The 82,690-nt window shown below is 61.3% G+C and carries 92 protein-coding genes, 1 tRNA gene and 2 pseudogenes (1 of these 95 cut by a window edge); 57 read left to right on the top strand and 38 right to left on the bottom strand.

What is annotated here, in order from left to right:
- The first annotated feature begins 678 nt into the window (after positions 1-678).
- The 5 genes and pseudogenes from B5527_RS44805 to B5527_RS33920 all read left to right on the top strand — a co-directional run bounded on the left by B5527_RS44805 (position 679) and on the right by B5527_RS33920 (position 3,225).
- Positions 679-969, top strand: coding sequence for a hypothetical protein (locus tag B5527_RS44805; RefSeq protein WP_154072671.1), 291 nt, complete (start codon positions 679-681; stop codon positions 967-969).
- Entirely contained in the window at positions 966-1,229 is a 264-nt protein-coding gene (locus B5527_RS33905) for a hypothetical protein (protein WP_079605382.1), read from the top strand. The genes B5527_RS44805 and B5527_RS33905 overlap by 4 nt, the downstream gene beginning before the upstream one ends.
- 57 nt (positions 1,230-1,286) lie before the next feature.
- Positions 1,287-2,102, top strand: coding sequence for a DUF3800 domain-containing protein (locus B5527_RS33910; protein ID WP_172842747.1), 816 nt, complete (start codon positions 1,287-1,289; stop codon positions 2,100-2,102).
- Positions 2,103-2,338: 236 nt separating this feature from the next.
- Positions 2,339-2,494: pseudogene (locus tag B5527_RS33915) on the top strand (SOS response-associated peptidase); the annotation flags it as partial.
- Positions 2,491-3,225 (top strand): hypothetical protein, encoded by a 735-nt coding sequence (locus tag B5527_RS33920; protein ID WP_079605385.1) that lies wholly within the window; start codon positions 2,491-2,493, stop codon positions 3,223-3,225. The pseudogene B5527_RS33915 and the gene B5527_RS33920, both read left to right, overlap by 4 nt.
- Before the next feature lie 21 nt (positions 3,226-3,246).
- Here the strand turns inward: B5527_RS33920 and B5527_RS33925 are convergent, their stop codons facing one another.
- Positions 3,247-3,999, bottom strand: a complete 753-nt coding sequence (locus B5527_RS33925; RefSeq protein WP_079605386.1) for a DUF5131 family protein — start codon at positions 3,997-3,999, stop codon at positions 3,247-3,249.
- Positions 4,000-4,198: 199 nt separating this feature from the next.
- Positions 4,199-4,465, bottom strand: coding sequence for a hypothetical protein (locus B5527_RS33930; RefSeq protein ID WP_079605387.1), 267 nt, complete (start codon positions 4,463-4,465; stop codon positions 4,199-4,201).
- Positions 4,466-4,791: 326 nt separating this feature from the next.
- Here B5527_RS33930 and clpB point away from each other — a divergent pair, with 326 nt between their 5' ends.
- Both clpB and B5527_RS33940 read left to right on the top strand, forming a co-directional pair.
- Entirely contained in the window at positions 4,792-7,431 is a 2,640-nt protein-coding gene (clpB, locus tag B5527_RS33935) for an ATP-dependent chaperone ClpB (protein WP_079605388.1), read from the top strand.
- Positions 7,432-7,565: 134 nt separating this feature from the next.
- Positions 7,566-7,817 carry a LuxR C-terminal-related transcriptional regulator gene (locus B5527_RS33940; RefSeq protein ID WP_079605389.1) on the top strand — a complete coding sequence of 84 codons (252 nt, stop codon included), beginning with the start codon at positions 7,566-7,568 and terminating at the stop codon, positions 7,815-7,817.
- A gap of 93 nt (positions 7,818-7,910) precedes the next feature.
- Here the strand turns inward: B5527_RS33940 and B5527_RS33945 are convergent, their stop codons facing one another.
- Positions 7,911-8,633: a helix-turn-helix domain-containing protein gene (locus B5527_RS33945; protein WP_172842748.1), complete on the bottom strand. Its 723-nt coding sequence runs from the start codon at positions 8,631-8,633 to the stop codon at positions 7,911-7,913.
- A 540-nt stretch (positions 8,634-9,173) separates the two neighbouring features.
- Here B5527_RS33945 and B5527_RS33950 point away from each other — a divergent pair.
- Both B5527_RS33950 and B5527_RS33955 read left to right on the top strand, forming a co-directional pair.
- The gene (locus tag B5527_RS33950; RefSeq protein ID WP_079605391.1) at positions 9,174-9,587 is read left to right on the top strand and encodes a lipase chaperone; all 414 of its coding nucleotides are present in this window, start codon (positions 9,174-9,176) and stop codon (positions 9,585-9,587) included.
- A gap of 82 nt (positions 9,588-9,669) precedes the next feature.
- Positions 9,670-10,035: a PRC-barrel domain-containing protein gene (locus tag B5527_RS33955; protein ID WP_172842749.1), complete on the top strand. Its 366-nt coding sequence runs from the start codon at positions 9,670-9,672 to the stop codon at positions 10,033-10,035.
- An 18-nt stretch (positions 10,036-10,053) separates the two neighbouring features.
- Here B5527_RS33955 and B5527_RS33960 read toward each other — a convergent pair whose 3' ends face one another.
- Genes B5527_RS33960 through B5527_RS33970 form a run of 3 tightly spaced genes read right to left on the bottom strand, consistent with a single transcriptional unit; the run spans position 10,054 to position 13,307 of the window.
- Positions 10,054-10,527 (bottom strand): phosphate-starvation-inducible PsiE family protein, encoded by a 474-nt coding sequence (locus tag B5527_RS33960; protein ID WP_079605393.1) that lies wholly within the window; start codon positions 10,525-10,527, stop codon positions 10,054-10,056.
- Between the two features lie 52 nt (positions 10,528-10,579).
- A complete protein-coding gene (locus B5527_RS33965; RefSeq protein WP_079605394.1) occupies positions 10,580-12,112 on the bottom strand; it encodes a DHA2 family efflux MFS transporter permease subunit in 1,533 nt (510 codons plus the stop codon).
- A gap of 1 nt (position 12,113) precedes the next feature.
- Entirely contained in the window at positions 12,114-13,307 is a 1,194-nt protein-coding gene (locus B5527_RS33970) for an HlyD family secretion protein (RefSeq protein ID WP_079605395.1), read from the bottom strand.
- A gap of 793 nt (positions 13,308-14,100) precedes the next feature.
- Between B5527_RS33970 and B5527_RS33975 the strand changes: the two genes are divergently transcribed.
- A complete protein-coding gene (locus tag B5527_RS33975; RefSeq protein WP_154072672.1) occupies positions 14,101-14,310 on the top strand; it encodes a hypothetical protein in 210 nt (69 codons plus the stop codon).
- Positions 14,311-14,329: 19 nt separating this feature from the next.
- On the opposite strand, the gene B5527_RS33980 is transcribed toward B5527_RS33975, so the two are convergent.
- The gene (locus B5527_RS33980; RefSeq protein ID WP_172842750.1) at positions 14,330-15,382 is read right to left on the bottom strand and encodes an AI-2E family transporter; all 1,053 of its coding nucleotides are present in this window, start codon (positions 15,380-15,382) and stop codon (positions 14,330-14,332) included.
- Between the two features lie 266 nt (positions 15,383-15,648).
- Here B5527_RS33980 and B5527_RS33985 point away from each other — a divergent pair, with 266 nt between their 5' ends.
- The 8 genes from B5527_RS33985 (at position 15,649) to B5527_RS34020 (ending at position 25,130) form a co-directional block, all read left to right on the top strand.
- Positions 15,649-16,125, top strand: a complete 477-nt coding sequence (locus tag B5527_RS33985) for a hypothetical protein (protein WP_197689239.1) — start codon at positions 15,649-15,651, stop codon at positions 16,123-16,125.
- A 46-nt stretch (positions 16,126-16,171) separates the two neighbouring features.
- Complete coding sequence (locus B5527_RS33990; protein WP_079605398.1) at positions 16,172-17,005, top strand: universal stress protein; 834 nt, start codon at positions 16,172-16,174, stop codon at positions 17,003-17,005.
- A 159-nt stretch (positions 17,006-17,164) separates the two neighbouring features.
- Positions 17,165-17,566, top strand: coding sequence for an Hsp20/alpha crystallin family protein (locus tag B5527_RS33995; protein WP_079605399.1), 402 nt, complete (start codon positions 17,165-17,167; stop codon positions 17,564-17,566).
- 22 nt (positions 17,567-17,588) lie between these two features.
- The gene (gene lon, locus B5527_RS34000; RefSeq protein WP_079605400.1) at positions 17,589-20,027 is read left to right on the top strand and encodes an endopeptidase La; all 2,439 of its coding nucleotides are present in this window, start codon (positions 17,589-17,591) and stop codon (positions 20,025-20,027) included.
- Between the two features lie 109 nt (positions 20,028-20,136).
- On the top strand, positions 20,137-21,156 hold the full coding sequence (locus tag B5527_RS34005) for a quinone oxidoreductase family protein (RefSeq protein ID WP_197689240.1): 1,020 nt from the start codon (positions 20,137-20,139) through the stop codon (positions 21,154-21,156).
- 628 nt (positions 21,157-21,784) lie between these two features.
- Positions 21,785-22,405: an HdeD family acid-resistance protein gene (locus tag B5527_RS34010; RefSeq protein WP_079605401.1), complete on the top strand. Its 621-nt coding sequence runs from the start codon at positions 21,785-21,787 to the stop codon at positions 22,403-22,405.
- Positions 22,406-23,053: 648 nt separating this feature from the next.
- On the top strand, positions 23,054-24,508 hold the full coding sequence (locus tag B5527_RS34015) for a PAS domain-containing sensor histidine kinase (protein ID WP_245332782.1): 1,455 nt from the start codon (positions 23,054-23,056) through the stop codon (positions 24,506-24,508).
- Positions 24,498-25,130 carry a response regulator transcription factor gene (locus tag B5527_RS34020; protein WP_079605403.1) on the top strand — a complete coding sequence of 211 codons (633 nt, stop codon included), beginning with the start codon at positions 24,498-24,500 and terminating at the stop codon, positions 25,128-25,130. Before B5527_RS34015 ends, B5527_RS34020 begins: the two co-directional genes overlap by 11 nt.
- 35 nt (positions 25,131-25,165) lie before the next feature.
- On the opposite strand, the gene B5527_RS34025 is transcribed toward B5527_RS34020, so the two are convergent.
- Positions 25,166-25,849 carry a helix-turn-helix domain-containing protein gene (locus B5527_RS34025; protein ID WP_079605404.1) on the bottom strand — a complete coding sequence of 228 codons (684 nt, stop codon included), beginning with the start codon at positions 25,847-25,849 and terminating at the stop codon, positions 25,166-25,168.
- A 532-nt stretch (positions 25,850-26,381) separates the two neighbouring features.
- Between B5527_RS34025 and B5527_RS34030 the strand changes: the two genes are divergently transcribed.
- From B5527_RS34030 to B5527_RS34065, 8 genes are all read left to right on the top strand, one after another.
- Positions 26,382-26,753, top strand: coding sequence for a PRC-barrel domain-containing protein (locus B5527_RS34030; RefSeq protein WP_245332366.1), 372 nt, complete (start codon positions 26,382-26,384; stop codon positions 26,751-26,753).
- Between the two features lie 23 nt (positions 26,754-26,776).
- The gene (locus B5527_RS34035) at positions 26,777-27,430 is read left to right on the top strand and encodes a hypothetical protein (protein ID WP_154072673.1); all 654 of its coding nucleotides are present in this window, start codon (positions 26,777-26,779) and stop codon (positions 27,428-27,430) included.
- Positions 27,431-27,658: 228 nt separating this feature from the next.
- Positions 27,659-28,312 carry a BON domain-containing protein gene (locus B5527_RS34040; protein WP_079605407.1) on the top strand — a complete coding sequence of 218 codons (654 nt, stop codon included), beginning with the start codon at positions 27,659-27,661 and terminating at the stop codon, positions 28,310-28,312.
- A 65-nt stretch (positions 28,313-28,377) separates the two neighbouring features.
- A complete protein-coding gene (locus tag B5527_RS34045; protein ID WP_079605408.1) occupies positions 28,378-28,866 on the top strand; it encodes an Hsp20/alpha crystallin family protein in 489 nt (162 codons plus the stop codon).
- 131 nt (positions 28,867-28,997) lie between these two features.
- Positions 28,998-30,926 carry a molecular chaperone DnaK gene (gene dnaK / locus B5527_RS34050; RefSeq protein ID WP_079607716.1) on the top strand — a complete coding sequence of 643 codons (1,929 nt, stop codon included), beginning with the start codon at positions 28,998-29,000 and terminating at the stop codon, positions 30,924-30,926.
- Between the two features lie 50 nt (positions 30,927-30,976).
- On the top strand, positions 30,977-31,510 hold the full coding sequence (locus tag B5527_RS34055; RefSeq protein ID WP_079605409.1) for a nucleotide exchange factor GrpE: 534 nt from the start codon (positions 30,977-30,979) through the stop codon (positions 31,508-31,510).
- 45 nt (positions 31,511-31,555) lie between these two features.
- The gene (locus B5527_RS34060; RefSeq protein WP_079605410.1) at positions 31,556-32,470 is read left to right on the top strand and encodes a DnaJ C-terminal domain-containing protein; all 915 of its coding nucleotides are present in this window, start codon (positions 31,556-31,558) and stop codon (positions 32,468-32,470) included.
- 2 nt (positions 32,471-32,472) lie between these two features.
- Positions 32,473-32,760: a chaperone modulator CbpM gene (locus B5527_RS34065; protein WP_079605411.1), complete on the top strand. Its 288-nt coding sequence runs from the start codon at positions 32,473-32,475 to the stop codon at positions 32,758-32,760.
- Here B5527_RS34065 and B5527_RS34070 read toward each other — a convergent pair.
- The 4 genes from B5527_RS34070 to B5527_RS34085 all read right to left on the bottom strand — a co-directional run bounded on the left by B5527_RS34070 (position 32,718) and on the right by B5527_RS34085 (position 36,475).
- Positions 32,718-33,755: an LLM class flavin-dependent oxidoreductase gene (locus tag B5527_RS34070; RefSeq protein WP_079607717.1), complete on the bottom strand. Its 1,038-nt coding sequence runs from the start codon at positions 33,753-33,755 to the stop codon at positions 32,718-32,720. The two genes, B5527_RS34065 and B5527_RS34070, sit on opposite strands and share 43 nt — an antisense overlap.
- 135 nt (positions 33,756-33,890) lie before the next feature.
- Complete coding sequence (locus tag B5527_RS34075) at positions 33,891-35,087, bottom strand: hypothetical protein (protein WP_154072674.1); 1,197 nt, start codon at positions 35,085-35,087, stop codon at positions 33,891-33,893.
- A 78-nt stretch (positions 35,088-35,165) separates the two neighbouring features.
- Positions 35,166-35,603: a DUF1772 domain-containing protein gene (locus tag B5527_RS34080; RefSeq protein WP_079605413.1), complete on the bottom strand. Its 438-nt coding sequence runs from the start codon at positions 35,601-35,603 to the stop codon at positions 35,166-35,168.
- A 38-nt stretch (positions 35,604-35,641) separates the two neighbouring features.
- A complete protein-coding gene (locus B5527_RS34085) occupies positions 35,642-36,475 on the bottom strand; it encodes a universal stress protein (protein ID WP_079607718.1) in 834 nt (277 codons plus the stop codon).
- A 317-nt stretch (positions 36,476-36,792) separates the two neighbouring features.
- Between B5527_RS34085 and B5527_RS34090 the strand changes: the two genes are divergently transcribed.
- Complete coding sequence (locus B5527_RS34090) at positions 36,793-37,005, top strand: DUF6894 family protein (protein ID WP_079605414.1); 213 nt, start codon at positions 36,793-36,795, stop codon at positions 37,003-37,005.
- Between the two features lie 76 nt (positions 37,006-37,081).
- Here B5527_RS34090 and B5527_RS34095 read toward each other — a convergent pair whose 3' ends face one another.
- Positions 37,082-37,369 carry a hypothetical protein gene (locus B5527_RS34095; RefSeq protein ID WP_079605415.1) on the bottom strand — a complete coding sequence of 96 codons (288 nt, stop codon included), beginning with the start codon at positions 37,367-37,369 and terminating at the stop codon, positions 37,082-37,084.
- Between the two features lie 275 nt (positions 37,370-37,644).
- On the opposite strand from B5527_RS34095, the gene B5527_RS34100 reads away from it, so the two are divergent.
- Complete coding sequence (locus B5527_RS34100; RefSeq protein ID WP_197689241.1) at positions 37,645-38,070, top strand: hypothetical protein; 426 nt, start codon at positions 37,645-37,647, stop codon at positions 38,068-38,070.
- 13 nt (positions 38,071-38,083) lie between these two features.
- Here B5527_RS34100 and B5527_RS34105 read toward each other — a convergent pair whose 3' ends face one another.
- The 4 genes from B5527_RS34105 to B5527_RS34120 form a co-directional block, all read right to left on the bottom strand.
- A complete protein-coding gene (locus B5527_RS34105; RefSeq protein ID WP_079605416.1) occupies positions 38,084-38,284 on the bottom strand; it encodes a DUF2905 domain-containing protein in 201 nt (66 codons plus the stop codon).
- A 27-nt stretch (positions 38,285-38,311) separates the two neighbouring features.
- The gene (locus tag B5527_RS34110; protein WP_079605417.1) at positions 38,312-39,046 is read right to left on the bottom strand and encodes a Bax inhibitor-1/YccA family protein; all 735 of its coding nucleotides are present in this window, start codon (positions 39,044-39,046) and stop codon (positions 38,312-38,314) included.
- A gap of 106 nt (positions 39,047-39,152) precedes the next feature.
- Positions 39,153-39,401, bottom strand: coding sequence for a hypothetical protein (locus tag B5527_RS34115; RefSeq protein ID WP_079605418.1), 249 nt, complete (start codon positions 39,399-39,401; stop codon positions 39,153-39,155).
- Between the two features lie 86 nt (positions 39,402-39,487).
- Positions 39,488-40,111, bottom strand: coding sequence for a hypothetical protein (locus B5527_RS34120; RefSeq protein WP_079605419.1), 624 nt, complete (start codon positions 40,109-40,111; stop codon positions 39,488-39,490).
- Between the two features lie 214 nt (positions 40,112-40,325).
- Between B5527_RS34120 and B5527_RS34125 the strand changes: the two genes are divergently transcribed.
- Positions 40,326-41,105, top strand: coding sequence for a DUF6894 family protein (locus B5527_RS34125; RefSeq protein WP_154072675.1), 780 nt, complete (start codon positions 40,326-40,328; stop codon positions 41,103-41,105).
- A gap of 37 nt (positions 41,106-41,142) precedes the next feature.
- Here B5527_RS34125 and B5527_RS34130 read toward each other — a convergent pair whose 3' ends face one another.
- From B5527_RS34130 to B5527_RS45555, 3 genes are all read right to left on the bottom strand, one after another.
- Complete coding sequence (locus B5527_RS34130) at positions 41,143-41,832, bottom strand: response regulator transcription factor (protein WP_079605421.1); 690 nt, start codon at positions 41,830-41,832, stop codon at positions 41,143-41,145.
- A gap of 105 nt (positions 41,833-41,937) precedes the next feature.
- Positions 41,938-42,342 carry a response regulator transcription factor gene (locus tag B5527_RS34135; protein WP_079605422.1) on the bottom strand — a complete coding sequence of 135 codons (405 nt, stop codon included), beginning with the start codon at positions 42,340-42,342 and terminating at the stop codon, positions 41,938-41,940.
- Positions 42,339-43,421: a PAS domain-containing sensor histidine kinase gene (locus B5527_RS45555; protein WP_172842751.1), complete on the bottom strand. Its 1,083-nt coding sequence runs from the start codon at positions 43,419-43,421 to the stop codon at positions 42,339-42,341. The genes B5527_RS34135 and B5527_RS45555 overlap by 4 nt, the downstream gene beginning before the upstream one ends.
- Here B5527_RS45555 and B5527_RS45560 point away from each other — a divergent pair.
- Positions 43,371-43,976 carry a hypothetical protein gene (locus tag B5527_RS45560; RefSeq protein ID WP_172842752.1) on the top strand — a complete coding sequence of 202 codons (606 nt, stop codon included), beginning with the start codon at positions 43,371-43,373 and terminating at the stop codon, positions 43,974-43,976. The genes B5527_RS45555 and B5527_RS45560 overlap by 51 nt on opposite strands.
- A gap of 383 nt (positions 43,977-44,359) precedes the next feature.
- Positions 44,360-45,115, top strand: a complete 756-nt coding sequence (locus B5527_RS34145; RefSeq protein WP_079605424.1) for a TMEM175 family protein — start codon at positions 44,360-44,362, stop codon at positions 45,113-45,115.
- A 19-nt stretch (positions 45,116-45,134) separates the two neighbouring features.
- Here the strand turns inward: B5527_RS34145 and B5527_RS34150 are convergent, their stop codons facing one another.
- Complete coding sequence (locus B5527_RS34150; RefSeq protein WP_154072676.1) at positions 45,135-45,368, bottom strand: hypothetical protein; 234 nt, start codon at positions 45,366-45,368, stop codon at positions 45,135-45,137.
- A 159-nt stretch (positions 45,369-45,527) separates the two neighbouring features.
- On the opposite strand from B5527_RS34150, the gene B5527_RS34155 reads away from it, so the two are divergent.
- From B5527_RS34155 to uvrA, 3 genes are all read left to right on the top strand, one after another.
- Positions 45,528-46,739, top strand: coding sequence for an alkene reductase (locus B5527_RS34155; RefSeq protein WP_079605426.1), 1,212 nt, complete (start codon positions 45,528-45,530; stop codon positions 46,737-46,739).
- A 91-nt stretch (positions 46,740-46,830) separates the two neighbouring features.
- The gene (locus B5527_RS34160; RefSeq protein WP_079605427.1) at positions 46,831-47,340 is read left to right on the top strand and encodes a type 1 glutamine amidotransferase domain-containing protein; all 510 of its coding nucleotides are present in this window, start codon (positions 46,831-46,833) and stop codon (positions 47,338-47,340) included.
- A 65-nt stretch (positions 47,341-47,405) separates the two neighbouring features.
- Positions 47,406-50,003 carry an excinuclease ABC subunit UvrA gene (gene uvrA / locus B5527_RS34165; RefSeq protein WP_079605428.1) on the top strand — a complete coding sequence of 866 codons (2,598 nt, stop codon included), beginning with the start codon at positions 47,406-47,408 and terminating at the stop codon, positions 50,001-50,003.
- Here uvrA and B5527_RS34170 read toward each other — a convergent pair.
- From B5527_RS34170 to trxC, 6 genes are all read right to left on the bottom strand, one after another.
- A complete protein-coding gene (locus tag B5527_RS34170; RefSeq protein ID WP_171947796.1) occupies positions 49,997-50,305 on the bottom strand; it encodes a UBP-type zinc finger domain-containing protein in 309 nt (102 codons plus the stop codon). The genes uvrA and B5527_RS34170 overlap by 7 nt on opposite strands.
- 125 nt (positions 50,306-50,430) lie before the next feature.
- Positions 50,431-50,859, bottom strand: coding sequence for a hypothetical protein (locus tag B5527_RS34175; RefSeq protein ID WP_079605429.1), 429 nt, complete (start codon positions 50,857-50,859; stop codon positions 50,431-50,433).
- Between the two features lie 130 nt (positions 50,860-50,989).
- Positions 50,990-51,343 (bottom strand): hypothetical protein, encoded by a 354-nt coding sequence (locus tag B5527_RS34180; RefSeq protein ID WP_425305118.1) that lies wholly within the window; start codon positions 51,341-51,343, stop codon positions 50,990-50,992.
- Positions 51,344-51,380: 37 nt separating this feature from the next.
- Positions 51,381-53,186, bottom strand: coding sequence for an FAD-dependent oxidoreductase (locus tag B5527_RS34185; protein WP_079605431.1), 1,806 nt, complete (start codon positions 53,184-53,186; stop codon positions 51,381-51,383).
- Positions 53,187-53,210: 24 nt separating this feature from the next.
- Positions 53,211-54,014, bottom strand: coding sequence for a universal stress protein (locus tag B5527_RS34190; RefSeq protein ID WP_197689242.1), 804 nt, complete (start codon positions 54,012-54,014; stop codon positions 53,211-53,213).
- A gap of 525 nt (positions 54,015-54,539) precedes the next feature.
- The gene (trxC, locus tag B5527_RS34195) at positions 54,540-54,992 is read right to left on the bottom strand and encodes a thioredoxin TrxC (RefSeq protein WP_079605433.1); all 453 of its coding nucleotides are present in this window, start codon (positions 54,990-54,992) and stop codon (positions 54,540-54,542) included.
- A gap of 220 nt (positions 54,993-55,212) precedes the next feature.
- Between trxC and B5527_RS34200 the strand changes: the two genes are divergently transcribed.
- The 3 genes from B5527_RS34200 (at position 55,213) to B5527_RS34215 (ending at position 58,072) form a co-directional block, all read left to right on the top strand.
- Complete coding sequence (locus B5527_RS34200) at positions 55,213-55,953, top strand: rhomboid family intramembrane serine protease (RefSeq protein ID WP_079605434.1); 741 nt, start codon at positions 55,213-55,215, stop codon at positions 55,951-55,953.
- Positions 55,954-55,977: 24 nt separating this feature from the next.
- Complete coding sequence (locus B5527_RS34205) at positions 55,978-56,814, top strand: SDH family Clp fold serine proteinase (RefSeq protein ID WP_079605435.1); 837 nt, start codon at positions 55,978-55,980, stop codon at positions 56,812-56,814.
- A gap of 823 nt (positions 56,815-57,637) precedes the next feature.
- Positions 57,638-58,072: a hypothetical protein gene (locus tag B5527_RS34215; RefSeq protein ID WP_079605437.1), complete on the top strand. Its 435-nt coding sequence runs from the start codon at positions 57,638-57,640 to the stop codon at positions 58,070-58,072.
- 353 nt (positions 58,073-58,425) lie between these two features.
- On the opposite strand, the gene B5527_RS34220 is transcribed toward B5527_RS34215, so the two are convergent.
- The 4 genes from B5527_RS34220 to B5527_RS34235 form a co-directional block, all read right to left on the bottom strand.
- Complete coding sequence (locus B5527_RS34220; protein WP_079605438.1) at positions 58,426-59,508, bottom strand: hypothetical protein; 1,083 nt, start codon at positions 59,506-59,508, stop codon at positions 58,426-58,428.
- Between the two features lie 728 nt (positions 59,509-60,236).
- Positions 60,237-60,830, bottom strand: coding sequence for a recombinase family protein (locus B5527_RS34225; RefSeq protein WP_079605439.1), 594 nt, complete (start codon positions 60,828-60,830; stop codon positions 60,237-60,239).
- A gap of 140 nt (positions 60,831-60,970) precedes the next feature.
- Positions 60,971-61,315 (bottom strand): hypothetical protein, encoded by a 345-nt coding sequence (locus B5527_RS34230; protein WP_079605440.1) that lies wholly within the window; start codon positions 61,313-61,315, stop codon positions 60,971-60,973.
- Positions 61,296-61,673 carry a hypothetical protein gene (locus B5527_RS34235; RefSeq protein ID WP_079605441.1) on the bottom strand — a complete coding sequence of 126 codons (378 nt, stop codon included), beginning with the start codon at positions 61,671-61,673 and terminating at the stop codon, positions 61,296-61,298. The genes B5527_RS34230 and B5527_RS34235 overlap by 20 nt, the downstream gene beginning before the upstream one ends.
- 458 nt (positions 61,674-62,131) lie before the next feature.
- On the opposite strand from B5527_RS34235, the gene B5527_RS34240 reads away from it, so the two are divergent.
- From B5527_RS34240 to B5527_RS46810, 10 genes and pseudogenes are all read left to right on the top strand, one after another.
- On the top strand, positions 62,132-62,620 hold the full coding sequence (locus B5527_RS34240; protein WP_154072677.1) for a hypothetical protein: 489 nt from the start codon (positions 62,132-62,134) through the stop codon (positions 62,618-62,620).
- Between the two features lie 87 nt (positions 62,621-62,707).
- Positions 62,708-62,890 (top strand): hypothetical protein, encoded by a 183-nt coding sequence (locus B5527_RS34245; RefSeq protein WP_079605443.1) that lies wholly within the window; start codon positions 62,708-62,710, stop codon positions 62,888-62,890.
- A 79-nt stretch (positions 62,891-62,969) separates the two neighbouring features.
- Positions 62,970-63,161, top strand: a complete 192-nt coding sequence (locus B5527_RS34250) for a hypothetical protein (RefSeq protein ID WP_079605444.1) — start codon at positions 62,970-62,972, stop codon at positions 63,159-63,161.
- 3 nt (positions 63,162-63,164) lie between these two features.
- Positions 63,165-64,319, top strand: a complete 1,155-nt coding sequence (locus tag B5527_RS34255; RefSeq protein ID WP_079605445.1) for a DNA polymerase III subunit beta — start codon at positions 63,165-63,167, stop codon at positions 64,317-64,319.
- A 27-nt stretch (positions 64,320-64,346) separates the two neighbouring features.
- The gene (locus B5527_RS34260) at positions 64,347-65,075 is read left to right on the top strand and encodes a hypothetical protein (protein WP_079605446.1); all 729 of its coding nucleotides are present in this window, start codon (positions 64,347-64,349) and stop codon (positions 65,073-65,075) included.
- 8 nt (positions 65,076-65,083) lie between these two features.
- Positions 65,084-67,054, top strand: coding sequence for an AAA family ATPase (locus tag B5527_RS34265; protein WP_079605447.1), 1,971 nt, complete (start codon positions 65,084-65,086; stop codon positions 67,052-67,054).
- The gene (locus B5527_RS34270) at positions 67,051-67,263 is read left to right on the top strand and encodes a hypothetical protein (RefSeq protein WP_154072678.1); all 213 of its coding nucleotides are present in this window, start codon (positions 67,051-67,053) and stop codon (positions 67,261-67,263) included. The genes B5527_RS34265 and B5527_RS34270 overlap by 4 nt, the downstream gene beginning before the upstream one ends.
- Positions 67,260-67,466: a hypothetical protein gene (locus B5527_RS34275; protein ID WP_079605449.1), complete on the top strand. Its 207-nt coding sequence runs from the start codon at positions 67,260-67,262 to the stop codon at positions 67,464-67,466. Before B5527_RS34270 ends, B5527_RS34275 begins: the two co-directional genes overlap by 4 nt.
- 20 nt (positions 67,467-67,486) lie before the next feature.
- The gene (locus B5527_RS34280) at positions 67,487-67,642 is read left to right on the top strand and encodes a hypothetical protein (RefSeq protein WP_154072679.1); all 156 of its coding nucleotides are present in this window, start codon (positions 67,487-67,489) and stop codon (positions 67,640-67,642) included.
- Positions 67,596-68,594: pseudogene (locus B5527_RS46810) on the top strand (recombinase family protein); the annotation flags it as partial. The gene B5527_RS34280 and the pseudogene B5527_RS46810, both read left to right, overlap by 47 nt.
- Positions 68,595-68,765: 171 nt before the next feature.
- Here the strand turns inward: B5527_RS46810 and B5527_RS46815 are convergent.
- The 3 genes from B5527_RS46815 to B5527_RS34290 all read right to left on the bottom strand — a co-directional run bounded on the left by B5527_RS46815 (position 68,766) and on the right by B5527_RS34290 (position 69,242).
- Complete coding sequence (locus tag B5527_RS46815) at positions 68,766-68,930, bottom strand: hypothetical protein (protein WP_245332367.1); 165 nt, start codon at positions 68,928-68,930, stop codon at positions 68,766-68,768.
- A 39-nt stretch (positions 68,931-68,969) separates the two neighbouring features.
- Positions 68,970-69,098, bottom strand: coding sequence for a hypothetical protein (locus B5527_RS47220; protein ID WP_276329290.1), 129 nt, complete (start codon positions 69,096-69,098; stop codon positions 68,970-68,972).
- Between the two features lie 67 nt (positions 69,099-69,165).
- Positions 69,166-69,242, bottom strand: a tRNA-Met gene (locus B5527_RS34290).
- 300 nt (positions 69,243-69,542) lie between these two features.
- On the opposite strand from B5527_RS34290, the gene B5527_RS34295 reads away from it, so the two are divergent.
- Both B5527_RS34295 and B5527_RS34300 read left to right on the top strand, forming a co-directional pair.
- Positions 69,543-70,976 (top strand): coniferyl aldehyde dehydrogenase, encoded by a 1,434-nt coding sequence (locus B5527_RS34295; RefSeq protein WP_079605451.1) that lies wholly within the window; start codon positions 69,543-69,545, stop codon positions 70,974-70,976.
- 208 nt (positions 70,977-71,184) lie between these two features.
- The gene (locus tag B5527_RS34300) at positions 71,185-72,789 is read left to right on the top strand and encodes a GMC family oxidoreductase (RefSeq protein ID WP_079605452.1); all 1,605 of its coding nucleotides are present in this window, start codon (positions 71,185-71,187) and stop codon (positions 72,787-72,789) included.
- Between the two features lie 109 nt (positions 72,790-72,898).
- On the opposite strand, the gene B5527_RS34305 is transcribed toward B5527_RS34300, so the two are convergent.
- Positions 72,899-73,660, bottom strand: coding sequence for a glucose 1-dehydrogenase (locus tag B5527_RS34305; protein ID WP_079605453.1), 762 nt, complete (start codon positions 73,658-73,660; stop codon positions 72,899-72,901).
- A gap of 110 nt (positions 73,661-73,770) precedes the next feature.
- Between B5527_RS34305 and B5527_RS34310 the strand changes: the two genes are divergently transcribed.
- From B5527_RS34310 to B5527_RS34320, 3 genes are all read left to right on the top strand, one after another.
- The gene (locus tag B5527_RS34310; RefSeq protein ID WP_079605454.1) at positions 73,771-74,286 is read left to right on the top strand and encodes a CvpA family protein; all 516 of its coding nucleotides are present in this window, start codon (positions 73,771-73,773) and stop codon (positions 74,284-74,286) included.
- Positions 74,287-74,430: 144 nt separating this feature from the next.
- On the top strand, positions 74,431-75,213 hold the full coding sequence (locus B5527_RS34315) for an SDR family oxidoreductase (protein WP_079605455.1): 783 nt from the start codon (positions 74,431-74,433) through the stop codon (positions 75,211-75,213).
- The gene (locus B5527_RS34320; RefSeq protein WP_079605456.1) at positions 75,214-76,203 is read left to right on the top strand and encodes an NADPH:quinone reductase; all 990 of its coding nucleotides are present in this window, start codon (positions 75,214-75,216) and stop codon (positions 76,201-76,203) included.
- A gap of 222 nt (positions 76,204-76,425) precedes the next feature.
- On the opposite strand, the gene B5527_RS34325 is transcribed toward B5527_RS34320, so the two are convergent.
- Positions 76,426-76,842, bottom strand: a complete 417-nt coding sequence (locus tag B5527_RS34325; protein WP_079607721.1) for a DUF3775 domain-containing protein — start codon at positions 76,840-76,842, stop codon at positions 76,426-76,428.
- A 120-nt stretch (positions 76,843-76,962) separates the two neighbouring features.
- Between B5527_RS34325 and B5527_RS34330 the strand changes: the two genes are divergently transcribed.
- The 4 genes from B5527_RS34330 to B5527_RS34345 all read left to right on the top strand — a co-directional run bounded on the left by B5527_RS34330 (position 76,963) and on the right by B5527_RS34345 (position 80,428).
- Complete coding sequence (locus B5527_RS34330) at positions 76,963-77,805, top strand: MBL fold metallo-hydrolase (protein ID WP_079605457.1); 843 nt, start codon at positions 76,963-76,965, stop codon at positions 77,803-77,805.
- A gap of 136 nt (positions 77,806-77,941) precedes the next feature.
- Complete coding sequence (locus B5527_RS34335; protein ID WP_079605458.1) at positions 77,942-78,784, top strand: fumarylacetoacetate hydrolase family protein; 843 nt, start codon at positions 77,942-77,944, stop codon at positions 78,782-78,784.
- Between the two features lie 140 nt (positions 78,785-78,924).
- Positions 78,925-79,539 (top strand): glutathione S-transferase family protein, encoded by a 615-nt coding sequence (locus tag B5527_RS34340; protein WP_079605459.1) that lies wholly within the window; start codon positions 78,925-78,927, stop codon positions 79,537-79,539.
- Between the two features lie 13 nt (positions 79,540-79,552).
- Positions 79,553-80,428 carry an MBL fold metallo-hydrolase gene (locus tag B5527_RS34345; RefSeq protein WP_079605460.1) on the top strand — a complete coding sequence of 292 codons (876 nt, stop codon included), beginning with the start codon at positions 79,553-79,555 and terminating at the stop codon, positions 80,426-80,428.
- A gap of 213 nt (positions 80,429-80,641) precedes the next feature.
- Here the strand turns inward: B5527_RS34345 and B5527_RS34350 are convergent, their stop codons facing one another.
- The gene (locus B5527_RS34350; RefSeq protein ID WP_079605461.1) at positions 80,642-81,184 is read right to left on the bottom strand and encodes a methylated-DNA--[protein]-cysteine S-methyltransferase; all 543 of its coding nucleotides are present in this window, start codon (positions 81,182-81,184) and stop codon (positions 80,642-80,644) included.
- A gap of 328 nt (positions 81,185-81,512) precedes the next feature.
- On the opposite strand from B5527_RS34350, the gene B5527_RS34355 reads away from it, so the two are divergent.
- Positions 81,513-82,322 (top strand): alpha/beta fold hydrolase, encoded by an 810-nt coding sequence (locus B5527_RS34355; RefSeq protein ID WP_079605462.1) that lies wholly within the window; start codon positions 81,513-81,515, stop codon positions 82,320-82,322.
- 31 nt (positions 82,323-82,353) lie between these two features.
- Here the strand turns inward: B5527_RS34355 and B5527_RS34360 are convergent, their stop codons facing one another.
- Positions 82,354-82,690: the 3' portion of a hypothetical protein gene (locus B5527_RS34360; RefSeq protein WP_079605463.1), read on the bottom strand. The gene runs 251 nt beyond the window's last position; only the last 337 of its 588 coding nucleotides appear in the window; its start codon lies off the right edge, out of view; it ends in the stop codon at positions 82,354-82,356.

An 82,690-nucleotide genomic window follows, 5' to 3' on the forward strand; every position in this document is an offset into this window, starting at 1 on the left:
GAAGTCACCGCACTCCACTAACCCAATTGAATTTTCGCCACTGGCTTCGGTGTCGCGTCTCCTTGCCTTTGCCGAGACGCGAGTACCCATGAAGAACATACAGTTGGCAAGGTCGGGCAGCGAACCAGTTTGCTGAAGCGATGGTGGTGGCGACACGGCCCAAAAACAAGAAAGCCGCCCCGAAGGGCGGCTTTCATAAAACCTCATAAAATCAGAGGCTTGTCTTGGTTGCGGGGACCCGCAACAATCACCCTCCCAAATTGCCACCGTTGATAATCACGGTTCGTTCCCGCTAACGTCCGGGAAATACTGTACTTGCGTACCGACGCGCTACGGTCGGCGGACTGTGAGTCGTGCCCCCCGGTCTCAGCACGCCCACGACAAGGTTAGCCGGTGCTACCGTGAGTAGCGCCGGGAGGGCTGGCTCCCGGCAGGTTTTGGAGCCTGTTGGATACAGCCGCCGCCAGCGCGCGCACATCCTCGGGCTGACCTATGACCGGCCCGATCCGGAGCAGCCGAGGATGCCCGGTCGCAACACAGGCCGAAACCCGTGACCAAACTAACTCGCCGCCGCATGAAGGACAGCAAGGTGGATGTCTGGCCCGTCTATTTCGGCGATGTGCAGGTCGGCAGCATCGGCATCCGCAGCGGCGTGCCGAACGACGTCGACAAGTGGGAGTGGACCTGCGGCTTCAATTCGCAGCGCCTCAGAAATACCGAAGGCACCTGGCGCGCGCCAAATTTGAGGAAGCCTGGCAAGCCTACCTGCCCGGCTGCATCGATGCCGACTTCGCCGAACATCGCGAGCAACGCGCCTGGACGACCTGGAAATACGCAATGCACGACGCCGGTCTGCGACTGCCGACTCAGTTATCCTGTGGGCGGGCACGCTGCTTCTGCGGCGCAGAAATTGACATCGCCTCGATGTCGCCGCACGTCAACGAACATCACAACCTTGGCCCGCCATGAAGTTCATCAACCAACGCCCTTACGCCGATCCCGCAGTCGCCGCCCGCAAGCTGCTGGAGATCGCCAACGCGACGGACGCAGTGCAGGATGGCCGCATTCACATCGAGAAGATCAACGGCCACTTCTTGTTCAAGGAAGGCGGCACGCCGGAGGAGTACAGCGCCGGACTCGCCTGCGCAGTTGCCAACGGCTGGCTGTCGCTGCACGAATCCGGGACCTATGTGAAGTTCACGCCTGCCGGTGCCGAGATGTTCGCGTGATCGTGGCCAAGGTGGTCGTGTCTGACAGGCTCTTTTGCCATGCCTAGAAAACCTTGGGTGCCGCTCCCCGAAGAAGAAGGCCTCTTTCATAACATCTACATCGACGAGTCGAGTCAGAACGACCACGACTACATGGTGATCGGCGGGATCGTGGTGCCACTGGCCTTCTCCGCACAGATGGAGGAGGACATTTACAACGCAAAACCCGAGACCTTTCGCGGCATCGGCAAAAACGGACTCCCCCGTGAGGTCGGCTGGAAATTAGTCTCTAACGGGAGCCTCGGACGTTACAAAAAAATTGTAGATGCCTACGCGGACTTCTCGTTCCGCCACCTGCAAGGTTTAAGAAACGCGGGGATGGTGCAGATGTTCTACTCCGTTGTCGATCTTCGAATACCAGGCCGGAGATATACCGGTGGTGAACGCGGCAGCATCGCATTCGAAAGAGAACTCTACTTTCACTGTCTCAGTATCGGTCGGCGCGGCAGGCGTTACCTTTGGCACGTCTATCCAGATGACCGCTCAACCAAAAGCAAGGGCTATAAACTGGCCGCGATCATGTCGCGCGGAATGGTCAAGTCAGGTTCAACAAAGGCGTGGCCAGCACGACGGCTGAATTACAAAGACTCGAGAAACATTCAGGCGCTTCAGGTTTCCGACATCGTGTGCGGGGCAATCGCATTCTACCTGAATGGCCACTATCACAAGCCGAACGCAAACAAGGATAAAAAGCAGCTCTGCGACTACATCTTCGACAGGTTCAAGATCAGCAGCTACGTCGAGAGGAAAGCAGACAAGGGCTTTGGACCCCTTATCCTGTGGTTCCGGGAACACCGTGAAAAGCCTGTGTCCCGCCACCCTAGGCCAACATAGCTGGTCACGGAACCAGGTCCGCGCTCCCCACCCTAAGGGGTGGGTATTCGGATGGCGGGAGCCGACTGGTAGCGCGGCCAGCGACGCAAAACTATACGCCATTATGCTTTTCGCCGCCGTGTCGGGCGGTTTAATACATCGCGCCCCCTCCGGAACGAACCATGACCGGCCAGGTCCGTGACGGCACCACCGGCTTCTCGGCATGGTCGCCTTCAACCCCGGAGCCGCCCCCCCGAAGGGCGATGCCGGTGATCTTGACGACCGACGAGGAGCGCGACGTCTGGATGCGCGCGCCGTGGGATGAGGCGAAGGCGCTGCAGCGGCCGTTGGCTGACGATGCGTTGGAGATCGTAATGCGCGGGCCGGACAAGGAAGACAAGGCAGCGGCATGAGCGACATCATCCCCCAAAATCTTGCCAGCCTTCATAGCGCCGAGGAACAGATGCGCGAGAAAGCGCGCAGCATGATCGCCGCCGATCCTCGGCTGCAACTGCACCTCGCAGTGACCGAAGCTGCGATGGACTTGGCCGACACGCTGCGCAAATTCGATACGAACGACGAAAACCTGAAGGTTGCTCAAATTCTGGGGATGCGGACGTTCAATGCGTTCGCGGCGAGCATCAAGCTGACGCTGTCCGGCTACCATCAAAACAGCGCGCTCATCCTGCGCGACGTGATGGAAACGGTGTTCCTGCTCGACTTGTTCGCTGGTGACCCGACGCTCATCGAGCGCTGGCGGTTCGCCGACAAGAAGGCGCGCATGAAGGATTTTTCTCCGGTGAAGGTACGGGAGGCGCTTGACGCCCGCGATGGCTTCACATCGAAAAAGCGCTTTGGGATGTACGAGCTATTTTCTGAACTCGCCGGTCACCCCAACATGAAGTCATCTTGGATGATGCGCCCGCAAAAAGATGGCGATGCCGTGATCGGTCCCTTCATGGAAGCAACGGCGCTCGAAGCCGTCATCTCTGAAATGGGGCGGCTCGCAATTCAGGTCGGCGAGAAGATCGACCGTTTTTTCCCTTCAAACTGGGACCAGGGTATGCCGTCACGTGTCGCGTTCGCGCAGCAAAAGAAAAACTGGATAAACACCTTCTATCCGACCGCAGCGCGCGGACCCTAACAGCCGAAATCTCTGGCGTCTTCAAGACATCGCGACGGCGCGCGGCATCTCATCGAACGTGCGCCCGCGATAGTGCCTGCCGGTGCTCTTCTTGCGAACGCCGCCCCACTGCTTGAAGAAAAACGCCGTCCTTGCCTTGCGGCATGCGGTTTCAATTTCCGCGACCCACTGCTCGGCCATCGGACGCGAACGCGGGCCGCTTTCGCCGCCGACGATTGCCCACTGTATGTCGCTCAGATCGGCTTCAGCCACCGAGCCGAGTAACGGCTCGAACGAAACAAACTTGACGGCGGCATCGACCTCGCGCAGATCGTCAATGCGCCCGAGATAGTCGGCGCTCTCAACGCTGGTTCCGAGCCACACATTCGGCAGCACTGGCAGCGATGTGGTTATATCCGCCATCCGGTCCGGTCGTTTCGTCAAAATCTGATAGGTGTGCTGCGGCGTTGCCTGCATTGCGCGCCAGACAGCAGCGACAAACTCGGCTGGCACCGCTTCGTGAAACAGGTCCGACATCGAGTTCACGAAAATCCGGCGGGGCTTTTTCCAACTGGCCGGGATGCCGAGCGCATTGTGATCAAGCCTGACCCTGCCAGTCCAGACCGCGCGCTTCCCGCTCTTGCGCGTCAGACCGCGATATTTCTTCATGCCCATCGCATCGAGCCGCGCCGCCATCCGCATCGCATAGCAGTTTGTGCAGCCGGGAGAGATCACCGTGCAGCCTGCGACCGGGTTCCACGTCGCGTCGGTCCATTCGATTGAAGTATCGGCCATCACTGTCCTCTCAGAAGAGCGATCCTTGTCCACGCAAGTTCTGCACGTCGTTCCACAGCTTCTCTCCGAGCGAACTCGAACTCAGGAACACCAGCCAGTAGAGACGCTGGTTCTTCTCGCCAACGATCAGCGGTATACCCGTGGCCGGACGCGTTCCCAGGGAACGGATCGTCGCAAGCCAATACTCAATAAACGCCGCTCACAGAGCAGCCGTTGATTGGTTCACGTCTACTGCCTCACGCCATCCCGGCGCAAAAATGTCGAGCGTTCCACCGACTCGCGAATGTTTGTCGAGGTTGCGCTGCAAATCCTGCAAGCTGACATGGATGATCATGTCCATCCGCTTCACCCGCAACATTTTCTCGATGATCGAAAACGGCAGTTGGGCCAAATTAAGTTGCGAGGAGAGGCCTTTGACGGGATAGCGATAGATGCTGGTGATCTGCGCTGGCTGGATGGAGGACATCCGGCTTCTTAGGAGTTTCCCTGGCAGGGCGCCACCGCGCACGAAGCTGCCTCTTCCGTTTCCAGAACCCTGTTCCCACATTTGCCCCAAGCCGGCGCCAGCGTCGGCGACGAAAGCCGCCTGGCCGGTTGAGGAATGTCAATGCGGCCTCGCGGAAACCCAATGAAGATGCTGTATCAGTGCCTCGCGCATGATCCGCTAAAGTGTAGGCGGTTTAGCAACCAGATCATGCGCTCCTTTAAATTTGGAGCGCGATCGGAAGCAAAACCGGGTTCCACTTTTGCTGATCGCGCTCCGGGCGGAGCGGCAGGCTGAGGGAATGATCCATGAATATTGAAAAATACACCGAGCGTGCGCGCGGTTTTATCCAGTCGGCGCAATCGCTCGCGATGCGCGACGGCCACCAGCAGTTTTCGTCGCTGCATCTGCTGAAAGTCCTGCTGGATGACAGCGAGGGTCTCGCCGGCGGTCTGATCGACCGCGCCGGCGGCAATTCGCGCGCGATCCTCAAAGCCACCGAGGACGCGCTCAACAAGCTGCCGAAAGTGTCGGGAGGCGGGGCCGGCCAAGTCTATCTCGGGCCGGAACTGGCGCGCGCGTTCGACACCGCGGAAAAAGCCGCCGAAAAGGCCGGCGACAGTTTTGTCACCGTCGAACGGCTGTTGCTTGGGCTGGCGCTGGAAAAGGGCAGCGACGCCGGCGCCATCCTGAAAAAGGGCGGCGTCACGCCGCAAAACCTCAACGCGGCGATCGAAGCCCTGCGCAAGGGCCGCACCGCCGATAGTGCGACGGCCGAAAACGCCTATGATGCGCTGAAGAAATATGCGCGCGACCTGACGCAAGCCGCCCGCGACGGCAAGCTCGACCCCGTCATCGGACGTGACGAGGAAATCCGCCGCACCATCCAGGTGCTGTCCCGCCGTACCAAGAACAATCCGGTGCTGATCGGCGAGCCCGGCGTCGGCAAGACCGCGATCGTCGAAGGTCTGGCGCTGCGGATAGTCAACGGCGACGTGCCCGAGAGCCTGAAGGACAAGAAACTGCTGTCGCTCGATCTCGGCTCGCTAATTGCGGGTGCAAAGTATCGCGGCGAGTTCGAGGAACGGCTGAAGGCCGTGCTGCAGGAAGTTACCGCGGCCGAGGGGTCCATCATCCTGTTCATCGACGAGATGCACACGCTGATCGGCGCCGGCAAGGCTGACGGCGCGATGGATGCGTCCAATCTGCTCAAGCCGGCGCTGGCGCGGGGCGAATTGCACTGCATCGGCGCGACCACGCTCGACGAGTATCGCAAGCATGTCGAAAAGGACGCGGCGCTGGCGCGGCGGTTCCAGCCGATCTTCGTCTCCGAGCCGACCGTCGAGGACACCATTTCGATCCTGCGTGGCCTGAAGGACAAATACGAGCAGCACCACGGCGTGCGCATCACCGATTCCGCGCTGGTGGCGGCGGCCACGCTGTCGAACCGCTATATCACCGACCGTTTTCTCCCCGACAAGGCGATCGACCTGATGGATGAAGCCGCGGCGCGGCTGAAGATGCAGGTCGATTCCAAGCCGGAAGAGCTCGATTCGCTGGATCGGGAAATCATCCGGCTCAGGATCGAGCAGGAAGCCCTGAAGAAGGAGAGCGACCCCGGCTCGAAGAGCCGTCTGCAGACGCTGGATAAGGAACTCGCCGAACTCGAAGAAAAGTCGGCGGCCCTGACCTCGCGCTGGAGCGCGGAGAAAAACAAGCTGTCGAACGCGCAGAAGCTGAAAGCCGACCTCGACGCCCTGCGCATCGAACTCGCGAACGCGCAGCGTCGCGGCGAATATCAGCGCGCGGGCGAACTGGCCTATGGCCGGATTCCCGAACTTGAGAAAAGGCTCGCCGAGATCGAGGCCAAGGAAAACTCCGGCGAGATGATGGAGGAAGCCGTCACCGCCAACCACATCGCGCAGGTGGTCTCGCGCTGGACCGGCGTGCCCGTCGACAAGATGCTCGAGGGCGAAAAGGACAAGCTGCTGCGGATGGAAGAAAGCCTCGGCAAGCGCGTGGTCGGCCAGGCCGAAGCCGTGCATGCGGTGGCGACCGCGGTGCGGCGTTCGCGCGCGGGACTGCAGGACCCCAACCGGCCGATGGGCTCGTTCATGTTCCTGGGCCCGACCGGCGTCGGCAAGACCGAACTGACCAAGGCGCTTGCGGAATATCTGTTCGACGACGAGACCGCGATGGTACGCCTCGATATGTCCGAATACATGGAGAAGCACTCGGTATCGCGGCTGATCGGCGCGCCCCCTGGCTATGTCGGCTATGACGAGGGCGGCGCGCTCACCGAAGCGGTGCGGCGGCGGCCTTATCAGGTGGTGCTGTTCGACGAGATCGAGAAGGCGCATCCCGATGTCTTCAACGTGCTCTTGCAAGTGCTCGACGACGGCCGCCTGACCGATGGTCAGGGCCGCACAGTCGATTTCCGCAACACGCTGATCATCATGACCTCGAATCTCGGTTCGGAATTCCTCGTCAACCAGCCGGAAGGCGAGGACTCCTCGGCGGTGCGCGAGGAGGTGATGAGCACGGTGCGCGCGCATTTCCGCCCGGAATTCCTCAACCGCGTCGACGAGATCATCCTGTTCCACCGCCTGCAGAAGAGCGAGATGGGAAGGATCGTCGAGATCCAGTTCGGCCGGCTGCAGAAACTCCTGGAGGAGCGCAAGATCGTGCTCACGCTCGATGCCGCGGCCCGCGACTGGCTGGCCGCCAAGGGCTGGGATCCCGCCTATGGCGCCCGGCCGCTCAAGCGGGTGATCCAGCGCAGTCTGCAGGATCCGCTGGCGGAAATGATCCTTGCCGGCGACGTGCGGGATGGCGATCACGTCGCGATCTCGGTGGAAGGCAACGTGCTGACGTTCAACGGCAAGGCGCCGCAGACCGCCGAAATCGCGCAGTTCGAGACGCCGGCGCCGAAACGGAGATTACACTGAATTGCCTGCCCCGGACGCCGCGCAGCGCGCTGCGCCGGGGAATATCAGACCTAACTGGCGACGGGACCGGCTTCCTTGTCATCGTCCTCACTCGGATCAAGCTCCGCGAGGATATTCAAACGGCCGTTCGCGCGATGAAAGCCGGTGCAACCGACTTCCTTGAGAAGCCCTACAGCGATCATGCCTTGCTCGGGTCGATCGAGGTGGCGTTTGCGAGAGGGAACCAGCACAATCGCGACCACGATATCGCCGACGCCATCCGGCGACTCGCAACTCTCAGTCCGCGCGAGCGGGAGGTTCTTGATGGGCTGCTGGCAGGCCGGCCGAACAAGCTGATCGCTTACGATCTCGGGATCAGCGTGCGCAGGTCCACCGGGCGCGCATGATGGAGCGGCTGGGCATGCGTCAGCTCGCGGAGGTCATCCGTCTGGGGTGATGGCGCGGCTGAACGCGCCGTTATCCACCGACAGACAAAAAGGCTAGGCCGCGGTTCGACTGAGCGCCATCGGCTCCGGCCGGCGATCAGGCAGCCTTGCACCGGCACGGTCTTCCAGGGCGCCCCGGTTCAGAATTTTTACCGTTCGCTTGCCTGCCAAAGTAATGACGCCGCGGTGCCGCAGATCCGTAATGGCACGACACACGGTCTCGACCGAGACGGCGAGATATTCGGCTATGTCATAGCGCGTGACGGGCAGTTCCACCTGCCCCCTTGTTTCCGACGCTCGCCCGTCAAGCGAAAGCAAGAAGGACCCGACCTTCTCAAGCGCGGTGACGCCACCAAGGACCAGGAGTTGTTCCTGGGATCGCGTGAGGGACTGAAACGCTACCTCGCGCAGCTCACGCGCGAACTGAGAGTCGCGCTCCGCGAACTGTTCAACCCGTCCGCCGGGATAGCTCGCAAGCACAGTCTCCTCGGCAATCGCTTCGACCGTCTCCTCCCTCCTGCTGTCCGAGACAAAGAAGAAATCCCGCGGTAGCATCAGATCGACGATTTGTCGCCGCCCGTCCGAGCGGATTGAGCAGCGCCGGACCGCGCCAACGATAACGTAATACCAGTGGCCCGCAGGTCCTGAATCATTCGAAATCTCCTGGCCGCGATGGCATTTCACAATCGCGGCAAATGGATCAAGGCGTTTCAGCGAATGAGGCTGCACCGAAAGTATCCGTCGATAGTAGTCCGCTGCGTGGGTCTTCTCTTTCATGACCGCATCCTTTTTTTCGCAAGCCCCTTCGCATTGTGGGAAACAAGCCATTCCACAGGGTAAAACCGTCGCCCATTTCCGGCTGTCCGGCCATTTGGCGAATCTACGTATCGCAAGAATACGTAATGCGGGCACGGGTAGCGCGGAAAACAAGGACTCTTGAGGGAACATTTATTAATGCTTTCACGCAGAGGCAGACCGTTTTAGTTGAGCGCAGTCGAAAACTTCCTCGCCGATGACCAATGAGTTTTTACCCTGTAATCTGAGTCGAATAAGATGAAGCACGCCCCCTGCCGGGAATCGAACGCGTGACGTGGTCGCGCCGGGCGTCACCAAGGTGGAAGCCCGCATCATCGTCGCCCACATATGGGCCCCCGCGAGATCACAGAATCCGCCCGAGCCAATTTCGTGTGATATTGACGGGGGTCAACGCTCGCCAAGCTTCTTGCCTTTATCAAATCCGCACAACCCCGCGGTTGGCACGACGTGTCGCCCCAACAACGCGATCGGTCTGAATCCCTCCTTCGTCAGGAGACAGTCATGAGCAAACTTATTCACGCAGGCGCAACCACCGTTGCGATCTTCAGCAGCGTCGGCTTCGCCGCCGCCCAGGATGCGTCCAACCACCCCGATCTGACCCCGACCCAACAGCGGACGCTTAGCCAAGGGCTTGCGAATTCGCCGTCACAGTCCGCGCCGGCCGCACAACCCCAGGTCGGCGACAAGATGCCCGATTCCATGACGGCGCAATCGCTTCCCAGCAATGTCACCGATCAGGTTCCCGAGGCAAAGAACCTGTTGTTCGTGAAGCTGCCGGACCGCGTCTTATTGATCGATCCGGATAACAAGGTCGTGACCGAACTCGTCATGGACAGCGGCGCAAGCAGTGACACCACCACCGGCTCGAATTCCGGCAGTTCAAATACCGGCAGTTCCGACCGGCCTTCCCGATAGCAAGCGGCGAGTGCGGAAGTGGGCTCCCGGATAGTTACCGGATAGTGGGAGAGGTCTCATGAACAGGTCTCGAGTTTCATTGTTGCCTGCCGTACTGGTCACGGCCGCACTGTTGCTGTCGGCGGATCGCGCGGCCGCACAGGAAATCGCCCTTACACCTCTGCAGTCCAAGGAAGTCGCAACGGGCTACCGCGCCGACGCGCTCAAACTAAAAACGGTGGTCAACGACAAGGGCGAGACGATCGGCAGAATCAGCGATTTCGTTTTTGGCAAGGATAACAACATCTACGTTGTGCTCGGCGTCGGCGACCTTACCGGACTTACTGGCCAACTCATCGCTATTCCCTTCCATGCCCTCAAACTGGACGATCCCTCGGACAACATCGTATTGCCAGGAGCAAGCCGCGCCGCGCTGGAAAAACTACCGGTTTTCGTCAGCAATCGGTGAACTTGTCGATCGGCGTGCTTAGGCCGCTTCACTGGAATTCTGACCTCGATCGCCTATCAGCCAGTAGACGACGCCCAGCGCGAGGATCGAGGCCGCAAGGGCCAGGATGTGCAGCGCGTCGGTGTCCGAGAAATCGAGAATGATGACTTTCCGGCAGATGGCGAGAAGCGCGATCATTACAACCGAGCGGACCTGGACCACGTTGTCGCGGCGTTCGGCCATCACCAGAAGCGATTTCTTGAATTCGAGCGCAATGATCACCGTAAAGATCGTACCAAAAACAGCCTGGAAAGCCGAGTAGTCGGACGGGTCGAGACTTCCGGATAGAACGAGACCGAACAGAATTTTCAAACTCAGATTCCAGACGGCTGCAATGACGATGACCGCGATTAGTGCTGTCAGGAACATGATGACGACGTGTTCGAAGCGCTGATACAGCGAAAGCAGCTTGAATTTCTTCCTGGCATCTCTGAACTCTTCCTTGATCGACATCGAAGCCTCCCGCGCACGCAGTAATCCTGTTTGACGTTGATGCGGTGCTCGATCATTCGGGAACGGGTGCTTTGTCGCCAAGAGCTTGACGCGGACGCTGCACCAGGACCACTAACGGAATCGCCAGGAACGACACGAACATCATCAGCTTGAAATTGTCGATGAAGGCGACGGCTTCCGCCTGCGCGGTCACGATTTGGGCGAGCGCCGCGCGTCCGGTTAAGGTCGCGAGATTGAGTTCGTGCGCATAATCGCGCACGACTTGGCGGTAGGGCGTAATATGCTCGACCAGCGCAGACTGCTCGATGGCAGAATTGCGCACCAGGAGATAGCTCATCATCGAGATGCCGATACTCGCCCCGATATTGCGCATCAGATTGAACAGCCCGGTCGCCTGCGTGCGCAGCGCCGGCACCATAGTGCCGAACGCCACCGTACTCAACGGCACGAACACGCAGCCGATGCCAAAACCCTGTATCAGGCCGGTGCGGACCAGAGTGCCTTGCGATACATCGGGCGTAAAGCCTGTCATCAGATACAGCGCGAGCCCCGTAATGCCAAGACCGGCGACGATCAGCGGCCGCGGATCGATGTAGCGCAAGAGTTGACCGGCGATCACCATCGCCGCCATGGTCCCGACGCCGCGCGGCGCGAGAACAAGGCCCGCGGTCAGCACCGGATAGTTCATCAGCGTCTCGAGATAGGGCGTCAACATCGCCAGTGTCGCCAGCAGCACGACGCCGACGACAAAGATCAGCATAATTCCGATCACGAAGTTTCGGTCGCGGAACAGCGCGGGATCGATGAACGTATTGCGCGCCGACATCGTGTGGACCGTGAACAGATAGAAACCGAGTACGCAGAGCGCGGCCTCGAGCCGGATTTCGGGCGAGGCGAACCAGTCAAGCCGCTCGCCGCGGTCGAGGAACAGCTGCAGCGCCCCAATGCCGAGACTGAGCGTCGCAAATCCGAGCCAGTCGAGCCGTCCGGCCATTGGCCGGTCGGCGCGCCGGCCGAGGAACAGCAGGATGCCGAGGACACATAGAATGCCGAACGGCACATTCACGTAGAACACCCAGCGCCAGCTGTAGGAATCCGTAAGCCAGCCGCCGAGCGTCGGGCCGAGGATCGGTCCGAGCATTACCCCGAGGCCGAACACTGCCATCGCCTGGCCCTGCTGCTCGCGAGGATAGGCGTCGAGCAGCACCGATTGCGACAACGGCACCAGCGGCGCGCCGAACACGCCCTGCAGCAGGCGGAACGCCACGATCTGCGCCAGCGATACCGCAGCGCCACACAGCATCGATGTCGCAATAAAACCGATCACCGAGGTCAGAAACAGCGGCTTGCGGCCGAATCGGGCTTCCAGCCAGCCGGTTGCGGGCGTGATGATCGCTGCCGCCACGATGTAGGAGGTCAGCACCCAATTTATCTCGTCACTGGTCGCCGACAGGCTGCCTTGCATATAAGGCAGCGCGACATTGGCGATCGTGGTGTCGAGCGCCTGCATCAAGGTCGCGAGCATCACGGTTGCGGTAATCATTCCCCGGTTGATGACCGCGCTCCCGGCTGCTGGGCTGGCCATGTCAGGCTCCGAAAATCGAAGTGAGGTCGCGCCACAGCTCGCGCAGCGAGCGTTGATGGCCGGTGTCGATCGAGATCTTGACGCTCATGCCGGCGCGCAACGCAAGGCCGTCCCGAACCTCGCCGAAGGAAAGCCGCACCGGGATGCGCTGCACCACCTTGACCCAGTTGCCGGTGGCATTTTGCGGCGGCAGCAGCGCGAATACCGAGCCACTGGCGGGCGCCAGCGTCGTGACCGTGGCGGCGATGGAGTTGTCCGGATAGGCGTCGACGGTGACCTGCGCCGGATCGCCTTCCCTGACATAGGTGAGCTCGGTCTCCTTGATGTTGGCCTCGATGTAGAGATCGCGCGTCGACACGAGCGGAAAGGCGGATTGGCCAGCATTGAGAAAGGCTCCGACCGCGATGCTCTCGACATTATTGGGAATGCCGTCGAACGGCGCGACGATCGAGGTAAGGCGCAGGTTACGCGCCGCGGCATCGACAGCCGCCTGCGCCTGCTTCACCGTGGCCTGCTGGTCGACCGGCAGATCCGGATTGCCGCCGAGTTGGGCCAACGCTGCCGCAGCCTCTCGTTGCAGGCTTGCCAGATTGGCCTTCGCGGTCTGCAGGTCGCGTATCGCGGCGTCGAGGGTGGCCCGCGGCGCCGCACCGGTGTCAAAAAGGTGTTGCTGGCGATCGTAATTGGTTTGCGCGTAGTCCAGCGTCGCCCTGGCTTCATCGATTTGTTTGAGCCGCGAGCGATAGGTCTCGATCAGGGTATTGGCCTGGTCGCGGGCGATGCCGAGCTGGGCTTCGGCATTGGCCAGCGCGATCCGATAGGGCTCGGGGTCGAGGTTGAAGAGAGGATCGTCCTTCGTGACCACGGTGTTCGATTTTGCCGCGATGGCAAGGACCTGACCCGCGACTTGCGGGCTGATCGAAACATTCACCGCCTGAATATAGGCGTCCTCCTCGGTGACATAGCGGCCGGTCGCCAGATACACCACCAGCGCTCCGACGACCAATGCCACCGGACCGAGGATCAGCAGCGGCCGGCGCCAGCTTTTCTGCGGCGCAGGCTTGGCACTCCGATCGCCCGGCACATCTGTCGAGGCAGGATTCGTCCGGTCGATTTGGGGCGATTGGCTTGGGCTCTTGCGGGCAATGCCGGGGTCGGCGGCGTCTGAGATCGTGTCGAAGCCGCGGTTCCTCATTGCATGATATCTCCGCTATTGCGTCCGGCTTTTCCAAACAATCGGCGCATCAAGCCCCGCGCGGTTTGCCGCCGTCCCAGTCCCTCAACATGTTGCATCGAGCGGATCGTCGACGCCTTGACGGGCGTCATATTTGCGGCGCGGGCTCGGCCGATCGGCCTGTCACGGGTTGAGATACCGGCCGGCCATCTCACTGCCGCAAACTGTGCTATCTTTGGCCGAAAACAGGGGAACCGGAACGTGACACCATTTCTCGCGCGGACATTGAGCTGGGCCGAAGTCGCCAACGGCACGTCAATCGTTTTCGATCTCAGGATAACCGCCCTCGATGGAGAAGCGGAGGCGGAGACGCGAGGTCGTTTTGTTGCGGAAACGATTAGGGTTGTCCGAGCATTCCTTCTGGAACAGGGTGTCCGTGTCCCGCCGACGTGATCGGCGGCAATACGAACGGTCGCCACGAAAAAGCGCGAAACGTGAGCGGAAAATTGAGCCTCGTCAATGCGCGCGGTCTTTGGATTTGCAAAATAAGATATGCGATAGCTACCCCACCCCCTGCTGTCGCTGCCCTTCCCCGGGGCGTTTCCTCCCTGACTTGGACCGTCGGCGAAAGCCGCGCGGTCCTTTTTCTTGGAAAACAGATTGCTAGAAAAAAGCGAAAGCAGGTTTCGGAGATTGAGCAATTTTGAACAGCGAGCCGATAGCCGGAACGGCATACTGTCGCGTTACCGCTCGGCCCTCAGGGCATGCGCGGTGATCAAGAGTGTTCCACTGACGCCTGTTCGAAGGAGGCATGATGCCCCAACCTCAACTGCTGTCGTCCATCGTTCCGCTCGCGGCGATCGAATGTCCTGCCTGTCCGAAGTGCCAGGCTCAGATGATGCTCGCCCGCATCGTGCCGGCATTTTCGGGCACCGACCTGCATACCTTTGAGTGCACCCTGTGCAATCACGTCCTGAAGAAGCTCGGCGCGTGTGAGGACTGGCGCGGCCCGCGGCGGTGCTGACCATCAGGCGCGGGATCGGTCAATCCTCGCCGCCGATCCATTCGCGCCAGATGGTCAGCAACGCCGCCATGATTACGGGACCGAGGAACAGGCCAAGCAATCCGAACGATTGCATCCCGCCGATAATTCCGATCAGCACCAGCAGGAACGGTAGTCGCGCGGCACCTCCGATCAGTGCCGGCTGAACGAGATTTTCGCCGATCAGCAATGTCGCCGCGCCGAAGCCGGCAAGACCGGCAGCCACCCACCAGGTGCCGCCATGAATGAGCAGGATCAACACCGCCGCAGCCAGCGCCGCCCACGCACCGAGCGGTACCATCGCCAGCACCATCGTCAACACCGTGAACAGCAGCGGATGTGGCACGCCTGTCAGGACATAGGCAACGCCTATCACGGCGCCCTTCACGATCGCGGCGGCCACCGTCCCGCTCACCGTGGCGCGGATGGCGTCGGCGATCTTTCTGACCAGGCGCTGGCCGGGACGCCCGAGCAGGTGGCCGGCAGTGGCCAGTGCGCGATCCGCCAGCCAGGCGCCATCGCGAAGCACCAGGAATAGCGCGACCAACGTAAACGCGAAAAGAACCAGCCGGTGCAGCAACGCGCCCCCGAGGGTGCTGGTCCATGCCGTGATATTTTCGGTGTTCACGCCGCGAAGCCAGTCGATCAGAACCTCCGGGTCGCCGAGGTTGGTCCGCCACCACAGATCAAGATACTCGCCGGCAATCGGCAATCGTGCGAGCCAGGCCGGAACCGGGATTCCGCTCTGCTGCAGTTTATTGAGCGAGTGAGCAAAAGCATCGCTGCCCTGCGCGATCTGATGCACCGCCAATGCGATCGGCACCAACAAAACCAGGCCGGTCAGAAATGTAAACAACAGTGGCGCCACGGCCCGCGAACGGCCGCCAAGGACGGAAATCGCGCACCGTATGTAGATCGGCCAGACCGCGATGGCGATCACCACCGCCCAGGTCAGTGCCACCAAGAAATCGCGTGCGACCCAGGCCGCCAGCAACACGACCAGGATTGCAATCGCAACGCGCGCCACGGTGCGCGCGCGTGAATCGAACGGCAACGCTGCCTTCTCAGGGGGCCGAAGCCCCCTGCCACCATCGTTCGACCCTAGTCCCGCATGCCGCAACATTGTCAGTCAGGCCCCCGATCGCGCCGACACATTCATTTCCGTCGCATCGTCGGTCAGCAGCAGAGGCTACGCTGCATCGGAGCGCGTTGATGGCAATCAACAAGCCAGGCCCCGCGATAAAGACGTATCGTCTTGACAATCATCATGGTGCGCCCGGCCAATCCGACGTTGATTGATCGAAGGAGATATTCGAGATCATGGACATGTCGGCTGAACTGGTTGACCTCAATCGCATCGTGTTGAACCTTGCCCGCTCCAGGGAATTTCCCGGCGGCTCGTCGCGCCATGGCTACGACTTTATTGCGCCGCTCGACTCCCAGGGACGCATCGACCCGTTGCTCTGGAAGAAGTATCGCAACTACTGCCGCGTTCGGCGATTTTGGGCAGGCGAGGAGGACGAGATCGGTCGTCTGGTCCACAAGCCCGGTGGCGCCGAGCACGCCCGCTGGGTGTTCGACTACAATCCAGATGCAGACGACGACGATGAGGCCGGCTACAAATTCGGCGTACATGCGTTTTTGCCGGGCGAGTATGTTTCCATCAGCGGACATGACGGCAAGCGGCAGACGTTTCGCGTCGTGACGGTCGATCCTGTCGTGCTGTCGATGGCCCTGATCAAGTCCTTCGAACTGGAAATCAAGGCGCGATCCTTGACCGCCGTCAACGACAGATAGCGTTGCGGCAGCAGCGTGTCGCACATTGGCTGGAGGTGAGGTCGCCATGATCAAGGACGTGATGGTTCGGCTGGACGGCACGCCGGCAGACGATGTTCGGCTTGCAGCCGTCGGCCAGATCGCCGAAATCTTCGACAGTCATATTACCGGGCTGCTCTTCAACGGGCTGCCGCCGCTTGTCCCTGACGGGTTCAATGGCGCCGATGCCAATGAGGTTACCAGACTGCTGGATGCCGCGAGGCAGGCGGGCGACGCCATCGAAGCCACGGTGTTGCAGCGCTTGGCGGAACTGCCACATCCTGCCAATTTGCGCCGGTTCGATGTGGTCGACGACGGCGATGCTTCCGATACCGCATTGCAGATGGCGCGCGCCGCCGACACCTTCGTGGCGCTTCGGCCGAACGGCCGAGTGAGCGAACCCGAAGGCCTGGTTGAGAACCTGCTGTTCGGCGCCGGGCGTCATCTGTTTCTCGTGCCAGACGAGCTTAAGCCGATCACACCGTTCGAAACCGTCATTGTGGCGTGGAATGGAAGCCGGGAGTCGGCACGCGCGCTTGCAGAAGCCGTCCCCTATCTGCATGAGGCAAGGAAGGTCGTCGTTCTCGTCGTCGAAGGCCTGCATCCAACGGAAGCGGAGGCGCTGATGGGCAATGACGTTGTGCATCACCTCCGGCATCACGGAATCAACGCCATCAAATATCGCGCCGTCGGCCAGGAGGACGAGATTGCCGACGCGCTGATCGAAGAATGTCGCAAGCTCGATGCCAACCTGCTGGTGATGGGCAGCTACGGACATTCGCGTCTGCATGAATTGTTGCCGGGCAGCACGACCGATCGAATGCTGCGTCAGTCGCCGTTCCCGCTGCTGGTCGCGCACTAGGATGCATTGCGGCCGCCATCCCGGCGAAGGATTGACGGTCGTCAAGGTGACGAGATCAACCGCATCATAGGGTTAGGTCGAACAACCTGGTTGAGTGTCAGCCGGACGCTAAAAGGCTTGCCGTGCCGGGGGCTTGGCGCCGACTCAGGAACAGGTATCATGGCCGCAGCCGATCCAAGAACCCTGATGTGGAGCACGGCCTGCGAGATGATTGATCGCGCCGAGCGACTGCATCGTCAATTCTTCCAGCCGATCGCCGCGCCGATACCGGAGCTGAGCTGGGAACCGCCGATCGATATCGCAGAGACCGATTCCGAAATTCTGATCACCGTCGCCCTTCTTGGGGTCGACCGGGACGCCATGAAAGTCACGGTCGATGCCGACGGGGTTTCGGTCGTTGGTTTCCGTCGCCCGAGTGCAATCCCGCGCGGCAGCCGCGTTCACCGTCTCGAAATCCCCTACGGCAAATTCGAACGCCGGGTACGCGTTCCGGCGGCGCGGCTCCAGCTCGACCGATCCGAACTAGCCAATGGCTGCCTGACGTTAAAATTCTCCAAATAGCCTTTGATGGAAGGGCGGACCGATGTCCGACGCAAATGTGAGCGAAGATCCCGGCAGCGCGAAGAATCAGCGCTATCCGGTAATTCCCGAGGATGCAACGATCATCCTGCCGGTTCGAAACATGCTGCTGTTCCCGGGCATGGTGCTGCCGCTGACGATCGGTCGGCCGGCGTCGATCGCCGCGGCCCAGGAAGCGGCACAAAGCGGCCGCAAGGTCGGCTTGCTGCTGCAGGATGACCCCAACATCGAACAACCCGGTCCCGAACATTTGCGGCGGGTCGGCACCGTTGCCGAAATCCTGCGCTATGTCACGTCGGAGGACACGCATTATGTCATCTGCCGCGGGTTGCGCCGGTTCCGGGTCGAAGAATTCCTTTCCGGGTTTCCTTATCTCGTGGCGCGCATCGAGGAGATCGGCATTTCTGAAGTGATGACGCCCGAGGTCGAGGCGCGGATGCGTCTGCTCAAGACGCGGGCCCGCGAGGCGATCCAGCTGCTGCCGAACCTGCCGGCGGAAATCCCGGCGGCGATCGATAGTCTGGAATCGCCGTCGGCGCTGGCCGACTTTCTGGCAGGGATCATCGATATACCGGTCAGTGAGAAGCAGGGTCTGCTCGAGACCTTCGACGTCACGCAGCTGCTCGACAGGCTGCTGGGCTTGCTGGCGAAGCGAATCCAGGTGCTGCAACTCTCGAAGGAAATCGGCGATCAGACGCAGCAAACCCTGTCATCGCAGCAGCGCGAACACATCCTTCGCGAACAGCTTCGCCAGATCCAGAAAGAGCTGGGCGACGACGACGTCAAATCCGCGGAATTGAAGGAGCTCGCCGACAAGATCGAGAAAGCAGGCATGCCGAAGGACGCCGAGGAGCAGGCCAGGCGCGAGCTGAAGCGGCTTCAACGCATGCCGGAAGGTGCCGCCGAACATGGCATGATCCGGACCTATCTCGAATGGCTGGTCGAACTGCCGTGGTCAAAACTCGATCCCGAGCGCATCGATATCGCCGAGGCGCGGCGGATCCTCGATGAGGATCATTATGGCCTTGAGAAAGTAAAGCGGCGCATTCTCGAATATCTGGCGGTGCGCAAGCTCAATCCGGACGGCAAGAGCCCGATCCTTTGCTTTGTCGGCCCTCCCGGCGTCGGCAAGACCTCGCTGGGCCAGAGCATTGCGCGCGCGATCGGCCGCAAATTTACTCGGCTCAGCCTTGGCGGCATCCATGACGAAAGCGAGATCCGCGGCCACCGGCGCACCTATATCGGCGCGCTGCCCGGAAACGTGATCCAGGCCATCCACAAGGCCGGCACCCGCAATCCGGTGATGATGCTGGACGAATTGGACAAGCTGGGCGCGGGATTCCACGGTGATCCCTCGGCGGCGCTGCTGGAAGTGCTCGACCCCGAGCAAAATACGACGTTCCGCGACAACTACCTCGCGGTTCCCTTCGACCTCTCGAGAGTGCTGTTCATCGGCACCGCCAATGTCATCGACAACATTCCCGCCGCCGTGCGCGACCGGATGGAGATCATCGAGATGCCGGGCTACATCGAGGATGAGAAGCTGGCGATCGCCAGGCGCTACCTCGTCAAGCGTCAATTGGCATCGGCGGGCCTGACCGGGGAACAATGCAAGATCACCGACGACGTCCTGCTCTCGATTATCCGCGACTATACGCGTGAAGCCGGCGTGCGAAACCTCGAGCGCCAGATCGGGGCCATTTGCCGGCACGCCGCGATGCGCATCGCCGAGGGCAACGCAACGGCCGTGGTTATCACAGTGGCGGACCTCCATGCTATTCTGGGACCGAAACGTTTCGAGCCGGAAATGGCCATGCGCACCAGCGTCCCGGGCGTGGCCACCGGTCTCGCCTGGACCCCCGCGGGGGGCGATATCCTGTTCGTCGAGGCGACCCGCATTCCCGGCCGCGGCAAGCTGATCCTCACCGGCCAGTTGGGCGACGTGATGAAGGAAAGCGCGCAGGCCGCCCTCACTCTGGTCAAGTCACGCGCCGCCGAATTCGGAGTCGACTCCCTCGAACTGCAGAAGTCCGACGTCCACATTCATGTTCCGGCCGGAGCGATTCCGAAGGATGGGCCGAGCGCCGGCGTCGCGATGTTCATGGCGTTGACGTCACTGATGACAGGGCGCACGATCCGCAGCGATACGGCGATGACCGGCGAAATCTCGCTACGCGGTCTGGTGCTGCCGATTGGTGGCGTGAAGGAGAAGGTTCTGGCCGCGATCCAGGCCGGCATCGCCACCGTCATGCTTCCCGCCCGCAACCGCAAGGACCTCGAGGACGTGCCGGAAAAAGCGCGCAACTTGATACGCTTCGTCTGGCTGGAGCGCGTTGATGATGCGATCGAGGCGGCGCTCAGTCCTCCGGATACCGAGCAGCAGGACACAGTCCGCAACTCGCACACCGCCCCGACCGAGCGGCAAGCGGCGCGTTCCCGATAGTCGCTTCAAGCCGCCGTCGAGCATTTTATCCAATGAAATTGACCAACGTCAGCGCCGCGGCCGGCAACCACGTCCATGAAGCCGAACGTCTCACCGTGAGATCCATGTCATGCTCGATCGCACCCGCAATCTTCTTAACCGCAGCCATCACGCGATGCACGTGCCCCGCACTATGTTCGCTGCCGCCATCGACCGCTTCGGTGGGCCCGAGGTGATCACCGCTCATGCTTTGCCGGTCCCGGAAGTCGATGCCGGCGAAGTCTTGATCGCCGTCGACACCGCCGGCGTCGGCCGATGGGACGCGGATGTCCGGGAAGGATTTTTTGCGTCCCGCAAGCCGCATTTTCCACTGGTTCTCGGCTATGACGGCGCCGGCATCATCGCAAAAGTCGGCTCGCGGGTGCGGCGGCTGAAGGTCGGCGACGAAGTCTATTCCTACAATTGGGAGAATCCGAAAGGCGGCTTCTACGCCGAATATGTCGCGGTGCCCGCCGACAAGGTCGCGCCGATCCCCAAACGGCTGGATCTGCGCCATGCCGGCGCGATCCCGATCACGGGCTTGACCGCGCTGCAGGGCATTGACGATGCGCTGGGTTTGAAAAAGGGCGAGACCATCATCATTCACGGCGCCTCGGGAGGCGTGGGGACGCTTGCGGTCCAATTCGCTAGGCTCCGCGGCGCCAAGGTGTTTGCGACCGCATCGGGCAAGGAAGGGCTAGAACTGGTGCGGGAAATGGGCGCACACAACGTTGTCGACGGCAAACGCGTCGATATCGACGACCAGGCGCGCCGTTTTGCCCCTGACGGCGTCGACGCCGTGCTGGCGCTCGCCGGTGGCGATGCGCTGGAGAAATGCCTGAACGCGCTTCGGCCCGGCGGCCGGGTGGCGCACCCGAACGGCGTCGAGCCCGCGCCAAAAAAGCGGCGCGGCATGAAACTGATCCGCTACGATGGCATCTCAGGCGTTCGCGAATTCGAGCGCCTGAATGCGGCGGTCCAGGCCGCCAGGCTCAGGGTTCCAATCGCCGAATGTTATCCCCTCCCCCGGGCCTCCAAGGCGCATGAGCGCATCGCCGAGGGTCATGTGGTCGGAAAAATCATCCTTGCTGTACATGATCGTAGTGCCTGATCGCGAGTGATCCGCAATTGGCATATCCGATCGCGAGTGACCGAAGCGGGAAGACCGGGTCAAGCCGCTTGTCGAGATCGAAGCCGGCCAGAAGGTATCCGCTGGCGATCAGGCCCACGAATGTTTTGTGACAATGTAGGCTGGCTGTCGTAGGGCCTCCGGCCGCAATTGTCCCGGAACATTTCCGCGAGGGCCAGGATAGCTCTTTTCCCGTCGTGAGACTGAGTTTCGGCAATTTTCAGAATGGATTCATAGCATTCGTCCAGCAAACTCTCGGACATCCGGGCCATCCCTACGCGCTACGTCGCCGCCACTTGGGTATGAAGCTTGGCGATGCCATTGGTTCCCAATATTTTTGCCGGTGGCGCTGCAAAAATCATACTGGCCATCTGTGGACCCGGTCCGACTGAAAAATTGTGTTCGGACGGAACCGCATTAGATCACTATTTGACTTTCGGGACGCGGCAGAAATCCTCGGATCGCTTGGCCCATCAGGGGCCTGGACCGAAGCGTTGTTGACGGGCGTCAACGCACCAAATTGTAGCGCTGCATTAAGTACAACTCACCGCAAACGAGCGGATTAGAGATTTCATCAAGCCGGCAACCCGGTTGCGGTTGGGAGCATGCCATGGCCAGCACCACATTCAATCCCGCCTCTGACGTTCGATCAAATCCGGCGGCACAGACGCTCGTTCAAAACTGGTGGCTATTCGCGCTGCGAGGCGTTCTCGGCATCATCTTCGGATGCATCGCGCTGATCTTTCCCGGCCCGACAATACTGTCGTTGGTGATCTTCTTCTCGGCCTATATGCTGGTCGATGGCGTCTTCGCAATTATCTCGGCTGTGCGGGCGATCCGCCGCAAGCAGGACCGCTGGGGATTGCTGATATTCGAAGGTCTGCTCAATATCGTCGTGGGCATCGCCGCTTTTCTCTGGCCGGGCCTTACCGTTGTTGTGTTCGTCTGGCTGATTGCTGCATGGGCGATTGTCTCGGGTGGACTGATGACGGCCGCTGGCTTCCAGTTGAACATCGATCATGGCCGGTGGTGGCTGGTTCTGAGTGGGCTGCTGTCTCTTGCGTATGGCGTTCTCCTTATCATCATGCCGTTGATCGGCGCGATTGTGCTCACCTGGTGGCTGGGAGCCTACGCCCTCGTTTTCGGCGTCGCGCTGGTGGTGTTCTCGTTCAAGCTTCGGTCGCGACGGCATGAACTGAGCAGCCCGACCGCGGTCGGAATGGCCGCTTGAAGTCGATGACGTCCAGGGCATCGCATCATCGAAGTCAAAAAGGCCGGGCCAATGCCCGGCCTTTGCAAGACAGTGAAACGATCGCAAGCACCGACGACGAAATCCTCGAAAGCCTGATCGATACCTTTCCAGCGAGCGACCCGCCAGCCTGGGTTGCGCTGGCCCGTGTCGGCATTCCCAAACGAAAACCGACATCGCGGCGGGCTCGAAAACCACGACATCTATGATCGAACAAGCATTACATGGTCACCTTCAAATTGTGCCTTCGGCAGTAGCCGATTCTTGGCGCGAACACCCCGTCGCCATGCGACGAAAGCCAGTTTGGCGTTGCCAACACCGCAAGATAGGTATCCAATTCGTCCGGGCAGCGCCAGCTAGTTCGGGGCGCAAGCAATGCCGTGGACAGAGCCGCCTGCAAACTCCAACGAGTTGCGACGTTGCATTCGCGATCTGGTCGCGCTCTCAGCGCTCCCGGCCGGATGGCAGAATTATGACATGCGCCAGATCGGCGGCAGCTTCGTCGCTGCACTGATGTCGATACTGGACGCCGATTTCGTTTTCATAGCACTTCCCGGCGAGGGCAATCAGCTGATCAGCGAACTGGCCCGCAACAAGCTGACGCCCGAAAGCCTTAAACATGTGCGCATGATGCTGCAGCGGAAAAGCGCGCTGCTCGGCAGCGGACAGGAATTTGTCTTTGGCCACGCATCCGGCGGCGGCCTGCACGTGGCGACCGCCCCAATCGGGTTCGGTGGCGATGCCACACTTGCCGCAGGCTGTTTTCGCGACACCTTTCCAACCAGAACGGAAAAGCTGCTGCTGAATACCGGGGCCAATCAGGTGGCGATCGCCTTTCGGCAGTGGCTGGGAGACGCCGAGAAACGAAGGTTCACGGCGATCGTGCAGCGGACAACCGATTTCATTGGCATCGCGTCCCTCAACGGTCAGATTCAATATATTAATCCGGCAGGTCTTGAGCTGGTGGGACTTGACGCCCTCGACCACGCCTTGCGGCTTCACGTGCTCGATTTCGTTTCGCCGCAGGACCGTACCACGGTTAAGCGCGAGATCTGGCCGCTGGTGCTTCGCACCGGGCGGTGGAAGGGAGAGTTCGAACTCAGGCATTTTGGATCTGGAATGCCAATCCCCTTCCTGGTCGATTGCTTCAGGATCGACGATCCGCGCACCGGACAGCCGATGAACGTTTCAACCGTGAGCCGCGATCTCAGCGAACAGAAGAACTCGGAAGCCGCGTTGCGTAACTTGAACGAGAGCCTGGAACGCCGTGTTACAGATCGAACATTTGAATTGGCACACGCCAACGAAGGACTCGTCGCGGAGAGGCTTGAACGCTCGCAAGCCAATTTGCGCTTTCATAAATTGCAGAATGAACTGTCGCGGGCAGCCCGTCTCACGGCCGCCAGTCAGATGGCCGCCGCCCTTGCGCACGAAATAAGCCAACCGCTTACGGCGGTCGTCAATTCAGTCAATGCGGCCAAGCGGCTGCTTGCACGCGGGGGGCCGGCCAATTCCCTGACCGCGCAGGAAGTCACCGACGAGGCCGCCGGGCAGGCGTTGCGGGCCAGCGAAATCGTCCGCAGCCTCCGCCAATTGGTCAGCACGGGCGAGACGGAAAAGCGACCGGAGGCGCTTGCTTCGTTGATCGAGGAAGCCGGTGCCCTCGTATTGAGTGGCATCGCTCCGCAGGAGGTCCATCTGGGGTTTGAACTCGATGACGGCGCCCGGATTGTACTGGTGAACCGCGTTCAGATCCAGCAAGTGATCATCAACCTGATCCGCAATGCGTTTGAGGCGATGGCCGATCAAGAACCGCGGCGAGTCACCCTGTCGACCAAGGCTCTCGATGACGACATGATCGAGATCGCCATCGCCGATATTGGACCTGGAATTCCCGGCGCTATTGCCGGCCGGTTGTTTGAGCCATTCGTCTCGAGCAAACACGATGGCATGGGGTTGGGACTGTCGATGTCGCGTTCGATTATCGAGGCGCACCGCGGCCAATTGACGGCGGAGCCGAATCCCGGGGGTGGAACCATTTTTCGCTTTACCCTTCCGTCCGGCGGAGCGGCAAATGGCGACTGAACGAACCGTCTACGTTCTGGATGACGACGACGCCGTGCTTCGGTCGCTGAAACGTTTGCTGAGTTCGGCGAACTTCGAGCCGGTCACGTTCGACCGTCCGGACGCGTTTCTGGCGGCAGCCAGGACGTTCAAGACCGGATGCGTCCTGCTGGATGTCTGCTTACCTGGCGTGAGCGGGCTGGATGTCCAGACCCAACTGCTCCAGATGAGAAGCGACATCGCAGTCATTGTGGTGACCGGCCAGGGAGATGTTCAAACCGCTGTTCGCGCGATGAAGGCGGGCGCAAGCGATTTCCTGGAAAAACCATACAGCGATCATGCGCTGCTCGGATCGATCGAGGCGGCGTTCAGCAGAGAAACCCACTTCGATCGCGACCGCGAAATCGGCGACGCCGTCCGGCGGATCGCAACCCTCAGTCCACGCGAGCGAGAAGTTCTTGACCAACTGGTGTCCGGCCGCCCCAACAAGTTGATCGCGTACCATCTCGGGATCAGCGTGCGCACGGTCGAGGTCCACCGGGCGCGCATGATGGAGCGGCTTGGCGTGCGGCAGCTCGCCGAGGCTATCCGCGTCGGTGTGCTGGCGAGGCTGAACGTCTCCGCAGCCGGCGACAAACGATAGAGCCGCAACAGAGGCTCGATCCCGCCACGATCGGCTCATGCCACCATTGCGGGTTCGGCGAAACGGTCTTCCAAGGCGCCCCGGTTCAAAATCTTGACCGTTCGCTTGCCTGCCAAGGCAATAACGCCGCGATGCTGCAAATCGGTAATGGACCGGCACACGGTCTCGACCGAGACGGCCAGATAATCGGCGATGTCATAGCGGGACACCGGCAGTTCCACTTGCCCCCTCTTTTCGGACCCGCGTCCATCGAGCGAAAGCAGAAAAGAGCCAACCTTCTCGAGCGCGGTGATGCCGCCGAGGATCTGGAGCTGATCCTGGGAACGCGTGAGAGACTGAAACGCCACCTCGCGGAGCTCGCGCGCGAACAGCGGGTCGCGTTCTGCCAACTGTTCGACCCGTGTGCCGGGATAGCTTGCAAGCACGGTCTCCTCGACTACCGCTTCGATCGTCCCGTCCCTCTTGCTGTCGGAGACGAAGAAGTCCTGCGGCAGCATCAGATCGACGATCTGTCGCCGGCCGTCGGAACGGATTGTGCAGCGCCGGACCGCGCCAACAATAACACAATACCAGTGGCCCGCAGGCCCCGGGCTATTGGGAATTTCCTGACCGCGATGGCAGTGCATAATCGCAGCAACTGGATCGAGGCGCTTCAGCCCATGGGGCTGCGCCGAAAGTATCCGCCGATAGTAATCTGCTGCATGGCTTCTCGCTTTCATGACCGCATCCTTTTGTCTCGAGAATTACCTCAGGTGCAGAGGAAGGCACCGTTGCTCGGGACGGACCGTCGCCCATCGCTGACGATCAGGCAATTTGGCGAATCTGCGTACCGTAAAACTACGTAACCCGGCCGCGGGAACAGGGCCGCGGACAACAAACACTCGCGGGCGAACGTTGCAATGCTCGAAATTGATTGCAATCGACGGCGTCACCGCATGGGGCGCCTATTGGCATGTCGACCGCCAATCTCGCGCGCGGTAAAAACATGCCTTGCTGGGCGGGCGCCGGCGCATAACAGAGTTGCAAAAGGACCGCGGTCGGCGCGACGATTCAAAAAGCTTCCTCGAATTGACAATGGTCAGTGCTGGCTCGGGGTCTGGGGATTACCCCCTGACCATGCTTAAACCTCAGGAGAGAACCATGGCTGCCTTCACTGGATTCCGAACGTCTCTGAAATCCGGCATTGATGCTTCGGCTTTACCGGGTCCATCCCGCGTCGCTCCTGCGGCACGACCGCGTTCTTCGGGCTGGATGATCTGGACCGCGCTCGCGGTCACCCTTGCCGCAGGCCCCGCGCTGCCGCAAGCCGGGGTGCAGCTCGTCAAGGTGGATCTTTCGGTCGTCGCGAAAGGCTATCGGATGAGCAAGCTGATCGGCAGCAGCGTCATCAACGACAAGAACGAGAAGATCGGGACTGTCGATGATGTGATCGCGGACAAGGACAAGAAGCAGCTGAGTTTCGCAGTGTTGCAGGTCGGCGGCTTCCTCGGCGTGGGCGGGCATCTTGTGGCAGTGCCGTATGAAAGCTTAGTCATTGACGATACCGGCCAGAAGATCACCCTTCCCGGCGCGTCGAAGGACGAACTGAAGAAGTTGTCTCAATTCAACTATCCGGCGTCGTGAAGCCGCTACCTGGGGAAACCCAGATGCTCGGGTCGTCAGAAGATATCCTTGATCGGATGCGCACGCGCGAGGTGACGGGCGTCTTCCATTCGCGGAAGGCGCTCATCGACGCCGCAGAGGAGCTGCTTGTTGCGGGAATCGACCGCGCGGATATCGACGTCAGTGCCTCGGTCGACGAGCTGGACCGGCGCTTGAATTACCAGTCAATTCCTGCGGCGGATCTCGCCGATATGCCCATCACCCCTCGGCAATCCTTCATGGGCATCGACGACGTGCTAAGCGCCGAGGCCGTCGCTGGCAGCATCGCCGGATGCATCGCTGCTATAGCCGTTGCAGCCATCCTTGTCGCGCGCGGCACAGAGCCTCTCTACGTCGGCATCTTTTCGATACTGAGCGGGCTTACCGTAGGCGGCATAGCGGTGACCCGAGTACGTCGGCGGCTATATCGAGAGCGCACGCTCGGATTGGAAAAGCAGTCTGAATGGCAGGGCTTGCTTATCTGGGTGCGAGTCCGATCGCCGGAGAAAGAAGCCGAAGCCCAGGAAATTCTGGCGCGGCATGGCGCCGAAGCCGTCCACGTTCACGAAATCGAACTGGCGAAAACGCCGAAGGATCTTCCGCTCCATTCGCTGCGAGTCGATCCCTGGCTGGGTGACGAACCACTTGGAAGGCCATAGCCCCGCTCACGCTGATCCGAGGTTGCCGGCCGGCGGCCTTGATCGGAGGACTCGTCGACGTTCCCAGCAACCGTTGTCATGGCGAAGCCCTCCCCCCGCGAACGATAAACCTGGAGCAGAAGTTGATGGTCGTCATGGCTGCGCCGGTCACCTCAAATAAATTGCCTGCGATCGGCGGCGTGATCAGCCGAGCCGAGTAATCCCCTTAGTACAGACGAGGAGCCAGTCATGAAATCCGACAGTGAAATCGAACGCGATGTCCGGGATGAGCTGAAATGGGATCCCGATCTTGACGCCGACGACATTGCGGTCTCGGTCAAAAACGGCGTTGTTACGCTGGCGGGCTTCACCCGTAGTTACACCGACAGACTTGAAGCCGAGGCCGCGGCGAAGCGGGTCGCGGGAGTCCACGCGGTCGCGAATGATATCGAGGTCCGGCTGCCGGCGATCGATCAGCGTCCCGATCCGGATATTGCGCGAGACGCGGTTGCGGCCCTGAAGGCGGAATTGCCGATTTCGTATGACCGGATCAAGCTCGTCGTCAAGGACGGCTGGATCACTCTGGAAGGCGCGATGGAGTGGCAATATCAGAAAACCACCGCTGAAACCGCGGTGCGAAAAGTGAAGGGCGTCAAGGGTGTCACCAACGTCATTACGGTGAAGCCGAAGGTGGAACCCTCGGAGCTCAAGCGCAAGATCCAGGACGCATTCAAGCGAAATGCCGAGGTGGATGCCGATCGGATCACCGTCGAAGCGAACGGCAGCGTGGTGACGCTGAAAGGCACCGTTCGCTCCTGGATCGAGCGCCAGGAAGCCGAGCGCATCGCCTGGTCGGCGCCCGGCATCACCAACGTCGAAGACCGAATCGTGGTCAGTCCGTAACAGCGCCGTTTCAGCCGATACGACGCAACATTCAGCAAATCAACCAGGGCAACAAGGAGGTTCCCATGAGGCTAACGTCACTGGTTCCATTTCGTGATGGCGGCGCGTTGACACGACCTGATTTCGGATTGTTCGGTCTGCATCGCGAGATCGATCGGCTGTTTAGCGAATTCGCGCAGGCGGTAGGCCCGAGCGCGAAGATTATCCCCAACATCGAAATCTCGGAAACCGACAAGGCAATCGAGATCAGCGCGGAGATGCCGGGCCTCGAGCGCAAGGACGTCGAGATTTCGATTGACGATGACACCCTCACCATTCGCGGCGAGAAGAAGATCGAGGAAAACCAGAAAGACAAGAACGTTCAGCTCAGCGAGCGCAGCTACGGCGTATTCCTGCGTGTGCTGCAACTGCCTCCCGGCATCGATCCGTCGAGCGTTCAAGCCACCATGTCGAACGGCGTCCTGAAGATCGCGATTCCGAAGCCGGCCAGATCCGAGCCGAAGAAAATCGAGGTTAAGGAAGAGGCCAAGCAAGAGAATAAGGCCGCCGCTTGAGTCCCCAAGCGGCCGCGGGACGCGCTGGCCGTCTTTCCTCCCGACGCACCTGGCGCGTCCCGCGTATTAATCGAACAAAGTCTGAAACGGCGAAAGCGTTTACACGCATCTTTTGAACAAGGAGCATGATCATGGCGAAGGCAATTGGCATCGATCTCGGAACCACCAACTCTTGCGTTGCCGTGATGGAAGGAAACAAGGCCAGGGTGATCGAAAATGCCGAGGGCGGCCGCACCACGCCGTCGATGGTCGCCTTCACCGACGACGGCCAGGTCCTGGTCGGCCAGCCGGCCAAGCGCCAGAGCATTACCAATCCGGAAAACACGGTCTACGCCATCAAGCGGCTGATCGGCCGACGCTATGACGACCCGATCACCGCGAAAGACAAGGCGATGGTGCCCTACCATATCGCGCCCGGCGACAATGGCGACGCCTGGGTCGAGGTCAGGGGCAAGAAATACTCACCGAGCCAGATCAGCGCCTTCATTCTCACCAAGATGAAGGAAACCGCGGAAGCCAATCTCGGCAGCGCCGTCACGCAGGCGGTGATCACCGTGCCGGCCTATTTCAACGATGCCCAGCGCCAGGCCACCAAGGACGCCGGCCGGATTGCCGGTCTTGACGTGATGCGGATCATCAACGAACCGACCGCGGCAGCACTGGCTTACGGGTTGGACAAGAAGGGAAGCGGCAAGATCGCCGTCTATGACCTCGGCGGAGGCACCTTCGACATTTCGATTCTCGAGGTCGGCGACGGCGTGTTCGAGGTCAAATCAACCAATGGCGATACCTTCCTCGGCGGTGAGGATTTCGACAACCGGATCATGGACTATCTGGCTGAGGAATTCCGCAAGGAGAATGGCATCGACCTGCGCAAGGATCGCCTCGCGCTGCAGCGGCTCAAGGATGCCGCCGAAAAGGCCAAGATCGAACTCTCGAGCGCCACCCAGACCGAGGTCAATCTGCCATTCATCACGGCGGATCAGAACGGGCCGAAGCATCTTGCCATCAAGCTGTCACGGGCAAAGCTGGAGGCCCTGGTCGACGATCTGATTCAGCGCACCATCGAGCCGTGCAAGGCGGCGTTGAAGGACGCCGGTCTGCAAGCTTCCGACATCAACGAGGTCGTGCTGGTCGGCGGCCAAACCCGGATGCCGAAAGTCCAGGAAACCGTGCAGAAACTGTTTGGGCGGGAGCCGCACAAGGGTGTCAATCCGGACGAAGTGGTCGCAATCGGTGCGGCGATCCAGGCCGGCGTGCTGCAGGGCGATGTCAAGGACGTTCTCTTGCTCGACGTGACGCCGCTGTCGCTCGGAATCGAAACGCTTGGCGGCGTCATGACCAAGCTGATCGATCGCAACACCACCATACCGACCAAGCGCAGCCAGGTTTTCTCGACGGCCGAGGACAATCAGACGGCAGTCACCATCCGCGTCTTCCAGGGTGAGCGCGAGATGGCGGCCGACAACAAGCTGCTCGCCCAGTTCGATCTGGTCGGGATTCCGCCGGCGCCGCGAGGCGTCCCGCAAATCGAGGTCACCTTCGATATCGACGCCAACGGCATCGTCAACGTCTCAGCCAAGGACAAGACGAGCGGCAAGGAGCAGAGCATCCGGATCCAGGCGTCCGGCGGCCTGAGCGAGGCCGATATCCAGAAGATGGTCAGGGAAGCCGAAGCGCATGCCGAAGAAGACAAGCGCCGCAAGGAACTGGTCGAGGCGCGCAACCAGGCCGACGCGGCGATCTATAGCACCGAGAGGGCCCTGAAAGAGGCGGAGAACAAGATCCCCGCCGACCTGAAGAGGCAGGTCGAACAGGCGGTCGCCGACGCCAAGCAAAATCTGACGTCGGAAAATGTGCAATCGATCCGCCAGGCGACGGAACGTCTGCAGCAGGCCGCTTCTAAAATCGCCGAAGCGCTCAATCGCGCGGCCTCGCAAGCCGCCAATGACGCCGGCGGGCAAGCCAAACCGTCCGGTGACGGAAGCGGCGCTTCCGACGACAACGTCGTCGATGCCGAATTCGAGGAAGTCGATCCTCCCGGCCGCAAGGCGTCCTGAAACATTGAGGCTTCACGCTGACGCGTCGAGTATGAGATCGGGAGCATGACATGGCGGAAAACACCATGGACAACGATGTCGACCCGTCAGCTACGGGCAACGGCAATAATAACGATCCGGCATCCGAAATCGCTGCTTTGCGTGAGCGGTTGATGCGGGCGCTGGCCGAGACCGAGAATACCAGGCGTCAGGGTGAACGGCGCGCGCAGGACGCCCAGCAATACGCGATCACGAACTTTGCCCGCGAATTGCTTCAGGTTGTCGACAATCTGCGCCGTGCCCTCGGCGCCGCCGAGGGGGACGCTGGAAAGGGAGACGGATTGATCGAGGGCGTGGCCGCCACCGATCGCGTTCTGACACAGATTCTTAATCGATTCGGCGTCAAGGAAGTCAGCGCCCTCAACCAGCCTTTCGATCCCGGCAAGCACGAAGCGGTGATGGAGACGGATCAGACCGAACAACCACCCGGCAGCGTGGTCCAGGTTTTGGAAAATGGCTACACGCTTCACGATCGTCTGTTGCGGCCGGCGCGTGTCGTAGTGGCCAGGTCGTCGCAGCCATCATCGCAGCCGGCAGAACAATGACGCCACATTCGCTCGGCTTTGCCGGCGTGCAGACAGGAGTGGGCATTGGCCGAGGACCCCTACACAACGCTGGGCGCGAAAAAGGACGCGACCCAGGACGATATTCAAAAAGCCTATCGCCGGCTGGCGAAAAAGCTGCACCCGGATCTCAATCCCGGCAACAAGATTGCCGAAGACAAGTTCAAGGAGGTTTCGGCTGCCTACGATCTCTTGGGCGATCCGGACAAGCGCGCGCGGTTTGACCGCGGCGAAATCGACGCCTCAGGCACGGAGCGGCCGCGCCAGCAATACTACAGGGATTTCGCCGATCAGAACGGTTGGTCCGCCTACACCAACAACTCGGGCTTTTCCGATTTCGGCGATTTCGCCGGCAGCGAAGATATTCTCTCGGAGATTTTCGGCCGTGCCGGCAGCGCAGGCCGGCGCGGGCGGGGCCAGGACGTCCGCTATCATCTCGAGCTTTCTTTCCTTGATGCCGTCAATGGCGGCAAGCAGTCTATTGTCCTTCCTGACGGCACCACGCTGGATGTCAACATCCCGCCGGGAACGCGGGACGGCCAGATCTTGCGACTGAGAGGCAAAGGTCGCCCGGCGCCGGGCGAGGGTCCGGCAGGCGACACGCTGATCGAGATCAGCGTGCTGCCGCATCCCTACTTCACCCGCAAAGGCGACGACATCTATCTGGACCTGCCGATATCGCTGAAGGAGGCGGTGCTGGGCGCCAAGGTTCGGGTCCCCACCCCCGGCGGAGCGGTCGCGGTGGCGGTGCCAAAATGGTCAAATACCGGTCGCGTTCTGAGGCTGAAAGGACGTGGCGTGCCGCGGGCCGACGGCAGCAAGGGCGATGAATATGTCAAGCTGATGCTGATGCTTCCGGAAAAGCCGGATCCCAAACTCGAAGCATTCGTCGCGGGGTGGCAGCCGGTGGAATACAGTCCGCGGCAATCGATGGGAGTGTGATGATGGAAACCCAGGAATTCATCGGTCGATCGCACCTCGATACCCGGACATTGAATGCCTGGGTCGAAGCGGAGTGGCTGGTACCGGTAGCCAGCAAAAGAACATTTCAATTTTCAGAAGCCGATCTGGCGCGGGCGCGGCTGATCGGAGATCTTAAGGCCGATTTCGGCGTCAACGACGAGGGCATTGCGATCATTTTGCATCTGCTCGATCAATTATACGGGCTGCGCTGCCTGGTCAGGGATATTCAGGCGATGGAAGCATCCGATCGCAGCAAGGATGTCGGCTGACGGGCGTCGATGTGGCGGCGTATTTCGGCCGCGATTTCGAAAGAGCGGAGTCTCGCCGTGTGGTCGTAGATTTGCGCCGTCAACATCAATTCGTTTGCACCGGTCTCGGCGATGAATGCTTCAAGCCCGCTCTCGACGGCGTCCGGAGCACCGACCACGGAATAGGCCAGCGCCTCCTCGACTCCTATCCGCTCCGGCGGCGACCAGTGTTCATCCATGTTGTCGAGCGGCGGCGGCAAGGGTCCGGGCGTGCCGCGTCGCAGGCTGACGAATTGCTGTTGCAGCGATGTGACGAGACGCCGCGCCTCGGCATCGGTATCGGCGGCGAAGACATTGACGCCAACCATCGCGTAAGGCTCGGAAAGCTGTTCCGACGGCTGAAAGCGGGCGCGATATACATCGAGCGCCCGCATCAGCTCCGAAGGGGCAAAATGCGACGCGAACGCAAACGGCAAACCGAGCATCGCAGCGAGTTGTGCACTGAACGTGCTCGATCCGAGCAGCCAGATCGGGACCCGCAATCCCGCACCTGGCACAGCCCGCACCATCTGGTCGGGTTGCAGCGGTCCCAGCAGGGCCTGCAATTCGATGACATCATGGGGAAAATTCTCAGCGGTGGTGGCCAGATCCCGGCGCAACGCGCGCGCGGTACGCTGATCGGTGCCGGGTGCGCGGCCGAGCCCGAGATCGATGCGGCCCCGGTAAAGCGATTCCAGCGTACCGAATTGCTCTGCGATGACCAGCGGCGCATGGTTTGGCAACATCACGCCGCCCGATCCAACACGAATGGTCCTGGTGCCGCCGGCGATATAGCCGATCACCACCGCGGTCGCAGCGCTGGCGATGCCGGGCATATTGTGATGCTCGGCAAGCCAGAACCGCTTGTAATTCCAGCGTTCGGCGTGTTGCGCCAGATCGAGCGAATTGCGGAAGGCCTGGGCCGCATCGCTGCCCTGATTAATCGGCGACAGGTCCAGAACCGAGAAGGGAATCACCAGCATCTCCAGTTTTCAGATAATCTCGCGGCCAAGAGATCGCGGGCACACGCCAGATGCGATCAAGCTTCGTCCTTCCCGTTATTTAGGTATCTTCCGCAGCCGGCGTAGTCCCGCGCCGAAGAATTGCTGTTGTCACGACTGGATCAAGCCAAAGTCGTAGCGGAGGATAGCGGTCAGCGGCGCCCGGTCCGGCAATTCCTCCCTCCGCGCACCCAGCACCCTCGCCCCGGTAGACAGTGCGCGCCGCGCAACTTCGTCGACAACACTGTAGGTCTCGGCATCGTCGGAAGCTGAATATATCACACTGCCATCGACGTCGCTGACGATACCGGGAACAACCGCGTCGAGATCGACGAGAAGTTGCTCGACGGCGCCTGCGGTTGCGGCATGCGCGGCATAGGAGACATCCGTCGTCGCACGTCGCGGCTTCAGCTGGTCGTAGAGCGCGATCGCCGCCTTTACCTCGCGCGAATAGAGACGGTCGAGAATCGGGATCGCGGCGTCTTCCAGCTCCGCATCCGTTTTCTGATCCGGATTTCCTTCGATTATCTCGTCGGCCAGCCCGGGATAGCTATTGAGCGAACGGTACATCGAGGCGAGCGGCTCCTCCGCCGCAACAACCAGCGGGGTGTTCAGCCCGGCGAATACGTTGTGTATGGCCTGCTCGACCTTCCTCACATATTTATGCAGCAGCACCTTCTCGCCTTCCAGGTTTTGCAGCCGGCCACGCGGAGCCCGTACGTGAAAGGACGGACGCCGTGTCGCTTGCTCGGCGTTCCCAGGCAGGTCTGGAATCTGCAGCCGCACCGGCGGAAAATTGGCGAAGGCGTGGATCAGCCGGACGCTTTCTTCCGCCAATGCCAGCACGAAGATATCGTGCGGCGACGTCATGGCGCGTATCAGTGGCGTCAGATGCAGCCGATCCGCCACCTCGGCCAGCGGTTTTGGCGAGTTGGGAAGGCGAAACATTCGCATCAGCCCGGGGGTCGAGAGCACCGCCAGCCCATGCGCCTGATAGTGCCAGAACGTTTCGAACGGGTCCGGCTTGGCGCGCTGGAGCTTTCTGATTTTGTCTTCATCCTGAACGTCGCGCTCAAGGCCGGCAAGATGATCGAAGCGCTCCTCGAAATCGACGATCTTGCGCTTGTCGACGCCAGTCTCCCTCAACTGCGCCAGTGCCTCCCTGGCGAGATCTCTGAACGCGATGCGATTGGCCCGGATGTTTTCGACCAGGGGAGAGACGGGTAAGTACACCGAAATGCAGACCTCGCCCTTGATCTGTGCAAGCGCCTTAAACTCCTCCAGGGTCGGAATATCGATGTGAAGCATCGGCCCCTCGTTCAGCACCGCCGGCCTAATCGAAAAACATTGACTGAGGCGCCGCCCGGCGGCCTTGATGACTATCAATCACATCGGTAACTCCAGCGCCCAGGCAAAGACGCAAGCGGCGGCAAATCCGATCAGGACATGACCCCATTCCAGCAGCCCCCAATCCCGCATCAATTTGCGCAGGGGTGAGACGGCTGTTCCCGGCGGAATCACGAACAGCCAGACGTTCACCGGCATCATCACAAAATAGGCGTATGGCCAGCTCGCCAGGATGATGGTGCCGCCGATGAGCCAGCGTACGTCGCCATTGGTCTTGAACTGAATGTAGGCGAGAATGGCCGATACCACGGCAAAAACCGACAACACCAGCGTGCCGCGCCGGTTGCTCCATTTCCATTCTTGAAGCATCGCCGCGCCGCTGAGTGCCAACCGGGCCGGCTGCTCGACCAGACCGATATAGGTAGTCGCGCCAAGGAAGCTGGCGGCGGCAGCGAATGCGTACAAGCCGGGCCGCATGGTGCTGGCTCCCTGGCGCGAGACGGCGGGTTGCCCAATCAGTGCGACATGAATATCGGAACAGTCATCGACTGGAGCATACCGCGGGTCACTCCGCCCAGAATCATCTCGCGCAGCTTGGCGTGGCCGTAGCCGCCCATCACGATCAACGTTCCGGAAACGTCGGCGACGTAAGACAGGATGGCGTTGGTAACGACGATGTCGGCCGCCGGAACTGTCACGATCTGAACCTTGACGTCGTGGCGGGCGAGATGCTTCGCCATTTCGGCGCCGCGAATCTCGTTCGGGGAGGTGTTGGTCTTTTCGTTCAGCACGATCAGCAGGTCGACCGTCGTCGCCTTGACCAATAGCGGCAGCCCGTCGTTGACGGCGCGTGTCGCCGCTCGGCTGCCGTCCCAACAACACACGACATGGTCGAGCTTCAGTCCATCCTTCTGGATGTACGGCACCACGATCAGCGGACGTCCGGACTCGAACAGCGAAGCTTCGATCAGGTCATCATTGTCCACACCGTTCGGCTCGGACTGCATAAACACGCCGAGATCGAAACGCCGGGCGAGTGTCGACAGGACTGCCGGTGCGGTCGCCCCTACCGGCTTGAGCAGGCGGTGCTCCGCGGAAATCAGGCTGCGCCTGGCGGCGGCTTCGAAACGTTCTATCGCGGCCAGAGCGGCCTTCTCACTCTCGGCGATCATCTGGGTCACGATATCGGGTGGAATTTCCAGCATCACGTAGCCCGGAAAATCTGGCGCATAGGCAAAAGCAACTGCGGCGAGATGCGCATCGAAGATCTCGGCGATCGTGACGGCAAAGTCGCGAGCCGGATCGCGCGCTGCCTGGTGCTCCAGATGGACGATAATGTCCTTGATCATCGAATTACTCCCGTGGGACGTGAGGCCCTCAGAGAAAGCATTATCGGGGTCGGTGCTCTCGTAGGCATTGATGCCGGTCAACCCAGCGACCACCGATTGGTCGATGTGGCGGCGGCCGGCTCTTCGCGCTACACGTCCCCGGAACGAAATTGGGCCGCCGGGGTTTTATTTTGGGGTTGCGCCCTTACGTGCTTTCCATCCCCTGCGCGGCTGCTGCCGGGAAAGCGTGGCATTTTGCCTACTCGGTCCCTGGGCGTTATGTGCTGTGTACTTCCTCGTAACTGGTCACCGGATATTCAATTCGATCTAGGGAGCCCATGCCACGCTACTATTTTCATTACCGGGACGGATCATCGATATTCGAGGATGTCGTCGGCGAGGTGTTTGCGGACGCTTCCTTGGCAATACAGCATGCCACGAAGATCGCTCGCGAATTGGTGCGAGGCGGCGAACCGACCAATGCCGCGATCGTCGTCGTCGAAGGCGGCCAGCATCTTTTCGAAGTTCCGCTAGGCGAACAGGGCGACTAGGACAGCCGCTTGATCCGCACCACCGGCATCGTCCGACGCGGCATTTCGTCGCCGGTGCGGTGACCGGACCCGCTGCTCAGTAGCAATCCTCGACACGGTGAACGTGCCAACGCCATCCGTCCCAGAAGCGTTCGCGTCGGATGTAACATCGCGGCCCGAAATAGACGGGCTCGTAGGCATAAGCGTCATAGTAGGGCCCGGGGGCCGCGAGTGCTGCGCCAAGAATGGCCCCTGCCGCCAGGCCGCCGACGATTGGAGCGACGGGAAAGCCATGATGCCATCGGGCGTCCGCTGTCGTCGGGCTCGCAACCGCACCGATCGAAACTGTCGCGCCAAGCGCGAGTGTGGCCAAGGTTTTTTTCATCACACAATCTCCACTTCTTCGCATCGAAAAAATTCGCACGTCCGGTATCTGACAAGTTTCGGACGTTCCACCCCACAGGCTTACGAATGTAAGAGCCCGGCACGCAGCAGGCATTGGCGTTCGTCAACGATTGGATTGTCGTTATCGAATGCGGTCGTCGATAAAAGCCATCCGGGAATTGATTGCTATCATGGCCAGCTGCGCCTTGTTTTGCCTGTTACCGGACTGGACCGGCCGTCGATTCCGATCGGTGGCGACTTCAAGAGGAGAGATCCATGGCCGTGACGCTAAACCGCCGGGCATTCGAGCATGCCAAGGAGCTTATCAACGAAGGACGGATTGTATTGGACGAGCGAGATGCATGGAGCGAACACCGGCCGACTGCCGAGCAGGAAAATGAATTCATTCGCCTCCACGGCTTTGACGAATACGGCAGGTGGTATTTGGGACTCAATGACGAAAAACCCGAGCAGACCAAGGGACACTACGAATTTCCCTATGGGGATTTCAGCAAGATCCATCGCTGTGGCGTGCTCTCGGCAGAAGGCCGCGCCGGCCAATACCAGCACTATGACATCGAAAACGCGGTCGCGCACCTGCATGGCATGCTGGATGCCCGGAAGGGCGCGCCGGCATCGAAGCGTACACGCGCGGCTTCTCCCGGAAAAACGGCGCGCGGGGCCCGACATTCGGCGCGGTGACACGATCGTCGTTTCAGCGGTTCACCAACCAAAACACCAGGCTGAACAGCACACTCAGCAGAAGACACGTCATCAGCGGAAAATAAAATGTTACATTTTCGCGCTGGATCACGATGTCGCCGGGCAGCCGGCCCAACCCGATCTGGCTCAGATAGGGCCAAAGCAGGCCGGCCGCTAGAAGGACAAGGCCGAGCACGACCAGAAAGCGCGCCATCGCGGTCAACCTCTCGGATCGCTTGCGTCAATTATCCCGGCGCTGGCCGAACAATTGCAGCAGCATCATGAAAAGATTGATGAAGTCGAGATAAAGCGCCAGCGCACCCATCACCGCCTTCTTGTCTGCGATTTCAGCGCTGTCCGACTCGAGATACATCTCCTTGATACGCTGGGTGTCGTAGGCGGTAAGGCCGACAAATACCAGGACGCCGATGACGGAGATTGCGAACTGAAGCGCGCTCGAGCCGACAAAGATGTTAACCAGGGACGCGATCATGATACCGATCAGTCCCATCATAAGGAACGAGCCGAAACCCGAAAGATCGGACTTCGTGGTGTATCCGTAGAGGCTCATCGCTCCGTAGGTCGCGGCGGTGATGAAGAACACACGCGCGATCGACGTCCCGGTGTACACCAGGAAAATACCTCCCAGCGACAGCCCCATCACAGCGGCATAGATCCAGAACAGCATCATCGCCGTTCCGGCGCTCATTCGCTGGATGCCGAAGCTTAAGGCCAGCACGAAGCCGAGCGGCGCCAGCATGACGATCCAGATCAGCGGCGTTCCAGCGATGGCCTGGTAAAAGCCAGAGGCTGCGGCGGCGTAGGCGACGATGCCGGTCACCGCAAGGCCGCCGGCCATGTAACTGTAGACGCGCTGCATGTAGGCGCGCAGGCCGGCATCGATCTGGGCGCCGACCCACGGCGGCGTGGCCATTCCGTCGGGTGTTCGCCGGGGGTTATAATCGTAATAGCTCATGAGTTGCTCCTGTGCGGTTGGTTCGGCTTTCCTAGCGCAGAATCATCAGTTGCATCGGTCCCATCGCGAGGCGCGCGCAAGCGACAAGTCGGCGGTCTCGCGTCTCTCAGGGAGCCCCGTGCCGGGTTTGTCTGTCGACAAGAAGCAAACCGATCACCAGCACAAGAAGCAGTATCGCAAGCCCGTAAGTACCGGGAAACACCACCCAGAAAATCAGAGCGCCCAGCACGGTCGCGGAAACAACGAACCAGAGCAGCATCGCCGCCCCGACGCCAGCCATGACCAACAGGAACGGCAGCAGCAGTAACGTTACAGCCACCACCATAATTCCCAACAATAACTGCTCGAGGATCACTGCAGCCTCCGGATCGCGACCATCAACCGAGAATGAGGCGACCGGCTGATCGCGGCCTTGACGGACATCAAATTCCGACCGATCGGCTAATGCGCATGCAGCGCGCGTTCGCTGCGAACCTGGTCGGCGGTATAGGGCACGGCGTTCGGATCGAATGATTGCCAGCCCGATTTCCTGTAGAGTTCGCTGCGCTCCTGCAGATCCACCGCCGACTGGTTCATGATCGGCACGATCCGCGGCAATTCGCTCTGCGGCACCCGTGCGGCGACCACGGTTCCGCCGCGGCGCACGCCCTCGACAAGGACTTGCGCGTCTTCTTCGCTGATGCCGGCATTGGTCAGCGCCCCGAGCAGGCCGCCGGCGACGCCGCCGATCGCCATGCTGCCCAACAGAGCCGCGAGCCATCCGGCGCCGACGACGGCGCCGACACCGGGAATTGCCAGCATGGTGACGAGGCTAGCCGCGGTCGCCGCGGTGGCGCCGATCGCAGCGCCGAGCGCCGCTCCCTCGACCTTGCCATCGGCTTTGCTGCTCGCGCCATAATCCCGCACGGGGACAACATTGGCGGTCTTGGTGGCACTGTACCAGGTGTCGGAATTGTTTGAAATCACGCTCTTCTCCGACGGTGGCAGGCCGGCAGCTTCGAGCATGACCACGACCCGATTGGCGTCGGTGTATGAATCGTAGAGACGGCAGATGGTGATCAGCATGACACGATCCCTTTGCGAGAAGGCCTCTGCAAGAAGCGGCAACCGCGGCCGGGCGACGGCTCCAACAGCGCTGGTGGTTTTTTCTCACCGCGGCCACTGACAGCGCCTTGACGAATATCAATGCAATGTCGCGGATTTCGCTCCGATGCGAACATTCAATTTCAGAAAAATTGCCTGACCGGCGTCAACTCCAGGCTTCTTAAAGGGTCCTAAGTTGGTTAAATTCCGACAACCGAGTTTAGGGGCCCGATTTGTCATGTCCTCTCTTGTTGCAAGGCTTCACGATGCCGCGGTCACGCCGGAGGCGTGGCCCGACGCGCTGACGGACGCAGCGGGCGTCGCGGGCGTCGCGGGCGCAGCATTGATCATTTTCAACAAGAGCACAGGCAAGGTGGATGAGGCGCGTTCTGCGGCCTTAGCGCTGGATTCAAGTCCGATTACGTCCGGCACTACGCTGCCCTGGACCCGTATTCGCCATTGCTCGATGGAAGCTGGAAAAAGCTCTCCGAGTGTCTTCCGGACCGGCTGTTACGAAGCAGCGAATGGTACAACGATTTTCATATTGACGTGCGGCGTTCGCGATATTCTGGGGACACGGCTTGTCGATACGTCCGGTCATTGCGTTATCTTCGGTATTCACCAGCAGATCGGGCGCAGCTTCTCCGAAAGCGTCGATTCGGTCGTAAATCTCGCGGGCATCCCGTTGAAGCAGGCCGCTTGGCGCCATATCGAGCGTCTCTCTTCGCCGAGATCCGCTATATTCGACCTATCTCAAACAGAGGTCTCGGCTGGAAGCCGGTTTTATTTCCACGTTGACAACGGCAGCCGGTATCCGGACGAAACGGGATCGGTTTTTTCGACGGCCGATGACGCCATGGCGCATGCCATTGTTGTTGCCCGCGAACTCGCGCAAGATGGCAGCTGGCACGGATCATCCATTCTCGTTACGGACGACCGGGGACACGAGATTGTCCATGTGCGAATAGGCCGGTAGGATCGCTCGAGCATTCCTTCGCGACAAAATAGATCGCCTATTCCGGCAACCCGCGCGAGGCGCCGGAAAGCCGCTGACGAACAGCGTCGTTGGCCTTAAGATCGGCTGGCGGCAACCCCGCCAGCACGGCCAGCCGGATCGCTTCGGCAAGAGAGTGGGTCCCGAGTCGCGCCAGCATACGGGCGCGGTGCACCTCGACCGTCCGCGCGCTGATGCCGAGATCGTAGGCGATCTGTTTGGTCGAACGGCCGGCGACCAGCCCATCGAGCACTTGGCGTTCGCGCGGGCTTAACTTCGCCATCAGCTTGGCGGCGACCACGCTTTCCCGATCACGGGTCGGACCCCCATCCAGCGCCAATGCAGCGTTGATGGCATCGAGAAGCGCTTCGTCGTTGAAAGGCTTCTCGATGAAATCGACCGCACCGCTTTTCATCGCCTGCACCGCGGTCTCCACATCTCCCCATGCAGTCATCACGATCACCGGCATGTTGAACCCAAGGGAGTTGAGCCGCTCCTGCAGCTCCAGTCCGTCCATTTCCGGCATTATGATATCAAGGAGAAGGCATCCGTCGCTGAGGTCCGGCGCGGCATCGAGAAATGCGAACGCAGTCTGATACGATACCGCCGTCAATCCCGCCGCGCGGAAAGTACGTTCGAGTGAGCCGAGCAATGCCGCATCGTCGTCCACAATGTAGACAATGCGAACCGGTGAACCTTTTGATTGCATCGTTCTCCCCGTTTTTGGCGACGGTGGCGCGTGCAAAGCGCCGGGTCGCACCACCGGCGTAGGCCGCTTTGCTCCCCGCGCTTCGCTACGTCAAACGAGCTGGACTTACCGCCGCGCAGACTGCGGAACATCTGCTCCGGCATTCTCCAGCACCGAGTGAATACAATTAAGCAGTTCGTCGTCGCTAAATGGCTTGGCGAGGTAACCCGCCGCCCCAGCATTCATCGCCTGGGCGCGCGCGCCGTCATCGGTGAAAGCGGTAATGAAGATGATCGGGACCACGGAGCCCGACGCGACCAACCGTTTCTGCAACTCAAGGCCGTTCATGCCCGGCATATGGATATCCAGGATAAGGCACGAAGTCTTGGCCAGGCGATCGGAGCCGAGAAATTCTTCCGCCGAGGCAAAGGTTTCCACGGCGAAGCCATACGATTTCATCAGGCGTCGGACCGCTTTCCTTATCGAATCGTCGTCGTCGACGATCATGACGATGGTTTGATTGCCGGTCATGGGCTAACTCCTGCGGCCAAAGGCAAGGTGAAGCCGAACACGGCGCCAAAGGGAGATCCGGATTCCGCCCACAAGCGGCCATGATGAGCTTCAATGATGGTGTTACTGATTGCCAGCCCCATTCCCATGCCCTCGGGCTTCGTGGTGAAGAAGCTTTCGAAGATGTGGTCCCGGTTTGCGGGGTCAAGACCACGACCGGAATCCGCCACGTTGACGACGATGCTGCCTTGATCGTTGAGTTGAGAGCGGACCGTCAAGATACGTGGGCGGTCAGTGACCGCACGCATCGCGTCGATGCCATTCATGACTAGGTTGAGAACGACCTGCTGCAACTGGACCCGGTCAGCCATGATGGTCGGAAGCTTTGAACGCAGGTCGGCTTGGACGGCGACGCGATGTCGCTGCAGCTCGTCACGGGTAAGCGCCAGCACTTCCGCGATCGCGCGGTTGACATCCACCTGCCCTCGTTCCGGCGCGGTGTTCTTTGACATCGCGCGGATACGTTTGAGCACTTCGCTGGCGCGCCTGCCGTCGCGGACGATTTCGCCCACCGCGTCCTTGACCTCGTCCAGATCGGGCGGCGAGAAGCCGAGAAAGCGCTCACACGCTTGGCCATTGGTGATGATCGCCGCAAGTGGCTGATTGACCTCATGGGCGATCGATGCCGAGAGTTCGCCCATGACGGTTAGTCGCGTGGCACGCGACAGGGCATCCCGGGCGTCGTGCCAGGCAACCTCGGCGCGCTTGCGCTCCGTGATGTCCTCGATGATGGCGGGTATGCCCTGGAGCGAGCTGCTCGAATCGAGGGCCCGCGCGGCGCTGACGCGCACCCAGATTACTTTGTTATCCTTGCGGCGATACCGCGTTTCCGTGGGCAAGTCCTGGCGCTTGCCGTTTTGCATATCCTCGATCAGCTTTTGGGCGGCCTCGCGGTCGTCTTGATGCGTAATGTCCAGCGGGCCGAGCGACTGCAGTTCCTCGCCGCTGTAGCCGACCATCTTCTGAAGCGCCTCGTTTGTTGCCGCGAAATGATGCTGCTGATCAAGGACCGCGATGCCGACCGCGGATGCTTCGAACATGCTGCGCCAACGCTCTTCGCTGGCACGGAGTGTGGCTTCGGTATTCCGCCGCCGAACGACTTCGTCTTGAAGGTCCGCAGTGCGGGCGGCGACACGCTGCTCAAGTTCCGCATTTACCTCACGCAGTGCGGCTTCAGCGCGCTGCCGCTGACCGATCTCTCCGCCAAGAAGCTGGTTTGCCTGCTCAAGCTGCGCCGTGCTCGGAAGCGCCAGCGCCAGCGGCATCACCTTCCAGATCGCGACCCCGGTGCCGATCGAGAGCAGCGCCGTGATCGCTTTGATGCCGCCCTCGACCCGATAGTCTGGATACCACAGGGTCCAGACGCTCATCGCGTGCGTCGTGCCGCAGGCAAGGATGAAGAGACCCGTCAGTACGAAAATGCTGGAGAATGCGAAATCGGTGCGCTTCAATACGAAATAAATCAGGGCGATCGGAATCGAATAATAGGCAAGCGCGATCGACGAATCCGCGGCCACATGGAGCGCGATCAGTTCCGGTTGCCAGAGAAAGCACATGCCGTGCGGCATGTAATCCTGCGGCGACATCAACCATGAAAGAAACGATGTCATGCTATGGCTTGCCTCAATGTCTGGAGAGCCGTGCAACATGGGCGTCGGCATGAGCTTACTCCCGAGTCTTGCGAGGGATTAACATTCGATCTATTCCGCGCGAGTGCTAGTCGCGGACGAACTCGCAACTGCGAAGTATTCATGCACCAGAGCGCCCTGGGTTCTCGGCACGCACTTAAGCGCTATCACATCGGCTCCGACGTCCACGGTCCCTTTGGACGAGTCTGACGGCATCCGCGACAAATTCGATTACGTATAATTACGTAACGGCGCATGAGCCGGGCGACCAACCGGTCCGGGACGGCTCTCCTGGTCTGAATTGACGCCCGTCATGGCAGTCAAGCGGATTTGCCCTGCCTGTAGATCCGATGAGCACCACCAAGCAGGAGACCCACCGGGCCGCCATGCCCCAACAGGATTCGCCATGGCCGCACGTCCGGTTGTCAGAAACCGATCGGCTGGAGACATTCAGCGACAGCGTGCTCTCGATTACCATCACGCTGCTGGTGGCGGAAATCGTACGGCCGGAATATGCGTCGGGCCAGCTGTTGGAGAAGCTGACCGCGCAATGGGCCAGCTACATCGCGTTCCTTGCGTCATTTTGCTACGCCGGAGTTATCTGGCTCAATCATCGCGCGGTGTTTGCAAGGGTGCGCTACTGCGACCGCAGTCTTCATCTGGCTAACCTTTTTCTTCTGTTGACGTCGGCGCTGATTCCGTTTCCGACGGCCATCCTGTCCGCGGCCATCCAGAGCGGAAACGAATTCGATGCCAAGGTGGCGGTGACCCTGTATGCAGCCATTGCCGGGTCCATGTGCCTGGCATGGCTGGTCGTGTTCCACGTTTTAAGCATACATCCATACCTTGTGGAGGACGGTGTAGGTCCAGACTTCTTCCCGAAGGAGCGTTTTCGCGCCTGGGCCGGCGTTATCCTGTATGCCGTAGCGGGCCTGGCCGGCTGGCTATCGACACCGAAACTGGCCATGCTGATCTTTCTGGCATTGCCGGTTTTCTACGGCATCACCAGCGAGGGTTTGACGGAAACACGGCTTCGCCTGCAGTTCGGAAGAGCCCATCGCCGGGCTTTTGCGAAGAGCGGTCACGAGGGGGTGCACGCTGAGTAGCGTTTTGTGGACGGCTCGATCACCCTGTCCGACAGCTGCGTGTAATTTGCACGGCCGCCAGCCAGTCCTGCCACATCGTCGGATCCACCGGCGAACCATCGGCCCATTTCAAGCCCCCCACGATGAAGTCGATCTCCTCGTCGGTCTTGCCAAGCCGCAGCGAAACCGTTTCGAGAAAGATTCGCATCGCGTCATAGCCCTCAATCAGGGTGATGGTGTCGGTCGCGTTCATTATGGTCACATCTTCGGTCACGGCCGCCCTCGCAAACGAGCCTTACAAGCGCCGGCCTATTAGCGAAATTCTAATCGTGCTCCGCATTGACGGCAGTCAATTGAGGCGGATCGCTTCGCTCCTAATATTTTCACGTGGACGGTCCAAGGGCCGCCAATGTCCCCCTCTGCAGGAGGGAATATGAACGAGACAACCACGATTGCGCGGACACCCCGTGCCGCTCAGGCGCCGGACACGGACGTGCTGTTCCAGCCGTACCGGCTTGGCCCCTTCAACCTGCGGCATCGCATCGTCATGGCGCCGCTGACACGCTCGCGGGCACGCCAGCCGGGCAACGTGCCAAGCTCCCTTGCCGCCTGCTACTACGCGCAGCGCGCATCCGCAGCGTTGATCGTGAGCGAGGCGACGCAGGTTTCGATGCAGGGCCAGGGTTACGCCTGGACGCCTGGCCTCCACAGCCGTGAGCAGGTAGAGGCGTGGCATCGGGTCACCCAAGCGGTGCATCAGGCTGACGGATTGATTTTCAATCAGCTTTGGCACGTCGGGCGCATATCGCACCCTGCCCTGCAGCCCGACAATATGCTTCCGGTCGCCCCCTCCGCCATTATTCCGGAGGGCAAAGCCTTCATCGAGAACGAGCGCGGCGAAGGCGAGCTCGTGCCGTTCGTACGGCCGCGCGCGCTCAACATCGAAGAGATGCCGTACATCGTGGCGCAATATGAACGCGCGGCGATAAGCGCCCGGGCCGCCGATTTCGACGGCGTCGAGATCCACGCTGCCAACGGCTATCTGCTCGATCAGTTCATCGAGACCGGCACCAACCGGCGCACCGACACCTATGGCGGCCCGATCGAGAACCGGACGCGATTATTGTTCGAGGTCGCCGAGGCCTTGATACGGATCTGGGGGCCGGATCGCATCGGCGTGCGGCTGTCGCCGATGGGCAAGATGAACGACATCTACGACGACCAACCGGAAGCAACCTTTGGCTATATCGCCGAGCGCCTCAGCGACTACCGCTTTGCCTATCTGCATATCGTCAACCCGGCGCCGGAGCAGATGCAAAGCGGAAAAGCGCCGGATCCGCGGGCGCTCGCCATGGTTGAGATGATCCGGAAAAGGTTCAAGGGAACCCTGATGGTGGCGGGCGGCTTCCAGGCCGACACCGCGGCGCAGTGGCTTCGCGAAGGCAAGGCGGACCTGATCGCTTTCGGCCGCAAGTTCATCGCCAATCCCGATCTGCCCGAGCGGTTGCGCATTGGCGCACCCTTCAATGCCGACGATCCGACGACGTATTACGGCGGCGGCGAGAAGGGGTACACGGACTATCCGTCTCTAGCACAGGATCGCGGCGAACAGCCGAAGGCCTGTGTCGACCAGCGCTGGCGTTGAACCGCGACAGCTTGCTCTCGAGAGCGGGAGCTTGCGCCACTGCACCCGCAAACTGGCGCTCACTACACCAGGATTGGAAAGGAGCTAGATCATGGCAAAAGACACCCTTAAAGGACTCAATGTGGCCATCCTGGTCACGGACGGCTTCGAGCAGGTCGAACTCACCGAGCCACGCAAAGCTCTGGACGAAGCCGGCGCCACGACCAAGATCGTATCGCCCAAACATCAACGCGTACGGGCGTGGAATTTCACGGACTGGAGCATAGAGTTGCCGGTCGATGTGGATCTCGATCAGGCCAAGCCGGAAGATTTCGACGCGCTGCTGCTGCCGGGTGGCGTTATCAACCCGGACTCGCTTCGCATTGAGCCAAATGCGGTTGCCTTCGCGAAGGCGTTCTTCGATTCCGGAAAACCGGTTGCAGCGATCTGCCATGGTCCCTGGACCGTGATCGAGACCGGCGCGGCGCGCGGCCGACGCATGACCTCATGGCCCTCGCTCAAAACCGACCTCAAGAATGCCGGCGCCGACTGGGTGGACCAGCAAGCCGTCTTGGACAAGGGCTTGGTCACGAGCCGCAATCCCAATGATATCCCGGCTTGATGGCTATCTTTGGTTTCGGAACTCCGCTCGGCTGTCATGTGTTTCCTCCCGACCGGCTGGTGTAAATGCTGGAAATAAACAAGCCTCGTTCTCGAAAAGCCGCGGAAGAGGCTCTGCGGGGCTTCGTCCGCGTGCGCGGAGCACGCGAGCACAATTTGAAGAGCATCGATCTCGACATTCCCCGCGATGCCCTAGTGGTGTTTACCGGCGTGTCCGGCTCGGGCAAATCGTCGCTGGCGTTCGGCACGCTCTACGCGGAGGCGCAGCGGCGGTATCTCGAATCCGTCTCGCCCTATGCGCGGCGTTTGTTTCATCAGATGGCGGTTCCCGAGGTTGACGAAATCGATGGCCTGCCCCCGGCCGTGGCCTTGCAGCAGCAGCGCGGGTCGCCCACCACGCGCTCCTCCGTCGGCAGCGTCACGACGCTGTCCAACCTGCTTCGAATGCTGTACTCGCGCGCCGGCGAGTATTCACGGCACCAGGCGCATCTCGATGCCGAGGCTTTTTCGCCCAATACGCCGGCGGGAGCCTGTCCCCGATGCCATGGGCTCGGTCGGGTCTACGAGGTGACCGAACGCTCGATGGTGCCGGATGATTCCAAAAGCATTCGCGAGCGCGCGATTGCCGCCTGGCCGCCCGCCTGGCATGGCGGCAACCTGCGCGACATGCTGATCACGCTCGGCTACGACGTCGATCGTCCGTGGCGCGAATTGCCGAAAAAAGCCCGCGACTGGATCTTGTATACCGACGAGCAGCCGGTGGTCCCGGTTTACATTGGGTACGACACGGACGAGGCGCGAAGGGCGATCAGACGCAAGGAGGAGCCCAGTTACCGCGGCAATTTCTCCAGCGCCAAGCGATATGTGCTGAACACCTTTGCCACCACTGAAAGCGCGTCGATCAAGAAGCGGGTATCGCGCTACATGGTAAGTACCGAATGCCCGCTCTGTCACGGCAAGCGGCTTGGCCGCGAAGCGCTGTCGGTCAAGTTTGCCGGCTCCGATATTGCCGACATCTCCAGGATCCCGCTGGCCAGGCTCGCCGACCTCTTGCGTCCCCATGCGGAGGCCACCGCTCCTACCCTGACCAAGCTTAAGGCGCAGCATCCGGAGAAGGCGTTGGTGGTGCAGCGAATCGCCGAGGACCTCGGCGGCCGCCTCACGGTTCTGCTTGACCTCGGGCTTGGCTATCTAACGCTGGAGCGGAGTACCCCGACGCTTTCTCCGGGCGAACTGCAGCGCCTGCGACTGGCAACCCAAGTGCGTTCCAATCTGTTCGGCGTCGTCTATGTGCTCGACGAGCCCTCCGCCGGACTTCATCCCGCGGACACCGAGGCGCTGTTGACGGCGCTCGACCGATTGAAAGCCTCCGGCAATTCGCTGTTCGTGGTCGAACACGAGATCGATGTGATCCGGCATGCGGATTGGGTTGTGGACGTCGGGCCAGGCGCCGGCGAACTCGGTGGCCATGTGCTCTACAGCGGTCCGCTCCAAGGGTTCAAGCAGGTAGAGCCATCGCAAACCCGCCGTTACCTGTTCGGCGACTACATTGTGCCAAACCGAACGCCGCGCTCGCCCAAGGACTGGTTGCGGCTGCGTGGCGTCAGTCGCAACAACCTCCATGAACTCGATGTCGATTTTCCGTTGGGAGTATTCACCACCGTGACTGGCGTTTCCGGCTCGGGCAAGTCGAGCCTGGTGAGCCAGGTCCTGGTGGAATTGGTTGCAAAACAGCTTGGCCATCCCCTCCCCTCGATCGACGATGAAGGCGACGAACTCGAGCGGACCGTCGTGACCACACTCGGCGGCCGGATCGTGAGCGGAATGGAGGGTATCAAGCGATTGGTGGTCGTCGACCAAAAGGCGATCGGACGCACACCACGGTCCAACCTCGCGACGTACACAGGGCTGTTCGATTACGTTCGCAAGATCTTCGCGGCCACCAAGTCGGCGCGCGCCCGTCACTACGACGCTGGACGCTTTTCCTTCAATGTGGCCAAAGGCCGCTGCGAGACCTGCGAGGGCGAAGGCTTTGTTTGCGTCGAATTGCTGTTCCTGCCCAGTGTATATGCACCGTGCCCAAGCTGTCATGGCGCTCGCTACAACGCCAAAACTCTTGAAATAAAATACCGCGACAAGAACGTCGCCGCCGTACTGGGAATGACGGTCGACGCCGCCTTCGCGTTCTTTGCCGAGGAGGCGCAGGTGCGCCGGTCCCTCGATGTGCTGCGGCAAGTTGGCCTCGGCTATCTGCGACTTGGCCAGCCGGCGACGGAGCTTTCCGGCGGCGAAGCCCAGCGGATCAAGCTTGCCACCGAGCTGCAGCGGACGCAGCGCGGCCACACGCTCTACGTCCTTGACGAGCCCACCACGGGACTACACCCGACTGACGTCGAGAAGCTCATCGCGCAACTCAACGGGCTGATCGAATCCGGCAATACCGTCATCGTGGTGGAGCATGATATGCGCGTCGCCGCCGGCAGCGACTGGGTCATGGATATCGGCCCTGGTGCAGGTGACGAAGGCGGTCATGTGGTGGCGTTCGGCAGGCCTGCCGAGGTCGCTGGCTCGTCCAAAAGCCGCACCGCGCCATACCTGTCGCGGTTCAGGGCCCGGCCCGCGGCCGACGCGCCAGCGTCCAATCGCCTCGCCGCACCTCAGTAAAATCGCGGAATCGGCCCCAAATGCGGTGTGGGTCGGCCCGAAAGATCGAACATTACTTCGTCGACGTAACACCAGCCCCACCCTTCCGGCGGATCGTAGGCCTCGATGATCGGGTGTTTTGTCGCGTGAAAATGTTTTGTAGCGTGTCGATTTGGCGACTGATCGCAACAACCGACGTGGCCACAGCTGCGGCAGACCCGCAGATGCAACCAGGGGTCGCCCAATTTCAGACATTCTTCGCACCCCAAGGCGCTCGGAACAACGTCACGGATTGCCGAGAGATGTTTGCAAAATATCGCCATGTTTTCCTGCCGCGCTCCGCTTGACCCAGGATGCATCGCTGCTCCGCCGCGCAGAATGCGCCGCGCTCTGCTTTGTCTTAGTTCCGATCCGATTGCGAAGATACACTTCGTGGCGAAGTAAGTGATCAGGCCGTAAGCTCAGGATCAACCGCAAGGATCACAGTCTTCTCAACATTACCATCGACGCTCTGTTCGCGCGGAATGACAGGCAGTTGAAGCACCAGCGCGTGCTGGCCTTCCGACAACAGATTCACGAGAACCGTTTTTCCGTCCGGAAACGAGAGGGCATCGTGATGCTGATGCGAGGCGCCCGGCTCAAGCGCGCAAAATCTGGCGACGCTAAAGCCTGTGCTCCTAGTCGAAAGCCAATTGCGATTATATCTGACGTCACGTTCGAATGCGAGTTCGGTTCCGGGAAGCAGACATACCGCGACATTCGGCTCTCGCTTTGCGGCAAAGCCGCGGGTGGATGTACCGTAGAAGCTGGTCGTAACAAGCGTCTCGCCAACCTTGGCCGGGCGAAATACGACAGTATGCAGGCTATAATCACACATAGGATTTTCTCCGCTGATCTACGTGTTCAAGAACCTGTATCGTGAGGAGACGCGCGCTGCGTTGACCGATGTCAAAATATCGGCGAACGAGATCGCTCCATATAGTATGGAAGAGATCGAGGGGTCGCGCTCATCTCATACTGCCTGGCATGAAGCAGCGAATGGAGATTCCGAGAGATCCCTTGATGGGCCAGACCATCGCCCTGCCCGCCCGGTTCGGCTCTGTAATCACGGCATCATCAGGGAAGTCGATCCATTCATTGTCTATGCGTACGCGGTAATGACCACTCTTGGATTCCCAATCCGGGTCCAAAACAGCGAAACCATCCGCATCCGAACAGCATGGTCCCTTGCCGGACCTGAGGCTGTCAAACCATGGCCTGAGCGGCGACAGCGAATAGCGGCCGTCGTCGCGGGCTTGCACCGCACCGATGAATGCCGCCGCGAGAATGCCGAAGGCGGAGCCGAGGACAGGGATCTTCATGCTCATGTTCGCCGCCTGATCAAGACAACAATTCAAATCACGCAGGTGGTGCGGGTATCACTGATCGTATCAACTCTTGATGCGCTCTCCCCGGCGTGCAGTGCGGGTTCAACCGCATACCCATCGCACCCACGCTCCCCGTCCCCGAATCCTTTTCCGCATCGCCCGACGATTCAGCCGCGCCATCTGCGCGAGCCACGTGCAATTCCGCCCCAACGACAGCCCCCTCGCCGATGGCGGCTCCGACTCGCTTGACTGATCCAGACCGCACATCGCCGGAGGCGAACACGCCACGCACGCTGGTTTCCAGCGGCAGCGGACGCCCGGATCCGTTGTTCGACGGGCGGCCGTCGGAGGGAACGTCCGAGCCGGTCAAGACAAAATTCTTGCCGTCCAGAGCGATCCCGCTATCCCTGAGCCAGCCCGTAGCCGGTTCCGCGCCGATGAAGCAAAAGACATGGCGGATCGGCTTTTCCGTCTCCTTGCCGGTCACATTGTTGCGCCAGCTCACGCGCTCCAGTTGCTTCTCGCGGCTGCCATAGAGGGCAACGATTTCCGTTTGGGTCAACACCTCGATATTGTCGATCGCCTTGATCCGGTCGATGAGATATTGCGACATGCTCGCCGCCAGACTTGGACCGCGCACTAGCATCCAGATTTTTTTAGCGAAGCTGCGCAGGAAGACCGCGGCCTGGCCCGCCGAGTTGCCACCCCCGACCAGAACGATTTCCTCATCACGACAAAGCCGCGCCTCGATCGGCGAAGCCCAGTACCAGACTCCCCGCCCCTCGAAATCGCTGAGGTTTGGAACGCCAAGGCGGCGATAGCGCGCGCCGGTCGCCACGACCACGGTCGCGGCCTTGACGCGCCGGCCATCCGTGAGATGAAGCCCAAGCGGCGTTTCAGTCGGGTCGAGCTGTACCACTTCGCTGGGTATCACCATCTTGGCACCGAATTTCTGCGCCTGGACGTAAGCACGGCCGGTGAGCGCCTGGCCGGAAATGCCGGCCGGAAAACCGAGATAATTTTCGATACGCGCACTGGCTCCGGCTTGTCCACCGAATGCGCGCGTATCGAAAACGATGACCGAGAGACCCTCCGATGCAGCATAGACCGCGGTCGAGAGCCCGGCGGGTCCCGCGCCGACGACCGCGACGTCATAGGTCCGATCGCGTTCGTCGATCGGCACCATTGCGAGTGCGAGCGCCAATTCGGTCTCGTTCGGGTTTTTCAGGATGGTACCCTTCGGACACACTGCCAGCGGCAGGTCCGAAGGATTCGGGGCATATTGCTCGACCAGTTTCGCTGCGTCCTGATCCTGTGCCGGGTCGAGCAGTTGATGCGGGTAGGCATTGCGCGCCAGGAAGCCTTGCAGACGAATGACGTCGGGACTGTTTTCGGCGCCAATTAGCACCGGACCTCCAGTGCCGGCCTCGATCAGGGCGACGCGACGCAGGATCAGTGCATGCATGATCCGTTCGCCGAGTTCGGGCTCTTCAATCATCAGGGCGCGCAGATTTTCCGGCGGAATCAACAGTGCTTCGACATCATCGATCGCGTGAACGTCGACGAACGCCGGCTGACCTGACAATTGCCCCACTTCGGCGACGAAGTCACCGGGTCCCTGCTCCAGGATCGGGGCGCTGTGCCCGAAGGGATCGCGACGCGTGACGCGCACCGAGCCCTTGATCAGCACATACATGCCGGGAGCGAAGCTTCCTGTGACGAACAGCGCCTCGCCGGGGGCGTAGTGCCGGACTTCCCCAAAACGATGCAGCCGATCGATTTCATTCGGAGTCAGCTTTGGAAACATCTGCTCGTTGCGGTTATCGATCGTCGACATTTTAAGTCCCCGACGCGAAATCGATTAATGAGCCATCAAGAGCGGAACACGCGCCTCGTGCAGCAGATTGTAGGTCATACCGCCTAGCAACCACTCGCGCAGCCGGAGATGGCCGTATCCGCCCATGACGATAAGGTCAGCCTTTCGCCGTTCAGCTTCTGCCATCAACCGGGCGCCGACCTCGCTGCGGCGGCTCTTGACCCGATGAAGGACGGCGTCGATTCCATGATGCTTGAGATGGTTGACCGCATCGACACCGAGGAGCGCCTCTTCCTCGGTTGGGCGCTCGCCGGTCACGACCACGACCGCGACCTCCTCCGCCTTGTGCAGATACGGCATGCTTTCGCCCAAGGCTCGCGCCGCCTCCCGGCTGCCGTTCCAGGCGATGAGGATGCGATCGAAGGCGATCTTGGGCCGCTCTGTCTCGGGGACCAAATAGAGATGCCGGCCCGATCCGAACAGGACGCCCTCGATCAGCCGCTCGGGATCCATCGTGTCGTTGGGACGCAAAGTTACAAAGCAGTCGGCGGAGCGCGCCTCGCGGGCGGCAATCCTGGCGATATCGTCAGCCAGCACATCGAAGCGCCGAATCTCTACGGGGCGCTCAAGCTGTTGCAGCCGCCTCGCCAGCAACGCCTCGGTTACATCGCCGGCCTCGCGCGCGTGGTCGATCACCCCGGCTGTGGCGTCCCCCTCGATCCGACCGGGTAGTGGCAATACATTGAGAAACAGGCCGATGACCACCTGAGCGTCGAGCCATCGGGCTATGTCGGCGACAGCCGCCAGCCGAATTTCGTCGGAAATGCCGCCGTCCAACCAAACCATCATATCCTTGATCATCCGGGCCGTCCTACATCAGCAGATCGAAAAGGCGGACACACCGCTGCCAGTGTCCATGACATGGCTTGTGGGCCCTTACTCGATTGCACCGTAGCGATCATGGCTTGTGGATCCTCAAGCGCCATCGTGCCGCGCACGGAGCGGACACCCATTGACGGCTGTCAGCTTCCGCCGATTTTTCAATGGCGCTGAAATTGACGCTCGTCACGGCGCCGTCTCCGATCCTCTGCCAATCGTCGCTGTTCGCGGAGCTCAAGCGATGGCAGCCGCTGCTATTCACGTTGTCCCGGACGACAACTTCGACACTGGGTTGTACGCGCCGACATTGGGCAGGAATTCGGCCACTACCCCACCCGAGAAGCCGCCGAACGGTCGCGCAGGCGATCGCGCAAGAGCGCGAGGCCGAACTCGTCGTCCACCTCGCGGACGGAAAAACGAGCCGAACGCGTTTTGCAAAAAGCTGGGCCGCCAGATTGTTCCGGCGATGATCCGGCGGAATCGGGCGACGCCCTGTTACACCTTCATGCCGTCGACATGCTCGCGGGTCCATGCCAGCAGTTGAGGCAGGGGCATGATACCGGACTTGCGCGCAATCTCCCGGCCGCGGTGTACGAGCATCAGCGTCGGTATGCTCTGGATGGAGAACCGCCGCAGCAGTTCCTGTACGGCGTCGCTGTCGACCTTGACCAGCCGCAAATCGGGTTCGAGTTGGGTTGCCGCCTGTTCGAAGATCGGCGCCATCGCCCGGCAGGGACCGCACCAGATAGCCCAGAAGTCAACCAATAGCGGAATGTCACTGTGCGTTGCGTGCCGGTCGAAGCGGGCGACGCTGTCCAGCGCCGCCGGCCGTCCTTCGTAAAGCGGCCGGTGACAGGATCCGCACTTGGCGCCATCGCGCAGCCGTTCGCGCGGTAAACGGTTGATCGCATCGCAGTGCGGGCAGACGATATGCAGCGCGGTGGTCATGTGTACTCCGCACAAGGCTCGGTGCTGTAGAATCATGCGCCGCCCGGGAGACCGCATTGACCGGCATCAATTTTTTCGAAAGCCCGTGTTAAATTGACGGACGTCATGGCCGGTTGGGCCTTCTCACCGCAATGTGGGAACCTCAGCAAGATCCGTCAGCCCGAAGCTGAAAGCGCCAGATATTGTCCGGAATCCGTGACATGCAGTCGAAGAGGCGCAGATGATCCCGATCCGGAACGCTGTCCCGTCCCGCTACCCGCCGGTGATCACCTGGATGCTGATCGCTATCAATTGTCTGGTGTTCCTGTTCCAGGACAGCCTCAGCCCCGATGAGCTTGAGCTGTTTTTGCAGCAATTCGCGCTGATTCCCGCGCGCTACTCCGAGGCCTTTGCATCGGGGGATGCCGATCTGGAGGCCGCGGATATCCTGCCTTTCTTCTCCATGATGTTTCTGCATGGCGGGTGGCTCCATCTGATCTTGAACATGTGGACGCTGTGGCTGTTCGGTCCGACCATCGAGGATCGGATGGGTCATGCCCGCTATCTGGCGTTCTATCTGGTTTGCGGCTTTGCCGCATCAGTCGCGCACGTCATGTTCAACCCGACTTCGATCGTGCCCGCATTGGGCGCCTCCGGCGCAATCGCCGGCATTCTCGGCTGCTACATGCGGCTGTTTCCGATGGCGCGGGTGGTCGTGGTCGTCCCGATCCTGTTCATCCCGCTGTTTTTCAAAGTCTACGCGTATGTCTTTATCAGCCTCTGGTTTCTGATTCAGGTTCAGCAGTCGATGATGGCCCTCCTGCTGCCGTCCGCCAGCGGAGACCTCGCGTGGTGGGCCCATGTCGGAGGGTTTATCGCAGGGTTCGCACTTGGTCCTTTGCTGGTCCGGTCCCATCAGGGTTACCGCCCGTATTACGCGGACGAAGGCGTGTTCGGCTTCGATACCAAAGGGCGAATATGAGATGTCATGCCATAGGAGGACTCCATGTCGTTCGGTGATCTTATCTGGCTTTTCTTCATATTCTCGGCGGTCCAGCCGATGTTGCAGCAGAAGATGCTCGAGGCCATGCGGGTGCGCAAGATCTCGCAACTCGAACGCGAGCGAAAATCGCGGGTGATCCTGCTGGTGCATCGGCAGGAGACCATGCGGTTCCTCGGGTTTCCCGTCGCGCGCTACATCGACATCAACGATTCCGAAGAGGTTCTGCGCGCCATCCAGATGACGGACGCCGATGTACCGCTCGACCTCGTCCTCCACACCCCGGGGGGTCTTGTACTAGCGGCGCTGCAAATCGCCAAGGCGGTTCGTGAGCACAAGGCCAGGGTTACGGTGTTTGTGCCCCACTATGCCATGTCTGGCGGCACGCTGATCGCGCTCGCAGCCGACGAAATCGTCATGTGCGAGCATTCCGTTCTCGGTCCAATCGATCCGCAACTTGGAGAATCGCCGGCGGCGTCGCTCATCAAGGTCGTCGAGCAAAAGCCGATGGCCAAAATCGACGATAAAACGCTGATCATGGCCGACGTCGGACGCAAGGCCATTACGCAGGTCAGACAGGCGGCAAGCGAATTACTGACCCGTCACCTGCCCGCCGAACAGGCAACGGCACTCGCAGAAAAACTCTCGGCCGGCATATGGACGCACGATTATCCGATATGGGCTTCGACCGGAAAGTCGCTTGGCTTGCCGGTAAGCACCAAGATGCCGAACGATGTTCTGCAACTCCTGACGCTCTATCCGCAACCCGTTCGCATGCAGGGCGGCGGCGTGGAATATCTGCCGGTAGAGCGCCGAAATCAGCCTGAAAGCCGTTTCGGATGACTACTTCAAAGGCGTACCGATCAGCGATTTTAGATCCCGCTGTTGCACCACACGACCAGGGCCCTCACCCTTGTCCAATCAAATGCGAAGCTGCCAACTGACAGGCGTTTTACTCCTCCCTGTGAGTCACGAGCTAGATGTTCTGCTCGCGTATGAACGGCCGCTTAGCGCGAGGAGCGGTCGTCGAGGTTAGAGAGCGAATTAGCTTGCCGTGCTTTGCGTCCTGTATCAGCGAGTGAGGCTATCGGTGACGGCTCCACGCGCAACGCACCCAGCGATGCCGATTGCCGAGCGCCAGCAATGCACCGCAATCCTCGCGTCACCCACCCCCGCCCTAAAGTTTAGCCCCGCGTAGCTGGAACGATCATGACCAAGCGCTCGTTAATTTGACTCTGTGGCAAGGAGGCCAAGGTATGAGGATAGTGACCGCGTTCGCTCTCGGAACGGCCATGGTGCTGTGTAACCTGGGGACGTTTAGTGCCGCAGCCCATGCGCGGAAGGTCAATGTCGTTCGTGAACCACGGGAGAGGCTTGTCGTCACGGTAGTAAGGCCAACTCCTGACTGGGATTCCTATATTGTTCCACGATATCGTTATCGCCCTCAAGATGACCGGATTGATCCATACGTCCCGCCCGTAGTGCCGATGGTGAGCTACGGGGCTCAAGAGGAAACGCTGCCCGGTTAAAGCCGCGCTGCGGGCGGGCTCCGCGCCGCGACGGCGCGTGCTTTCGAAAGGACCAGGCGAACAGACAGTTCTCTCTCAGAGACAGTTCTCTCTCAGAGAAAAGAACCGTCTCTTTGCTAAGTTCGTTCGAGCAGTACATGAACGACTGCGAGCTCTACAGCGTCGAGGACATGCGGCCGATCAACGAGACCCGCATGGCGGCGCGGTGGAAGCTCGGCAAGGCGCTGGCGGCGGTCAAGCGCGGTAATGGTCCTGGGCGCGGCCAAAAGATGCCTCCCTCAGAGACATCTTTTCGCAAGCTGCTCACGGAACTTGATCTCGACAAAGGCGTCGCGATGGAGGCCCAGCGCATCGGCGCAATGCCGGACGAGGAAATGGCCCCCGCCTTTGAGCAGGCGCGGAGCGAGGCCAGGCTGCTGCACTACGGCGAACTGATCGTTCGGGCCAGGCCGTGGTGGTTTAAGGAAAGCCGCGTCGCCAACCTGCTCGGGCACCCGGCCAAACTTCTTACGCTACGCAAATGGTGCGATGCGAACCACAGATCGCGGGCAAAGTCGTCACCACTGTCGTAGCGGGTCCAACGCCGTCGCCTTCAAGGCGACGAGCCGAGGTCTAAAATTTCTCCGAAAAATTTGGCGGAAAAAATTTGCGGGGATGGGGTGAGATCAGAATTGATATATAGAGAGGCTGGCCGATCTGGCCCTGGCGGGTAGTACTTGACCCCTATTTTCGCCGGGGCACCGGGGCGCTGGTCCCCGCGTTTTTCTCGAAGTGCTCCTAGCCCCCGCTCGCTGCCGAAGGTGGCGACGTTGAGTCTTGCCTTCCTGGCCCGGTGTCACCCTGGCGGCGGTCTGCCGGGTCAGGCGATCAAGCCGAAGCAACCGCCTTCGCCTACGTGTTTGGTCCCGGGAGATTGCGTAGATGGTCAGCGAGGCTCATGGGGCACATCTTCTTCTGCCTGGCGTGCGTCTGGATGTTGTGGAATTGCTGCACCGGTGTTCGCATGCTCCAGCCAGATCGCAACGTCGTTCGCGAACCGGGCGACCTCCCGCAGACGGGAGATGATACTTTTTGCCTCACCAGCTTCAAGAAGAAGCATCGACCGCGCGACCTCGGCAGGTTTTCCGCTCTGGTACAAAGCCGAACATGCATGAAGAACCCTGTTCAGCTGCGTACGTCTCTCGCAGTGGAGCTGACTCCGGCGCTCAGCCCGGTCGGCGGCCGCTTTGGGATCAGGGACCGGCTTTGGCTTCCATACAGAGGCTCGGTCCGCTTTGGCCTTCACCGCGGCCTTCACGGCAGACAAAGGCGATCCGGATTCAACGATCAATCTAGCCTGATCTTGCAGCGGGACGTCCTTCGCAAACGCCTCTGCCGCAGACACCTTCACCTCCCCCTGCTCCACAGCGCGGATCAAACCAGGGTCACCATGAGCCTTGACATATCGAGCCCGCTGGCCGCTTCGAACGCTGACATTCATGATCTTTGCTGCAGCTACTTGCGTCGCAGATGATCCGCCAATTGGCGGATGAGACCCCTTTGGCAGGTTTGCTATACCCGCCAACACCATCGCGCGCTGGCTCGCATCCAGGTGGCGACGCTTGAGGTTCATGCTGATCACGAATCCGAGGGGATCGATGCCCGGATATTCGACGATCCGAGGTTCGATTCCCTTCAAAACGCAGGCGCTGTAGCGATTCCGGCCATCGATAACCTTGCCCTCATGAACCCAGATTGGCTCGCGTTGACTATGCTTGAGCATATCGTCGCCCAGATCGTTGACCTCCTCGTCCGTCATCATCGGGAAGATGTTCGCCAGCGGATGGAATTGCAGCTGCGTACCGGCAAGAGGGATCGCGACGGGGTCGGCGGCCTGTGCTTCTCCTTGGCGGTGTGCTTTTTCGGACGTGTTGCTGCTGCTCTCTGCAAACGCTGTTGACTTGTCACCGCGGGCGCGCGCTTCAATGCAGGTGCCAACTTCTTCTCGAGGCTGCTCTCGTTCGGCCATGGATGCGCCCTGGGTTTATTTTTGATAGTGGCAAAATGGTCGCGTGAAAGCTGATCTGCCCTTTCGCCGAAGTCAAGATGTTCAAAAAGAGACTCTGAGAAACCGCTGCAGCACAGCAACAACTTTAAATTTATGATTTCGCGGTGTTCTTTTTGGGATGTCAAACTGTGTGCGATACTACCCGAGGTCTTTGGATGCGATCTGACATTGAAGAACGAACGCTCGCGCGCAAGGCCAGCACCTCGATTGCGCACCCATGCACATCGGACGAAGCGTGCCATCTTCTTATCGATACCTTGCGACGCCGGGGTGGTTTGGCGTTATCGGCCCGTGCCCAGGTTCTTATCTTGAGTATTGTAACCGATCACTACTGTCACATTGAATCCCGCCGGCGCTGCCTCCACTCCGACAAGAGCATTCACGTAGACGCCAGGGAGCCTCCCAATGCGTTGGAGCGGTACCCGACCAAATCTGCGCCACGATCAGCTTGGCCAACAGGTGCCCCTGTGCGGGGTCTGCGGCGCTTCTAACCCGATGGGGTGGACGGTTTGCGACACTGCCCGTTTGAAAAATTTCCGGAAAAATTTTTTGGCCGGATCTCAACCTGGATGTGGCGGCGCATTGAGACAGAGCCCGTTCGATATAAGAACACCCCCTGCCCGCTCCGGCGGGGCCGGGTGGGTCAGAGGGTCCATTACAGCTCGGTCGGGCTGATCCTTTGATTGTCGTCATCGGACCGGTGACGCTGCGACGACCCGTTGCACGACGCTTGTGCCGACGCCGACGGTGCGACCGATCTTGAGAATGCCCATGCCGCTCTTGCGGAGGCTGAGGATGCGGTCTTCGACGGCAGGCTTCACCTTGCGCCGCCCGAGCTTGATGCCGTTCTCCTTGGCCCGCGCCAGCCCGGTGTTGACGCGTTCGCGGATGATGCCATGCTCGAACTCGGCGAACACGCCCAACATTTGGAACATCGCCTTGCCCGCGGTGGTCGATGTGTCGAGACCCTGCTGATGCAGGAACAGATCGACGCCCTTATCGTGAAGGCCCTGGAGGATGCCGAGCAAATCGGTGAGCGACCGACCCAGCCGGTCGACCGACCAAGTGGCGACCATGTCGAACTCTTTGGCGTTGACCGCCTTCAGCATTGCATCGAGCCCAGGCCGCTTGTCGCGACCCTTCGCGCCGCTGATGCCGGTGTCCTCGAACACGCGCACCACGTGCCAGCCCGAACGCTTGGCGACGACCTCCAGCTCACGACGCTGGTTATCGGTGTCTTGTCTTGACTTACTGACGCGGAGATAGATGGCGATGCGCTTCATGATGCCGCCCTATGGGTAATGGCGGAATCATACGCGATACAGAAAACAATTGTCTAACGTATAAGCAAACGACCAAGGAGAAACCCAATAGAACCGGGTCTCCGAACTGCGGTTTTCGTTGATGGTTTTCCGTATGGCCTTCAGCGGGGAGCGCGCCGTTCTGGCGGACCTCTGTGGACCGGCAGCGGCTTCAGCTTGGCCTTGCGCGCCAATGACGTCAGCAGCAGCGCCAGGTCGCGCCCATAGCCCAGCCGCACCAGAACGTCGCGGGCTTCACGGATTTCCTCCCGCCACATGTCGGTCGAGCGTACCAGCAGTTCGACCAGGCGGAGCTGCTCGGTCTGATCAGCCCCCATCGAGCGCGATGCATAGATCAGATACCCAATGATCTCGGCCGTCGTGCGGAGCGTGTTGTCGACGTCATCCAACGACAGCGCCTGACCAGCTTGTCTCAGCTCGGCAACTTCAGCGGCGGTGACCGGCATTTTCATGCTCTATGATTTTCAGCTTGCCTTGCGGTTCATCGTGCAGCAGTTCGACCGCAGCGCGGAACCTTGCCGCGAAGGAGACGGCGTCCACGGTGGCGGCCAGGTTGATGTCGATGTCGCGCGGCAACAAGTTCGAGATGATCCGGCAGAACTGTGACGGGTCTTCCGTCGCGCAGCGACGCAACGCCTCTTTGCCGTGCTCGTTCCAGGCATCGCGCAGGTCTTCAAGGAACGCCTCACCGAGCTTCGAGCGCGCGCCCGGAGGTCTTCCTGGTCCGGGTTTGCCGCCGATAACAAACCTTCCACCTCGGTCTCTGCGTTCGTCGGTTGTGGCGGTCTCGGTCATGTCGCTCATGGCCGCGCCATGATACCTGATCCCACGAGAGACGTGAAGACCGGCTCGCTGGCCGCGAAGAAGTGAGATCAACAGGATCGAGCCCCTACAGGGGCGATGATCCCCTGTTGATCATCACAGGGGGTTATAGGGGGGTGACACACACAGGGGATCGACAACAGATAGACATGGGACCGACAGCATGATCAGCAGGCGGTGCAAACCCTTGTGGCACGGCGATTACCCCTACAGCGAGATGCGCCGCGTTGCGGGAAACCCACGTTTTCATTGATGCATCACGATCTACAGCTTGGCATCGTTTGAAAACGCCACACCCCCTGGGCGAACCGCTACCGTTGCTGCACGTAGTGTTTCTGGAATATGTGTCGCTCGACGCGGATTGGGATTGCAACCCGACAAGGCTGGCTCCGCACCGGCCTTCCGCGTTCCACAGTGCGGGCCAGCGGAGGCGCAAGCCAATGATCAAGCGCCCGAACTGGGATCAGCACGAATGGCCGAGCCGTACCGGCCAGCGTTTGCCGCCGGCCAAAATGCTGAGGGAGGCCGAGCGCGATCTGATGTACCTGTTTTTCGAGCTTAAGAGCCTTTGCGGTTTGAAAAAAACCCGGAAGATGTTCAAAAATTACTGCCGCGAGCCGAACGCAACCGACCAAAGATACAGGCAGCAGCTTGAATTGCTTGTGCGCTTGGACCGCATGAAGCCGAAACCGAACGTCAGGCGGTTGGCTCGGGAGCTACTTGCCGAGAAAGGCATCAGTCCCCGGAGTTCCAAATTTCACAGCCAGTTCGAAGCGATTGACAAGAAAATTCGGCGGCTGAAGAAAAACCGCGACCTCATTGAGGCCAGGTTCAAGGGCTTCTCGCCAACGCTGGTGGACGGTGAACCGACGAGGTTCAGGGTCGGAGAAATGAAAATACGGACATTCCGCAAGCGTGAAATGTCCTAGGACATTTCGACATCGCGAGTTGGGGAATTTTCGGCCGCAGCGTCTGCCGCTACGACTTCCGCAGTTAATTACTGCAAGGAAGCCGAAATGCAGAACGACGACGACCTCACCGCTGTACAAGCTAGGCTGGGCGTCCAGCTGAAGGCGCGTTTCGAGAACTGGCGCCGCGCCCAAGACGAGATCCCCTCGATTTCCGACGCTCTGCGCTTGCTCCTTGAAGCGGGGCTCGATGCCGAGCGCACGGCACCCAGGAACAAGCAGCCCTACTGACGCAGAAGCCGCCCGGTCAAGGGCGGCTTTTACGAAACCGTGGCCACCATCACCACACTCCACCCAAAAGGAACACACGATGAATATGCCCAAGCTCGCCCGGATGTCGGCTTCTCCGTTGCCCGACGGCTCCGTCTTCTGGCTCGCCGATGGCACACGGTGCCCGTACTGCGACACGGTTCTCCGCTGCGATCCCGAACCGCTTGCCAACGGCGCCAGCTTCCGCCTGATCTGCCAGTCGTGCCATCACGACATCATCTGCGTCGACTAGACCATGATGCTCACCGCACCAGCCGCCGCGCTCGCCGAAGCCTTGTCGCTGGCTGCAACGGCCGTGCGCGGCAACATTAACCTCGCGCCCGTGCACCTGGTCGCCGACAAGGGCGCGGTCTCTTTCACCTGCTCCGGGCCCGGCATCTCGATCAAGATCACCGCCATCGCCGACATCGCCGAGCCCGGCGAGGTTACTGTCGCCGCCAACCGCCTCGGCGGGTTGATCACCGGATTCTCATCCAGCAGCTCGATCACGGTCAACACCACCGATAACACCACACAGATCTCGTGCGGCGACAGCCGCTTTTACCTGCCGGTCCTCCCCGATGTTCCGGCTGCGCTCAAGTTCGATACCGAGAGCACCGGCATCGAGGTGGCGGGCAACGACCTCCTGGCGCTGTTGGAGGTGGTGCCGGCCGCCAGCACCCAAACGACGCGGTTTTTTCTGACCGGACTCTACATGCACAGCGTTGGCGACGAGTTGGTTGCCGTCGCCACCGACGGCACCAGGCTGCTGCGCGCCGGCATCAAGGCGGACCACCTATCGACGGATCGCAGGTTCATCGTGCCGTCGAAGGCCGCGACGGCACTGATCAGGCTGGTCAAGCAGACCAAGCCCGACAGCGTCACGCTGCGGCGTTCGTACGCGCGGTTCGCGGTCACCGGGCCGGGATTCGAATTTGTCACGGCGTTGATCGATGCAAAATATCCCGATTACGAGCGCCTGCTGCCGCGCGCGTCGATCAACGTGGCGCAGTGCAAGCGGTCGGATTTGATCGGCGCGCTCGCCAGGCTGGGGGCTGTGGCCGATGGCGAACTGCCTCTGCTGGCTCTGTCCTGGATCGACGGGGAGCCCCTGCGCCTGTTTCTGCCGCGCCAGCCCGGCGATGCCGAGGATCGCGTTCCGGCGGAAACGCGCGGCAGCGCCCGGCTCGCAATGTCGCTGCCGCAGCTGACGGCGATGGTCTCGAACTTCCCGTCCGACCGCCTTCACCTCGAAGTCACCGATGCCGATGGGCCGCTGATGCTGCGGGGTGAACGCAGCAAGCTCGGGATCCTGATGAGTTGCCGCTGGACTTTTGCGGAGGGCGAAAAGCCCGAAACCGAAAAACGGCCCGCGTTCGCCCGCTCGGGCGCGATGCCGAATGTGCAATAGCGGATCAGAAAACAGAAAGAGGAAGTCATGCATACGCTCCCTACCAAGCTCAAGACCGCCGACGAACGCCTCGAAGCTCTCGCCCGCTCGGCATCAAACGTCACGCTGCTGAAGTACAACAGCGGCAACTGGACAATCTCCGACAATCCAGTACCCACCGACACGCGCTTCGTGCTCTACCCGGATCAGGTCGCGCACTCCTGGACCCACTTCGAAGCCGGCAAGGTTGTCACCGATATCACCGCGGTGGTCGCCGACGACGAGAACGGGAGTTCTGAACTTCGGATCGTCAACGGCAAGGATCGCAAGGACCTCGGCATCGACGACGAATCGAAATGGGAACTCGACTCCACAGGAAAACGTCGCGATCCGTGGGTGTACGGCTTTGCCCTCCCAATGATGAACCTCGAGACCCGCGCGGTGGTCGTGTTCAAGATCGCGTCGGTCGGCGGCATGGGCGCTATCGCTGGGCAGGTTTTGAGCTTCACCCAGAACAAGCACCTGGGCTATCCCGTGGTGACGCTGTCGACCGGCAGCTACAGGAACAAGAAGCACGGCGGCTTCACCTCATTTCCGGTGTTCGTCAACGTCGGTTTTGACAAGCCGCCCGCGCCCGAAATCGCGAGCGGCGGCAACGGCGGCGATGGTGGCAACAGCGGCGGCGGCGGCGATGGTGCCCGCGTAGTCGGCGCGAGCAAGGTTGCTGTTCTGCGCGACCGCGAGGTCGACGCCATGGATGACGATATCCCGTTCTAGGGGCCGTGATGATCACCTTGGCCCAGATCGCGCAGATGCTCGGCGGCGAGGTTGCCGCCGGGCAGGTACGCGCGCCTGCGCCGGGTCATTCGCCTGCCGATCGCGGTATGTCTATCAAGCTCAGTGACGACGCGCCGGACGGCTTTCTGGTCAAGCTGTTCAATGGAGGCGACGATATCGCTGCCAAGGATTACGTCCGCAGCATGTTGGGCATGCCGCCGTGGCGTCCCAATGGCAACGGCTGCAATGGGCACGTGTCGCCGGGCGAAGAGATGGCCATTGCAATCGCTGAACTGCGCAAGGCAACGCCCGGATCTTCAGCAACATCACGGGCGGCCGAGCCTTCGGCGTCACCTGCACACCATGTCCCGCCGCGTGTCGTTGCCACATATTCCTACGTTAGCGCCGATGGTGAGGTTCTCTACGAGGTGCTCCGGATGGAGCCGAAGAGCTTCCGGCAGCGCCGGTCCGTCGCAGGCGGCTATGCCTGGAACCTGGACGACGTGCGGCCTGTTCTCTATCGGCTGCCGGAGCTGCTCAAGTTTCCGGCCGCGACAGTTTTTTTGTGCGAGGGGGAGAAAGACGCCGACCGCGTCGCCACGCTCGAGCTGACCGCGACAACTATCTCCGGCAGCACCACCTGGACGCCGGAGCTGGCCGAGCCGCTGCGTGGCCGCGATGTCATCGTCCTGGTCGACAACGACGCCCCCGGCGCAGCGAGGGCCGAGAAGGCGGCGCTGGCCTTGCACGGCGTCGCGGCGTCGGTGCGGCTGGTCTTGCTGCCCGACCTGCCGCCCGGCGGCGACATCTCGGATTACCTGGACGCCGGCAACAGCAAAGAGCAGTTGGAGCAGCTTTGTCTCAGCGCGCCGCTGTTCGATCCCAAGGCTGCACCGCCGTCGCCGGTCCTGGATCCGCTGCCCTTCATCGATACGTCAACATGGCGCGTCAATGAAGGTGTCCCGCCACGGGAATGGGGTGTACTCGATCTCTTTCCACGCCGCAGTCCCTCGCTCTTGTCAGGGGAAGGCGCCACCGGCAAGACGCTGTTGTTGCTGCAGCTCGGCGTCGCCCATGTGCTCGGCCGCGATTGGCTGGGCACGTTGCCGGAGCCGGGGCCGTTTCTGTATTTCGGCGCCGAGGACGACACCGACGAAATTCACCGCCGGCTCGCCGATATCCTGAAGCATTACGGTGCGGATTTCCCCGATCTGCAGGGCAACGTCCACTTGCTGACGTTTGCAGGCGAGGATGCCGTGCTTGGTCACGCCGATCGCACCGGGTTGGTGCAGCCGACGCCGTTGTTCCAGCGCCTGATGAAGGCCGCGATCGAGATCAAGCCGGTGTTGATCGGTATCGACACTTCGGCCGACGTATTTGCAGGCAACGAAAACGATCGGAGCCAGGTGCGCCAGTTCGTCGGCATGCTGCGCAAGCTGGCGATGCAGGCGAACGCCTACATCATCATCAATTCGCACCCAAGCCTCACCGGCATCAATTCCGGCAGCGGCCTGTCCGGCTCGACCGGCTGGCACAACAGCGTGCGGGCGCGGGCCTACCTGACCACCGTCAAGACCGACAAGGACGATGAGCCCGATCCGAACCTGCGGAAGCTGGAATTCAAGAAAAACAATTACGGCCCGATCGCCAGGACCATCGAGCTGCGCTGGGAGCGCGGCGTCTATGTTCCCCTCGGCCGGATCGGCTCGGTCGAAAAGATGGCGAAGGAGCATACTGCCGACCGACTGTTCGTTGCGCTGCTGGACCGCTTCAACGATCAGGGCCGCCATGTCGACGCGAAGCCTGCCTCGAAAAACTATGCGCCGACCGTGTTCGGCAAGGAATCCGAGGCCAAGAGATACGGCCTCAGGAAGGCGGACCTCGAAGGAGCCATGCGCCGGCTGTTCGAGGCCAGTCAGATTGCTGTCGAGCCCTATGGCAGCCCCTGTCGTGGCACCACCCGGTTGGTGACGACATGAATAGCAGTTGCACTGGCGCGATGGACGCCGCTCCCCCACGGCACCGACAGAAGGCGCGCCGGCGCGGCGGCTGGCGATCCAGCGCGGCGAAGGTCATCCGCTGCTTGATGGCGCGTGGCGGCGGCTATGGCGAGATCGTCGCCTATCTCGACGACGCGCTGTTCGAGGCCCGGCAGAGTGCTGTCGCAACCGAAATGGTGCGGCGATGAACTGTCCGCCGGGCGTGTTGGACGAGGTCGTTGCGCGCCTTTGCCCGGCCGCCGGCAAGACACTGCGCGAGATCCACCGGGACCTGCAGTTCATCGCGCCCAGCTCGGTCCGCAGCGCCTTGCTGGTGCTGGTACGGTCCGGCCGCGCCAGCTTCGAAGGCGAGATGGGCAACCGCCGCTACCGGCTCTCGGAAGCCCCGTGACGCGGCCGCGGCGCCAGGATATGTCCACACCCCCGGCCCTGCTCGGCCTGGTCCAGGCGCTTGCGCGGGCCGCCGCACTGGCGGAGTATCGCCGCCTCAACGGCATGTCCAACCAGCAGGGTTCCGACGATGAAGGCGGCGATCTACGCCAGGTTCTCATCCAACAAGCAAACTGACCGATCGATCGACGATCAGGTCGCCCTGTGCCGGCAGATCTGTGCCCGCGAGGGATTGATCGTCACGGCCGTCTATGACGATCGCGCCATTTCCGGCGCGTCGATGGTCAACCGCCTTGGGCTGCAGCGCCTGCTGCGCGATGCCCGTGCCGGCCAGTTCGCCGTCGTCGTCACCGAAGACCTCGACCGCATCTCGCGCAACCAGTCCGACATGGCGCGGATTCACGAACGGCTACAGTTCGCCGGCGTTGCCCTGCGCACCGCGCGCGATGGCATCACCGAAGACATCCATGTCGGCGTCAAGGGATTGCTCGGCCCGCTTTATCTGAAAGATCTCGCGCAGAAGACCCGCCGCGGCCAAGCCGGCGTCGTCAAGGATGGCCGCCACAATGGCGGGCGCAGTTTCGGGTATCGCGCGATCGCCGGCCGCAAGGGTGAGCTGGAGATCGATGCCGCCGAGGCCGGTATCGTGCGCCGCATTTTTGCGAGCTATCTCGACGGCCGATCGGCGCGCGACATCGCGGCTGACCTCAACGCCGAGCGCATCGGTGGTCCGCGCGGCGGGATATGGAATGCCTCGACGATCGCCGGCAGCCGCAAGCGTGAGAACGGCATCCTTCAAAACAGTCTCTATGTCGGCCGCATCGTCTGGAACCGTCAGACCTTCATCAAGGATCCCGACACCGGCAAGCGCGTCAGCCGCGAAAATCCGCGCGCGCAGTGGATGTCGGCCGAGGCGCCGCATCTGCGAATCGTCGATCAGTCGATCTGGGACAAGGTGCAGGCCCGGCGGGACCTGCGCGGCGGCCCGCAGCTGCGCCGGCTCGCCACGCGGCCGCAGCATCTGCTGTCGGGCCTGGTCAAATGCGGTGCGTGCGGATCCGGCTACATCACCACCGGGATCATCAAGAGCGGCCCGCGGCTGGTCTGCTCGCGGATGCGCGAAACCGGGCTGTGCGACAACAAGGTGTCGATCGCGCGCGGCGCGCTAGAAGACCGCGTCATCACCGGCATCGAGAAACATCTCGCAGCACCCGAATTGATCGCCGCCTATGTCCGGGAATTTCACAATGCGATGCGGGAACTGAACGCTGCCGCCGGCGGCCGCCGGCGCGTGCTCGAGTCACGGCTCGCCACCGTCACCGCCGCGATCGGCAAGGCGGTCGATGCGCTGCTCGGCGAGAAGCCGAGCCGCGCGCTGCGCGACCGGTTGGCCGAGCTGGAATCCGAGCGCGATGCCATCGAAGGCGAGAGCGCGCAGCTGGCACCGCCGGCGATCGAGATGCATCCCAAAGCGGGCGAGGTCTACCGAGACAGGGTGCGGGATCTAAAGGCCGCGCTGCAAGCCGCTGATCCGGACCACCGCGCGCAGGCGATAGGCCACATCCGCGAACTGGTCGAAAAGATCGTGATCCATCCGCGCGGCAAAAAGCAGCCGGTCGATATCGAGATACACGGTCAGTTGGCGGCCCTGCTCAAAATTTCTGAGCAGGGCGCCGTTCCACAGAAATCTGTGGGGGTACTGGTTGCGGGGACAGGATTTGAACCTGTGACCTTCAGGTTATGAGCCTGACGAGCTACCGGGCTGCTCCACCCCGCGATAAACCATTGCGCGCCTTCCCGAAAAGCCGAACGCCGAAACGGATGTGGCCACCGCGCAAGCGCGCCGATCAATCCCGTCCGGAGGCTTCCTGAGAAGGCAACCCGGGCAAAGCCCCTGGGTCGCGGCCGGTATGTACCAACGCAGATGCGCTTTGGAAAGGCCTGTGAAGCATCTTTTCGGGATTTTATGACGGTTAAAATACGCTATTTCGGGCTAAATCGGCCCCGCGAGAGCGCTCTTGCCAGAAGGGGCGCAAAAGCCGAGCCTGAAGGCCAAGAAAAGCTTTGAGGAAACGCCATGGACCAGCCCCTGAAAAGCCCCGGGCAAAGCGCCCTGGAGGACGCCTTCCACGCCATGTTCGAACTGTCGCGGACCAGGCCTGAGCCTGATCTTGCCGGGCGACTCGACCGGCTGGCGCGGCTGCGCGCGGCGGTTTCGGAAAATGAAGGGCGTTTCGAGCAGGCGATCTCGGCGGATTTCGGCCATCGCAGCGCCACCGAAACCCTGATCGCCGAAACCATGCTGGTACTTGGCGAGATCAGGCACGCCGCCAAACACCTGAAGAAATGGATGGCGCCGCAGCGCGTCTCCACCGCGCTGCAATTCATGCCGGCCAGGAACCGGCTGTTCCCGCAACCGCTCGGCGTCGTCGGCATCATTGCGCCCTGGAATTATCCGCTGCAGCTGACGCTGGCGCCGGCGGTGGGCGCGCTGGCCGCGGGCAACCGGGTGATGATCAAGCCGAGCGAGCTGGTGCCGCGGTTCTCCGCATTGCTGAAAGAGGTGATCGCAGCCAGGTTCGACGCCACCGAGATGCTCGTGACCGGCATCGACAGCGACATCGCGCAGGCTTTTGCATCGCTCCCCTTCGATCACCTGATCTTCACCGGCTCGACCCGGATCGGCCGGCTGGTGGCGGAAGCGGCGGGGCGCAATTTGACGCCGGTCACGCTCGAACTCGGCGGCAAGTCGCCCGCGATCGTCGACCGCTCCGCCGATCTCGGCGAAGCCGCGCAGCGGATCGCCTACGCCAAACTGCTCAATGCCGGCCAGACCTGCATTGCGCCTGATTACGCGCTGGTACCGGAAAATTCGGTCAAGGATTTTGCCGCCAGGGTGCAGGCCAATATGCTGACCATGTTCGGCAGCGATCCCGACAACAGGGATTACACCTCTGTTGTCTCCGACCGGCATTATGCCCGGCTCGAAGGGCTGGTGGCGGACGCCGCCGCCAAGGGCGCGGCGGTCATGCAGCCGGCAAAACCTGACGATCCCACATGGAAATCGAAGCGCAAATTTCCGCCGACCCTCGTGGTCGGCGCGACGCCTGACATGACCATCATGCAGGAGGAGATCTTCGGACCGCTGCTGCCGATCATGGGCTACCGGGACGCCGCCGAACCGATCGCCTACATCAACAAGCACGACCGGCCGCTGGCGCTGTACTGGTTCGGCAAGGACGATGCGGCGCGCGACGAGGTGCTGGCGCGCACCGTCTCCGGCGGAGTCACCGTCAACGACTGCCTGTTTCACTTTACCCAGATCAACCAGCCGATGGGCGGCGTCGGCGCGTCCGGCACCGGCGCCTATCACGGCGAATGGGGGTTTCGCAGTTTGAGCAAACTGAAGCCGGTGTTTTACCGCTCGCCGTTCAACCGGCTCGCCGATCTCTATCCGCCCTATGGCGCCAAGATCGCGCGGCTGGAAAAGATGCTGCGATTCATGTCGTAGTGCTTTTGAACTTAGAGCAAGGCCGGAAATGCGATGCGGTTATCGCAACTTGAAAGTCACCCGCTCCTTCGTCATGGCCGGGCTTCGTCCCGGCCATCTACGTCTTTCTTGCCTAAGCGAGTCAAGACGTGGATGCCCGGCACAAGGCCGGGCATGACGAGCTTATGAAAGCGCCGAGTCGAAAAATAACAAATGTGGGGGGATACGCATGACGGATACATTTGATTTTGTCGTGGTGGGCGGTGGCTCCGGGGGCTGCGCCGTTGCCGGCCGGCTTTCCGAGGATCCCAAAACTTCGGTGGCGCTGCTGGAGGCCGGCGGCGGGGGCGACAATTGGGTGGTCACCACGCCGGGCGCACTGGTGCTGATGGTCCCCGGCAAGCTCAACAACTGGGCATTCGACACCGTGCCGCAAGCCGGCCTCAATGGCCGCATCGGCTATCAGCCGCGCGGCAAGGGACTCGGCGGTTCGTCCGCGATCAACGCTATGGTCTATATCCGCGGCCACCGCAGCGATTACGATCAATGGGCCGCGCTCGGCAATACCGGCTGGTCGTTCGCCGACGTGCTGCCCTACTTCAAGCGCTCGGAAGACAATGCCGATTTCGATGGCGAATATCACGGTAAGGGCGGCCCGCTTCCCGTCAACAAACTGCGCACCGATAACCCGGTGCAGGAGATCTTTCTGCAGGCCGCGCGTGAGGCACAGTTTCGGATCCGCGAGGATTTCAATGCCGAGGACCACGAAGGCCTCGGGCTCTATCAGGTCACGCAGAAAAACGGCGAACGCTGGAGCGCGGCGCGGGCCTACGTGCATCCCTACATGGCGAAGCGCGCCAATCTGCGCGTCGAGACCCAGGCGCAAGCCACCCGCATCCTGTTCGAAGGCAAGCGCGCGGTCGGTGTCGAATACCGGCAAGGCAAGGAGATCAGGCAAATTCGCGCCCGCCGCGAAGTCATTCTCTCGTCCGGCGCGTTCCAGACGCCGCATCTGTTGATGCTATCAGGGGTCGGCGACAGTGCGGCCCTCGCCAGGCACGGCATCGCAACGGTGCATCACCTGCCCGGGGTCGGGCAGAACCTGCAGGACCATCCGGATTTCATCTTCGCCTATCTCTCCGACAGTCCGTATTTCACCGGCATGTCGTTCAGCGGTCTCCTGCACCAGCTTCGCGCCATCGGGCAATACCGGCGCGAACGCCGCGGGCCGATGACCTCGAATTTTGCCGAATGCGGCGGATTTCTCAAAACCCGACCCGATCTCGACGTCCCCGACATCCAGCTGCATTTCGGCATGGCCATGGTCGACGACCACGGCCGCAAACGCCTCTGGGGCCGCGGCTTCTCCTGCCATGTCTGCCTGCTGCGCCCGAAGAGCCGTGGCAGCGTCTCGCTCTCCAGCGCCGATCCGACGCAGTCACCCCTGATCGATCCGAATTTCCTCGGGCATGCGGACGACCTGGAATCGATGGTCGCAGGCTACAAGACCACGCGGCGGCTGATGGAAGCGCCGGCGCTGCGGGCGCTGCAGAAAAAGGACCTGTTCACAGCAGGCGTGGCGACCGACGACGATATCCGCGCGCTGCTCCGCGCCCGCGTCGATACCGTGTATCACCCGGTCGGCACGGCCAGGATGGGCACCGATGCGATGGCGGTGGTCGATCCGAAGCTGAAAGTCCACGGCCTCGAAGGCCTGCGCATCGTCGATGCCTCGGTCATGCCGACCCTGATCGGCGGCAACACCAACGCGCCGACCATCATGATCGGCGAGAAAGCCGCCGACATGATCAAGGCAGAGATGCGGGTGAATTGATTTCCACGTCATTGCGAGGAGCGTTAGCGACGAAGCAATCCAATCTTGTGCCCGCACCGGCGATATGGATTGCTTCGCTTCGCTCGCAATGACGAGGAAAGAGCATTCGTCACGTCAGCAGGAACCCGCCGTCCACCGTAATCACGCTGCCGGTCATGTAGCGCGAGGCGCTTGAGGCCAGCAGCAAAATGGCGCCGTCGAGATCGGATTCGGCGCCGATCCGCCGCTGCGGAATCCGTTTGGTCAGTTTCTCGCCCGCCGGTGTGGCCCAGAAATCGTGGTTCATTTCGGTGTCGATGTAGCCCGGCGCCAGCGCGTTGACGCGGATGCGGTTGCCGGCCAGTTCCAGCGCCATCACCTTGGTGGCCTGGATGATCCCGGCCTTGGAGATCGTGTAGGGCGAAAGAAATTTCATCACGCCGAAACCCAGCACCGAGGCGATATTGACGATATTGCCTTCCTGCTTGCGCGCGATCATCCGCCGCGCCATTTCGGTGGCCGTGAAATAGGCACCCTTGAGATTGGCATTGATGACGGAGTCCCAGTCCGCCTCGGTCTGGTCGACCGCAGGTTTTTCCACCGCGATGCCGGCATTGTTGATGAGCACGCTGACTGGACCGAGAGCTGCTTCCGCGCTGTCGATCGCCTTTCCGATCGAGGCGGTGTCGGTCACGTCCATCTGCACCGCGACAGCGCGGCCGCCCTGGCCGCAAATCTCATCCTCGAGGCTCTTGAGTTTGGCGGTCTGCCGCGCCGCCAGCACGACCGCGGCGCCGTGCGCCGACAGCACCCGCGCGAATTGCCGGCCCAGCCCCTGCGAGGCGCCGGTGACGAGAATGGTTTCTTTACTGACGTCGAATAGACCGGCCATGACCTACTCCGCGAGCTAGCGGGGCGTATTGATACAGACGATTTTCGCGATCGCAAACCGGTTTCGTTGACCATATCCGAACGCTCGAGGCAGACCGGGAATTGTCGTCCATGAACAGTTTCGATGCCATCATCTACCTCGGATTGGCTGTCGCGGTCGTCACCGGCTTCAAGGCTGGATTGCTGCGCAGCGCGGTCACGATCCTCGCCTATCTGATCGCGATGCCGATCGCGGTCTGGGTCATGTCGCTCGCCTCCCCCGCTATCGGGAGCCAACTCGGCGTGCCCTGGGCGCAGAATTCGCTGCTGTTCTTCGGCATTTTTCTGATCACCGGCATGGGGCTGGGTAAACTGATGCGGATGGCGCTCGACGAAACCATCGGGCCGGAGGCCGGGTTCGGAGACCGCCTCGGCGGCGCGGCGCTTGGCGCGGTGCGCGTCGGTCTGGTCGCAATCACGCTGGTGCTGATTTTCGATCAGCTGGTGCCGGCAGATCGGCAGCCGGCGTACCTCGCGGGCTCAACGTTGCGGCCGCTGCTGTCGATGGCCGGGCAGCGAGGATTCAGGTCCCTGCCGCCCGAGGTTGCGGCCACGATCGACCGGATCAAGAAAGACCAGCGGATTTAAAGCTTCAAAACAACGACCGGATTGGCCGGAGAATGTTCCTGCTATGCATTTCGGCGCTACGCGGTCTCTTACCAGAGCCGCCCGGGTTGGCTACAATGGCAGGATCGGACTGCAATAATCATTTGACGCAATGGGAGTGAGACCGTGGATCTTGAAATCAAAGGCCGCAGCGCTATCGTATGCGCATCCAGCAAGGGCCTGGGACGCGCCTGCGCGATGGCGCTGGCCGCCGAAGGCGTCCATGTCACGCTGACCGCGCGCGGCGCGGAAGCGCTGGCGAAGACCGCCGCCGACATACGCAAGGCCAGTCCCGGCGTCACGGTGACGGAAGTCGTCGGCGACATCACCACGCCTGCGGGCCGCGAGGCCGCCCTGAAGGCCTGTCCCGATCCGGACATCCTGATCAATAACGCCGGCGGCCCTCCGCCCGGCGATTTCCGCAACTGGACCCGGGACGACTGGATCAAGGCGCTCGACGCCAACATGCTGACCCCGATCGAACTGATCAAGGCGACGGTGGATGGCATGATGGCGCGCAAATTTGGCCGCATTGTCAACATCACTTCCGCCGCGGTGAAGGCACCGATCGAAGTGCTTGGATTGTCTAACGGCGCGCGCACCGGCCTCACCGGTTTTGTCGCAGGCATCGCTCGCAAGACCGTGATCAATAACGTCACCATCAACGGCCTGCTGCCGGGACCTTTCAACACCGATCGCCTGCGCGGCACGGCGAAGCCGGACGCGGAGAAGCGCGGTCTCACCGTGGAGCAAGTTCTGGCGGAGCGGGCCAAGCTGAACCCCGCCGGGCGCTTCGGCGACCCCGATGAATTCGGGCAGGCTTGCGCATTTCTTTGCGGCGCCAAGGCGGGCTTTATCACCGGACAGAACATCCTGCTCGACGGCGGCGCATTCCCCGGCACGCTGTAAATGAAGGCGGTCTGGTACGAGCGAACGGGCGCCGCGCCCGATGTGCTGACCTATGGCGAGATGCCGACGCCGCTGGCCGGTCCGGGCGAAGTCCGGGTCCGGCTGGAGGCCTCCGGGGTCAATCCCGCCGACGTCGGCCGCCGTGCCGGCAGCTATCGCGCGATGGAGTTTACGCGCGTGATCCCCAACAGCGATGGCGCGGGGATTATCGATCAGGTCGGCGACGGCGTCTCGCGGCTCAGCGTGGGTCAACGAGTCTGGCTTTACAACGGCCAGCGCAACGGCCGCGCGTTTGGAACTGCGGCTGAAACTATTGCGCTCGCCGAGCACCTGGTGACGCCGCTGCCCGATGATGTATCGTTCGCCGCCGGTGCGACGCTCGGTATTCCCGGGATGACGGCGTGGTGCTGTCTGTTCGGCGACGGACCGATTGCCGGGCAGACCGTTCTGGTCACCGGCGGCGCCGGCGCGGTCGGCCACTACGCCGTGCAACTGGCGAAATGGGGTGGCGCGCGGGTGATCGCCACCGTCAGCTCATCGCTCAAGGCCGAGCAGGCGCGCCTCGCGGGCGCCGATCTCGTCGTCAATTACAAGACCGAAGACGTGGTCGCCAAGGCGCTTGCCTTTACCGGGCAGCGCGGCGTCGATCGCGTGGTCGATGTCGACTTCGGCGGCAACATCGCCACGACCTTGAAATCGATGGGGATGAACTCGACCATCGCGGTCTATGCCACCAACGGCAATCGCACTCCCGTCATTCCGATGCGCGAATTGATGGAGAAATGCATCGCGGTGCGCGCGCTGGTGTTGTTCGCGCTGCCGGCGCCATTGCTCGCAGCCGCCCAGGCCGATATTTCGAAATGGCTCGCCGCCGGCCCGCGCATCCACAATGTCGCCGCGCAGTTTGCGCTGTCGGAGACGGCGCAGGCCCACCTCGCGGTGGAAAAAGGCGACAAGCTCGGCACCGTCATCGTCGACTGCGCACGGTAGCAAGAGAGCGCTGCGATTAGCGCCGGTGTTCCCCTTCTCCCCTTGTGGGAGAAGGTGGCGCGCTTTGGAGCGCACTTGCGCTCCTGAGCGCGCCGGATGAGGGGTCTCTATCCGCGGAGAGAAACCCCTCACCCGTCGCCTCACTCCGTGAGGCGCCACCCTCTCCCACAAGGGGAGAGGGGAAAGAAGCGCTGGTCGCACTGTCGACATCGGGCGCCAACGTCAATCGCTTACCGGCGTGGTCCGCTCGTCGTTCCAGCTCAAGCCGAACTCGTCCAGCCCCTCGGCAAGGTAATCGCTGATCAGGGGTTCGCCGAGCAGTTCCTTGGCGATCCGCTGGTCGTATCCGTCGGCGGCCTCGCGGCGCAGATCGTCCCATTCTTCGATCGTGCCGTCGCCGCGTCCGAGTCGCATCAGTGCCATCAGATCGATCTGCTCGTCCTCGGTCATGGCATTGATGAACCCGGTGATCTCGCGCACCACGGGATCGTCGCCATTGTCCTCGAGCACGTCGATCATGTTGTCGTCGGCGCCGTTCGAACCGGGGTCCGGATCGGACGCACCTTCCTTGACGTCGAATTCACGGGTTTTCTCAATCAAAAATCCGACCTTCTCGGCCGAAATAGCTAGTTCGGGCATCCGAATGCCTCCTCGTTTGACGTGCCCCGTCAACGCACGGGCGGCTGAGATGATCCATTGCGCCAGGCCGCGGAAACCAGCATCTTTGGTTCCAAGAAACGGAGCTGCGGGAAGCGCCAAATGTACTGGAACGTGGGCAGGGTCAAAATCACGAAAATTGTCGAATTGGAGACGACCGGCAGCACAAGGTTCATCCTGCCTTTGGCCAGCAACGAAGAAATCCGGAAACTGCCCTGGCTCATTCCCCATTTCGCTACCGACGAGGGCCGGCTCAAAATGTCGATCCACTCGCTGGTGGTGGAGACGCCGACGCGCCGGATCGTGGTCGATACCGGGCTCGGCAACGCCAAGGAAGGCCGCAATGTCCCGACCTGGAACAACCGCAATGGCCCGTTCCTCGAAACCATGACGGAAGCGGGGTTTCCCCCTGACAGCATCGACACCGTGCTGTGCACGCATTTGCATGTCGATCACGTCGGCTGGAACACGACATTGATCGCCGGCCAATGGGTGCCGACCTTCGCCAATGCCCGCTATGTGTTCGGCAAGTCGGAATATGAATACTGGCGCGATCACAGCGTCGAACCCGACAAGGCAGCGGTTTTCAGTGACTCGGTGAAACCGATTGCGGAAGCCGGCAAGGCCGACCTCGTCGCCAGCGATGCCAGGCTGTGCGACGAAATCAGCCTGATTCCGACTCCCGGCCACAGTCCCGGCCATATGAGCATTCTGATCCAATCGGACGGCGAACAGGGCCTGCTGACCGGCGACGTCGCCCATCATCCCTGCCAGATGGCGCATCTCGACTGGTCTTCGACGGCCGATTCCGACCCCGTTTTGTCGGCCGCGACGCGGCGCGAATTGTTCTCGCGCTTTGCCGATACCCCGACGGTGGTGATCGGCGGACATTTCAACGCCGGCCGCATCAGGCGCGACGGCGATGCCTTCAAATTCATCGTTTAGGCCGCGCCCCACCGTTCCCCCATGGTGAGGGGGCTGGCATACGGCGGGCAGTCAGCCATTGAATTTCGCCGCGTGCTGTTCCAAGAAGCACCCAACCAAGACCGGACCAGACCACCACACCAGGGAGTGATCAGAAATGAAGCTTGTTCGTTACGGGGCAATTGGCCAGGAGAAACCCGGCCTGATCGATAAATCGGGTCAATTGCGCGATCTGTCGGCGCATGTGAAGGACTTCACCGGCGATGCCTTTTCGCCGGCTTCCCTGGTCAAGCTCGCCGGCCTCGACCCCGCCAAGCTTCCGGCCGTCGACGGCAAGCCCCGGATCGGGTCGCCGGTCGGTGGCCTGCCCAAATTCATCGCCATCGGCCTCAATTACACCGACCACGCCAACGAAGTCGGGATGCCAATTCCGGCCGAACCGATCATCTTCATCAAGGCCAATAACAGCCTGTGCGGCCCCAACGACGCCGTCGAGAAGCCGCGCGGCTCGACCAAGCTCGATTGGGAAGTCGAAATCGCCATCATCATCGGCACCCGGGCAAAATACGTTTCCGAGGCCGACGCGCTCAATTACGTCGCTGGTTACGCCGTCTGCAACGACGTGTCCGAGCGTTTCTTCCAGCTCGAGCGCCTGGGTCAGTGGACCAAGGGCAAGTCGCACGACACTTTCGGTCCGCTCGGGCCATGGCTGGTGACCAAGGACGAGATCGCCGACGTCCACAAGCTGCCGATGTGGCTCGACGTCAACGGCAAGCGCTGCCAGACCGGCTCGACCGCCACCATGATTTTCGGCATTCCGAAGATCGTTTCCTACGTCTCGGAAATCATGACGCTGCTGCCCGGCGACATCATCACCACGGGTACACCGCCCGGCGTCGGCGCGGGCATGAAGCCGCCGAAATTCCTCAACGTCGGCGACGTGGTCACGCTCGGCATCGAGGGACTAGGCGAGCAGCGGCAGGAAATCATTGCGGCGTGAGGCTTCCGAGAAATTCGTCATGCCCGGGCTCGTCCCGGGCATCCACGACTTAACCGACGAACAGGACGAAAGCCGTGGATGGCCGGGACAAGCCCGGCCATGACGGAAAGAGGGGCTTCCTTTCTTTAAGGACATTCTTGATGAAACTCACATTCTCTCCCGCCTCGCCGTTCGCCCGCAAGGTGCGCATTGCCGCGATCGAACTCGGCCTGATCGACAAGATCGAATTCATTTCGGCTACCGTCGTGCCGGGCCAGCGCAATGACGAGTATTCCAAGATCAACCCCGTGAAAAAACTACCGGCGCTGATCCTGGACAATGGCGACGTCGTCCTCGATTCCTATGTGATCGTGGAATATCTCGATGAGCTCGCCGGCGGCGGAAAGCTTATTCCGGCGTCGGGCCCGAGCCGATGGAAGGTCAAGAGCGACCATTCGCTGCTGCAGGGCATGCTCGATTCGATGCTGCTGTGTCGCTACGAGAAAATGGTCCGTCCGGAGCCGTTGCGCTGGCAGGACTGGGCCGACGATCACTGGAATCGGGCCTGGAACGGCATGGCGCGGTTTGAAAAGCAGGCGGACATGCTGTCGGGTCCGTTCGGTATCTCCCAGATCGCGCTGGTGTGCGTGCTCGGCTATGCCGATTTCCGTTTTGCCGATTGCGGCTGGCGCAAGGCCTATCCCAAGCTCGATGCCTTCCACGAAAAAATGCTGGCGCGGCCCTCGGTGAAGATCTCGGTGCCGCCGCCGGCCTAATCGAGGCCTTGCCATGAGTCTCAAGCTGACTGTCGGCGATCTTACCATCCATCGCATTATCGAGCAGGAGACCACCTTCCTGCCGGCACTGGAGCTGCTGTCCGGGTTGACGCCGGACCTGCTGGCGGAGAACAAGCCGTGGATGCGGGAGGTCGGCGCGATCGACGAAAACGATTGGCTGATCCTGTGTTTCCAGTCCTACATCGTGAAGACGCCGCATCACACCATTCTGGTCGACAGCTGCATCGGCAATGACAAGCCGCGGCCGCTGCGCCCGAAATGGAACATGAAGACCGACGACACCTATATGCGCGCACTCGCGGCGGCGGGTTTTTCGCCCGGTGATATCGACTTCGTGATGTGCACGCATCTGCACGCCGATCATGTCGGCTGGAACACGCGGGTGGAAGGCGGCCGCTGGGTGCCGACATTTCCGAACGCTCGTTACGTATTCGCGAAAAATGAATTCGATTACTGGACGGAACAACACGCGAAGGCGCCCGTCCCGCCATTCGCCGACAGCGTTCTGCCGATCGTCGAGACCGACAAGGCCGAAATCGTGCGCCACGATTATGCCATCGGCGATCATGTGCGGATCCTGCCCACACCCGGCCACACGCCGGGACACGTCGCGTTCGCGTTCGGCCGCGGCAAGGACGACGCCGTCATCAGCGGCGACTTGATGCATTCGCCGCTGCAGACGCGCCATCCCGAGCTGTCGGCGAAGTTCGATGTCGATCAGGCGGCGGCCGCAGCGACGCGGCGAAATTTCCTGGAGCGCTATTGCGACAGCGATACGCTGTGCTGCACCGCGCATTTTCCCTCGCCATCGAGCGGGAAAATCCGCCGGTGGGGCAACGGATTTTCCTGTGAGGCGGTGGCGGGCTGAGGCTCGTTTGCTGAAATTTGGAATGCGCCAGCCGTACGCACTGTGTCACCTCTCCTATCGGGAGAGGTCGTGAGCACTTGCGAGCGGGTGAGGGGTTACGGCCTATCGATGGAGCTTAACCCCTCACCCGGCGCTTCGCGCCGACCTCTCCCGATGGGAGAGGTGGGACGAAGCCCTGCCGCGCCTTCCGGACTCGACTCGACGAGCAGACGCTCAATCGAACAGACTCGGCGTGTGATTGACGACGGCGCCTTCGATCGCGAGCATTTTCAGCTTGGTCACGACGCCGCCATTGGCGGAGAAACCACCGGGCTTGCCGCCGGCGGCCAGCACGCGGTGGCAGGGCACCACGATCGGACAGGGATTACGCCCGAGCGCCTGGCCGACATCGCGCGAGAGCTCGACGCCGCCGAGCCGTTTGGCGATATCGCCGTAAGTGAGCGTCTTGCCCGGCGGGATCGTGCGCGCAATCTCGTAGACGCCGCGGTTGAATTCGGGAACGCCGTCGAGATCGAGCACGACGCCGGTGAGATCGTTCGGCTTGCCCGCGAGCAATTCGACGATCCCGTCGATCGCGCCTTGCACCTCGGCGGACGGCGCTGCCTCCGCGATGTCGCCGTGGCTCTGCCGAATCCGGGTGCGGGTTTTGTCCTCGCTGCCCATCGGCAGCTGCACCCCGGTTATGCCGCGCGCGCCCCATACGATGCCGCAGCGGCCGATCGCGGTGTCGAATAGTGCAAAATGGTTTCCGGTCATGGCTGGCTCCGATTTATCGCCCCATGGTTTGAGTTGATGCGTAGGCGGAATATGGGCCCGGAAAGGATTGCGATCCACCCGGATTCCGGGGGAACCTGGCGGGATTAACAACACGAGCACTGAGCTTGTGTCATTCCGGGGCGCGAGTGAAACGAGCGAACCTCAGATGTGCGATTGCAGATCGGGGAATTTCGAGGTTCAGGGCATGCGCCAAGAGGCGCATCCCGGAATGACCACGGTCTAGTCAAGCTATGGGCACGCACCACCTTCCATGAAAATAATTATCTCCCGCTCTCAACTTGCTCTCTCGTCACCCCCCGAGCCCCTCATGCAAACACTTCGCGTCAACGGATATGACATGGCCTATCTGGAGGTCGGCGCGGGGGCGCCGCTGGTCTGCGTCCATGGCACGCTGGGCGATTTCCGGACCTGGTCGGCGGTGCTCGGGCCGCTGTCGAAAGCGCGTCGCATGATCTCGCTAAGCCTGGGGCACTTTTTTCCGGAGCACTGGAACGGCGTCGGCGACGACTACACGATGGCGCAGCATGTCGCCGATGTGATCGGCTTCATTGAACAGCTGGAGACCGGGCCGGTGGACCTGATGGGGCATTCCCGGGGCGGGCACATTTCTTTTCGGGTCGCGCAGCAGCGGCCCGATCTGTTGCGCAAGCTGATCCTGGCCGAACCCGGCGGCGAACTGGATCGGTCACTGGATCCGGCCGCGGTCCCCGGTCCTTCGCCGCGCGCGGCGAGGTTCGCGGCCTTAGCCGAGAAGATCGCGGGCGGCGATATCGATGGCGGGCTGATGGTTTTCTTCGACGCGATCGAGGGCGACGGCGCGTGGGCGCGGCTTCCAGCCGCGCCGAAGCAGCAACTGCGCGACAACGCCTTTACGCTGATCGGCCAGGTCGGTGAAAATCGTCAGCCGTACAAGAGGGTCGAGGCGGAATCGATTCGGATGCCGACGCTGTTCGTCGGCGGCACCGACACCCGGGGCGCCTTGCCGGCCGTGCTGCGTGCCTTGGCGGCACATGTTGCCGGCGCCCAGACGGCGATGATCCCAGGCGCCGGCCACTGGATGTTCGAACAGGCGCCGCAGGAGTTTTGCAGGATCGTGCTGGGGTTTTTGGCGAGGTGAAGCGCTTCGCCTTCTCCCCGGGCCGGCGAACCTACTGCTGATCGTTACCCATCGCGTCGGCCAGCTTGTCGTAATATTTGGCGACGAGATCGATATTGCCCTTGTTCTCGATCACCGGCGCAGGCGCCTTCAGCGCCTCGTTGAGATCGGCGAGCGCTTCCTTCTTGTCCTTGGCGGACATCTTCTTGTCGGCCTGAACCTGCGCGATCTGCGCCTTGATGACGGTATCGGAGCCGACATATTTCTTGGTCGCGGGGTCGAAGCCCGCCAGCACGATGCTGATGTTGTCGATGACGTCGTTGTAGTCGTCGTAGCTGGCAAACCCGTTCTTCTTCGCCACGCCCTCAAGCTGCGCGGTCACCTTGGGA

Origin of the sequence: Bradyrhizobium erythrophlei, assembly GCF_900129425.1 — a bacterium.
Lineage (GTDB): Bacteria > Pseudomonadota > Alphaproteobacteria > Rhizobiales > Xanthobacteraceae > Bradyrhizobium > Bradyrhizobium erythrophlei_C.

What these genes read in the sequence shown, in the direction of transcription:
- B5527_RS34105 (WP_079605416.1), bottom strand. Translation starts at nt 38,284, where the DNA reads ATGGCGCGCTTTCTGGTCGTGCTCGGCCTTGTCCTTCTAGCGGCCGGC.
- B5527_RS34215 (WP_079605437.1), top strand. Translation starts at nt 57,638, where the DNA reads ATGAACGACTGCGAGCTCTACAGCGTCGAGGACATGCGGCCGATCAAC.
- B5527_RS45560 (WP_172842752.1), top strand. Translation starts at nt 43,371, where the DNA reads ATGATGCTGCTGATCAAGGACCGCGATGCCGACCGCGGATGCTTCGAA.
- clpB (WP_079605388.1), top strand. Translation starts at nt 4,792, where the DNA reads ATGAATATTGAAAAATACACCGAGCGTGCGCGCGGTTTTATCCAGTCG.
- B5527_RS33925 (WP_079605386.1), bottom strand. Translation starts at nt 3,999, where the DNA reads ATGGCCGATACTTCAATCGAATGGACCGACGCGACGTGGAACCCGGTC.
- B5527_RS34135 (WP_079605422.1), bottom strand. Translation starts at nt 42,342, where the DNA reads ATGACCGGCAATCAAACCATCGTCATGATCGTCGACGACGACGATTCG.
- B5527_RS34295 (WP_079605451.1), top strand. Translation starts at nt 69,543, where the DNA reads ATGGACCAGCCCCTGAAAAGCCCCGGGCAAAGCGCCCTGGAGGACGCC.
- B5527_RS34145 (WP_079605424.1), top strand. Translation starts at nt 44,360, where the DNA reads ATGAGCACCACCAAGCAGGAGACCCACCGGGCCGCCATGCCCCAACAG.
- B5527_RS33930 (WP_079605387.1), bottom strand. Translation starts at nt 4,465, where the DNA reads ATGTCCTCCATCCAGCCAGCGCAGATCACCAGCATCTATCGCTATCCC.
- B5527_RS33960 (WP_079605393.1), bottom strand. Translation starts at nt 10,527, where the DNA reads ATGTCGATCAAGGAAGAGTTCAGAGATGCCAGGAAGAAATTCAAGCTG.
- B5527_RS34005 (WP_197689240.1), top strand. Translation starts at nt 20,137, where the DNA reads ATGCTCGATCGCACCCGCAATCTTCTTAACCGCAGCCATCACGCGATG.
- B5527_RS34345 (WP_079605460.1), top strand. Translation starts at nt 79,553, where the DNA reads ATGAGTCTCAAGCTGACTGTCGGCGATCTTACCATCCATCGCATTATC.
- B5527_RS46815 (WP_245332367.1), bottom strand. Translation starts at nt 68,930, where the DNA reads ATGCATCTCGATCGCCGGCGGTGCCAGCTGCGCGCTCTCGCCTTCGAT.
- B5527_RS33995 (WP_079605399.1), top strand. Translation starts at nt 17,165, where the DNA reads ATGGCCGCAGCCGATCCAAGAACCCTGATGTGGAGCACGGCCTGCGAG.
- uvrA (WP_079605428.1), top strand. Translation starts at nt 47,406, where the DNA reads ATGCTGGAAATAAACAAGCCTCGTTCTCGAAAAGCCGCGGAAGAGGCT.
- B5527_RS34010 (WP_079605401.1), top strand. Translation starts at nt 21,785, where the DNA reads ATGGCCAGCACCACATTCAATCCCGCCTCTGACGTTCGATCAAATCCG.
- B5527_RS34245 (WP_079605443.1), top strand. Translation starts at nt 62,708, where the DNA reads ATGCAGAACGACGACGACCTCACCGCTGTACAAGCTAGGCTGGGCGTC.
- B5527_RS34040 (WP_079605407.1), top strand. Translation starts at nt 27,659, where the DNA reads ATGAAATCCGACAGTGAAATCGAACGCGATGTCCGGGATGAGCTGAAA.
- B5527_RS34255 (WP_079605445.1), top strand. Translation starts at nt 63,165, where the DNA reads ATGATGCTCACCGCACCAGCCGCCGCGCTCGCCGAAGCCTTGTCGCTG.
- lon (WP_079605400.1), top strand. Translation starts at nt 17,589, where the DNA reads ATGTCCGACGCAAATGTGAGCGAAGATCCCGGCAGCGCGAAGAATCAG.
- B5527_RS34335 (WP_079605458.1), top strand. Translation starts at nt 77,942, where the DNA reads ATGAAGCTTGTTCGTTACGGGGCAATTGGCCAGGAGAAACCCGGCCTG.
- dnaK (WP_079607716.1), top strand. Translation starts at nt 28,998, where the DNA reads ATGGCGAAGGCAATTGGCATCGATCTCGGAACCACCAACTCTTGCGTT.
- B5527_RS34300 (WP_079605452.1), top strand. Translation starts at nt 71,185, where the DNA reads ATGACGGATACATTTGATTTTGTCGTGGTGGGCGGTGGCTCCGGGGGC.
- B5527_RS34310 (WP_079605454.1), top strand. Translation starts at nt 73,771, where the DNA reads ATGAACAGTTTCGATGCCATCATCTACCTCGGATTGGCTGTCGCGGTC.
- B5527_RS34155 (WP_079605426.1), top strand. Translation starts at nt 45,528, where the DNA reads ATGAACGAGACAACCACGATTGCGCGGACACCCCGTGCCGCTCAGGCG.
- B5527_RS34200 (WP_079605434.1), top strand. Translation starts at nt 55,213, where the DNA reads ATGATCCCGATCCGGAACGCTGTCCCGTCCCGCTACCCGCCGGTGATC.
- B5527_RS33920 (WP_079605385.1), top strand. Translation starts at nt 2,491, where the DNA reads ATGAGCGACATCATCCCCCAAAATCTTGCCAGCCTTCATAGCGCCGAG.
- B5527_RS34320 (WP_079605456.1), top strand. Translation starts at nt 75,214, where the DNA reads ATGAAGGCGGTCTGGTACGAGCGAACGGGCGCCGCGCCCGATGTGCTG.
- B5527_RS34120 (WP_079605419.1), bottom strand. Translation starts at nt 40,111, where the DNA reads ATGCTGATCACCATCTGCCGTCTCTACGATTCATACACCGACGCCAAT.
- B5527_RS34250 (WP_079605444.1), top strand. Translation starts at nt 62,970, where the DNA reads ATGAATATGCCCAAGCTCGCCCGGATGTCGGCTTCTCCGTTGCCCGAC.
- B5527_RS34100 (WP_197689241.1), top strand. Translation starts at nt 37,645, where the DNA reads ATGGCCGTGACGCTAAACCGCCGGGCATTCGAGCATGCCAAGGAGCTT.
- B5527_RS34235 (WP_079605441.1), bottom strand. Translation starts at nt 61,673, where the DNA reads ATGAGCGACATGACCGAGACCGCCACAACCGACGAACGCAGAGACCGA.
- B5527_RS34030 (WP_245332366.1), top strand. Translation starts at nt 26,382, where the DNA reads ATGATCTGGACCGCGCTCGCGGTCACCCTTGCCGCAGGCCCCGCGCTG.
- B5527_RS34085 (WP_079607718.1), bottom strand. Translation starts at nt 36,475, where the DNA reads ATGATCAAGGACATTATCGTCCATCTGGAGCACCAGGCAGCGCGCGAT.
- B5527_RS34240 (WP_154072677.1), top strand. Translation starts at nt 62,132, where the DNA reads ATGATCAAGCGCCCGAACTGGGATCAGCACGAATGGCCGAGCCGTACC.
- B5527_RS34265 (WP_079605447.1), top strand. Translation starts at nt 65,084, where the DNA reads ATGATCACCTTGGCCCAGATCGCGCAGATGCTCGGCGGCGAGGTTGCC.
- B5527_RS34330 (WP_079605457.1), top strand. Translation starts at nt 76,963, where the DNA reads ATGTACTGGAACGTGGGCAGGGTCAAAATCACGAAAATTGTCGAATTG.
- B5527_RS33950 (WP_079605391.1), top strand. Translation starts at nt 9,174, where the DNA reads ATGAGCAAACTTATTCACGCAGGCGCAACCACCGTTGCGATCTTCAGC.
- B5527_RS33970 (WP_079605395.1), bottom strand. Translation starts at nt 13,307, where the DNA reads ATGAGGAACCGCGGCTTCGACACGATCTCAGACGCCGCCGACCCCGGC.
- B5527_RS34260 (WP_079605446.1), top strand. Translation starts at nt 64,347, where the DNA reads ATGCATACGCTCCCTACCAAGCTCAAGACCGCCGACGAACGCCTCGAA.
- B5527_RS34130 (WP_079605421.1), bottom strand. Translation starts at nt 41,832, where the DNA reads ATGCAATCAAAAGGTTCACCGGTTCGCATTGTCTACATTGTGGACGAC.
- B5527_RS45555 (WP_172842751.1), bottom strand. Translation starts at nt 43,421, where the DNA reads ATGTTCGAAGCATCCGCGGTCGGCATCGCGGTCCTTGATCAGCAGCAT.
- B5527_RS34305 (WP_079605453.1), bottom strand. Translation starts at nt 73,660, where the DNA reads ATGGCCGGTCTATTCGACGTCAGTAAAGAAACCATTCTCGTCACCGGC.
- B5527_RS34170 (WP_171947796.1), bottom strand. Translation starts at nt 50,305, where the DNA reads ATGGCGATATTTTGCAAACATCTCTCGGCAATCCGTGACGTTGTTCCG.
- B5527_RS34075 (WP_154072674.1), bottom strand. Translation starts at nt 35,087, where the DNA reads ATGCTTCACATCGATATTCCGACCCTGGAGGAGTTTAAGGCGCTTGCA.
- B5527_RS34090 (WP_079605414.1), top strand. Translation starts at nt 36,793, where the DNA reads ATGCCACGCTACTATTTTCATTACCGGGACGGATCATCGATATTCGAG.
- B5527_RS34230 (WP_079605440.1), bottom strand. Translation starts at nt 61,315, where the DNA reads ATGCCGGTCACCGCCGCTGAAGTTGCCGAGCTGAGACAAGCTGGTCAG.
- B5527_RS34035 (WP_154072673.1), top strand. Translation starts at nt 26,777, where the DNA reads ATGCTCGGGTCGTCAGAAGATATCCTTGATCGGATGCGCACGCGCGAG.
- B5527_RS34020 (WP_079605403.1), top strand. Translation starts at nt 24,498, where the DNA reads ATGGCGACTGAACGAACCGTCTACGTTCTGGATGACGACGACGCCGTG.
- B5527_RS34190 (WP_197689242.1), bottom strand. Translation starts at nt 54,014, where the DNA reads ATGATGGTTTGGTTGGACGGCGGCATTTCCGACGAAATTCGGCTGGCG.
- B5527_RS33905 (WP_079605382.1), top strand. Translation starts at nt 966, where the DNA reads ATGAAGTTCATCAACCAACGCCCTTACGCCGATCCCGCAGTCGCCGCC.
- B5527_RS34110 (WP_079605417.1), bottom strand. Translation starts at nt 39,046, where the DNA reads ATGAGCTATTACGATTATAACCCCCGGCGAACACCCGACGGAATGGCC.
- B5527_RS34185 (WP_079605431.1), bottom strand. Translation starts at nt 53,186, where the DNA reads ATGTCGACGATCGATAACCGCAACGAGCAGATGTTTCCAAAGCTGACT.
- B5527_RS34065 (WP_079605411.1), top strand. Translation starts at nt 32,473, where the DNA reads ATGGAAACCCAGGAATTCATCGGTCGATCGCACCTCGATACCCGGACA.
- B5527_RS34055 (WP_079605409.1), top strand. Translation starts at nt 30,977, where the DNA reads ATGGCGGAAAACACCATGGACAACGATGTCGACCCGTCAGCTACGGGC.
- B5527_RS33940 (WP_079605389.1), top strand. Translation starts at nt 7,566, where the DNA reads ATGAAAGCCGGTGCAACCGACTTCCTTGAGAAGCCCTACAGCGATCAT.
- B5527_RS34270 (WP_154072678.1), top strand. Translation starts at nt 67,051, where the DNA reads ATGAATAGCAGTTGCACTGGCGCGATGGACGCCGCTCCCCCACGGCAC.
- B5527_RS34180 (WP_425305118.1), bottom strand. Translation starts at nt 51,343, where the DNA reads ATGAAGATCCCTGTCCTCGGCTCCGCCTTCGGCATTCTCGCGGCGGCA.
- B5527_RS34280 (WP_154072679.1), top strand. Translation starts at nt 67,487, where the DNA reads ATGTCCACACCCCCGGCCCTGCTCGGCCTGGTCCAGGCGCTTGCGCGG.
- B5527_RS34175 (WP_079605429.1), bottom strand. Translation starts at nt 50,859, where the DNA reads ATGTGTGATTATAGCCTGCATACTGTCGTATTTCGCCCGGCCAAGGTT.
- B5527_RS34025 (WP_079605404.1), bottom strand. Translation starts at nt 25,849, where the DNA reads ATGAAAGCGAGAAGCCATGCAGCAGATTACTATCGGCGGATACTTTCG.
- B5527_RS33990 (WP_079605398.1), top strand. Translation starts at nt 16,172, where the DNA reads ATGATCAAGGACGTGATGGTTCGGCTGGACGGCACGCCGGCAGACGAT.
- B5527_RS34220 (WP_079605438.1), bottom strand. Translation starts at nt 59,508, where the DNA reads ATGGCCGAACGAGAGCAGCCTCGAGAAGAAGTTGGCACCTGCATTGAA.
- B5527_RS34350 (WP_079605461.1), bottom strand. Translation starts at nt 81,184, where the DNA reads ATGACCGGAAACCATTTTGCACTATTCGACACCGCGATCGGCCGCTGC.
- B5527_RS33985 (WP_197689239.1), top strand. Translation starts at nt 15,649, where the DNA reads ATGGACATGTCGGCTGAACTGGTTGACCTCAATCGCATCGTGTTGAAC.
- B5527_RS34325 (WP_079607721.1), bottom strand. Translation starts at nt 76,842, where the DNA reads ATGCCCGAACTAGCTATTTCGGCCGAGAAGGTCGGATTTTTGATTGAG.
- B5527_RS34275 (WP_079605449.1), top strand. Translation starts at nt 67,260, where the DNA reads ATGAACTGTCCGCCGGGCGTGTTGGACGAGGTCGTTGCGCGCCTTTGC.
- B5527_RS34095 (WP_079605415.1), bottom strand. Translation starts at nt 37,369, where the DNA reads ATGAAAAAAACCTTGGCCACACTCGCGCTTGGCGCGACAGTTTCGATC.
- B5527_RS34080 (WP_079605413.1), bottom strand. Translation starts at nt 35,603, where the DNA reads ATGCGGCCCGGCTTGTACGCATTCGCTGCCGCCGCCAGCTTCCTTGGC.
- B5527_RS34205 (WP_079605435.1), top strand. Translation starts at nt 55,978, where the DNA reads ATGTCGTTCGGTGATCTTATCTGGCTTTTCTTCATATTCTCGGCGGTC.
- B5527_RS33975 (WP_154072672.1), top strand. Translation starts at nt 14,101, where the DNA reads ATGCCCCAACCTCAACTGCTGTCGTCCATCGTTCCGCTCGCGGCGATC.
- B5527_RS34160 (WP_079605427.1), top strand. Translation starts at nt 46,831, where the DNA reads ATGGCAAAAGACACCCTTAAAGGACTCAATGTGGCCATCCTGGTCACG.
- B5527_RS34355 (WP_079605462.1), top strand. Translation starts at nt 81,513, where the DNA reads ATGCAAACACTTCGCGTCAACGGATATGACATGGCCTATCTGGAGGTC.
- B5527_RS34045 (WP_079605408.1), top strand. Translation starts at nt 28,378, where the DNA reads ATGAGGCTAACGTCACTGGTTCCATTTCGTGATGGCGGCGCGTTGACA.
- trxC (WP_079605433.1), bottom strand. Translation starts at nt 54,992, where the DNA reads ATGACCACCGCGCTGCATATCGTCTGCCCGCACTGCGATGCGATCAAC.
- B5527_RS33965 (WP_079605394.1), bottom strand. Translation starts at nt 12,112, where the DNA reads ATGGCCAGCCCAGCAGCCGGGAGCGCGGTCATCAACCGGGGAATGATT.
- B5527_RS34340 (WP_079605459.1), top strand. Translation starts at nt 78,925, where the DNA reads ATGAAACTCACATTCTCTCCCGCCTCGCCGTTCGCCCGCAAGGTGCGC.
- B5527_RS33945 (WP_172842748.1), bottom strand. Translation starts at nt 8,633, where the DNA reads ATGAAAGAGAAGACCCACGCAGCGGACTACTATCGACGGATACTTTCG.
- B5527_RS34225 (WP_079605439.1), bottom strand. Translation starts at nt 60,830, where the DNA reads ATGAAGCGCATCGCCATCTATCTCCGCGTCAGTAAGTCAAGACAAGAC.
- B5527_RS34015 (WP_245332782.1), top strand. Translation starts at nt 23,054, where the DNA reads ATGCTGCAGCGGAAAAGCGCGCTGCTCGGCAGCGGACAGGAATTTGTC.